The organism is Streptococcus sp. 343_SSPC, assembly GCF_001072385.1.
GTDB lineage: Bacteria > Bacillota > Bacilli > Lactobacillales > Streptococcaceae > Streptococcus.
Genome location: NZ_JVKU01000016.1, coordinates 115,343 through 230,685 on the forward strand (window position 1 = coordinate 115,343; position 115,343 = coordinate 230,685).

Consider the following 115,343-nt stretch of genomic DNA (forward strand, 5'->3'; position numbering starts at 1 on the left):
TACTGCTTTAGCTGCGATGACATGCTCCAAAGGTCCTCCTTGAATACCAGGGAAGATAGCTGAATTGATCTTCTTAGCCAAGTCTTCATCATTGGTCAAAATCAAGCCACCACGAGGGCCACGAAGGGTCTTGTGAGTGGTCGTGGTCGTGATATGGGCATAAGGAACTGGACTTGGATGAAGACCCGCTGCTACCAAGCCAGCGATATGGGCCATGTCAACCATGAGCTTGGCTCCTACTGCATCCGCAATCTCACGGAATTTTGAGAAATCAATAATCTGAGAGTAGGCTGAGGCACCAGCAACGATGAGTTTTGGCTTCACTTCTTGGGCTTGTTTTAAGATGGCGTCAAAATCCAAGAGTTCTGTTTCAGGATCCACGCTGTAGGACACAAAGTTATATGTTTGCCCTGAGAAGCTTACAGAAGCTCCGTGTGTCAAATGTCCACCAGCAGCCAGATCCATCCCCATAACTGTATCGCCAGGCTCAATCAAGGCCATATAGGCGGCGCAGTTGGCCTGACTTCCTGAATGCGGTTGAACATTAGCGTACTTAGCTCCAAAGATTTCCTTAGCACGTTCGATGGCTAAGCTTTCAACCACATCGACCACATCTGTCCCGCCGTAGTAACGACGACCAGGGTAGCCTTCGGCATATTTATTGGTCAGAATAGATCCTTGAGCTGCCATAACCGCCTTAGAGACGACATTCTCAGAAGCAATCAACTCAATATTGTTTTGTTGACGTTCTTCTTCCTTGGAGATGGCATTCCATAGATCAGCATCATAGGCTTTGTAATCTTCTTTGTCAAAAATCATAGATCTACTCCTTTAAAAAAATTTAATAAAACGTTTTTGTAGCTTATCACAGCTATAATCGACATGCTCGTAAAAAGCATGAGCCTCAGTGCGGTAGTCAGCAGAGTTTAAGCGAATAAAAGCGTATCCTCTTCGTTTTGCTTCTTCTTCTAATCCTTGAAGCAAAATTTTCCCGATGCCTTTCCCTTGCTGATCTGGTAAAACAGCAAGAGCCAGAACATTAAAACCAGGTTCTGAGTAGAGGGATTGGTAAACTTCGGCATGAACATAACCAAGTAGTTGATGCGACTTAACATCTTCAAACCCGATGAAAAAATGGTGGGAATCCTGGATCAATTTAGCTAGTTGCCGGGCTGTTTTCTCAGTAGAAAAAGAGTAGCCTAATGCTTGCTCGTTAATCTGACTTAAAGACTCCACATCCGTTGATAAAAGGTTACGTAACATCTTCTTCCTCCCAGAAAGGAAACTCTGGTACACGCTCAAGGATCTCCGAACGTGTAATAGCACCCTGACGCAAGATTCGGGCTTTAGAACCCGAAAGGTCTAGAATAGTTGAGTCTTGTCCAGTTAGAAAGCTATCGTCTTCGAGTCCTAAAACACCATGGCCAAGTTCCTTAAGAATTTGCTGGCACTGGGTTCCACTAGCTTTCCCTGAGAGATTGGCAGAAGGTCCAATCAAGGGACCTGTTTTACGAATTAATTCCAATGTCTTTGGATGAGCTGGCATCCGAAAGCCAACCGTAGCCATCCTAGAATTGATCCAGCTTGGGACTTCTTCATTAGCCTCAAGGATGATGGTTAAAGGACCTGGTAAAAAACTTGCAATCAATTTGGATAGGTAGGGTGGTTGATTTTTCGAATAAAATCGAATTTCTGCTTCACTGGAAATATTGAGGTTCATAGCCTTCTCGCGAGGGCGCTGCTTTAGAGCATATACCTGATCAACTGCTGCTTCATCCAAAGCTTTAGCAAAGAGGCCATAGACGGTTTCTGTCGGTAAGACAACTGCGTGACCAGCCTCTAATTCTTTTTCAAATAGATCCATTGTCTACTACTACCATTCTATCTTGTCCAAATTGGTCTTTCAGAACGCGAACGCGTTTGTTGGGAAATGCCTCTTGAAAGAGTTCTTTTACTTTAGCTCCTTGCTTATAGCCGATTTCTAGATAAGCCTTTCCATCTGCTGTTAAAACACTTGGTGCCTGTTGGGCAATCTTTTCGTAGACGGCATATCCATCACGATCCGCAAAAAGAGCTAAGTGGGGTTCAGAGGCTAGTACGTTGGCTCCAACCTCTTCTACATCATCCCGAGAGATATAGGGAGGGTTGGACACAATCAGGTCATAAGGTCCTGATAACTGATCCAGAACATCTGAAGACTTGAAGGAAACATTTGCTTCTAACTGATTAGCATTTTCTTGAGCAAGGGATAAAGCTTCTTCTGATACATCGCTAGCTTGAACCTGCCAGTTAGGTCTAGCAAGGGCTAAGCTAATGGCGATGGCACCACTACCTGTTCCGATATCTAGAACTCGTAAGGCTTCCTCATCGTTTTCCTCCAGTATGAGATCCACCAACTCCTCTGTCTCTGGTCGTGGGATCAGCACGCGCTTGTCAACTGTAAAAACATGGCCACAGAATTCTGCGCTGCCAATAATATACTGGGCAGGGAAGTGATGTTTCAACTGCTCAAAGATGGATTCAAGCAAGTCCTGGTCCTCTGCTTCCACTTCTTTTTGCAAGGCAAGGACAAAGTCTGTAAAGGTCCAGTTTTTTAAAGCTCGATACGCGAAGGAGAGGCTTTCTGCTTCCTCTCCAACGGCTATTAATGCTTCTTCATACTGAGCTAATAATGGTCCCAACAACATTATTTGTTCAACTCTTCTAGTTTTTGTGTTTGGTCATACAAGACCAAAGCATCGACCACTTCGTCCAGTTTACCAGATAAGATAGTATCCAATTTTTGAAGGGTCAAGCCAATCCGGTGATCGGTCACACGGTTTTGAGGGAAGTTATAAGTCCGGATCCGCTCTGAACGGTCACCAGTACCGATAGTGGACTTCCGCTCAGCGTCTTGCTCGTCTTGGGCAATCTGAGCAAAGTGGTCAGCCACACGCGCACGGATAATCTTCATGGCTTTTTCACGGTTCTTCTGTTGAGTCCGTTCTTCCTGCATCTCTACCTTGATATTGGTCGGCAAGTGGACGATACGAACGGCTGTTGCGACCTTGTTGACGTTCTGTCCACCCGCACCAGATGCGTGGTAGATGTCAATCCGAAGGTCTTTTGGATCAATGTCGTACTCGACTTCTTCGATTTCTGGCATGACCAGAACGGTTGCTGTAGAGGTATGGACACGACCTTGGCTTTCAGTCACAGGAACGCGTTGTACCCGGTGGGCACCAGATTCATACTTGAGTTTCGAGTAGACTGATTGACCAGAAACCATGGCTACGACTTCTTTGATCCCACCAACGCCATTGTAGGAAGCTTCCATGACTTCAAAACGCCAGCCTTGGCTTTCTGCGTATTTTTGGTACATCTGCAAGAGGTCACCAGCAAACAACTGAGCTTCGTCTCCTCCTGCTGCCCCACGGATTTCCAAGATAATATTCTTGTCATCGTTTGGATCTTTTGGAAGAAGTAAGATCTTCAGTTTTTCTTCGTACTCTTCTTTTTCAGCCTTAGCATCTTTTAGCTCTTGCTTAGCCATTTCTTCCAAGTCCGCATCGCCGCCTGCTTCCTTGATCATTTCTTCAGCATCGACGATATTTTGAAGGACTTGTTTGTATTCACGGTATGCAGTCACCGTATCACGAGTGGAAGCTTCTTCTTTTGAAAGCTCCATAAAGCGTTTGGTATCAGAGACCACATCTGGGTCACTCAACAATTCTCCTAACTCTTCATAACGGTCTTCTACAGCTTGTAGTTGATCATAGATATTCATGTTTGCTCCTTAAGATTTCTTTTCTTGCTTAATATCTGGATTAAAATAATGCTTGCGGCAAACCGAGATATAGGTCTCGTGTCCACCGATCTGAATCTGCTCTCCATCGTAGACGGGTTTTCCCGCTTGGGTACGCAAGACCATAGTCGCCTTGCGGGAACAGTATTGGCAGATAGTTTTGATTTCCTCAATCTTGTCCGCTAACAAGAGGAGGTGTTTGGAACCTTCAAAGAGTTCATTTCGGAAATCATTTTTGAGGCCAAAAGCCATCACCGGCACATCCAGTTCATCAACAACCCTAGCCAAGTCATAGACATGGTGGCGTTTCAAAAACTGAGCTTCATCGATCAAGACACAATAGGGTTTCTCTTCCAAACTTTGGATATAACCGAAGATATCTGTCTCATCTTCAATGGCCATAGCTTCTCGTTTCATACCGATCCGGCTAGAAACTACTCCAACTCCATCTCGTGTATCGATTGCCGAGGTCATGATGACGACGCTCTTGCCTTGCTCTTCATAATTATGGGCCACCTTCAAGATTTCAATGGTTTTCCCTGAGTTCATGGTCCCATATTTATAATATAATTGTGCCATTTTCCTTCTGTTCTCTCTAAAATGTGTTTCATTATATTATAACACGGGCAGTAAATTAGGGCAACTTATAGAGAGGTTCACCATTGGATGATGGACTATGGACGTAGAGTTCTACGAAGCCTTGTTTTTCCTGTTTGCACTAGCAAAAATTTCACTCTGTTGCCACTTCATTTTTGTTATTTGAGAATAAAAAAAGCGTCTATCATTTCCCTGACAAAATGACAAACGCATAGTGAGAGACCACTTCTCACAAATTAATTATACCATAATAAGTGAAGTTATGTAAGTAGGTAGTACTAAATATTGGTAAAAAATTTTTATATGGTTATTAAACTTATACTCGCAACATCTACATAGACTCCTCCTTTTCATATAAAATGTGATAAAATAAGGTTAAGATTTATAAAGGAGGTGGCGCAATGCCATTTGTACGTATTGATTTATTCGAAGGGCGCACCTTGGAGCAAAAGAAAGCTTTGGCCAAGGAAGTAACCGAGGCTGTCGTTCGGAATACAGGTGCTCCGCAATCTGCTGTTCATGTCATTATCAATGATATGCCTGAAGGAACCTACTTCCCTCAAGGTGAAATGCGCACTAAATAAGAGAGTGGGACAGAAATCGGTAATTCGTTAGAATTCGATTTCGTTGTCCCACCTCCGCACAGTTGAGTAGGGCTGTAAAAGCTGATGAAATCAGCGTAGGAGAGCCCACTCAACCACTGCGTTTTGCTCGATAATCCAAAGGCAATTGAGAGGCTAGGACTTTTGTCCCAGCCTCTTTTAGGAATTTTGGTATTTCTTTTGTATCTGCCATAGTCGAAGTTGGTAGCAGATTCCACTCACGACAAGGCTAGAAATGAGGCCAATCCAATAAGCATAGGGACCGAGGTCAGTCACATGATCAAGGAAAATCCCTAGAGGAATAGAGATACTCCAATAACTAAAGACTCCTAATAAGAAAGGAACGGTTGTATCCTTATAGCCTCGCAAAATTCCTTGTAGGGGGGCTGCAAAGGTATCGGCTACTTGGAAAAAGAGACTAAAGGTCATGAATATAGCTGTTTGCTGAACAAAGATTGGATCCTTGCCATACAATCCAGCCAGTTGGTAGCGGAATGTATATAGAAAGACAAGGGTAATAATCGCAAAGCCAAAGGCTGTCAATCGTCCCAAACGGCAATATTGTTTCACTACCTCCGGTCTTCCGGCTCCTAGTTCGTAAGATACAATAATGGCCATGGTGCTTGAGATACTAACTGGGAAAGCATACATCATGTTTGAAAAGTTCATAGCAGATTGGTGACTAGCAATGGTGAGTGATGGGAATTTTGCCATGAGCAGTCCAACAAGTGAGAAGATAATGACTTCAGCAAAAACAATTCCCCCGATTGGAAGGCCAAGGTGCAATACTTCTTTGACCCCTTTAAGATCATAAGGTTGTGGCTTCCACAATTGATAAGGAGTTACCTTGGGATGCTTGCATAAGATCAAAACTGCAATAATTAGTAGAACCCAGTAGGCCAGAGAGGTCCCCAGGCCTGCTCCTGCTCCTCCCATCTCTGGAACACCAAAGGCTCCATAGATAAGGACATAGTTAAAACAGGCATTCAAAGGCAAGAGCAAGAGCATTAAGTACATCGATAGACGCGTCATTCCCAACGTATCCAGGAAGGTTCGCACGATACTAAAGAGCAACAAGGGTAGGATTCCTAGAGAAAGGAAATATAAGTAGCGAATGGCTATCTGAGCAACAACATCTTCTAAGCCGATCTGCTTGAGTATGATTGGCGCAATCCCCCAGACAAAGCCTATTAAGAGAACAGCCATACCAAATGACATATAAAGAAATTGATAAAAATCGCTAGCAATCCGATCTTTGTCTCCCTTGCCTAGGTGATGCCCGACAATCGGCGTTAGGGCAGAGACAATTCCTGTCAGGAAAGTAAAAAAGGGATTCCATAGACTCGTAGCCGTAGAAACACCAGCCAAATCAAGGGTACGATACTGACCAGTCATGGCTGTATCTACAAAACTAGCAGAGTAGTTAGCAAGTTGATAGACCAGAAGAGGGATAAATAGACTGATAAACAAGCGCAAGCGCTCTTTAAAATGATGGGTTAGATACATGGTAGGACTCTCTTCTTATCAAGTTAAATTTTTCTCTTACCACTCTACTATATGTCTCCTTAAATGTCAAAAAAATTAAAAAACTGAAGATCTAACAGATCCTCAGTTTATTTAGATTATTTTTTGTTGCGGTTCAAGATGGCGTTGAGAATAATTGCCAATACGCTGGCAACAACAATTCCGTTTGCAAAGAACATTTTAAAGGCGCTTGGTAGGCCATTAAAGAGGGTGCTGTTGTTTAACCCTACCCCTGCTGCAATTGATACAGCTGCGATGAGGAAATTGTGCTCATTGTGTTCGAAATCAACACGCGCGAGGATCTGCATCCCTTGAATAGACACGAAACCAAACATGACTAACATGGCTCCACCAAGTACTGGGCTTGGAATGATTTGCGCTAAAGCTCCAAACTTAGGAAGAAGACCCAGAAGAACGAGAAAACCAGCTGCGTAGTAGATTGGAAGACGGGTCTTGATACCAGACAATTTCACCAAGCCGACGTTTTGTGAGAACCCTGTGTATGGGAAGGTATTGAAGATACCGCCGAGAAGGACGGCCAACCCTTCAGCACGGTAGCCATTGCGGAGGCGCGTGCTATCAATTGGATCTTTTGTAATATCTGAAAGAGCAAGATAAACACCAGTTGATTCTACCATTGATACAGTTGCGATGATACACATCATGACGATTGAAGTGATTTCAAACTTAGGAGCTCCAAAGAAGAAGGGTGTTGGAACGTGAAGGACTGGAGCTTGTTCTACAGGAGTGAAGTCTACCAAGCCCATAGAAGCTGCGATAGCTGTTCCTACAATCAACCCAATCAAAATAGAAATAGATTTGATAAAGCCAGTTGTATAGATGTTGACCACCAGAATGATGAGGATGGTGATTACGGCCAAGATCAGACTTTGAACTGTTGGTTCTTCAGCATTGTTCCCCATATTCCCAATCGCTACTGGAATCAACGTCAAACCAATGGTTGTAATGACAGATCCCGTTACAATGGATGGGAAAAGGTTAGCAATTTTAGAGAAGAAACCTGAGACCAGAACCACATAAATCCCGGAAACAATCAAGGCACCAAACATGGCCCCACTACCATGGCTAGCCCCAATCATGCTGAGAGGTGCCACAGACTGGAAGGCAACCCCGAGGACGACCGGAAGACCAATCCCGAAGTATTTGTTTAATTGCAATTGCAGGAAGGTGGCTACCCCACACATAAAGATATCTGTAGAGATGAGATAGGTCAATTGCTGGGCATTATAACCCAAAGCTCCCGCAATCATGATCGGTACTAAAATAGAGCCCGAATACATGGCCAATAGGTGCTGCAAGCCTAGAATGGCTGCCTGTGAATGGTTTTCTTGTTTTTGCATTAGATGTCTGCCTCCTTAAATACAACCTGACCATTATCAAAACGGTCCAAACGAGCAAGTGAAACAACTGGGTAGCCGAGTTCTTCTAGCAGTCCACGGCCATCTTGGAAGGATTTCTCGATGACGATACCGACTGCTTCTACAATCGCACCCGCTTGTTCGATAATCTGGATCAAGCCTTTAGCAGCTTGGCCATTTGCCAGAAAGTCATCGATGATTAAAACGCGATCATCAGGTGTTAAAAACTTGCTAGCAATGGAAACCGTACTGGTTACTTGCTTGGTAAAGGAATAGACTTCTGCTGTCAAAATCCCTTCATTCATGGTAATATTCTTGGCTTTTTTGGCAAAGATCATGGGAAGTTCCAAAGCTTCTGCCACATAGAGGGCAGGGGCAATTCCTGAAGCTTCAATGGTCACAACCTTGGTCAGACCAGCATCTTTAAAGCGTTCCGCAAAAGCCTTCCCAATTTCTTTCATCAACTGGTAATCCACTTGGTGGGTCAAGAAGGAATCGACCTTGAGGATGTTTTCTCCCAGGACATTTCCGTCTTTCAGTATGCGTTCTTCTAATAATTTCATGTTTTCTCCTAAACAGTTTAGAACAAAAAATAGAGACTTACCAAGTAAGCCTCTACAGAATCCAAGTATCCCTGGATCAATCTAAGACTTACTTATTGTTAGGTGTTCCGGCACCTTGTAGAGACCTTGCGCCAATCCGCAAGATAAATAAGTAATTGTAGTTTTAATGAGAGTCACCATTCCAGATAGAATTCTTAACGATGACATAATCGACATGCTTGAGATCAGCAACCTTGCGGCCTCCAGCATAGGAAATAGAGCTTTGCAAGTCTTGCTCCATCTCTGTCAAGGTATCTTGCAGATGACCTTTGGCTGGTAGGAGAATTTTCTTGCCTTCAACATTTTTATAAGCCCCTTTTTGGTACTCGGAAGCAGATCCGTAATACTCCTTAAAAGATTCTCCATCTACTTCAACCGTTTTCCCTGGGCTTTCAATGTGACCTGCAAAGAGAGAACCAATCATGACCATGCTAGCACCAAAACGAATAGATTTAGCGATATCTCCATGGGTCCGAATTCCACCATCAGCAATAATGGGCTTGCGAGCTGCTTTTGAACACCAACGAAGGGCAGCTAACTGCCAACCACCAGTACCAAAGCCAGTCTTCACTTTTGTGATGCAGACCTTACCAGGACCGATCCCGACCTTAGTAGCATCTGCTCCAGCGTTTTCCAATTCACGAACAGCTTCTGGAGTTCCGACATTTCCTGCTATGACAAAGGTATCTGGTAATTCCTTCTTGATATGCTGGATCATTTGGATGACACTATCTGAGTGACCGTGAGCGATGTCGATGGTGATGTATTCAGGTGCATCGTCCTTGAGTTGAGTCACAAAATCGTACTCATAATCTTTCACTCCAACTGAGATGGAAGCAATCAAGCCCTGATCGTGCATCCGTTTGATAAAGGGAATGCGACCAGCTTCGTCAAAGCGGTGCATAATGTAAAAATAGCCCCCTTTAGCCAGTTGTTCGGCCACATCTTCATCCAGGATGGTCTGCATGTTGGCAGGTACGACTGGTAGCTTGAAGGTGTGCTTACCAAACTGAACTGTCGTGTCTGCTTCTGCACGACTTTTGATAATACACTTGTTAGGGATTAGTTGAATATCTTCGTAATCAAAGATTGGAAATTCGTTTAACATACGGATTGAAATCTCGTTTCTAAATTTTAAATCGTGATGGATCATCACTTCGTCTTCCGACGTTTCCATTCAAGATTATAACAAAGATACGGAGGCGATTCAAATAGAATGCTGATTATATAAATAATGTTCGGAAATTACTAGACTATTGTATAGAACAACTTCTATATATGAGTTATTTATGAACAAATTTAAATCCAATTGATGATTTCTTTACTGACAAGCTCGGGAACTGCTGTATAAAAATCATGGCCTAGATCCTTTAAGAGCACCTTCTTAATAGAAGGATCTAAATTTTCAAGTGCACTAGCTCTCCATTCAGGCTCATCCTGGTATTTAGGACCGATAAACAAGGCCTTGGTATCCGTTAGTGGAGTTTGAAAAGATCCGAGCTCCCGTCTGACTCTTAACAAGGAAAGAACCGCTTGCGAATCCAAATCCAGTTCATAGTGATGGAGGTCAGGATTCCAACGATAACTGGATTGGATGGCCTTTATAGTCGTTGGCGAAGGATTGTCAGTATCTCCAAGTTCACTTGCAACAGCTTCCTCTAGAGATGGAAATACCTGTTGCTTCAGATAGGCGAGTGTCTCTTCGATTTCCTGCTCTAGTGGTAAGATCTGGTCCATGTCAAGATAGCCACCATCTAGCAGAACCAGATTGGTAATTTGAGGCATATTGGATGCTAGGTATCGCGCCAAATCTCCACCCAGTGAATGGGCAATGATACAAGTATTTTCGATAGAATCCGCATGGGCTTCAAACCAATCTACTAAATCTTGGGAAGATTCCAGCTTTACCTTATAGGTATCTAGATAGGTAATGGGGTATGGAAAGCAGTGAGCAAATTCGCTTATATGATTTTCGTTACTTCCGAGTCCTCCCATAAAGTAAAACTTCACTCTTTCACCTCTATTTCCTTAATGATTCTGGCAGGATTACCAGCTAGGACTACGTTATCCCCGAAGGATTTGGTCACCACTGCTCCTGCTCCAACGACGACATTATCGCCTAAGGTCACGCCTGGAAGGATGATAGCTCCACCACCCGCCCAGAAGTTATCTCCAATCGTTATTGGAGCTCCATATTCCTTTCCTGCATTCCGCTCGTGTGGATCTAATGGATGGAGAGGGGTGAGAAATTGGCAATTGGGGCCAATCATGGCGTTCTTTCCAATCCTGATCGGGCAGACATCCAGCATGGTTAGGTTCCAGTTGGCATAAAAATTCTCACCCAAGTGGATATTAACCCCATAGTCACAAGCCAAGAAGGGGTGCAAGGATAGATTTTCTCCAGTGGACCCGAACCAACTTTTTATGAGTTGACTCCGCTTCTCCCCGTCTGCTTCTTGGTTAAAGGCAAATTGCTTGGCCCGAGCTTCTTGTGCCAAATTCCTTAATTCTGGATCCATGGGACTGTAAAACTCACCAGCAATCATCTTTTCATATTCCGTTTTCATTTTCATCTCCCATTCTATAGTAAAAAACCACTCATTGTGAGTGGGCTTGTTTATCTCTTAATGGTACATCAGGTAGCCATCGAAGAGCTCAAATATTTTTCCTATCGCTCGGAAAACAAGAGCCGCAACAAGGGCAACCAGCAAGAAGTAAGCTACAGCAAAAATCACACTAATGATCATCATGACACACTCCTTTTTAATGTACTTTTTCCACCCTCTATTATACTCCTGGCCAAATTTAGATTCAAGGAAAACGCTAACAAATTTTGATTTGTTTTCAATTTGTAATTTACAAAAATTTTCAGACGGTTCAATAATAACAAAAAGCAGGATTCTTACTCAGATATCGTTTTAACGATCTACTCCTGCTTTTGCTATTATTGAAAATGAAAGAACAAAAGATAGTTTTGTCAGAAAATATCATGAAAGGCAAGCTGTTATTCTTCAGTCTTACCAGTCTTTTCTTTGTCCTCTTCTTTTTCAGTAGCACCATTGTTGACGGCTGACTTGAATTCAGAGAACATTTTTCCAAGCGAGTGTCCTAACTCAGGCAAACGCTTTGGTCCAAAGATTAAGAGGGCTCCCAGGATGATAATAATCAGTCCTGGTGCACCGATATCACGTAAAATTCCCATAATTTATCTCCTTTTTTGTATACGGTTATAGATGATGCGACTAATGCCCAGACTCACTTCATAGAGCAAGATCAGGGGCACGGTCATTGCTAAATCACTGATAAAATCAGCTGGCGTTAGGACGACTGCCAGTACCAGCAATAGAAAGTAGGCTATCCGACGATAGCGCCTTAACCAGTCTGGCGTTAAGATATGAATCGAAGTCAAAAAGGCTACAAGGACCGGCAATTCAAACAAGACACCCAAAGGCACTGTCGTATGAAAGATGAAGGCCAAGTAGTTCTGTGCCGTTAACTGGATGGTAAACTGGCCTTGTCCTAACTTCAAGAGCACCTCGAGAATAGCTGGACTAACCAGATAATAGCCGAAGAGTAAGCCTAGCAAGAAACAAATCAAACTGGCCGGCACATAGAGCAGAATAGCTCCAGCTTCTCCTTTTCTCAAAGCTGGTTTTACAAATTGCCAGACTTGAAAGAGGGTGAAGGGCAGGGTGATGGTAAAGGCTATTAAGCTCGCCAACTGAAGGTAGATGCTTAAAATGTCATTAGGGCCAAGGACCAAGAGTTTCTCTCGAAATCCAGCCGTCAAAAAGGCATAAAGCTGATCAGAAAACAAGAGGGCTCCACAAAAGACAACGAAAAAACAAAGGATACAAGCGATGAAGCGTCGTCTAAACTCGCTTAGATGCTCTACAATAGTGAGCTTACTATCTTCATTTTTCATGCTGCTTCACCGTTACAATCACGACAATAAGAACGAATAGAACTTGGCAAGCAAGAACTTCCCAGCTCGGATAGATCCCCGCCCAATCGATGGTCGGGAAATTATTCAAGATATGATTGGGAAGCATATTGGTTAATTGGAGCGCGTGCAGGCTCACCCCTAGCATCTTAAAGGCCAGGGCATAGATCATCCAAGTCAAGATGAAGAAAATCTTATGTGGCTTGACCAGATGGCTTGCCTTGGTCATGAGAATGGCAAGAATGGCTAAAACTGCAAGTGCCAAGCCGATCCCTAGGAAGAAATTAAAGGAGCGAATACGAGGGAGGATCCCCACATAGAAAAGGATAGTCTCAGCCCCCTCACGGAAGACAGCTAAGAAACTGAGGGCAAACATAGAAATGAAACTTCCAGTTGCTGTCACAGCCTTCATCTGACTTTCCATGAATTGGTTCCATTTTTGAACGGAGGACTTACGATGTAGCCAAATCCCAATGACAATCATCATGCCTACTGCGATAATCCCTACTGCCCCTTCGATCACCTCACGGTTGGAAGCTGAGGTCACCGCTGGGAATAAGAATTGAAGAGCGACTGCAATGGCTGCACTGGCTAGAATACCCAGAAGAGCCCCTGCATAGACCCATTTCAAGCCTTTGATCAATTTAGCTGACTTGAGAACTGTCACCAAAGCCATGATAATCAAGAGTGCTTCAACTCCCTCGCGTAAGAGGATCAACATAGCGTCAACCGCCGAATAAGAAGCGGTGGTATCAATAGCAGACAGATCACTAATCAGAGCTTCCAGTTGCTTTTGATACTTGCTTTCCTTCCCCTTAACCATAATGACTGGACTTTGACTTTCCACTCGGGTATAGAGAGCTGGATTGGTCGTGCTGACATCGCCTTCGATCGTTGGCCAAATGGTAATGAACTCCTTCATGACTTTGCTAGCTTGGCTAGTGTCATTGGCTTGGAAGAGACTCAGAGCTTTCTTAAGAAGCTTGATCCCATCTGAAAGAGTCAGATTGGAGCTAGTCTCCTCAATCTTTTCACCACTGATAAATTGATCCAGTACATTCTTTAAGTCGTTGTACGAAGATTGGATAGAGTCAAAGTTTGTAGGCTCTGTTTCGATGGCACTTCTCAAGAAGGAAATGGCTGTTTCTACCTTTCCGTAATAGGCGGTACTGTGATCTCTGACAACCGCTTCATTCCGGGTCCAGGTATTGTTTAAATCGGCATAAGCCTTTCGTGTCGCTTGGAGATCCTTTGCTGTGATCGCCTCTTGTAGCTTCTCAAAGTAAGGTTGCAAGCGAGTTTCTAGCTTCTCTTTTTCAGCATCCAGATCGACTGGATTTTGCTCTTTTTCAAAGGCTAGCAAGGAAGTGGAGACGGTCACCAACTGCTTTTCTGTGATCTCTCCTTCCAAGTCCAGACTCTTCTGGACCTCTTTTCCTGCTTTGGAATCATGATTGGCCTTCTTTAGAAACTCTTCTTTTATCTCTGCGACAAGAATGTGAGCCTTTTCTTGATCCTTATCCCGAACTGCTGTCGTTGCATCCGTGATTTTGATAAAGAGATCACTATAAGACTCAGCTTGGACAGGGGATACGTTGAAAAAGAGGCAGGCTACAAAGACAACTAATAATTTATTCAAATAAGTCTTGACCAATGTATCCTCCTTCCTTCACACCTCCGAAGCAGGCAAAGAGGCCACTGCCAATATGGGTCACATATTCATTCATCTTATCGTCTGCCCCAAGATTGGTTTGAATTTTCACAAAGCGGTCTGGATCCTTTTGAAAGGCAATAAATAGCAATCCTGCATCAAACTGCCCTGTTTTCGGATCAATCCCATCAGAGTAAGAATAAGAGCGTCGCAAAATTGGCAGATCCACTTCTTTAGCCAAACGGACATGTGAGTCAACTGGTAAGAGGGAGAGGTCCACTTCGTCAAACTCGTTTTGCTTTCCAAATGGTGCGCCACTTTCTTTATAGCGTCCAAAGGTATTTTCTTGCTCCTGCAGGTTGGTACGATCCCAGGTCTCTAAATGCATGATAATCCGGCGGACAGCCATGTAAGAGCCGTTTTTCATCCAGTCTTGACTATCAGCCCAGACGACCTTATCGAAATCTTTCTCTGTCGTGACATTGGCAGTTCCATCCTTAAAGCCAAAGAGGTTCCGGGGCGTTTCCATACGATCCCCAATAGCAGCAAATCCTGATTGGCTCCACTTCATGGTCACCTTATTGCGTCCTTTACGAATCAGATTGCGGACAGCATGAAAGGCCACCTGCTCATCATCTGCACATGCTTGGATAACGATATCACCACCCGTATACTGCTCTCTCAACTGTTCCTTAGGAAAAGCTGGCAGATCCCGGAAGAGTTTGGGACGTTTCTTTTCAAGGCCTAGTTTGGTCAAAAAGCTAGCCGAAACACCAAAGGTTAGGGTGAGGCGGTAAGGATTTAGTCCGACTGTTTCCCCAGTATCACTTGGAGGCAAGAGAGCGTTGGATCCATCTTTTTTGACCAGTTCTCCATTGACTAATTTCTGGCTATAATCTGTCCAATCTTTAAACAACTGAATCAATTCGTTTTTATCTGTCGTCCGGAGATCGAGCACCACAAAATAGATATTCTTCTGCATGGGGGTGGTAATTCCAGCCTGATGCTTGCCGTAAAAGCTAATTTCTTCTTGACCGTCTGCGATATTTTTGGAGCCTTGCTCCTTATTAGCGAAAAAAGCAGAAGCACCGGATAGACCAAGTGCTAAGCCTGCTCCCCCAATACCTGCTTTTTTCAGAAATTCGCGACGATCCATCTTCTTTTCAAAAAATTTTTCGTCTTTTGTCATTGTTATTTACCGTTTAAAATGATTCCCATTTGAGAGAGTGGTTCTCCCAATTTTGTAACTGCTTCTGCTAGTTCTTTGGTATCTTCTTCTGTTAGGTCTGTATATGATTTATAGTTGGAATCATCAGTCATATGTTTGTCTAACAAGTCATTCACCGCCTTGAATTCTGTTTCAAGGGTTTTCACTAGTTTGGCATCCTTCTTCTCAATGAGAGGTTTGAAGAGAGCAAAGATCTTCTCAGCCCCTTCGATATTGGCACGGAAGTCATAGAGATCTGTATGAGAGAAGATTTCTTCTTCCCCAGTGATCTTTTGTGTCGCCACTTCATTCAAGAGGTCAACCGCACCTGTCAACATCAAATCTGGCGTTACTTCTACTGTCGCAATCTTAGCTTTCAACTCTTTGATATCATTTACCAATTGATCTGCATATTTTTCAGTGCCTTCGGTTGTATTTTGTTCCCAGAGGATGCGTTCGATACGGTGGAAGCCTGACCATCCTTCTTCTGATTTGTTTTCATCGACATAGTCAACCAAACGGAAGTCAATCTTGACATCAGACTCCCCAAAGCTTTCAGCGATTGGTTCAGAGCGTTCATAAGACATCCGAATCAAAGGATAAACCTTCTTAGCTTCTTCTAAATCACCACTTTTGAGGACTCTTTGAAATTCCTCTGTATCTTTTAACAACTGATCAATTTGTCCTTGCACAAACTCCTTGTATTCACTTGTCGCCTGGTCCAAGGCTTTTTGGTCCTCTTTAGACAATTTCACTGTCGAAGAGGAACTATTTGTAGTTGTATTTTTTGAAGATGTATTGGCACAGCCTGCTAATAAAGCGACTGATAAGAGTGCTACTGCAAGTTTTTTCATGAGAATTTCTCCTGGATTCGTTTTTTACGTGGTCTATTATAGCAAAGATTTTCTCATTTTTCAACAATTGTCAGAAAACTTTAATAAAATGAATTAAAGGAGTAATTCTTTCACCCGGCCGATATCTGTCTCTTTTACCACGAGGTAGATGCTATCTCCTAGATAGAGGCGGGTACTACCATGCACCGTACTGTTTTTTCCATTATGCTGATGAGTTGTGATTAGGAGGTCTCTCGGTAGATCTAAATCTCGAACCTGACGGCCTGCTAGTTTCTCTGATACAGGAATTTCGATCAGGGTTAAGACATCTGAACCGCTGGTCTCCTCAGGCATCAATTGCTCCAGCATAGCCTCGTAGACAGGGGCCCCTTTTAGCAGATCCATAGTAATGTAAGCTGTCAAAGTCACCAAGCCAATCGGCATCAAGGTTCGTATATCTCCTACCATTTCAGTCACTAGAATCATGGCTGTCAAGGGCGCTTTTGAAATGGCACTGAAATAACCACTCATTCCTAAAATGACAAACAAGGGAAGTTGATTAGAATGTATGAGACCAAACTTTAATAAAACAGCCGCAACCAAGGCTCCTAAAACAGATCCAAGAGCTAGAATCGGAAGAAAGATGCCACCAGGAAGACCACTACCGTAACTAATCATGCTCCAAATAAATCGTATCGCAAAATAGAAGATCAGCATCTGGATACTAAGAGGGACATGCGCTAAGTTCAAAACCAACTGATTTCCACCACCCAATAAGTGAGGGAAATAATAACCGATCGGTAGGATCAAAAGAAAGGCAAAGAGTGGATAGTAAGGAGCAGTCACCTTGAAACAGCTACCAAGCTTTTGATATAGCCGACCAATATTTAAAACAGCAACTTCATAGAAATAACCAGTTAGGCCCAGAAAAATTCCCATGACTAAGAAAATCCAATAGCTGGATAAATCGATATGGGGAATATGATCTGGCATATTTAATACAGGTGTTTGACCGAAAATATTGAGGGAGACAAAGTTTGCGACCAAACTCGCAGCCAAGGTCGATACCCAGAAGACACGAGAAAAATGATGGTAGACTTCTTCTACTACAAAGAGTAGACCAGCGATCGGAGCGTTAAAGGCTGCTGCCAAACCTGCTGCGGCACCGCTGGCAATCAAGGCTCTTTCTTCTACAGGACTAAGTGCAAGTTTCTTAGCCAGCCCCTTTCCTCCCATGGCGCCAAGTTGGATACTGGGTCCTTCACGCCCCAACATCAGACCACTAGCAATTGCTAAAATCCCTAAAATGTACTTCTGCCAAAGCGTAGCCCACCAGTCTATCTGTAGCAGTCCTTTTAATTCTGCTTCTACTTGAGGAATACCAGATCCTTTAACGTTTTTGTTCTTTTTGATGAGCTGTCTAGCTAGCAAAATAATAAAAAGATACATCGAAAGGATGATGATCCAATTGATCGGACTTCTTCCAAGATCCTTATACAATCCTTGTACAATATGAAAGAGATGCTCAATAAAAAATCGAAAACTCGAGACAATCGCGCCGACTACAAGCCCTACTAAAACACCTCTGCTAACCTGAGACAAAATAGATCTCGAGGTCGATTGAAATTCTCTTTGGATTTGCTGACTTTGTTTCATAAATTCTCTTCAACTCCCAGATTTCTTGCTTTTATTATACTATTTTTCACAGCTCTTGAGTAAGACAACAGCAAAAAAACGCCCAAATGAGCGTTTCTATAGAATACATTATTTAGCAGTAAGTGCTGCCATAGTAATGTAGTTGTATGGTTTGTTGAAGTGTGGCAAGAAGAATAGATCTGTCAATGCCAATTTTTCAATTGTAACGTGCTCTTGGATTGCCAATGAGAACATGTGGATACCCATTGAGATTGCAGCGTCACGTGATACCATTTGAGCACCAAGGATTTCACGGCTATCTTGATCATAAACGATCTTGATGGCAACTTCATGGTTGTCATGTTTGATAAATTCTGGTTTTTGAAGGTCGTTGAAGCCAGTTTCAACAGCGTTGTAGCCTGCTGCTTTTGCTTTTTCAAGAGTCAAACCAGTTGAAACCATGTGAAGACCATAGATAGAGATACCATTTGATCCTTGCACACCGATTCCTTCAAGCTCATGTCCACAAGCGTTGTAAGCACCTACGATACCAGTACGTACCGCATTTGATGCAAGAGCGATGTAGCTAGTGTCTTTACGAGCGTTGTCATATACAGTCGCACAGTCACCAACAGCGTATACACCTGGGATTGATGTTTCTTGTTTCTTGTCTACAAGGAAGGCACCGTTGCGGAAGAGTTCGATCTTACCATCGGCAAGAGCTGTGTTTGGACGGAAACCAACAGCAAGAATGACCATATCTACGTCGATTGTTTCTTTATCAGTTACCAAGCGTTCTACTTTACCGTCACCTTGGATAGCTTTAACAGTTTGACCAAGTGCCAAACGGATGTTATGGTCTTCCAAGTTTTGCGCCATCATTTGAGTGAAGTCTTTGTCATAGTATCCGTTCAAGACAGTGTCTACGATATCAACAAGGACAACTTCTTTTCCAAGACGTTCGAATGCTTCAGCAAGCTCAACACCGATGTAACCACCACCTACAACAGCGATGCGCTCAAGGTGTTTGCTCTTGTCTTCAAGTTTCTTAATAACTTCTTCAGCATTTTGGTACAATTTAACGAATTGTACATTTTCAAGAGTCGCTTTGAACTCACGGTTCCCTTTGACAATTTCAACACCTTCAATTGGTGGCAAGATTGGAGTTGAACCAGTTGCGAAGATCAATTTTTCATATGATTCTTTGTGTTCTTTACCATCAACTTCTGCAGTTACAACTTTGTTGTCGTAGTCAATTGAAAGAACTGGTGAGTTCATGTAAACTTTAGCGCCTTTAGCTTCTAATTTTTCTTTATCTGAATAGAACAAGCCCTCAGGTCCGTCGATTTGTTCACCAATCCAAAGAGCCATTCCGCATCCAAGGAATGAGATATTTGAGTTTTGGTCAAAGACAACGATTTCATTTTCGTTTCCAAAATTATCCAACATTGTGTTGATACATGCAGTTCCAGCGTGGTTAGCACCCACAACTACGATTTTACTCATAGAAAAAATCCTACCTTTAATTTTATTTACCATACAATTATAACATGAAAATGATATCGTTTCCAAATTTTTTGCTTACAATTTGTGATATTATTTTCAAATCCATTTGCATAAGTCCTGAAAAATGTCAATAATTTTGCTTGGGGGGATTGTGAAATGGCTTTCTTTTTGATAAACTTGAAGTAGGTGAATATTGGAAAGGTGGTTTACTATTTGTGGAACTAACTAGTCGATCCGAACGCCTAATGGGCTCCACCATAACCGTTTCGATTTCTCATCAACAAGCTGACCAAATACTGGCCGATTGCTTTAGTCTCCTGCGATCCTATGAGCATCGCTTTAGTGCCAATGACTCTTCTTCTGAATTGATGGAGGTCAATCAAAAAGCTGGCATTGAACCCGTAAAGGTTCATCCAGATCTTTTTTCACTGATTGATCTAGGAACTAGCCATAGTCAGGCGCAAGGAAGTCATTTAAACATTGCGATTGGTCCACTTGTCCAAACCTGGAGAATTGGTTTTTCAGATGCTAGGAAGCCTGATCAAGTAGAAATTGAACAAGCCCTAACAGTCATTGACCCTCATCAGATTTGCTTAGATCCGAATCAACAAACTGTTTTTCTCAAAAGAAAATGGATGAAAATTGATCTAGGTGCTTTAGCTAAGGGATTTAGTGCGGATTTACTAGCTAGTTATCTCAGGAGTCAGGGGATCGAGCGGGCTTTAATTGATTTGGGGGGCAATATCCTTACCCTTGGTCAAAACCCTATCAGTCATCGCCCTTGGCGAATTGGGATCCAAGATCCTCAGCTTCCAAGAGGGGAACATTTACTAGTTCTATCTGTTACAGATAAGTCCGTTGTGACATCAGGTACCTATGTTCGTCACCTTGAGGTTGACGGCCGGTCCTTCCATCATATTTTTGATCCTCAAACTGGCTATCCTGTCGAAACAGAACTGGCAAGTCTCACGATTATTTCTGATCGATCAGTCGATGGGGAGATTTGGACCACGCGCTTGTTCGGTGAAGAACCGACCAACATTTTAAATATTGTTGAAACCTTACCTGGCATGGATGCTATTCTAGTCTATCAGTCAGGTCGCCTCGCCTATACCAGTGGGCTACATGATTATTTGTAATTTTAATTTCAGAAAGGAATTTCCATGACAAAACTTATTGCGATCGTTGGAACAAACTCCAAACGTTCAACAAACCGCCAACTACTTCAATACATGCAAAAGCATTTTGCTGATAAGGCAGAGATTGAATTGGTTGAGATTAAAGATATCCCTGTCTTCAACAAGCCAGCCAACAAACAAGTCCCTGAGGCTATTTTAGAAATTGCTGCTAAAATCGAGGAAGCTGATGGTGTCATCATTGGCACACCAGAATACGATCATTCCATCCCTGCTGTCTTGATGAGTGCCCTTGCTTGGTTATCTTATGGGATTTACCCACTCTTAAGCAAACCAGTGATGATTACAGGTGCTTCTTATGGTACGCTTGGTTCATCTCGTGCTCAATTGCAACTTCGTCAAATCTTGAACTCACCAGAAATCAAAGCCACTGTCCTTCCAGACGAATTCTTGCTTTCTCACTCTCTTCAAGCATTTGATCAAAATGGTGACTTGGTAGACCTTGATGTCATCAAGAAATTGGATGCCATCTTTGATGACTTCCGTATCTTTGTAAAAGTTACTGAAAAATTGCGCAACGCTCAAGAACTGCTTCGCAAAGATGCCGAAGACTTCGACTGGGAAAACTTGTAAGATAGGAGACATATTAGCATGAAATTTGTAGGACTTGTAGGATCGAACTACGATCAATCATATAACCGCAAACTTTTGGAATTCATCCGTCGTCACTTCAAGATCAAATTTGAATTGGAAGTTCTTGAAATCGATGAAGTTCCAATGTTTAACCAAGATGAGAAATGGGACGAAAGCTTCCAATTGCGTCTCCTCAACAATAAAATTACCCGTGCTGACGGTGTGATTATCGCAACTCCTGAACACAACCACACTATTTCCGCTTCCCTCAAATCTGTACTGGAATGGCTCTCCTATGAAGTGCATCCTTTTGAAAGCAAACCGGTCATGATCGTGGGTGCTTCTTACTATGACCAAGGGACTTCTCGTGCCCAAGTTCACCTTCGTAAGATTCTGGATGCTCCAGGTGTCAATGCCTATACCCTTCCAGGGAACGAATTCCTTCTAGGAAAAGCGAAAGAAGCTTTTGACGCAGATGGCAACATCATCAACGAAGGGACTGTAAAATTCCTTGAAACTTGCTTAGATAACTTTGTGAAATACGTAGGAGTCGTTTCTAAATTGAAAAAACCAAAACCAATTGAACCAGAAGATTTGGATTGCGGAAAACCAATCGCTACTACTATTACTGAGGTTGATCCGGATGATCCAGATTGGGTAGAAAAAGTAGCAGAAATTACAGGAGCTGTATCTGGTGATACTTATGTCAAATTGGACCACGGTATCCTGACTGTTAATCAAATCGATATGTTCTTGAAAGCTATGCCTTTCGAATTGACATACGCTGATGATAACAACCAGTTCCTCTACTACAACAATGCACATCAAGATCCAGATACCATGTTTGCAAAACGCGTGCCACCTCAATCAGGTAGCCGGATGTCAACCGTTCACGGTTCTCTTCCACCAGCACGTATGAAAAACGTTGAATGGGTCATCGGTACTCTTCGCAATGGAAACCAGGAATATGTTCGTACCATTGTTCCAGGATCTCCTGAAGGCGTGATCAATACTCACAACTATCAAGCTATGTACTATCCAGATGGTTCATATGCTGGTATCAACGAAATTGTCTTTAACTTCCAGCCATGGTTGGACTGGTACCTTCAAACAACTGGTCAACGCTTAGTAGGCGGTAGCGGACCATTCGCTCCTGCTGGCGGCCATGGGGATGCAGACGCAACTTCAGGTGCTTCAGATGCTGGAGGACACGGTGACGGAGCTGCTGATGCTACATCTGGTGCAAGCAACTAATAAAAAGAGAGTGGGACAGAAATCGGTAATTCATTAGAATTCGATTTCGTCGTCCCACCTCCGCACAGTTGAGTAGGTCTGTAAAAGCTGATGAAATCAGCGTAGTAGAGCCCACTCAACCACTGCGTCTTGCTCGACATCCAAAGACAATTGAGAGGCTAGGACTTTTGTCCCAGCCTCTTTTATTTCAACTCTTTGATAATCTTCTTGGCATCTTCATTTGAAATCGCCCCTAATTGAACATGTCCAATTTTTCCTTGGCTATCAATAAAGACTTCCGTAGGGATTGAACGGACTTGGTAATTCATAAAGGCAGATCCGTCCGGATTGTACAAAACAGGAACTGATTGATAGTCTTGTTGGGCAAACCATTTGACGAACTCTTCTTCTGTTTTTTCCCCTTGCATCCCCGGTGCCATAACGGTGAGAATCTCAAAGTCCCGGTCCTTTTCTTCGACCAGTTTATTCAGTTCAGGCATACTTTGTCGGCAAGGACCACACCAAGTCGCCCAGAATTTCAAGTAAACCTTTTTGCCTCTATAGTCTGAAAGTTTGACTGTATTCCCCTTCATATCCTTTAGCTCGAAGTCACTAGCTTCTTTTCCTACTAAAGGATGTTTACTTGTGCTAGTATTGGTCATTGATTGATTATTCATGGATTGATTGTTCATGCCGCTTTCGGACTGATTCATAGAGCAAGCAGTCAGAATGGATAGAGAAAGAAGCGAAAAACAGGCGTATTTAATAACTTTCATAATGAGTAAACCTCCATTTAATTTATGAAAAGATAGCAGACAAGCTATTCAATTGTCCCAAGAGTAACAAAATCCCCATAATGATGATGATCAAGCCACCAATTTTTTTCAGTAACAAGAGATGGGGTTTTAGACGATTAAAGTATGGGAGAACAATCCCAGACGCTAAGGCCAAAAGTAAAAACGGAATGGCCATCCCTAGTGTATAGATAAAGAGATAGAGAGCACCCATGAGGGCATCTTGACCATTGGATGCTGCTAAGGCAAGTACAGAGCCTAGAACCGGACCGATACATGGCGTCCAGCCAAAGCTAAAACCAAGCCCAAGCAGAAAAGCTGAAAGTAATTCATTCTTGTGCTTGTTCGCCCCGAAGTCCATTGTTTTTTGCTTTTCTAAGAAGTTAAAGTGAAAGACTTCCATCTGATGAAGACCAAGGATAATGATCAGCGCTCCCATCAAGTATCGGAACCAGTTGGTGTACATAATTTGCCCAAGTAGACCTGCCCCGAAACCAATAATAAGGAAAATAACAGAAATCCCTGCGATAAAACACAAGGTCTTTACAAGACCATGCCAGCGAATCTTCTTCCCGAAAATCTGAATGGATTTTTCCTGATCACTTCCTAGCAAAACCCCGATGTATACCGGAAGCAAAGGAAAGACACAGGGAGAGAAAAAGGAGAGAATCCCTGCCAGAAAGACAGTGAAGGAGAAAACGATTTGATTCATAAAACACTCCGTATATTGATATGCTACAACTAGTATAACATTCCAGCTCCTAAATTAAAAATTTCTGCTACGCTTTGATTTCTAAACGATCATTTAGAAACTAGTTTCAAAGCCAAACAAAAACTCCAAAGTATTTCACTCTGAAGTTCAATTGACGACTTATTCTTCTTCTGCACTTTGTTTATTTGGCAAGAAAAGAGAGAGGACAATACCAACTACTGCTGGGAGTAACCATGGGAGGGATTGGGCAGCAAATGGTAAAGTTTTAATGACGTTTGCCAGACCTGTAAGTTTGAAGGTGCTTGCAAGAACATCTGCAATCGCCACCAAGCTAACTAAGAAAATAGTTAGTTGCATTCCTGGTTTTGATAGTTGAGTAAATTTATTTACAATCACAATCAACACAATAGTAATAGTAATTGGATAGAGGATCATCAAGGCAGGTAATGAATAGGCAATAATGGCGCTCAAGCCAAGATTGGCAATCGCAAAACCAATCAAAGTGAAGACTGTCGCATAGACCTTGTAAGAGATTTTAGGGAAGGTGTTATGGAAGAATTCCCCGGTTGACACGATCAAACCGGCTGTTGTAGTGAAGCAAGTCACCGTCACCATACCTGCAAGGAAGATTTGAGCAGCTGGGCCAAAGATAGCCTTGGTCGCTTCTGAAAGGACATAGACCCCTTTATTGGCATCAGATGCCATTACTTTTGCTGGAATTGGGAAATGATTTCCAAGATACCCCAAGCCAATGTATAAAATACTAAAGCCAATGGCCACAACGATCCCAACGATCCAGATGGTTTTAATGTATTCCTTCTTGCCGGTGAAACCAAGTTGATTGAGGGTAGTTACCGCAATCACACTGAAGGCCACTGAAGCAAGGGCATCCAAGGTATTGTATCCTTCAAGGAAACCTTGGCCAAAGGCAGATGCTTGGTAGGCTTCTGTTGCAACTTGTGGCGCGTGTCCGCTGTATTTGAGGGCGCCGAGGACAACCAATACAACTATCAAGATAGCAAAGACAGGAGTTAAAATCCGACCAATACTATCTAAGATTTTAGAAGGGTGAAGGGCAATCAAATAGGCTAAACAGAAATAAACCAAGGTGAAAACGAAGAGACTAAGTTTTCCACTTGAATTTCCTAACAAGGGAGCAATCCCAACTTCGTAGGAAACGGTAGCCGTTCTTGGAATGGCAAAGAAAGGACCAATAGACAAATACAAAGCTACCAGATAAACGATAGCAAACCAAGGGGCGATTTTACGTGAAATCTCATGAATATAGCCTTTAGGATTGAGCGTCCCAATGATCAAGGTAATAATCGCAATTCCTACTCCTGATAAGACAAATCCAGCAATAGCTGGCCAAAAATAGCTACCCGATTGGGCACCTAGTGCAGGCGGAAAGATTAAGTTCCCTGCACCGAAGAAAATACCAAATAACAGTAAACCTGTTAAGGAACCTTTTCGTAACATGTGTTCTCCTTTACATTTTTCAATCTTATCTAGTATATCAGCTTTCTTCCACCACGGCAATTCTTTTTACTGGAATAATTGCATTTAAAAATAACTTAAGACAAAGAAGACTCTACTGTAGATTCTTATATACTTCTTCATCCATTAATTAAAAAAGTGCTTCTCTGCTATCTAACAGAGGAGCACTTTTTGTTTTTAATCTTCACTAAAGCGTCGGTATTGGATGCGGAAATCAAAATAATTCTCTTCCTGAAGTTTACGGAAGATATCACGATAGGCCTCCTCATCGAAGCCCTCTCCTCGGTAGAGAATCTCGAAACTAAGGTCTTCGTATTCAAGAAAAGCATTGGCTGTTTTAAAGCCATTTCGAATATAGAAATCCATCCGAGCTTGACGTTGCTCTAGATTATCACATTCTTCATCCAATCGCTCAACTTCTAACAACATGGTCCGTTGGTAAAATTCCACTAATTTTTCAATAATTTCTTGACCATAGCCGTGACTCCGCAAGTGAGGCATAATGGCAAAGAAACTGACGTAAAAGGCCTTAGCATTTGAAATAGCAAAGGCAAATCCGACAAATTCTTCCTCATTGTAAAAAGCGAAAAAGTGAGCGTCATCATTATCCGTATAGCGTAAAAACTCCGATAAAGGAATCCGTTCCTCTTCTGGAAAAGCTTCTATGTTAAGCCTTTCTACCTTATCCAAATCTGGGAACGTTTCAGTGATTAATTGGCTGGTTAAGCGCATAAAGCCTCCATTTCTGCTACGATTATAGCAAATAAAACAACCACCTTCAAGAAATCCGACTTCTAACAAAATGAAGTGTTTTTCCTAACAAAAAAGAGCGACTGCTCTTTTTTGACGTTTTTATTGAGCTTCTTCTTTCTTGGAGAATTGGCTCATATACAAGTCGTAATAGAATCCTTTTGCATCCAAAAGAGACTCATGATTCCCTTGTTCGATGATTTGCCCCTCTTTAAGGACTAAAATCTTATCCGCTTCTTGGATTGTAGACAAGCGGTGAGCAATGACAAAGCTAGTCCGTCCCTTCATCAAGTTCTTCATAGCCTTTTGAATCAAGAGTTCCAGACGGGTATCCACTGAAGACGTCGCCTCATCCAAAATCAAAATTTTAGGATCAGCTAGCAGGGCACGCGCAATGGTCAACAACTGCTTCTGTCCCAATGAGATATTACTAGACTCTTGGTTCATCTCCATATTGTAGCCACCAGGGAGCGTCCGGATAAAGTGGTCTACATTGGCAGCTTTGGCGGCAGCGACAATTTCTTCATCTGTCGCGTCCAAGTTTCCAAAGCGCAGATTTTCTTTTATGGTCCCTTCATAAAGCCAAGCGTCCTGAAGAACCATCCCAAACTGCTTGCGATAATCTTGGCGAGATAGGTCGCGGATATCATGTCCATCTACCGTAATAGCCCCCTTGGTCACGTCATAGAAACGCATCAGCAGATTGATGAGCGTGGTTTTCCCTGCCCCTGTCGGTCCGACAATGGCCACCATCTCACCAGGCTTGACCTCCAGGTTAAAATCACGGATCAATGGCTTATCTTCCACATATTGGAAGTCCACATGGTTAAAGCTAACCTGTCCAGTCAATTCCTTGTCTAGAGCTTCATTTTTACCGAGTATTTCATCTGGTTCATCAAGGACTTGGAAGACACGATCCAGTGAAGATTTGGCACTTTGCAAGGTTCCAGCTAACTGGCTCAAGTTCTGAATAGGCTGATTGATTTGCCAGACATACTGGACAAAAGCCTGCATGTTCCCAACTGTCAAACGACCTGCAAGAACTTGAATGGCTCCGATAACTGCGACCAAAAGATAGGTCAAATCAGAGATTGCATTCAGAATAGGCATCATCAGTCCAGAAATAAAATTCGCTTTAAATCCAACTTGCTGGAGTCGACGGGTAATGTCACGGAAGTCTTCTTGCGATGATTCTTCCCGTACGTAGAGTTTTAAGACGTTGAAGCCACTCAAGTTTTCCTGAACAAAACCATTTAAAGCCCCAAGGACATCAGCTTGCTCCTTAAAGTAAGGCTGGGATTTCTTCATAATCAACTGGGCACCGAAGAAAGTGATTGGGATAGAGGAAATCACGATCAGCCCCAAAGTGAGGTTAAGATAGAGTACCATAGCAATGACCAAGCTTAAGGTGAAAATAGCATTCACAATTTGAAGGAAGGACTGCTGCAAGGCATTAGAAACAGTTTCGACATCGCTGGTAAAGCGACCCAGAAGATCTCCGAATTGGTGCTGATCAAAGTAAGAAACAGGGATGCGATTGATTTTTTTAGATAGGTCGTTACGCATATCCTCTATCATGCTTTGAACAGCATTGGTCATAAAATAGTTGGAATAATAAGATCCAAGTTCATACAAAACTCCTCGGAAGAGATAGACAATCATGACCCAGCCAACATAGCCAGCATTAATCTCAGCTCCCGCTACTCCTCTAGCCATATCTGTCAGGTTAGCGGTCAATTCTGTGATAGCGAGTCCAAGAATATAGGGCTCAATGACACTCATAACCACACTCAGAATCTTTAGGAGTGTAGCGAAAATAACGGCAAAACGATAAGCTCTTAGATAGCTCCAAAGACGTACAAAACTGGAACGTTTTTCTTTCATTTTCTCCCCCTCCTATTCTTCTGTTAATGATTGGTTATTCAACTGAGAGCGAGCAATCTCACTGTAGATTTCATTGGTTGCCAGGAGTTCCTCGTGGGTTCCACGACCGACGATTTCCCCATGGTCCAAAACAATGATTTGATCCGCATCCATGATGGTCCCAACCCGCTGGGCTACGATCAAGACGGTCGCATCTCCTGTTACTTCCTTGAGACGTTTTCGAAGTGTAGCATCTGTCTTGTAGTCAAGAGCCGAGAAGGAATCATCAAAGATATAGATATCCGGCTCCTTAACAACTGCACGCGCAATGGATAAACGTTGTTTCTGTCCACCAGAAAGGTTGCTTCCCCCTTCTGCTAAATGAGTGTCAAACTGCTCTTCCTTGCTTTCGATAAACTCTTTAGCTTGGGCCACATCTGCTGCCTTGTCTAGCTCCTCAATGCTGGCATCTTCTTTTCCGTAACGAAGGTTTTCGGCAATAGTCCCCGTGAAGAGTAAGGCCTTCTGTGGGATGAATCCAATCTTATGGCGCAAGGCTTTAACATTGAAATCACGCACATCTACACCATCCACTAAGATTTTCCCTAGGGTCACATCATAGAATCGAGGAATGAGCTGGACCAGAGAAGATTTCCCAGAACCGGTCGATCCGATAAAGGCAATGGTTTCCCCCGGCTTAGCCTTAAAGGAAATATTATGAAGGACTGGACTCTCTGTCTCACCAGGATAGGCGAAGGTAACATTGTCAAATTCCAGATAGCCCTTGGTTTCTGTCTCTGTAACCCCATTTTCATTTGGATCAATAGAAATCGGCATGTCCATGATTTCTTTCAAACGATGACTAGAGACAGCCGTCCGTGGGTACATGGTAAAGAGATTAGCTAGGAATAGGAAAGAAAGCAAGGCATGGAAACTGTATTCGATAAAGGCGACAAGATTCCCGATTTCTAAACTGCCATCCCCTAGAGGATCCAAGGCGAACCATACAATAGCTACAATCATGGCGATGATGATTTGAACAAAGAGCGGCTCCGTCAAGCCTGTCAATTTAAAGAGTCTATTGGAGTTGTCCGCATAGATTGCATTGGCTTGGCCAAATTTTTCCTCTTGGAATTCCTCACGCGCAAAGGCACGAATGACCCGAAGTCCCGTAAGGTTTTCGCGTGCATATTGATTGAGCTTATCCAGGGTTTCCTGCTGCTTCTCTGACAAAGGTTTGGTTTTAATAGCTACATACCAGACGACCACCGCCAAAAATGGCATCGAAATCGCCACAATCCAAGCAAGCGATGGACTCGTCTGTAAAATTAACAGAATACTGGACAGCATCATGATAGGGGTGATGACGCCAAGCTTCAACATCTGATCAGAAAACTGCATCAAGACGAAGGCATCTGAGGTCATTCGCGTCACCAAGGAAGAAACCCCAATCTTTTCATACTCGTGGTGGGAATATTCTTGAAGTTTCTCATAGAGGTCATTTCGCATATCCATGACCATGGTGGTAGTGATCTTCCCAACTGCATAGGCCAGAACGATTCGCCCAAGAATCCCTACGATGATCACACCAAACATAACCCAGGCCCAGAAATAAACTCGCTCTATATCTCTCGGATTGATCCCCTCATCAATCATACGAGCCAGAACAGTTGGCAGACCAAGGTTAACAATCACAAAAAAGATGGCAGCTGTAAAATTCAAGCACAACCATTTTGGATATTTTCTCAAATAGGACCAAATATATCCCATACCGTTCTCCTCCCTATACAATAAAAAAGCACCCTTAAGTACTTTTTAAGCTATTTTACAAAGCACGTTGCCTTCTTTAATTCATCCCTATTATATCAGAACCCCCTTAGGCTAGCAAGGAAAAGAGCAGATGAAAAGCAAGGAATAAAAAAGAGGATAGACTCAGCTATCCCTTCTAGATACGATTATTTTTGACGTTTGAATTTTGCGTATTTGAAGAAAGCAAAAACTTCATAATCACTAGATTCTGCTTTTGATACATCCAAAGTCAAAACATCACCATCAATCTTATACTTGACTTTATCTTTACCACCTTCTGCTGATTCAAGAGTTTTACCATTTTGATCAGCTTTCAGGTCAATTGTTTTCTCTTTGCATTCACCAAGAGCATTCATTTTGATAATCATCTTAGCTTTTGTATCTTTAATTTCAATTGTCATTGTCAAATCAAATTGATCAATGACCTTCTCAAGTTGCTCATCAGTAGCCCCTTGCTTTTTAAGGATACTTTTAATTTGATCCTTCTCAGCTTTATAGACATATTTCCCATTGTCGCTAGTTGTAGAACCACAAGCTACAAGGAAAATCGCACCAACTGCCAACAAAGCAGCAAAGACAAGACGTTTAAAGTATTTCATCAGAAATCTCCTTTTTTGTTGATAAACACTATTTTATCAAAAAATTAAAAGTCTAACAATATAATATATTAGTAAGAACTTAGAAAGTAGAAAACTATTCGGTAGAGGCAACACACTCCAAAAAAATTACGTTTCGATTTGATAAATCCAACAGAAAACAGCATTTTGATCGGTTCAATATCTATTTTCTGGAGAACAAAAAAGTAGATAGCCCTATACTATCTACTTTATATATTTTATTTTTGACGTTTGAATTTTAAATTTTTCTAATTTATATTATTTTATCAAATATAAAAGAATTGTAGATATGTTGATTGACAGAAATTAAATTTAAAGGAGTTTGATTTAAAAAAATAGACAATCATTTAATCCTCAAAGATTTCTGATTCCTATTTTGTGTTTAATAGTTTCATTCGGTTAAAAAGCTGCTAATATCACCTTCGGACTTAAATGCAATCAAAAACAGCTTTCTAATCTTGAAAAATTTACATAGAATCCTACAGTAGATAAAGTACAGAATTAATCTGTAAAAAATAGGACTTAAACTCAAAATTGTACACAAAAAAACCGAGGTCTAAACCTCGGTTTTCATTTTTATTGGAAACTCTATTATTTAAGAGTAACTGAAGCTCCAGCTTCTTCCAATTTAGCTTTAAGTTCTTCAGCTTCAGCTGCAGCAACACCTTCTTTGATAACACCAGGTGCACCATCAACAAGTTCTTTAGCTTCTTTAAGACCAAGACCAGTGATTTCACGTACAACTTTGATAACGCCGACTTTCTTGTCGCCTGCAGATGTCAATTCAACGTCGAATGAATCTTTAGCAGCACCTGCGTCAGCAGCACCAGCTGCAGCAACAGCTACAGGAGCAGCTGCAGTTACACCAAATTCTTCTTCGATAGCTTTTACAAGGTCGTTCAATTCAAGGATTGAAGCTTCTTTAATTTCAGCAATAATGTTTTCAATGTTCAATGCCATTGTTATTTCCTCCAAATAAGTTTTAAATTTTTTTATTTATAATTTTTGTAGCTAGGCTACGCTGCGTAGCTTAAGATTAAGCTGCGTCTTCTTTGTTGTCTGCAACCGCTTTGACTGCAAGAGCAACGTTGCGCACTGGCGCTTGAAGTACAGAAAGGAGCATAGAAAGAAGTCCTTCGCGGTTTGGAAGAGTTGCAAGAGCAAGAATCTCTTCTTTAGATGCGACAGCGCCTTCGATTGCACCACCCTTGATTTCAAGTGCGTCAGCGTTTTTAGAAAAGTCGTTCAAGATTTTCGCTGGAGCGATAACATCTTCGTTAGAAAATGCTACTGCAGATGGTCCAACAAAAACAGATGCAAGATCTTCAAGACCAGCTTTTTCAGCTGCACGACGTAAGATTGAGTTTTTGATCACTTTGTACTCAACTTCGCTTCCACGAAGCTCACGACGAAGAACTGTATCTTGTTCTACTGTCAAACCACGAGCGTCCACAACGACGATTGATGCAGCAGCTTTCATTTTCTCAGCTACTACGTCAACTAGTTCCGCTTTCTTAGCAATAATTGCTTCACTCATTAGTGTGTTCACCTCCGTAATTATTTTGCTTGGGGAATTTTTCCAAAAGAAAAACGCGCCCAAACCTAGACACGAAAGTACAATACGCTTCTTTTTACATGATACGTTTTGTCCTCGGTAGGATCTTTATGAGTCGAGCTCCCCTACTGTCTTAGGCAGTTTTTTCAAACCGTTATTTAGTGTATCACATAAAAAAAAAGAATGCAAGTATTTTTGCAAACTTTTTTTAAAAATAGTTAATCTTTATAGATAGTCTTGGTACGATTGAGCCATGCATAGGCTAAGCCCATGATCACTCCTCCACCTACCCAGTTCCCTACAAAGGTGACAGCATAATGACGAAGCACATTGAAGAACTCTAAGTGAGGCAAATCTTTCGAAATAGAGTTAAAAGTAGCTAATGAGAAAGAAGCAAAGTTTGCCGCGATGTGTTCATTGGTAAGGAAAACAAACATATAAATAGCTGACAAAGCCATCAGAACTTTCGCTGTTTCATCTTTGAAGAAAAGGTAGGACAAGATTGCTATGTTAACGAAGATGTTAGCAATCACTCCTTCAAAGAAGACCAATTGATTGGAACGTTGGAGCTTCATCTCTACAACTGAACCAAGGAAGCCTTTTGGATTCAGATTAGCAAAAGCACTTGTCTGACTGAAGAGAAATGCCAGGAACAAAGCACCAACTAAATTAAAGAATGTACAATATAGTAGAATTTCTAAAGCTTTCTTCCAATTTATCTTCTTAAGATAAACTCCAGCTGTTAGGTACATCATATTTGAAGTCGTTAGTTCACTATTTAAGAATAGTAAATAAACCAATCCCCAGGCAAAAATAAATGGGAACAAGAAACGACCGGAACCTGGCAAAAAGGTATTGAGCAAATCTGCACCCACAATCCCAACTGCTGTACTCATTGTGAGAAATGCACCCGCAAACATAGAGCGAACAGCATACCGAGCTTTAGAAGCAGTATACAGTTCTTCCTTCTTCTGACATGCTGCTTCTACTTTAAGAACAAAATTTGATTCTCCCATCTGAATCTCCTTATATATTGAATTTGTGAACTTCTTCATTATATCATAGTTCCAACTTTCTGAAAAGGTTTTCAGAAAAATATTAGTAAAAATACTGTGTTCTATATAAAAAACGATTTAACACGAATATAAGAAAAAACAGACCTTAACGGCCTGTTTATCATTCAATTTAATTCATATCTTATAAGAAACGATTTGCCCAAGCGATATCCAAGTTCAAGATCTCTTGAGTTGTGTATTGTTGGCGATAAGGGTTGTAGACCGTGCCTTCATACCCACCATATACACTTGGTGAATCATACTGAGTCAAATTGTATGCTTCGATGATATGGTTCAATTTTGCATAGTAACTTGTATCAGTAGCATAGACACCTGTTAAAGCAGCTGTTGCATCCTGGTAACTTGTTGTATTGCTCTTCCAAGCTCCTGCAAAGTGACCTTGTTTTAAAACGGCAACATAGTCTTGCAATGATTCATAGTAGCTAGGGTATGAACGGAAAGCATCGTTGATGGTATAGGCATTTCCATTACCGTCATCTTCCCACGTCTGCATCACAGCTGATTGACCAGCATAACTACCTTTAATACCAAAAAGGTTGTAGTGTGGATAAGATGACAAACCAGATTGACCAGCTCCACTTTCTAAGATGGCTTGAGCAATCATAACAGATGCATACAGATCATTTTCTTGACCTAGTTGGCGAGCAGATTCACCGATTTGTGAGATGAAGGCTTCTGTTGGATCTGCATATTGAGAATAAGCTTCATCATTAGCCCCAACATTTCCCACATGTTCACTCATGGCTGCCGCTACTGTTCCTACAGCTACCAGAGCCACTAAGGATCCAATCAATTTCGATTTATTTAGTAATTTTTTCAATGCGATAATCTCCTGATGTTTTAATGAAAACTCTTTAAGATGATTATAGCACAGAAAAGCATTAAATTGTTGAGTTCAATATTACATTTTAATTACAATATCGAGATAAATCAAACAAATAAATAACAGGTCAGTAATAATACGATTTATTCCGAAAAACTATAGTCAAAAATTGCATCCCAAGCTTCTTCTACTCCCGTTTTATTAACGGATGAAAAGATGATAAAAGTATCTGTTTTATCAAAATCCAATTTCTTCTTGATCATGGATTCATGCTTGTTCCATTTTCCCCTTGGAATTTTGTCGGCTTTGGTCGCAACTAAGATAACAGGGATCTCGTAATATTTTAAAAACTCGTACATCTGGACATCATCTGCCGAGGGTTCATGACGAAGATCAACCAAGCTAATAACAGCTCTTAAATTCTCTCTCGATGTCAGATATTCCTCAATCATTTTGCCCCATTTCTCGCGTTCTTTTTTAGAGACACGAGCATATCCATAGCCAGGTACATCAACAAAACGAAGTTTGTCATCGATATTGAAAAAGTTCAATAATTGTGTTTTTCCTGGTTTTCCTGATGTACGGGCCAAGTTTTTGCGATTTAGCATGGTATTAATAAAAGAAGACTTGCCGACATTTGATCGACCGGCAAGTGCAACTTCTGGGATATCATCTTGAGGATAATGGCTTTTATTGGTAGCACTCAAGAGAATATTCGCATTATGAGTATTTACTTTCATAGAATTTCTTTCTAGGCAGTTTCTAAAATTGGTTTTTCAGTTCCGTTAACTGCTTCTTTGGTGATCCGAACCAATTTAACGTCTTCTTGACTTGGGACTTCAAACATCACATCCAACATAGTTTCTTCGATGATGGAGCGTAGTCCGCGAGCACCAGTCTTGCGTTCGATGGCTTTGCTTGCAATTTCTTCAAGTGCTTCGTCATCAAATTCCAATTCAACGTCGTCAAAGGATAAGAGAGCTTGGTATTGTTTCACCAAGGCGTTTTTTGGTTCTTTCAAAATACGAACCAAGTCATCCACTGTCAATTGCTCTAATGCAGCAAGAACTGGAAGACGACCGATTAACTCAGGGATAATACCGAATTTTTGGATATCTTCTGCAACGATTTCTTGCATATAAGAGCTTGATTCATCGATGGCTTTGTTATTTTGACCAAATCCGATGATCTTCTCACCCAGACGTTGCTTCACGATTTCTTCGATCCCATCAAAGGCTCCACCGACGATGAAGAGGATGTTCTTGGTATCGACTTGGATCATTTCTTGTTGTGGGTGCTTACGTCCGCCTTGAGGTGGCACACTGGCTACAGTTCCTTCGATGATCTTCAAGAGAGCCTGTTGAACCCCTTCACCAGATACATCGCGGGTGATAGAGACGTTCTCACTCTTCTTAGCAATCTTATCGATTTCATCAACATAGATGATGCCACGTTCTGCACGCTCAATATTGAAGTCAGCTGCTTGCAAGAGCTTCAGAAGGATGTTTTCAACGTCTTCTCCGACATAACCCGCTTCTGTCAAGGCTGTCGCATCTGCAATGGCAAATGGAACATTCAAGCTCTTAGCAAGAGTTTGAGCCAAGAAAGTTTTTCCTGAACCTGTAGGCCCAACCATCAAAATGTTTGATTTTTGAAGGTCCACATCGTTGTCTTCTTCACGATTTTCGTGGAAGTTAATCCGTTTGTAGTGATTGTAGACTGCTACTGCTAGCGCTCGTTTCGCACGATCCTGACCGATGACATAGTGGTTAAGGATATTGAGAAGTTCGATTGGTTTTGGAACCTCTGAAAGGTCTGCCAAGACTTCCTCAGCTAATTCTTCTCGAATGATTTCTTGAGCTAACTCAACACATTCATTACAGATAAAGGCATTATTTCCAGCGATAATCTTCTGTACTTCGTCTTGGTTCTTACCACAAAACGAACAATAAACCATCATATCGTTTGATTGATTTGTAGGCATTTTCTTCTCCCGATTCTATAGTCTGTTTGTAATTTATTTAAATAAAGTCATATAAAAGGCGTGAATCGAATTCACAAGATTGGTAAAGGCATTTAATAAGAAGAGGGTGGCTAAGCCATAGCGCTTCTTCCGAAGGGTCTGAGAAGCACATACTAGGCAAATCACGCATAAAACGGCTGTAAAAAAGCCAAAGATACTACGTTCCATGAACTAGTCTTCCTTTCTTTCAAAATGTCTAATGGTAAAGTCATAAGGGTTTTTTTCGTCTTTTTCAATCGTGCGCTCGTCTAGTAACTGGAACTGATCCCAATGGAAGTCTTCTGGGAAATAGGTATCTCCTTCCAATTGGGCATCGATGACAGTCTGGTAGAGCTCCTCTAGATAAGGCTCGAAAAGGCGAATCACCTTCTCCCCACCGATAATAAAGAGCGACTGATCCTGATTCCTATACCAGTCTAAAACATCCTCTACGGAGGTTTTTAACAAGACCTTTTCATTCTCTACATCATACTTGTCATCTCTAGAGAGAATGATATTGGTCCGATTTGGCAGGACGCGTTTGTTTAATCCTTCGTAGGTAACTCTCCCCATAAGGATCGCATGGCCCGATGTCGTTTGTTTAAAGTGCTGCAATTCAGCTGGTAAATGCCAAGGCATAACCTGATCCTTACCAATCACTCCATTTTTTGTCTGAGCCCAAATGCCAATTACTTTCTTACTCATTCTTACATCCTTTACACTGATACTACTATTTTATCAAATTTTTCTAGAAAAGACAGTTTCCAACTATTGGTTCCTCCATCAAAACTTTCTATTTTTTCCGTCAAAAAAACCGCGATTTCTCGCGGTTTTGATGAGACAAATCCTAAATCTTAGTCTTCTTTTTTGCGTTTAGCAAGTCCGAATAATGAGAGACCTGTCAAAGCGCTAAGAATAGCAAGACCAGTTTTAGAAGTTTCCTCTGTACCAGTTTCAGGAAGAACTGCTGTTTCATCAGATGGATTGATGAATTTAGTTTCCTTAGTTTCTGGAACTGGTTTTGGATCTGGCGTTGGAACTGGATCCGGAGTTGGTGCCGGTGTAGGAACCGGAGTTGGAGCTGGAGTTGGAGCTGGAGTTGGTGTAGGAACCGGAGTTGGTGTTGGAGTTGGTGTTGGAGTTGGTGTCACCGTCTTCTTGTAGATGTGTTGTGTATTACCGTTCTCATCTACAATCGTCTTCACAAACTCGTAACCTGGAATATCTTTCTTCGGTTGCTCACCATCTTCTGTTGGATAACCAGGAATTGGATTTCCATTTTCATCTACGTGTGAAGTAGTAACTTTCTCGTAGACGTGCTCTGTATCACCGTTTGGTAATTTCTTGGTTTCAACGAAGCGGTAACCTGGAATTTCAGCTTTTGGCTCTTCTCCATCAACTGTAGGATATCCTGGGATTTCTTTACCTTCTTTATCAACAAATTTAGTGATTGGAAGAACAGTTGGTGTGTAAGTTGCAGAAGCTTTTGTTCCGTTCACATCTTCACGAACCACTGTCACTGCTGGTGCAGTTCCTGTAAATTCAGGTTCTGGAGTGAAGGTTACGGTTCCGTCTGCTGCTACTATGTAAGTACCAACACCTGGAATTGTCTTCGTAGTTGATCCATCTTCAAAGGTTGCTGGAACTTGGTCATTCATTGGTACACGGCTATCACCTTCTGTGAAGGTTGGTTTACCTGTTTGAGTGGCACCCTTCTTACCAATTGAAGTAACTGGTTCACCTGTTGGAGTAACTGGTGTTACAGTTGGTGTGTAAGTAGCGGTAATTGGTGTACCGTTCTTATCAACACGTTTCACAGTTACGCCTGTACCTGTTCCTGTGAATGATTTTTCTGGTACGAAAGTAACAGTTCCATCTGGTGCTACTGTGTAAGTTCCTTCACCTGGAATAACTTTAGTTGTTGAACCATCTTCGAAGGTTGCTGGAACTTCATCATCCATTGGCACACTTGGGTTACCAGGCGTGAAGCTTGGTTTACCAGATTGTGTTTGACCTTGGATATCTGTAGAAGTTGCAGGTTCAGCTGTTGGTGTTACAGGAGTTACAGTTGGTGTGTAGGTCGCAGAAGCTTTTGTTCCGTTCACATCTTCACGAACCACTGTCACTGCTGGTGCAGTTCCGACAAATGATTTCTCAGGTACGAAGGTTACTGTTCCATCTGGGGCTACAGTATAAGTACCAACACCTTCAACTGTCTTCGTAGTTGAGCCATCATCAAATGTTGCTGGAACTTCATCGTTCATTGGTACACGGCTGTCACCTTCAGTGAATTCAGGTTTACCTGTTTGAGTTGCACCTTGTACATCAGTAGATACTGCTGGAGTACCTGTTGGTGTTACCGGTGTTACTGTTGGTGTGTATGTTGCAGTAACTGGAGTACCGTTCTTATCAACACGTTTCACTGTTACGCCTGTACCTGTACCTGTGAATGATTTCTCAGGTACGAAGGTTACTGTTCCGTCTGGAGCAACTGTGTAAGTTCCTTCTCCTGGAATTGTCTTCGTAGTAGATCCATCTTCAAAGGTTGCTGGCACATCATCATCCATTGGGATTGCAGGGTTACCAGGTGTGAAGCTTGGTGTACCTGTTTGTGTTTTCCCTTGGATATCTGTAGATGTTGCAGGATCAGCAGTTGGAACAACTGGAGTAATCTTAGGAGTGTATGTTGTTTCAGCTGGAGTGCCATTTGCATCCTTGGCTTGAACCTTAACTGGAACGACATCACCTGAATATGATTTATCAGTTGGTGTGAAGGTTACAACACCTGTTTCTTTATCAACTGTGAAAGTACCGATTTCTTTACCTTCTGGCGATTTAGCAACTACTGATGCAGCTGGTTGGCCATTTTCATCAAGAAGAGTAATGGTATCCTTGTCGATTGGTGCAACTGGATCACCTTCTGTGAAGGTTACAGTTCCAGTTTGTACCACACCTTGAGGAGCTTCTGATTCAGCTGGTGTTGCTTCTGGTGTTACCGGAGTTACAGTTGGTGTGTACTTAGCTGTAACTGGAGTACCGTTCTTATCAACGCGTTTCACAGTTACGCCTGTACCTGTTCCAGTAAATGATTTTTCTGGTACAAAAGTTACTGTTCCGTCTGGTGCTACTGTGTAAGTTCCTTCTCCTTCAACTGTCTTAGTTGTTGAGCCATCTTCAAAGGTTGCAGGGACTTCATCATCCATTGGTACACTTGGGTTACCTGGTGTAAAGGTTGGTGTTCCTGTTTGTGTTTGACCTTGTTTATCAGTTGAAGTCACATCTTCAGCTGTTGGTGTTACAGGAGTTACAGTTGGTGTATAAGTTGCAGAAGCTTTTGTTCCGTTCTTATCTTCACGGACAACTGTCACTGCTGGTGCAGTTCCGACGAATGATTTTTCTGGTACAAATGTAACTGTACCGTCTGCTGCTACTGTGTATGTCCCAACACCTTCAACGGTCTTCGTTGTTGAACCGTCGTCGAATGTTGCTGGAACATCCTTGTTGATTGGTACACGGCTATCACCTGCAGTAAATTCAGGTTTACCTGTTTGAGTGGCACCTTGAATATCTGTTGTTTCTGCTGGTGTAGCAGTTGGTTTAACAGGAGTTACAGTTGGTGTGTAGGTTGCAGATGCTTTTGTTCCGTTCTTATCTTCGCGGACAACTGTCACGGCTGGTGCAGTTCCGACAAATGATTTTTCTGGTACAAATGTAACAGTACCGTCTGCTGCTACTGTGTATGTACCAACACCTTCTACTGTCTTAGTGGTTGATCCATCGTCGAATGTTGCTGGAACATCTTCGTTGATTGGCACACGGCTATCGCCTTCAGTAAATACAGGTTTACCTGTTTGAGTGGCACCTTGAATATCTGTTGTTTCTGCTGGTGTAGCAGTTGGTTTAACAGGAGTTACAGTTGGTGTGTAGGTCGCAGAGGCTTTAGTTCCGTTCTTATCTTCACGGACAACGGTTACAGCTGGTGCAGTTCCGACAAATGATTTTTCTGGTACAAATGTTACTGTTCCATCTGGAGCTACTGTGTAAGTACCAACACCTTCTACTGTCTTAGTTGTTGAACCGTCATCAAATTTCGCTGGAACATCTTCGTTGATTTCAACAGTCTTTTCAACACCGTTAACTTCAACTGTACCACCCTTGAATTCAGGCTTACCTGTTTGAGTGGCACCTTGGATGTCTTTTGTTTCTGCTGGTGTTGCAGTTGGTGTTACTGGAACAATCTCTGGAGTGTAAGTTGTATCAACCTTGATTCCGTTTGAGCTCTCAGCTTGAACCTTAACTGGCGTTACTTTACCTGTGTAAGACTTATCAGTTGGTGTGAAGGTTACAGCACCAGTTGCTGGGTCGATCGTGAATGTACCGATTGGTGTTGTTCCATCTTCCGCGTAAGCTGTTGTAGTTGAAACTTCGTTACCATCTTTATCCAAAAGTGTGTAGCTGTTATCTTTAATAGTGATTTCTTTGTCTTCACCATTTACAGAAACAGTTGTACCCGCAAAGGTTGGTTTACCTGTTTGAGTAGCACCTTGGATATCTTTAGATGTAGCTGGATCTGCTGTTGGTACAGCTGCTTTTACAGTAGGTGTGTAGCTTGCATCAGAAGTGATAGTTGCAGTTTTACCATTAGCATTTGTAACAGTCGCAGTTGCTTGAACTTTAACCCCTTTAGCAGTTCCGACAAAGTCTTTCTCAGGAGTGAAGGTTACCGCACCTGTAGTAGGATCAATTGAATATGTTCCTTCACCTTCTACTGTCACAGTAGTTTCATCAGTAGGTTGACCAGTTGCTGGGTCTACCAATTTCTTACTTGTGATTTTCGCAGTCTTATCGTTGCTCAACTCAAATGTAGGAGTTTGAGTTTGTGGAACGTTTTGGATATCCTCAGAAACCTTGTCTGTTGGAGTGATAGCAATTGGAGTTACAGTTGGTGTGTACTTAGCTGTAGCTGTCTTAACGTACTCCTTTTGAACCTTACCGTCTTTATTACGTCCAACTGGCGCTGACAATGTAACTTCCACACCTTTAGCTGTACCAGTAAAGCTTGGTTCTGGAGTGAAGGTTACTTCTCCAGTTGAAGGATTAATCGTATAAGTTCCTTCCCCTTCAACTGTTACAGATGTCGCATCAGTCGTGCGACCTGTAGCTGGATCTACCAACTTAGCCGGGTATTCTGCACTTGGAGTGATTTCAATCTTATCACCATTTAAGTTAGTAGCAGTTGTATTAAAGGTAGGTGTTTCTTTTTGAGTTGCCCCTTGAACATCAGTCGAAGTTTTGTCAACCCCTTCAATTTCAATTGGAGTGACTGTTGGAACGTATTGACCATCCATAGTATTCAACTGACCATTAATGTTTGGTTCTTGATCTGGGAATTTTGTTGACCAACCAGTGTCATAGCCATTATTATCTACACGACGGATAGAGATACCATCTGCAGTTCCTAGGAAGTTATCTTCTGGGATAAACTCAACGTCTACGTCTTTACCATTGGCAGTAATCTTGTATTTCCCTTGACCTGGGACGACATAGTAACCTTCAGCATCAAGCGTTGCACGGTTGCCATCTTTATCAACGATGTATGGTTCTACAGTTTCGTCGATGACTGCCTGAGAGTTACGTTGATACTTGTGTTCACCACGAGCTGTAAAGGTTACTGTTGCTGTTTGTTTAGTAGCTTGAGGACCAGAAGTTTCCTTAAATTCCCCTTTTGGTGGATGGGTGATTTGAGTCTTGAAGTCTTCTACTTCCCCTGAAAAGGCCATACCCGTTGGGCTTTCAATCTCAGTAGCTTTCTTAGCAATACGGACACGAGCACCAAGCTCGTTGACGCTAGGATCAATAAAAGTTTTGCTGTTGGCGAAGGTCAACTCAACAGTGCCATCTTGTGTGATTGTAGCGAGATTTGAGCGTTCATCCTCATCGAATTTACCATTTTGGTTAAAGTCTACCCAACCATAGATATGTGCTTCTGAAGCTCCATCCAAATGGGCTTGAACTGACATCTTGTAGTTCCCTGGACGTGTACGATCCATCTTGATCATCTCATTGGTTGTCCCTTTGAGTTCATCCGGAAGCAATTGGTCAATTCCTTCATCGGCTGTTGTTGCCTTATCATCACCGAACCAGTCAAGAGTCGTGTTTTCATCCATATCAGGACTCACGTTACCAAGATACGGTTGATTTACTTTAGCTCCAGTAACGCCATCTACAGTTGCAATGGTATGGACTGCCTTACCATATGACTCAGGAGCATCCCCTTCATCAAGTGGGAAGAATCCTAGCATAGCAGACTGTTTACCACCTGAAGCGATATAAAGTCCCACTTCAGATGCTCCACGCGTCATTACGAGTGGAACTGTGTAATTACCTTGAGAAATGTTTGGTCCAAAGATACCAGTTCCTAGACCACCTGTAACTTGGTCAGGATTTCCGAAATATTTCCAAGCTACTGGTTTCTTTTCTGGTCCAACTTGAGTAGAATCACGAAGTTGTCTTAGGTTAATGTTATTATATTTAGGTTTAGGTCCCAAAAGGTTGTCTGTATCTTGTGGTTGATAAGGAACAGAGGTGGCTGGTTTGTTAAACTTCTTCCATTCCCCAATGTGCTGCCAACCTTGTCCGTTGGTAGTGAACATAACAAATTCACCAGGGTTAGCAGACTCGCCATCAGCCATGACAACAGCTGGCTTCACTGTCTTGCCACGGAAGGTTGCAGAGATTTCAAACTGAACCCCAATATTTCCACCATTCATAGCTGAACCCATGGTAGTCTTCTTGGCTTTCGTATCAACGTTTTCAAGTTTAATTTCAGTCCAATTGTTTTGAGCATCAGCGACAACGTCGGCTTCTTCGCCATCATTAAAAGCTTTTTTAGCCCCTTTTGAAGTAACACCACTTACATAGCCATTTTTTGCATTTGGATCATAGGTTGCTTTTTCAGCTTCTGTAGCCCCTTGCTCTTCCATCCGTTTTTTGTAGATTTCAGTCGCTTGGAAAGGCTTCAAGGATTTGACTTTTACCGTAACTACATAGCCAGGCATGATTTCCTTGGTATAAGTAGCCCCAACTTGAAGAGCTAGTTTTTCTTCTAAATCTTTATCAGGAAATTGGTCATTTTTAGGGACAATGACTGTTTTTGCCCCTGTCCAGTTGGCTACATCTCCAAAGTCCAACCAAGTAATCTGGCTAGTCATAGATTTGGCATCAAGATCTGTTGTAAAGCCTGGTTTTTCAACTTTTGGAGTTGAAGTTGCGTCTTCAACGTCATCCCCGATCAAGCTTTCGTCATTAGGATCCCCGATTGCACGACGAGTACGTTTACTACGTTTACCACCAGAAGTTTCTGCTGTTACAGCAGGAGTTTCAGTAGCTGGAGCTGCGACACCTGCAGCCACTTCTTCTTTCTTATCTGTTGCAGCTGCTTCAGTTGCCTTGTTGTTAGGGTTTGTTGAAGCTTCTGTTGCTGCAGGAGTTGCTACAGCCGCTTTATCTTCAGTAGTAGCTGCAGTTGTTGGTTCAGTAGTTGTTGGTGTTGCACCTGCTGCAGTTACTGGTGCTTCAGCATTGTAAGTTTTAGCTGAAGTTGAAGCTTCACTTGTTGTAGTAGTTGCTTCAGTTGTTGTTGCAGGTTGAACCGCTTCTTCTGTTGTTGCAACAGTTGTTGGGTTCTCTGCGTTTTCTTCGGCTGCTACGCTAGAAGCTGTACCAACCATTACGAGTGTTCCTAAAAGGACAGAGCAAACTCCGACATTCAATTTACGAATCGAAAATCTGCTAATGCGATCATTAAATAAATCCTTGCCCATTATAATCCTCCATAATTTTTTTACAATTAATAAGCTAATTTATTGGCCTATATTTTAAACCTTATATATTCTATCAGATTAATTTAAATTATCAAAGCGAAATGACTCAAAAAACTAATCATTTTTTAAAAATTTGATGATACTACTAATCGGTAGATTTAAAAAATAGGAAGTAGAATCCATTTTTATGAAAAAATCATAACATTCTTCCTATTTATATTGTGTTTCTAAGTAGCATTTCTAGATTGCCAAATCAAACTTCAACTGAGGTTTGACAGGATCATAGTCCTCCAGTACAAAATCCTCAGCTTTGATTTCAAAGAAATTAGTGCCATCTGGTACGTTCAAGACCAAACGAGGCTGGCAATCCGAAGGCTCGCGTCGGAGCAATTCCTCTGCCTGTTCGAATTGGTTATCATAGATGTGCAAGTTGTTGATAAAGTAAAAGAACTTGCCAACCTTCCAGCCAAAGTGCTTGGCGATCATCATCTGAAGGGCTACATACTGCATGGCATTGATATGGTGCGCCACCAACATATCATTCGAACGTTGGGTCAAGGTCGCATCCAGATAGATTTCCCCGTTGACACGACGCACATCAAACATGGTTTGAAAGGCACAAGGTAAGAGCCCTTCTGACTCTTCAAAGGCTTGATAGTCCCAGAGAGAAATGATATTGCGACGATTCCAAGGATTGGCTTCTAGTTGTTTGAGAATCTTGTTGATGATGTCGTGTTTTTTAACGACAGCACCATAGCGCTCCCCAATCGTTCCCGTGTCTCCCACTTCCCAATCATTCCAGTAGTGGACCTGATACTTGTCATTTAGGAGCTCTAAACTATTGGACTGGTCCTGGTAAATCCAGAGCATTTCCTTTATGGCGGACTTGATGGCAATAGGACGAAGAGTTGTAATAGGATACTCGCCCTTGGCCAGATCAAACTCCATAAAAGCCCCAGTGATGTACTTGGAATTGGCTGTTGTGCCATCCTTGTACTTGGGCCGAGCTTGCTCAGACCAGACGCCTTCTTCCATAATTCTTCGAATATTTTCTTTAAAAAGGATATCTGCTTTTGTCATTCAATCTCCTTAAATACTGTAATACCTACATTATAACACAGGATAAATAAAAAGAGTCCCAAATAATTCAATTTAGAACTCTTTCTGTATGATTCTATTGTAGGACAAGTGATGCAGCCCCAATAACTCCTGCATCATTTCCAAGATTAGCAAGCACCAATTGGGTTGACGTACGGACTTGTGGGAAGGTATTTTCATCAAAGACCTTTTGAACCCCATCCAAGAGGAATTGGCCTGCTGCTGATACACCACCACCGATGACAATGTTGGCTGGGTTCAAGACACTAGCGATGTTGGCGCAAGCAATACCCAAGTATTGAGAGAAATGACGGTAGACAATCAAGGCCAACTCATCTCCATCTTTAGCAAGATCAAAGACTGTCTTAGCTGTGACTTCTTCGCCATCATCAATGAGACGTTTCAAGGTCGCATCTCCTGCGTATTCATCTGCATAACGGCGGGTCAAATTGACAATACCAGTTGCTGAAGCTACTGTTTCCAAGCAACCTTTCTTACCACAGGTACAATCAAATGGACGATCAAAATCAACTGTGATATGGCCAAGTTCACCAGCAACACCACCTGCACCGTGCAAGAGTTTTCCTTCTGCTACGATACCGCCACCAACACCAGTTCCAAGTGTCATGAAGACGACATCCGGTTGGTTTTCACCAGCACCTTTCCAACGTTCACCAAGGGCAGCTACGTTGGCATCATTATCGATGAAGAAAGGAATTCCCAAGGCAGATTCAATATCTTTCTTGATAGGCTGTACAGTTTTCCAGTTGAGGTTGTAGGCTCCAACGACAGTTCCTTCGAAGCGATCCACTGCACCAGGAGAACCCATCCCGATTCCAATAAAATCTTCTGCGGATAAGTTCAACAATTCCAAGCGGTGTTTGATGGAAGCGATGATATCAGGAACGATGTGACTTCCTTCGTCGAGGATGTTGGTCTTGATAGACCACTTCTCTTGAATCTCTCCTTCTTGCGTCAAAATGGCAAATTTGACAGATGTTCCACCTAAGTCAATACCAATAATTTTTTTGGACATTTTACACTCCTTTGTTCCTATTCTCTTGACACTAGTATACCAAAATGTGAAAAGGGTTTCAATTGTTTTTCAAGAATTCTCTCAATTTCATTTACAAAAAAAGAACCTGTCTGCAAAAACACAGACAGGAGTTCATTACTCTTCGTTATGAAGTTTTAAAAAGAGCCTCAAGGATTGGACCCCAATCACGAAGAAGAACAAGCCCAAAATATGTAACAAGAAGATACTAATAGATAGTGGACTGACAATGAGAAATAAACCTATAAACAGCTCAATCAGCCCCCAAAATGTAAACTTCTTGGATAATTCTTCAGATCGTTTGGATAGGTAATGGGCTTTTTTCAAACTCAAGGCAGACTTATACAAGAGCCAAATTCCAAGTGTAATCGGAAAGACAATCGGCAAGGTCTTATAGCCATATAGCAAGAGATAGACTGCAAAGACTAGCGAGACCACGCTTTGAAATAAATAGGGATCCGACAAGGTCGCTTGGGTCCGTAGACGATAGTAACGCGACAAACGCGAAACTGAAATCAAGAAAAAGCCCAGAGAAATCAACCAACTAAAGGTGGCAATTTTTTCGATTGGATTTACAAAAAGAACAAAACCAATGCCACAGAATAAAAATGATGACAGCAAAAGACTGTATTTACTAATATGGTGCATCCTTCCTCCTTTAGTTTTCTGCCAGCTCACTCAAGTACTCATACCGTTCGTACTTGGCTAAGAGCCGCTCGTTTTCTTCATCCATCTGACGCTGGAGACTGGACAACTTACCGAAGTCAGAACCATTCTCATTCATCTCAGCCTCGATGGTTGCAATCTTGTTTTCAATCTCTTCGATCTCACTCTCAATAGTCGCCCACTCCTGCTTTTCCTGGTAGCTCATCCGTTTCTTTTCTTCTCGGACTTTGACTACCTTTTCTTTTTCAGGCTTGCTACTTTCAGCAACCATTTCTAGCTCAAACTTTTTCTCATCTAGGTAATCCGTATAATTTCCAAAGAACTCACGAATGCCACCATTTTCAAAAGCTAGAATCTTAGAAGCAACCTTGTCTAGGAAATAACGGTCGTGACTAACCGTGATGACCGGACCGCCGAATCCTTGTAGGAAATTCTCTAACACTGTCAAGGTCGCGATATCCAAATCATTGGTCGGCTCGTCTAAAAGCAAGACATTTGGTTTTTCAATGAGGAGCTTCAAAAGATACAAGCGTTTCTTCTCACCACCAGATAGTTTTTCAATCAAGGTGCCGTGGGTCGAACGAGGGAAGAGAAATTGCTCCAGCAATTCAGCGATTGAGGTAGATCCTGCGCTGGTCTTGACTTCTTCCGCCACTTCTTGCAGGAAGTTAATCATCCGCTTGCTTTCGTCCAAGCCTTCGATCTGTTGCGAGAAGTAGGCAATCCGTACCGTTTCTCCAATAATGACCTTCCCAGCAGTTGGTTGAAGTTTCCCAGCAATGAGGTTGAGCAAGGTTGACTTCCCAACTCCATTATCTCCTACAATACCAATCCGATCTTTGTTTTGAACCAATAGATTAAACCGCTGCAGAATCGGTCCTTGATCATAGGCGAAATCGACATCTTGAAATTCGATGACTTTCTTACCGATTCGACTGGTTTCAAAGGACATTTCTAGATCTGTTTCTGTAACCTGGTGAGATAGGTCCTTTTTGAGGTCGTGGAAACGATTGATCCGAGCCTGTTGCTTAGTAGCACGCGCCTGCGGTTGGCGACGCATCCAGGTCAATTCTTGTTTATAGAGTTGTTGCTTCTTGTGAAGAAGAGCCGCATCCCGTTCGTCCTGCTCAGCTTTTAAGCGAACGTAATCCTGATAATTTCCTTGGTATTCGACAAGACCAGCACGGTCCAATTCGAAAATACGAGTTGAAATATTGTCCAAGAAATAACGGTCATGGGTGATGAAAAGTACGGTTTTCTTAGAGTTCTTAAGGAAATTGGTCAACCATTCGATGGTATCAATATCCAGATGGTTGGTCGGCTCATCTAACAGCAACAAATCATGGTCTCCCAAGAGAACCTGTGCTAGCTGGACACGGCGCCGCAGTCCACCAGACAAACTCCCCACCTTAGCAGACAAATCCTGAATCCCCAATTTGGTCAGGACTGTTTTGACTTGGCTTTCGATTTCCCAAGCATTGAGAGAGTCCATCTCTGCCATGACTTTTTCCAGTTTCGCTTGCTGGCTCTCATCGTACTGGCTCGTCAACAACTCATATTGACGAATCAATCGGAGCTCTTTCACATCTTCTGACAAAACTGTATCGAGGACCGTCTTGCTATCATCAAATTGAGGTTCTTGGGTCAGATAACCAATCTTATAATCATTCTTTGCAGAAAAAGGAGAACGATCTCCATCATAGCCTGCACGACCAGACAAAACATCTAAGAGAGTGGTTTTACCTGTCCCATTGACCCCGATTAGTCCAATCCGATCCAGCTCATGAATGATAAAAGAAATATCTTTAAAGACCGTCTTATCCCCGACGGACTTGGTTAGTTTTTCAACAATAAAATCGCTCATACTTCCCCCTTCTCGGCTTCAAGATAGCGGCTCAAAAAATCACCAATGGCTTGTTTGTCATTCTCTAATTCACCATCTACAATGGCCCATTCAATAGCAGAAAGCACTTGTCCTAGATCTGGACCTGGTTTTAAGCCATATTCCTTCATCAACATCCCACCATTGACCACGATTTCGTGCTTATCATGAATAGCTAGAGAATCATACAATTCTTCGATGATTTGGAAATCTACGGGCAATCCATGAGCCTGACGCAGTTCTTCCGCTAACAAGAGAAGTCTACGGTCATAGCGATAGACATCCCGACGATTTAAACTAGCCTTTTCACGCAAGCGGTAGATTTCAACAAACTGTTCCACCTTCTTAGCGAAGTCACGAGAGGTTTTCCATTTCTTGAAGAAAGCAGAGACCTTATTCTCATCTAAGGTCAAGAGTAAAGCAGCCCAAGCTTGCTCAGAACTCGTAAAGGTATAGTCCATGGACAACTGGAACAGTTTCTCTAGTGACGATTGGCTGTTTTGTAAGAGAGGGAGGTACTGATAGCTTTTGCTAGCAATCACACCTTCCAATCCCTTGCGCCAAAAAGGAGCTAAGAGGAGCTTATCCAACTCAATAAAGACTCGCTCAACAGAGATTTTCTCCAACAAGGGAGCGCAATCTGTCATAGCCTTAAAGGTTGCTTCTTCTAGATCAAATCCAAGACTGGCCTGAAAGCGAAAACCACGCATGATCCGAAGGGCATCTTCGTTAAAGCGTTCTGTCGCCACACCAACAGCGCGCAAAACCCGATTTTCCAAATCTTCAAGTCCGTTGAAGAGGTCAATAATTTCCCCTTCCTCACTCAAGGCAAAGGCATTGACGGTAAAATCGCGGCGCTTGAGATCTTCTTCTAAGGAACGGACGAAAGTAACTCCACTAGGTCTTCGAAAGTCGACGTAGACATCCTCTGTTCGAAAAGTGGTAATTTCATATTCTTGATGATTCTCAAGAACTAAGACCGTCCCGTGTTCAATCCCGACATCAATGGTCCGCTCGAAAATAGCCTTGGTCTCTTCCGGGTAAGAGGAGGAGGCAATGTCTACATCGTGGATGGGACGACCTAAAATGGCATCCCGTACAGAGCCCCCGACGAAATAAGCTTCATATCCAGCTTTTCGAATCTTTTCTAATATTGGCAAAGCCTCCTGAAATTCAGAAGGCAGTTTTTTTAATCTCATAATAGATGTTCTAAACCATAGACAAGCTCATGACGCTTGACTACTTCTTTTACTCCTAGATTGACCCCTGTCATGAAGGACACCCGATCGTAGGAATCGTGGCGTAAGGTCAATCCTTCTCCTTGACTACCGAAAATTACTTCTTGGTGAGCTACCAGACCAGGCAAACGAACCGAATGGATGTGCATGCCTTGGTAGTTAGCACCTCGAGCACCTGGAAGACTCTCTTCTTCATCTGGCGCTCCCTGCTCTTGTGGTTGACGGACCTGACTGATCAGCTCAGCTGTCTTCACAGCAGTCCCACTCGGTGCATCCTTCTTCTTATCATGATGCAACTCGATAATCTCTACATTCGGGAAATACTTAGCTGCCTGTGCTGCAAATTGCATGAGCAAAACTGCTCCTATAGCAAAGTTTGGCGCGATGAGGCCTCCAAGATTCTTCTCACGAGACAATTCAATCAAATCAGTGATTTCTTCTGTTGTAAATCCAGTTGTCCCAACCACAGGCGCTAGTCCATGCTCCAAAGCAAAGCGGGTATGTTCATACGCCACTTTAGGGATGGTGAAGTCAATCCACACATCCGCATCCAGCGACAAAACACCTTCTTTGTCATGAAAGACTGGAACACCTGCCAGTTCGTTTTCAGACGCATGGGGGTCAATCAAGCCAACTAGTTCAAGCTCGGGGTCTTCTAACACCATGTGATAGGCTGCTTGGCCCATCTTCCCTTTAAAACCTGCAATCACTACTTTAATTGGCATGTTTTCTCCTTATACTTTCGGTACAAAACTGATAGCAACACTGTGATTTCCTAAGTGCGTACCAATGACACTGCCAAAGGTCGCAAATGGAATCTCACCAGCAAAACCGTCTTGATGAAGAATATCGCGAAGCGTTTCTGCTTTATCCAGTGCATTCCCATGGATGATAATGATCTGATAGTCTTTATCCGCAGTTTCTTCTTTGACAATCTCAGCTAAGCGTTTGATGGCTTTTTTCTCAGTCCGGACTTTCTCGTATACCTCAATCACACCTTCCTCGTTAAAATAGAGGATGGGCTTGATACTGAGGAGATTCCCTAGAATCGCCGCACCATTGGAGAGACGACCCCCTTTGACCAAGTGATTGAGATCATCAACCATGATGTAGGCAGAAGTCCCATCGATTTGTGTCTGGATGTTGGCTAGAATTTCATCAAAAGAACGTCCTTCATCAGCCCATTTAACTGCTTCTTCAGCCATCCACCCAAGAGGGGCGCTGGTAATCTTAGAATCTGGAAAAGCTATCGTAAGATTTGGGAATTCATCTTTCATATACTGGATATTCTGATAGAAACCAGAAATACCAGAAGAAAGGAAAATCCCTAAAACATGGGTATAGCCTTTAGCCTCTAGTTGCGGTAAGAGTTCTTCTAATTCCGCGATACTAGGTTGGCTCGTTTTCGGAAGTTCAGAAGAAGCTTCCATCTTTTGATAGAACTCTTCTGCTGTCAGGTTTTTACCTTCTACATAAGATACTCCATCAATGACAACTGGAATATCTAGGACAAATAAATTATCGTGTCCTCTTGATTCATCTGATAGATAGGCAGAAGAATCTGTGATGACTGCTAATTTCATGCATTAAAACTCCAAATTAATCCCTGGTAAATCAAGGGCGATTTCAGTTACCTCATAGGTCAAACGATTCAGCATATTCAAGCAAGGACGAGCTAGTTCTTCCACTTCTTCTTTGCTGAATTCGCTTGGCTCGCTGACCAAACGATTGTGAATGTGGTTGATTTGGGTAATGGTCCCGCTGATGACAAAGCCATCAAAAACAATCATATAGGTCAAAATAACGATTAAAGAGGTTGTCTTCAACTCTGTATCGCGTTGAATCAATTGAAAGTTGACGTCTACTTTTGTCTCGGGAGTTCCGTTTTCTTTTTCCCATTCAAAGTTACGAGCATCATAATGATACTGGCTGACGAATTCTTTTTCACGTTGGATATCCATACTTGTTCTCCTAAAAATAAGCGTTACGAAAATTATACCATAAATTAAAACAAGATTCTATTGCAGAACCATGTCTTTTCACACTGTTTTCTATCAAAGAAAGAGAAAAAGGCTGGGGAAATCCCAACCTTTTAGTCATGTTTAGTTTTTTGGTTTGCGAAGCAATCCGAATAAGATACCACTTACGACCGCACCGATCAATACGAACAAGATGTAAAGAAGTGGATTTGAAGTAAGGGCGATAACGAAGATTCCTCCGTGAGGAGCCATCAGTTTCAAGCCTGCAAGACCAACAAGGGCACCTGTCAAGGCTGAACCTGCGATGAAGCTTGGAATAGCACGAGCAGGGTCAGCTGCACCGAATGGAATGGCACCTTCTGTGATGAAGGAAAGACCCATAACGATGTTTGTCAAACCTGAATCGCGTTCTTCTTGTGTGAATTTATCTTTAAACAATACAGTTGCTACGAATACTGCCAACGGAGGAACCATACCAGCCGCCATAACGGCTGCCATAACAATAGAACCACCTGAAGCAACAGATTCAGCAAGTGTACCTGTAGCGAAGACATAAGCGGCTTTGTTCACTGGTCCACCCATATCGACAGCCATCATACCGCCGACGAGAAGTCCAAGAAGGACAGCTGAGCTACCTGACAAGCTTGAAAGGAAGTTGTTAAGACCAGTATTGATAGCAGCCATTGGAATATTGATGAGGAACATCAAGAAGCCTGTCAAACCAACACCAAGTAATGGCAAGAGAAGGATTGAACGGATACCATCAAGAGAGCGTGGAAGTCCTGCTAGAGCTTTACGAAGAACAAGAATCACTCCACCTGCTAAGAAACCACCAACTAAGGCACCAAGGAAACCAGATGATACTGCACCTGGCAACTCACCTTTAGCAGCGCCGTAGGCGATATTTCCAAATGCTGATCCTGAACTAGCAATGGATCCAGCGATAAACCCTGCTACAAAACCAGGTTTTTCAGCGATTGAGAATCCGATGTAACCTGCAAGTACAGGAAGCATGAAGCCAAAGGCCGCACCACCGATTGTTTTGAATTGAGCTGCTAATTCATGGTATGAACCAAGTTGAGACAATTGATCTTGAGGCACCCCAAGAATTTGGTCAATCAAGAAGGCAAGGGCAATCAAGATACCACCACCGATAACGAATGGAAGCATTTGAGAAACCCCACTCATCAAGTGTTTGTAGAAGGCTCCACCCAAGCTTAATTTTTCTTGGCTAGCGCTAGCTTGTGCAGCATTTTCAGCGTGGAAGACTTCTGCTTTGCCATCCAAGATGGTTTGGATCAATTCTTCTGTCTGACGGATACCAGCTGCGACTGGTTTAGAGATCAATTTTTTGCCATCGAAACGAGCGGTTTCAACTGCCTTATCTGCAGCAATGATGACCCCTTCAGCTTTTGCGATTTCTTCAGCTGTCAAGCGGTTGCCGACACCAGATGCACCGTTGGTTTCAACACGGACCGTAACACCCATTTCTTCCCCTTTTTTGATGAGGGCTTCTTCTGCCATGTAAGTGTGGGCGATACCTGTTGTACATGCTGTAACGGCAACGATGAGCGGTTTGTCAGATGAAGCTGCTTCTTTGACTGCTTCTGCTTTTTTCGCTTCTTCAGCCGCAGCTTCTTGCTCTTCTGCATCAAAGGCTGCGATCACTTGATCAGGAGTGCTTGCTTGTCGAAGTTTGTCCGCAAATCCTGGTTTCATCAAGTACTTAGACAATTCAGCAAGGGCTGCCAAGTGAGTGTCATTTGCTCCTTCTGGTGCGGCGATCATGAAGAACAAGTCTGTTGGTTGTCCATCAAGTGATGCATAGTCCACACCCTTGTTTGATTTTGCAAACAAGACCGTTGCTTCTTTAACAGCTTCATTTTTGCTGTGAGGCATAGCAATCCCGTCACCCAAACCAGTTGAAGTTTGTGCTTCACGGTTCAGGATGCCAGCCTTGAAGGTCTCAAAATCTGTCACCACACCATTGTCGACGAGCGATTGGACCATCTCATTGATCACGCCCTCTTTGTCTGTTGCTTGAAGATCAAACAACATCACGTTTTTATTTAAAACGTCTTGAATTTTCATAGTTTTTCTACCTCTACTTTTTCATAAGTTTCTTTAATATAGTCAGCTGTCGCCAAGTCATCTGAGAAGGTGGTCGCTGTTCCACAAGCCACACCCCATTTGAAGGCTTCGATGACATCTCCTGTTGTTGCGAGTTTCCCAGTGAAACCTGCTACCATGGAATCGCCAGCCCCGACAGAGTTCTTCACTTGCCCTTTGATGGGTTTTGCGAAGTAGGTACCACTTGGACTGACAAGAAGAGCTCCATCACACGCCATGGAAATAATGACGTTTTGTGCTCCTTTTGCCAAGATTTCCTTGGCGTAGCGTTCAATTTCTGGCAATTCCGTCAAGGTGACTCCAAAAATAGCTCCCAATTCATGGTTGTTTGGTTTGACCAATTGGGGATTGAACTCCAAGGAATCAATTAAGGTTTGCCCTTCAAAGTCACAAACGACTTGCGCACCTGTCGCACGAGTTGCTGCGATCAATTGTTTGTAAACAGCATTCCCAAGTGAAGATGGGGCAGATCCTGCAAAGACTACCACATCATCTGCTGTTAACCTCGATAAGATGCTGAGCAATTCTTGCAACTGAGCTTCCGTGACTTCTGGGCCATTCCCATTGATCTCTGTTTCCTCATCAGCTTTGATCTTGACATTGATCCGTGTATCTTGGTCCACTGTCACAAAGTTGGTTGAAATGGCTTCGCTGGTCAGTACGTCTTCAATGAAGCGTCCTGTGAAACCACCTATAAATCCAGTCGCTGTGTTCTCGATATCGAGACGCTTTAAGACACGACTGACATTGATTCCCTTACCACCGGCGAATTTATCTTCCGAAGCCATCCGATTGACCGCCCCTGTCTCTACATGATCGAGACGGACGATGTAATCAATCGCTGGATTTAATGTAACTGTATAAATCAAACCTCAATAACCTCCGTTTTTTCTTTTAATTTAGAAAGGATTTCCGTATCTGAAGCATTGGTAATGATGGTTGCTCTCTTCACCGGAGCTACCTTAACAAAAGATGTCCGCCCAAGTTTTGACGAGTCTAGAAGAATGTAAGTATTCTTTGCATTCTCTAAAATGGCCCGTTTGACTGCCCCCTCTTCAAGATCCGGAGTGCTGTACGACTCTAGGTCGACGCCATTCATCCCAATAAAAGCTCGATCGAAACTTAACTGACCGATTTGATTCAAGGCCATCCCTCCGATGCTAGCGTCAGTCGATGTTTTAACCATCCCTCCGATGATGACCGTCGGAATATCTCTCTCCACTAAACTCGCTGCATGGTGAATGGAATTGGTCACAACTGTAACGGTTGGATTGGCCAATTCATGGACTAACAATTCATTGGTGGTTCCTGCATCTATAAAGACAACTTCAAAATCTTTGATCAATTCTGCTGCTTTTTTTGCAATGGCAGATTTTTCTTGCACGTTTTTGATTGCTTTATCTTTATTGCTTTCTTCTTCTTGCAAGGAATGGAGACTTTCTGCCCCACCGTGAATTCGTCTTAGTTTATTCTCAGCTTCTAGTTCATCTAAATCGCGCCGAACCGTTGATTCTGAAGAGTTTAACTCTTGAACCAAATCCTCAATAGAGACGATTCGCTCTTTGATAACCTTTTCTAAAATGATATGTTTTCGTTCAGATTTTAACATATAACCTCCTTTCGGAAACGATTACAAGGACTATTATACTCTCTTATCTTTCAAAGTCAAGCACTAAATATCATTTTCTTTCATTTTCTATCAATTTCTTTAAAATCGTCCATTATTCTTTCTTTTCATATCGCTACTTAAGGCTTGAATTAATTCCTAAAACCCTCAGCAGCAAATTTCTGACAGAACAAAAAAGAGGCTGGGACAAAAGTCCTAGCCTCTCAATTGTCTTTGAATTATCGAGCAAGACGCAGTGGTTGAGTGGGCTCTACTACGCTGATTTCATCAGCTTTTACAGCCCTACTCAACTGTGCGGAGGTGGGACGACGAAATCGAATTCTAACGAATTACCGATTTCTGTCCCACTCTCACTTTAACAACTATTCATCTTTTTTAAAACCAAGCCCTCGGAACCATTTGGATAATCCCTTTTTACTTTTGTGTTCGTCTTTTCCAGTAGCTTTCTCAAGGTTAGCTTCGTCTTGCAAGTGATATTCTGATTTAGTAGAAGCCAGTAACGAAACTTGGGCCTGATCAGTAACTTCTTCCCCTCCTGCTACTACAGGTTGGTTTCCATCCTCATTTGACTGAATTTTCTCTATCCGACTTCTGAACTCACTAGCTTCCTTTTGATAAGCCATAAAACTTGCAAAAGCTGTTTCAAATTCTACTTTTTTCTCTTCAAGTTCAGTTTTTGCGGAAGCCACCAAGGCTTGGGCATCAACTAGCAGTTCAGATGAATTGGTAAACAGTTTCAGATGACCTTTAGCTTGCGTTAATTGTTTTTGAGCGATTTGAAGTTGGGCATGTGCTCCTTCAAGCTTAGATGCAGTCTCTTTTGCTACATTCTGTAAAGCTTCTAATTGCTTTTTATCTTCTTCTAATGCTAGAGCAACATTTTTCAAGGCTTCTTCTTTCGGGCTAATACTACCTTGTATCCGAGCCCGTGATACTGCCAGTGAGTTTTCCGCTTCCTTGACTTCTATCGACGCAGCCTGCCATTTCTTCATTGCTGAAGCTAGGTTACGTTGAGCACGCGCCAATAGTTGCTCATGACTTGCAAGAGAATTCTTGACATCGAATAAATGCCCAGAAAGGATATTGATACGAGACTCTTGGTTAATCTTTTCGACCTTTAGTCTCTCCAATGTATTTTTTACAGCCTTCACATCCGCTTTTGTTGTCCTTGCATTGGCAACTTTTCTCATCCACTTGGTCAGTTCTTCACTGGTATAAAGCGGGCCTCCTTCTTCAAAGAAAGCTGCTTGAGATACTTCTAAATCTGGAGCATAGGCAACTGAAATAGCCTTGTATTGATTCCCCATCATGTGGATATAGTGGCCAACCTTAGCAAATAGCTCCGGTCCCACTTTTCTGGAGATTTGACTAGGATTTAGCTGACTTTCATCCGTCGGTAAATTGAATTGCTTGGCTAATTGACGATAGTGGTCTTTTTCACTATACCAGAAGGCAACCGCTTCTCTAGGTCGATAGCCCCAGGCAACATTCTCATTCTCTTGGTAACTGGACAAGCCTTTTCGATGGTTAACATAATACTCTGTTTGAAGTTGACTAGCAGGCAATTGATAAGGATCTACCAAGAGCTCCTCTAAACCAGCCTGGCGACGGTACTGATTAATCGTATCTACGATTTCTAACGCTTTTAAGACGTTATCTAATCTAGTGACCTTTCCACCTGCCAGTTGCTCCTCTTCACTCCTACGGCTATAAAGAGACAAGGCTTCGACAGCATCATGGTCACCTGCTTTGGCCCACTCTTGAAGTAAGATCTCATAGCTTGCCTGTTGAAGATTGATGGGACTTAGCATTGCCGCTTCACGGACCTGTTCTAACTCCACTTCTTTTAGGGAGATTTGATGGGCTAGTCGCTCAATTTTCTCCTGTGCGCCAGCAATCTCACTGGAAACCTGCTTTAAGACCTGAGGCACATTGGCATGAGTTTCTGTCAGATTAACTACTAATGCTTGAGCTATTTTTAATTCGTTTTGCGCCTGCTCCTCTTTTTGCTGTGCGTTGGCTAATACTGTCTCATCATTCTGGATGGGTTGTTTGGCTTTTCTCAATTCATTTCGTGCGATATCAACGAGTAACTGTTGGGCAGCGATTTTATTCTCTTGATTCTTGATGGCAGAACGGACTTGGCGATCGGCTTCTGTTGCTTGGCGTACCTTGTCTTCTTCTAAAGTAACAACTGCTTTAGCAACCGCAACTTCATTTTCAGTTTTGCCAATAGTGCTTTGATTGGAGTTTTGAATCCTTGTTTCAGTATTCTGTAAGTTAGCTTCAGCAGCTTCAAGACCAGACTTGGCTACATTGTATTCAGATTGAGCCTGGTTCAATTGTAACCGTTGATCTTCAACTCTTTTTTCAGCTTTTAACAACTGTTCATTTAAGATATTCATATCCATAAAACTTGAATCCATTTCAGTCACATCAGGCGATGGCTGATCCCCAGCATTCTTCTGGGCGATTTCCTCTGCTTGCGCCTTATGCCCAGCCAAAGCTGAAAAGAGGGTTGTCGCAGCGACACCCGTTGTAAAGACTGATTTTCCTAATTTTTTGCTCATTGCAATCCCCACCAAAACTTTTTCATTTCTCTTCTCTCTTCATAAGAATACCACATTTTGTTACCAATAACTAGTAGGATGGGAAAGATTTTTTCTAATTTTAGGGCAAAAGAAAAACAGCTGTCGCTGTTAGTCTTCTTGTTTAATTTGCTCCAACATCTTCTCTTCTTCTGCTGTCAATTCATAGTTTTCTAGCAGATCAGGGCGACGCTCCAAGGTCTTTTTCAAACTCTGGTAAAGACGCCATTGACGGATATTTTCATGGTGACCACTCATGAGGACATCTGGAACCGTCATCCCTCGGTATTCATAAGGCCGTGTGTATTGAGGATACTCTAAGAGACCAGACGAAAAACTATCATCCTGGTGGCTGGACTCTTTTCCAATCACCTCTGGAATCAAGCGGACTGTCGCATCAATCATGGTCATGGCTGCTAGCTCACCGCCCGTCAGAACATAATCTCCCAGAGAAATCTCATCTGTCACCAAGGTCTTTATCCGTTCATCGTAGCCTTCATAGTGACCACAGATAAAAATCAATTCATCTTCCTGAGCTAATTCTTCAGCATAGGCTTGGTCAAAAGTCCGACCAGCAGGGTCCAGTAAGATCACGCGCGGATTCTTCTTCTCAATGGCATCATAGGCATCAAAGATCGGCTGCGCTCGTAGAAGCATCCCTTGGCCGCCACCATAAGGTTCATCGTCCACATGGCGCGCCTTCTCCGCATATTCACGGAAATTATGGTAGTTGATCTCTAATAGGCCTTTCTCACGCGCTTTGCCGACGATCGAGTGCTCCAAAGGCGAAAACATCTCTGGAAAGAGGGTTAAAATATCAATCTTCATCGTCTAACCCTTCTAAGATGTCCACATCGACCCGATTACCCGGGATATCTATATTGAGCACCACTGGTGGGATATAAGGCAAGAGAAGGTCGCGTTTGCCTTTGCGTTTGACTACCCAGACATCATTAGCACCTGGTTGCAGGATTTCCTTGATCTGACCGATTAGTTGGTCATTTTCATAAACATCAAGGCCGATGATCTCATGGTAATAAAACTCGCCCTCATCCAAATCCGTCAAGTCTTCTTCCGCAACCTTGAGGCTAAAGCCCTTGAATTTTTCGATGGCATTGATATGATACATATCCTTAAACTTGATGATGTCGAAGTTCTTGTGCTTACGGTGGCTAGCAATGGTCACTGTTTGGACGAACTGATCCTTCTCATCAAAGAGAGCCAACTCTGCTCCTTTTTTAAAGCGCTCTTCCGCAAAGTCTGTCACAGACAAGACCCGCATTTCTCCTTGTAAGCCTTGGGTATTGACTATTTTCCCAACATTAAAGTAATTCATGATTTCACTACATTCCTCTTTTAATTAATTTATCTTTACAGTTCTCTAATAAGAGTTGCAATTTTTTCCGATTCTGACCAGTGTAGATAGTGGTGGTTTCCACCTAGAATGAGTTTCGTATTTGAATTCCAATATTCTGAATCTCTGTACTCTTTTTCTCTGTACGCCTGACAAAATACGAAAACAGGAATATTATCTGCTAAGGTCAAACTATCAAAATCTTCAGCGGTAATATTTACTGATATCTGAAATCCAGGAACTTGCTTTTCCAATTCTAAGCCCTTTTCTTCCATCAATTCCCAAATCAGTCTATCAGTTTCAGGTTCAAATGTTGCATGAGTTAGTCCCTTAAAATAATTTTCCGGACCACATTCTTCAATCATCCTCATTTGCTCTTCCATTTCTGGATAAGGATTTTTTGAAAAATCAGCAAACATTATATTTTTTGTTGTTGGTTCAATTGCTATCAAAGCTTGACACTTAATTGGTTTACTCAGTAACTTTAAAGCCAAAACACCACTTAAACTATGAACACAAAGTATATAATCGGAAATTTCCAACCCTTTCAGGATTTCGAATACTGCTTCAACAAGATTGTCCAAATTAATTCCTGTTTGACTATGAATCGGACTCCTGCCTGTATTCGGAAAATCAATCGTTAAGTAACCTATTGAGGAAGGAAGTTTTTCAAGGATTGGTAGGAAATTTTCATAACTTGGTATCAAACCAGCACCATTTAAACAAACTAGTATTTTATTTCCCTTTTTATAAGTAACAGAGAGACAACCAATCTTTGTAGTTACTTCAAATCGGTTCATATCAAAATAACTCCTTCTAAACAACAATTCACTTAACATTCTTAGGTTTTATTTTATCACGTTCAATAGATTTTCTCAAATGGACTTTCTTGCTAAAAAGCCTTCCAAATCTTGTTCATGCTGATACTTGATGGCTGCCTTCTTGTCTTTTTCAAAAATGGCCTTCGTTAGGTCGATATGGTTGATAGCTGCAATTGCCACTGTGTAATGAATGATATCTGCCAACTCCTTTGCCAATACCTCGTTTGAATCTTGGACACCTTCTTTTCTACCTGAACGTCCATTTAAAACCTCAGCGACTTCTCCAACTTCTTCCACTAGTTTGATAAAAAGTCCTTCTTCTGTTCTAGATTGTTGATAATGATCAAGTAAGTATTCCTCTAGTTGTCTAACTGTTAAATCTCTCATTCCTTCTCCTTGCAACAAAAAAACGGGACAGAGTCCCGCCTTTTATTTTTCGTCAATAACGATTCTTACTTTTTTATCTTCAGTTGGGACAGAGTAGACAATCGTTCTTATCGCAGAAATGGTGCGACCTTTCCGACCGATCACTCGACCAACATCGCTAGGATCAAGGTCAAGGTGGTACTCCAAGAATTCAGGAGTATCTTCGATCTTGATGGTTAAGGCATCCGGTTGTGAAATCAAAGGTTTCACAATTGCAATAATAAGATTTTCAATCGTATCCATACATCAACCTACTTTTTGATTATTTTGAGAATTTAGAATCGTGGAATTTCTTCAAGACACCTTCTTTTGAAAGGATGTTGCGAACTGTATCTGAAGGTTGAGCTCCATCAGCCAACCATGCAAGAACTCGGTCTTCTTTCAAAGTAACTTGGTTTTCTTCAACAAGTGGATTGTAAGTTCCAACTGTTTCGATGAAACGTCCATCACGTGGTGAACGTGAATCTGCTACGTTGATACGGTAGTAAGGTTTTTTCTTAGAACCCATACGAGTCAAACGAATTTTAACTGCCATTTTTATAAGTCTCTTTTCTATATTTTAATTTTCGGTGAAATAGACAAGCTATTTAGCACATGATCTATTATAACACATTTTATAGACCTGTCAAGAAAAAAACTTGACACTATTAAAAATTTTTTAATTGATCTCAAAGTAATAAGATCCTTCATCTTTGGAATCCGATTCAATCACATAGTTCCCAGAAGGAAGACCGGATACATCCAAGTGCTTCCCTTCAAATTCTTTGGCGAGGGAAGTTACCGTAACGGTAAAGGAAAACCCCTTAATTTGGCGGTAGGTAGCATAATCCAAGGTCAGAATCCCTCGAAGATCTGTTTCTCCTATTTTTTCAGCAGCTAGTAAGTCTCTTGCCAATTGATCTTCAAAATCGGGATTTTGGTTTGGTAACTGAAGACGAACCTCGCTTACCTCGAGGCCTTGTTGATGAAATCGCTTTTTTATCTCTTGCTTTAATTGTTGAAATCCTTGAGATTCCGTAAAGGCTCTTTCAAAAAACGGGGCTACTAACCAACTGTTGTAATGTTGAGCCAGTTCTCCTGCCGTGTCATAGTTTTTCCTAGTTTCTTCTTTTGATAGATGAGTCGCATCGGGAAAGTCAAACTGGACCGTCTTTCCCTCAACCCTTTCTTGATAGCTGTAGGCATATTCGGTCGACATCCCATGGAGTTTTGCTGCTTTAAAACTTAGGTCTCCTTTAAATCCCGCTTCCTGATAAAAGCCAGAAATTTGCTGTTGGATTTCTTTTTCTTCTTGATTACTAAAATAAAAAAGAAAACAAATCAAGAGAGCGCCCCCTATGAAGTATGCACGAATCAGGTAGCCGATCCATTTCTTGATCCTACCCTTTATTTGTTTTAATTTATTCATTCCTCCATGATAACAAAAAACTAGCCCGAGAGCTAGTTTGTAATGGAATGAAATTTGAACAAAGCTTATTCAGGTTGTTAAAGAGATGCTTATATTTGATGCTCCTCCACATCACCGCTACATTCAATCCGGGGATATTGCTTCATCAGATAGGTCCAAAAATGATGCCACTCCTCTTTCTGATAGCTGATAGCGAGATAGTATTCCTTGTAGTCAAAATCCCTTAACACAAGAAAATACTTAGGAGGAAGAAGTGATTTGTTTCTACCAGAGTACCTACTATAACTATACTTTTGAAATTTCTGAAGTTGGATTTTCCAAATGTCCTCATCTATTCTCAGATAGTCGAAACAAGAGCGATAGGTTATCAAATAACCCTTATATACTAGTAACTTCAACCTCGGTTCACTAAATGTTGCTTCCTTCTCTATCTCCAGCAAAGAGATTGATTCGTTCCATTGCTGTGAAAACTCTCTGCCTTTTCTGCTTGTTTTACAAATCAGACGAACAAATTCGAATACTTGCCGAATGAGAATGAAAGAAACCGTGCAGCCTAGCATTATCCACGCTCGAAACCCTTTTCTTTCCTGAACAGTAGCTTGGTCCCAATCCATCCCATTCAATAAGCATAACAAATAGAAAGCTGCACCAGCTAATAGGAGGATATAAGCTAGTTGAATAAGAAATTGAAAAAATAAATTTCTTCTAATCATTTAACCCCGTTTACATCTCCTTCTTTTCAGGTCAATTCCATTTCACCTCTAACTGAAAACAACTGGTATCAGTACTAGGCTAATCTTTTCGCAAGAGAGCCAATAACGCCTCATAAGAATCCACTTCATAAGTCGGCACTGCTGGACTGGTATTTTCTTTATGATTCGGATTGTACCAGACGGTATCAATCCCCGCAGCATTGCCTCCAGCGATGTCCGCCGTCAAAGAATCCCCAATCATGAGAGCTTGTTCCTTAGCAAATCCTGGGATTAGGTTCCCAATTTTTTCGTAAAAGGCCACTTCCGGTTTTTGAGTTCCTAATTGTTCAGAGATGAAGATTTCTTTGAAATAAGGTGTGATGGCTGACTGCTTCAAGCGCCCTTGCTGAATAGCAGTAACGCCGTTGGTAGCACCATAGAGCTGGTAACCTCTTTCTACTAGCTTAGTTAACAAGTCTTCTGCTCCTGCAAAAGTCTGTCCCTGTTGACTAATGTAGTCCTGGTAACGGAGAGCCATTTCTTCACCATCTACATCTCTACCAAAATGGGCAAAGGCAATGGCAAACCGGCTGTTAATCAAGTCTTTCTTGCTAATCTTCTTTTGCTCCAAATCTTTCCAGAGGCCTTGGTTCATGGGTTTGTAGTAATCTTTAAAGGCTTGGATATCTTGAACCCCCTGATCTTGGAGGAATTGCGTTAAGGCCACTTCCTCCGCTGTATCAAAATCCAATAAGGTATGGTCCAAATCAAAAAGTAAAAATGTATATGTCATTACAAACGATCCTTCAATTTTTCTACAAATAAATAGGCTGCCGGGCAAGTGAGGGTATTCTTGATGGTCAGATGGTTGATCTGATAGATTTTCTTGCGGTCTGTATGAGGGAATTCTCGACAGGCTTTCGGACGCACATCATAGATGGAGCAGAGATTATCACCTCCCAAGAAAGGGCAAGGCATGGATTTAAAAACCTTGTCTCCATCTTCATCGACTTGAAGAAATTCAGCCTCAAAAGCAGGAAGCTTCATTTTGAAATACTTGGCGATGCGCGTGATATCCGCTTCCTTAAAATCGGGTCCTAGGGTCTTACAGCAGTTGGCGCAGGCGGTACAATCAATTTCTTGAAAGACTTCATCGTGAATCTCTTGGGCTATTTTATCTAGATTTTTAGGAGGCTTCTTTTTCAGATTCGCCAATACCTTGCGGTGCTCCTTTTGTTTCTGGAGCGCTAACTGATGGTATTTTTCTAAGTCAATTTCTCGAGTCATCCTCTATTTCCTCTTCTAAACAATAGAAAGATTATACCACAAAGACTGTGAAAAAAGATAGATCCAGAGATCTATCTCACTTCATTAATCCGTCACGGCACCTGTTCCATCAAGGCTCCAAGTGTTTTCTACATAGGAGGTTAATCGAGCTAATGTTTTTTCATCTCCAAGACAGGCAATGTAATGCATCTTCCCATCTAATTGAAAAAACCAGCAAGTAACATGTCGACCCGACTTAAGAATCATGTTTAATTGGGTGGCTACATTTCCTCCAACTTTGCTAGTAGATCTCCACGATTTTACTACTTTATTTATTTCGTTCAAGTCATTCTCAAATCTTTGAGACATCACTTCATTAAAGTCTTCCTCCTCAGCGACACCCGCTCTTTCTCTAGTAGTAGCGTTCAAAATAATCGCATTATCCACGCTTTTATCTGAGTACTGGATATTATCTCCACCTTCTTCATTTGTATATTTTACCCAATCACTTGGAATATTGACATACCCAAAATCTGCTGATCCAATTCGTTTCGTTTCTGCGAGACTCTCACTATTATCTGATAGTTCTTCCTTTACCTTGCTACTTGACTTTGTTGCTTCTTTCACCACATTCTTGGAGCTAGACGCTGCCGATGATTTACTGGACTCTTTCTTTGGACTGGTACAAGCAGAAAGACTAATAACAGACAAAAACATAACTGACGCTAGTAGGAACTTATTTTTCATCTTTCTCTCCTCTATGATAGATTATATACACTAGTCTAACATCTTATACTCTATTTTAAAAGGACCATTTAAATTTCTGACCAAAAAAAAAAGAACTAATTCAAACTGATGAACTGTTTGAATTAGTCCCTGCTTTCTTAAGGATATACAACCTGAGAGATTCTTTGCTAACCAGGCTATAAGAAGTTGATTATTACAAGATGCTGTGCTTTATCACAGCTTCTCAAATTTCATCTATCAGCAATTGAAAATTGGTGAAAATGAAAGCAACTTCCTCACGAATGCATTAGGCATTTGGACCTTTCTCATCCAAACTCCAAGTTTCCTCAATGTAAGGAATAAATTGAGCCAAGGTTTCTGGATCCCCTTCAAAAGACATCAAGTATACCTTATCATTCTTTTGGAAGACCCAAGTAATGAGGTACTGTCCAGATTTAAGGATAATATTGAGCTGCAAGGCTTCATTCCCTGAGACAGTGGTCTTCGCTCCCCACATTTTCTCTACTTCTTTATTGTCATTCCAATAGTAAGCAATTCGGTTCGCAATCAACTCTGCGTTGAAGACTTCCCCTTCACCGACATTTGCTTTCTCTTTAGTATACCCGTTCATGGTAACGATATTGTAGGCACTTCCATCTGTAAATTGAATGCTGTCTCCACCATCTATATCTGTAAATTTAATCCACTTGCTTGGGATATCGATATAACCATAATCTGCAGAACCAACCCGTTTGGTTTCGACAGAACTCTTGGTATTATCCGATGATTTTGACTCCACCTTGCTAGAAGTCTTTTTACTAGAGGATTTTTTGCTCTTTTTTACCACCTCAGTGGAACTAGATTCAGATGACAATGGTTTTCTAGACTCATTTTTAGGTGTGCTACAAGCTACAAGGGCAACAGCTGATAAGACCGAGACGGTCGCTAGTAGGAACTTATTTTTCATCTTTCCTCTCCTTTGTGATGGGTTTTGATACCTCTAGTGTATCACGTTCAATGAAGTTTTGAAAGCGCTATTTGTCTAGTCCGATACAAAAACGCCCCTAGCGGGACGTTTGGTTTGTTCGAATATTTCAAAGAGAAGCTTACTCCTCATCCATTGACAGAACTGACAAGAAGGCTTCCTGTGGTACTTCTACAGATCCAATCGCTTTCATCCGTTTCTTACCAGCTTTTTGCTTTTCAAGAAGCTTGCGTTTCCGTGAGACGTCCCCACCATAACACTTGGCCAAGACATTCTTACGAAGAGCCTTGATATCTGTACGGGCCACGATTTTATGACCGATGGCTGCTTGGATAGGCACTTCAAACTGTTGACGAGGGATAATCTTTTTGAGCTTCTCAACGATCAATTTACCACGTTCGTAGGCAAAGTCCTTGTGAACGATAAAGCTGAGAGCATCGACAGTATCGCCATTGAGAAGGATATCCATTTTAACCAATTTAGATGGACGGTATTCAGACAACTCATAGTCAAAGCTTGCATAGCCACGCGTAGAAGATTTCAATTTATCAAAGAAATCAAAGACAATTTCCGCTAGTGGGATTTGATAGATGACATTAACCCGATTTTCATCGATGTAGTCCATGGTTACAAAGTCCCCACGTTTGCGTTGGGCCAATTCCATGACAGCTCCAACAAACTCTTGTGGCACCATGATTTGCGCTTTGACATAAGGTTCTTCGATTGAAGCAATCTTGGTTGGATCTGGGAACTCAGACGGGTTGGACACATCTAGCACTTCTCCGTCTGTCAAATTGACCTTATAGATTACAGACGGCGCTGTCATGATCAAGTCAATATTGAACTCGCGCTCCAAGCGTTCCTGGATAACGTCCATATGAAGGAGACCCAAGAAACCACAACGGAAACCAAAACCAAGGGCTTGAGATGTTTCCGGCTCAAATTGAAGACTGGCGTCATTCAATTGCAATTTTTCCAATGCTTCACGAAGATCATTGTATTTGTTAGATTCGATTGGGTAAAGACCGGCAAAGACCATTGGGTTCATTTGCTTGTAACCATGAAGGGGCTCACTTGCTGGATTGGTCGCTAGGGTCACCGTATCCCCGACACGGGTGTCTGCAACAGTCTTGATAGAGGCTGCAATATAACCAACATCTCCTGTCGCAAGGAAATCACGACCAACTGCTTTAGGAGTAAAGATCCCTACCTCAGTCACGTCAAAGGTCTTACCATTGCTCATCAACTGGATGGTGTCGCCAGGCTTCACCATACCATTGACCACCCGAACTTGAAGGATAACTCCACGATAGGGGTCGTATACTGAGTCAAAGATCAAGGCTTGCAATGGAGCAGCAACATCCCCAGTAGGAGCTGGAACTTTCTCGACGATTTGTTCCAAAATCTCTTCAATCCCGATACCAGCCTTGGCAGAAGCTAGGACTGCCTCACTAGCATCCAGACCAATGACATCTTCTACTTCTGTGCGCACCCGTTCTGGATCGGCAGCTGGCAAATCGATTTTATTGATAACTGGCAGGATTTCCAAATCGTTATCCAAAGCCAGGTAAACATTTGCTAGGGTCTGAGCTTCAATCCCTTGAGCCGCATCCACTACGAGAATGGCTCCCTCACAGGCAGCCAGCGAACGAGAAACCTCATAAGTAAAGTCCACGTGTCCCGGTGTGTCAATCAAGTGGAAGATGTAGGTTTCCCCATCTTTAGCCGTGTAATTCAACTCGATGGCATTAAGCTTAATGGTAATCCCACGTTCCCGTTCCAAATCCATGCTGTCCAAAAGTTGGGCTTGCATTTCCCGACTAGAAACGGTCTCGGTTTTTTCTAAGATTCGGTCCGCCAAGGTTGACTTTCCGTGGTCAATATGGGCGATAATGGAGAAGTTCCGAATCTTCTCTTGTCGTTTCTTTAATTCTTCTAAATTCATTTTTTCATCCTTATAAAACTATTCAGTATATTATAACAAAAAAGATAGGCCTTTGCCTATCTTAATCCATTATTTTCAAAAATCGCTTCTGTGTTTTATTTCCTTCATAACCTAAATGTTCATAAAAAACATGAGCTTCTTTACGATGAGAGGCAGAACTCAAACGAATAAAGGAATAGTTATGAGTTCGAGCAAGAGTTTCAATTCGCTCCATCAATTGCCGACCAATCCCACGTCCTTGAGCAGATGGGAAAACAGCAAGTCCTAAAACATTTAAACCTGGATCGCTATATATACTCTCATAGGCTTCTGCTTCGACATAGCCTAAAATATTTCCAGTTTGGTCCTCTTCGTAAACAAAGCAAAAGTGACCCGAATCTGGCTGATTAAACTTATCAATCTGAGCTGTTACTTTCTCAAGGGTCGAATCATACCCCAATGCCTGGTGGCACAAATCACGAATTTGACCTGCATCTTTAATTTGAACGGTCCGAATCATACTTCTACCTCCATAAAGTCTTTTCCTTTATTTTAGACCTTATACCTAAAAATATCAAGTTTTACAATATATTAATAGTATATTTTGTGTTTCTATTTAATTCGAATTGAAATAATTAATGAACAATAAAGGATTTCTATTTACTTTTTCGATTTAATTCGCTATAATAAATTGTAATGTAAAAGGAGGTGAAGCTCTTGGCAAGAGGACGTGGAAAAGCAAGCCCACAAGATAAAGAGGCTTTGCGCATTATTTCCGAAAAAATAAGAGAACTATTAAAGGTTCAAAATAAGAAACAGGTCGATTTATCTCGTACAACTGGTATTCCAGCTAGTACTTTGACCGGCTATGTGAAAGGGACTTCTCTTCCAGTCAGTGAGAACTTAGAAAAGATTGCTAGCTTCTTTGAAATCCCCATCTCTGACCTAGATCCTCGTTATAGTCAACCAGATACCTTGGAGGATTCTAAGATTGAGTTTATCTATAAGCAACTGGATGAGGACTTTCAAGATTCACTCTTAGAGGAAGCCAATCGCTTGTTGGTTTTACAGGCTGAACGGAAACGTATCGAGAAAAAATACACACCATATACGGTCTTCGACAGTTATGCTGCAAGTCAAAGTGCTTCTAAGGGAGATTTGGTTTGGTTTGATCAAAAACTGGCTTATGATCTAGCACTTTGGATTCATACAGACTCGCTGGAACCTAAATATCCAAAGGGATCTGTTGCCCTAATCAAGCAAACTTTCTACGATACTGCTGGTGCCATCTATGCTATTGAGTACGACGGGCAAACCTTGATCAAGCGTGTCTTCCGTGAAGCACAAGGGATTCGTCTCGTTTCCCTCAATAAAAAGTATAGTGATAAGATTATTCCTTTAGAAGAAGAACCAAGAGTCATCGGAAAAGTCATTGCTAGCTTTCTACCAGCTAAGGAGGATGAGCTATGATTCGATTAGTTGCTATTGATTTAGATGGGACACTTTTATCACCAGACAAAACCATTAGTCCTGCTAATAAGCAGGCTCTTTTGGATGCTGAAGCTGCTGGTGTAAACGTCGTCATCTGTACAGGTCGCCCTCTCTCTGGTGTTCGTCCAATTTTTGAAGAAATCGCCTTCAAAAGTAATCACTCCTACTCTGTGATTAATAATGGTTGTACAACTGTCAAATCATCAGATTGGTCTGTTATCAGTTATGATGCCTTATCTGAAGAAGATTTGGTTTATCTCGATCAACTGACTCAGGAGATCCATCCTCAATTAAGTTTATTCGATTTAAATCGCTATATCATTTTGAATCGAAATCCTTCTGAAATAGCTAAAATGGATGCTAGCATCGTTTCTGCAGTCCCCGTGTCACTTGGCCTAGAAGAAATTCTTGAGGCACAACCGATTTTCCAAGGAATGTTTATCGATCAGAAAGAGCGGATTGATGTCTTTCAAGAAACCTATGAAGAAGTATTAGCCCAGCGCTTCCACACTATTCGCTCCCAACCGATCCTATTTGAGATCCTTCCTAAAGGGGTAAATAAAGCGACCGGCTTAAAGGCACTGGCTGAATACTTGGGAATACCAAGGCAAGAGGTCATGGCTATCGGGGATGAGAACAACGATATTGAAATGATTGAGTACGCGGGTCTTGGAGTTTCTATGGGCAATGCTCCAGCTGCTATCAAAGCCTTGGCTGATGTCACTACCACTTCTAACGAAGAAGACGGTGTCGCTACTGCTATCAAGCGCTATGTTTTACAAGCACAGAACTAGAAAAGGAAAAACAAATGAAATACCCAACACTATTAGAACGTTTTTTAACTTATGTCAAAGTCAACACTCGCTCTGATGAGACTTCTACAACAACTCCTAGTACACCTTCTCAAGTAGAGTTTGCAAAGAATGTACTGATTCCTGAAATGGAACGAGTTGGACTTCAGAATGTCTACTACCTTCCAAATGGTTTTGCTATCGGAACGCTACCAGCAAACGATCCAAGTCTCACCCGAAAGATTGGCTTTATCTCTCATATGGATACAGCTGACTTTAATGCTGAGAATATCAGCCCTCAAGTCATCGAAAACTATGATGGTGGCGCTATTCCTCTTGGTGATTCTGGTTATTCACTAGATCCAGCTGATTTTGCTAACCTCCATAACTACAAAGGTCAAACCTTGATTACAACTGACGGTACGACCCTTCTTGGTGCAGATGACAAATCAGGGATTGCTGAGATTATGACAGCTATCGAATATTTGAATGCTCATCCAGAAATCAAACACTGCGAAATCCGAGTTGGCTTTGGACCAGATGAAGAAATCGGAGTCGGAGCAGATAAGTTTGATGCAGAAGATTTCAATGTAGACTTCGCTTATACAGTGGACGGTGGTCCTCTTGGTGAATTGCAATACGAAACCTTCTCTGCTGCAGGAGCTGAAATTACCTTTAAAGGGCGCAATGTGCACCCAGGTACTGCTAAGAACCAAATGGTCAATGCTCTCCAGTTAGCCATTGACTTCCACAATCAACTCCCTGAAGAAGACCGCCCTGAAAAAACAGATGGCTACCAAGGCTTCTTCCATTTAATGAATATCGAGGGGACTGTTGAGGAAGCGCATGCTAGCTACATTATCCGTGACTTCGAAACAGAGAACTTTGAAGCCCGTAAAGCCATGATGGAAGACATCGCAAGCAAGATGAACCAAGAACTTGGTGCTGAACGTGTTCTCTTGAACCTTAAAGACCAGTACTATAACATGAAACAAGTCATCGAGAAAGACATGACACCAGTCAACCTGGCTAAGGAAGTCATGGAAGATTTGGGCATTACTCCTATTATTGAACCAATCCGCGGTGGTACAGACGGTTCTAAGATTTCCTTCATGGGAATTCCAACTCCAAACCTTTTTGCTGGTGGCGAAAATATGCATGGTCGCTTTGAATATGTCAGCCTACAAACCATGGAACGTGCAGTGGATACCATCATCGGAATTGTTAGCCATTTCTAATTCACACTATTGAATTAAACAAAGAGCTTCGGTTATCTTGACCGAAGCTCTTATTCTATTCATCCAAATATACTACCTGACCAAACTGGCTGTTAATCTGGTTTTGGTAAGTCTCATAAATTGAGAGAGGGATTCGCAAGCAAGTATCTGCTTCATGTCCTGCAAAAGGACGATGTGTCAGAAGGGCTACTTTTCTTCCCTTTTCATGCTCCTGCTTCAAGCAATCTATCAGTCTAAGAATCTGGCTCGAATCTTCTGGAGCGCCTTGATCAACCAATAAGCTCCATTGACTCCAATCTGGCACCTCATCTTCGCCACAGATCGAATTATAGTAAGAAACCTTTTCACCAACTTGACCGAATCCAGCTGTTAAATCCAAAGAACGTAATTTTAGCTCAGGACATAGTTGCTCCTTCTCTTGTCGCTCATACAAGTAAAGATTATATAAAAACTGGAGATAGAACGGATCCATTCGACTCAGGTCACTCACTTCTTCCCTTTCGAAGCCTCGATGAAAAGCTTCTAAGATAGATGAAAAGCGATATGGCATTCGTTTGGCGATCCGTTGGATGAGTTCATCGTCCGAAATCTCTTTTAGAATATGCTTAGGCCATTGATTCGAACCGAAATTTTCAACAGCTTGCTGATAGGCTTCTTCCAAACTACTACCAAAACCATGAATTGCACCAACTGAATGAATTTGTGTATTGAGAACTTTTGTCACCTTTTCCATTGGAAAGACGGGTAGTTTAAAGAAAATACGATCTAGAGTAGGTTCAAACAGGGCTGTAAGACCCTTCATCGTAGGATGAGGAAGGTCCAAAAGGTGGTCGCCTAATTTTAAGCATAAGGCCTGGTAGTAAATCGAATAACCTAAGGCCATGGACATGGTCGAGAAGGAATCCGAAGCAAAAGGATTGACCTCAAGAATATAGAATTGGTAACTCTTTGGATCTAGCGCAAACTTGATGGATGTCGCTCCAACCAGTCTCAAGTGCCGGACAATAGACAAAGCTGCCTCTCTCAAGGTCTGATGCTCGGTATCTGTCAACGTCAGACTTGGGATGACTTGATAAGAATCACTGGAATGGATCCCCACCGGGTCGATACTCTCAATGTTTCCCGCAAGATAATAATTATCCTGACGATCTCGGACGACGATGTATTCCAACTCCTTGAAACCAACCGTTGAGAGCTCCAACAAACACTGAGCCTGTGGCGATACTTCTAGTCCTTTTTCGACAGCATCACATAAATCATCCAAGTTATTAGCAATCCGACGACCTTGCCCATGCTTGCTGGCAAGTGGCCAAACAACAATAGGGAATTGGATCTGCTCTGAGAACTCAATAGCCTCTCGCACTGTCGAAACCAAGGATGAGGAAGGAACTTGATAACCTAAGTCCTGTAGAAATGACTTTTGGTCTGCCTGGTGGTAAAAGGTACGGTACTGCCTAAGCGAAGTTCCTAGAATACGGATTTTGTGTTCCTTGAGAAACCCAATTTCTTCCAATCGGAATAAAAGACCAAGGACTTGCTTATCCGCAAATGACAGCAGTAAATTTTTTGTTTTCGTCGCTAGAAGGGCTTCTTTGAGACTGTCCAACTTTAAACGAATAACCGAAACAGCGTCTCCTGCTTCTTTGGTGACGTCGTTCTCGTCTCCACAATAGAGGATTTCTGTCTGGTAGCCACGTTCTTTTAATAAGGGACAAGACGTGAGTGCTCCAAGCAAACTGACATCATTGAAGGATTCTGCACACAAAAGCGTTACTTGATTCATGACCATAACTCCTCCCTTCTTTCGTCTAATTTACTTTCAATCAGATCCATAAATTCGTCATAGAAATAGAGACTTTCCCTTGGTCCTGGGCTGGACTCAATATGGTAGAGAACACCGATCAAGGGAAGATAGCGGTGACGAAAGGCCTCGATAGAGTGATCATGAAGCTCCTCATGGGTGATCAGAAAATCTCGTGGAAGAGTATCGCGTTCGATGTTGTACTGGTGATTCTGGCTAGTGATTTCGACTTTTCCAGTAGCCACCTCTTTTACAGGAATGTTAAGTCCTCGATGAGGGCTTTTTAGTTTGGTGAGGCTTCCTCCATGGGCAAGGGCCAGCAATTCTGCCCCTAAGCCGATTCCCATGATCGGAATATGAGGATCGATTTTAGCAATGACCTGGCAAATACCATCGATATGATGAGGATTCCCTGGACCACTGGATAGAATGATGCCATCTGGCTGCAAATCCTTTAATTCCTTCAATTTAACTGAATAAGGAACGACCGTGACGTTACAACCTCGTGCAATCAATTGACGCAAAACGGAATGCCGTAAGCCCAAGTCGATCAAGACGATACTCTTACCAAACCCTGGTGCAGCATAGGGGGTTTTGGTCGACACCTGGCGGACTTGATCAAAAGGTAAGACGGTTGCCCGGAGCTGGTCTAAGATATGCTCAATCGCATCCCCTTCATTGACCACTGTAGCCTTCATACTTCCATGTTCAGTGACAATTTTAGCCAGCTTTCGAGTATCGACTCCTTGGATCCCTGGAATATTGTGTTTTTTCAGGTAAGCATCTAAGGATAACTGTTTGCGCCAATTACTGGGATGACTCGCTAATTGGTGCACTACCACTGCTAGACACCCAGGAAAAATAGATTCATAATCATCTCGGTTTATCCCAGTTGTACCGATAACTGGAAAAGTAAAGGCTAATATTTGCCCCTTATAGGACTGGTCGGTAATCAACTCCTGATAACCCGTCATGGCAGAATTTAAGACCAATTCCCCACTGACATAGGTATCAGCTCCAAAACCAGTTCCTTCAAAAACCGTCCCATCTTCTAACACTAAGAGACGTTTTACCATAAATTCTCCTTACAAACTCCAAAAAGAAAAGTGAGAAAAGACCACCTTTTTGTAGACTCTCTCACTTCTCCTTTCTTTTTTACATATTATTTACGTCCAGCTAAAACCGCTTCGATAATAGCCATGCGGACAAAGACACCATTGGTCATTTGTTCCACGATGCGTGATTTAGGAGCTTCTACCAAGTGGTCAGCAATCTCTACATCACGGTTTACTGGAGCTGGGTGCATCAAGATGGCTGTGTCTTTCATACGATCATAGCGTTCTTGTGTCAAGCCATGCAAACGATGGTAGTTCTCTTTTGAGAAGAGAGACTCATAATCATGACGCTCGTGTTGCACACGGAGGAACATCATGACATCGACCTCTTCGATCACTTCATCAATCGTCACAAAGGTTCCGTATTCTTCAAACTCTGCACTTCTCCATTCGTCTGGACCCGCAAAGTAAAGAATTGCTCCCAAGCGTTTCAAGATTTGCATATTTGATTTTGCCACTCGTGAGTGATCCAAGTCACCAGCGATACAAACCTTAAGTCCATCAAAGTGACCAAACTCTTGATAGATGGTCATCAAGTCTAGTAAACTTTGGCTTGGGTGTTGACCAGATCCATCTCCCCCGTTGACAATAGAGGCTGTGATAGTTGGACTTTCAATCAATTGCTTGTAGTAGTCTACTTCTGGGTGACGGATGACGCAGATATCAACTCCGAGAGCTGACATGGTCAAAATGGTATCGTACAGAGTTTCACCCTTGTTTACAGAGCTCGTTTTCACATCAAAGTCAAGGAGGTCACAACCTAATTTCAACTCAGCCACTTCAAATGCTTTGTGAGTACGTGTTGATGACTCAAAGAAGAGGTTAGCCACGATATGTTGCTCATCATAATGAGCTTTTGCTCCATTTTTAAACTCAATCCCACGCTTAATCAAGGCCATAACTTCTTCGTTTGATAAAGCTTCCATTGAGACAAGGTTTTTAAGTGCGATTTGATTTGTAGACATGTTGTAACTCCATTCCAAAGATATGCATATGTGAAAACAATACAGGAAGCTTCCTCAGTCACTCCTGTATATAGCGACGATTTGAAAACTACCTTATTCACTCACCTCGATCAAGATGCGATCTTGACCATCCAGCTCAGTCATCTCGACAATGATTTCCTCTGATCGACTTGTTGGAATGTTCTTTCCAACATAATCTGGTCGGATCGGTAATTCTCTATGACCACGATCCACTAGGACTGCCAGACTGACACGCGATGGACGTCCACGACTGACAAGATTATCGATGGCTGCTCGAATGGTCCGACCTGTATAAAGGACATCATCAATCAGGATGACATCTTTGCCAGTAATATCTACTGGTAAAACGGTTGAATCTTCTGTTACTTTGATATCATCACGGAAAGGCTTGGTATCCAATTCACAGACTGGAACCTCTATTTGTTCTAGCTGTGCTAACCGTTCTTTGATGCGATTGGCAATGAAAACGCCACGAGTTTTGATCCCTACCAAAACAATTTGGCTCAGATCCTTATTCCGTTCGATGATTTCATACGTGATGCGAGTAATCGCTCGCTTCATGGTCAGATCATCAACGACTTCTTTGATCTTCATCTTTTCCTCCTAATTGATAGAAAAAAGCCTCCCTTTTCAAGGAGGCTTCAGAAAAATACTAAGAGATAAGACCTAGAACGCATCTAGTTTACCCCTTATTTTGATCAGACTCCTTGCCTGCCTCACGGGACAGGATTAAAGGACTATTTAATTATCCATACTATATCACAGTTTATAGTGGGATGCAAGAAAAAACTCATTATTTTCTACGAATGTTCGGATTTAAATCCACAAATCTTCTATTTAATGACGATCTGTTCCTTTTTTCCCAATTTTCTTCAAGGCAAACAAGCCACATCCAGCTAGTAAATAAGCGACAAAAATGATGGTCGCCATCTTAACCACATAAAGCCAACCAAAACGATTGACATTGATAAAGAAATAAGGAAAAGGACTGTCTTTTGCCCCTGGAACTGGCCACTTAAGAACCAAACCGTTGAGAAGAGCAAAGACCATATAGAGTACGGGAAGCAAGGTCCAAGCTAATGGATCCGACTTACGGTATTGTTTTGGTTTATCAATCACCAGGGTGTCAAAGAAGAACATCAAAGGAACAATGTAGTGACAGAGGAAGTTTTCCAAGCGGTAAAACTTCTCAGGTGTCGCGATGGGTGCTAGCATAAAGTGGTAGATGACACAGGTGATCATAATAGACATGGTGACACCACCTTTTAAACGAAGATAGCCCTGAGTCTGGGTCGAACGACCACGAAGCATGCGCCAGACCATGTCCCCCATAAAGAACATGACCAACATGTTGGACAAAATGGTGTAATAGAGCATCATCCCAAAGCCACCATGCTTGGTCAGTTGCAAATAAACGCCGATTACACTCAAGATAAACAATAGAAAACGATAGCTAAACAATAGTTTGAATTTCATAGTATTCTCCCAAAAGAAAAGGGTTTAGGCCCTTCAGTTTAATCAGGAACTTTCCTTAAGTGAAGACGGACGTCAGCGAACTTCTTCGAAGTTCCATGACTTAGTTTTGAACCCAAAGTTTCAAAACTCCCGAGTACTTGAAACAATACTGTTTCAAGTACTTTTCTCACAGCGGAAAGTTCCTTATAAACTTAAACAACTCTATTAATTTGTATACTTTATATAGAACTATTTCTTCTTATCTTTAGATTTTCTTGACAAATTCTGATTTGAGTTTCATTGCACCAAAGCCGTCAATCTTACAATCGATGTTGTGGTCGCCTTCGACGATACGGATGTTTTTCACGCGCGTTCCTTGTTTCAAATCTTTTGGTGCACCCTTCACTTTCAAGTCTTTGATCAAGGTGACAGTATCACCATCAGCCAGTTTATTTCCATTCGCGTCGATGGCTACAACACCTTCTTCTTCTACGACTTCAGCTGGGTTCCATTCATAAGCACACTCTGGACAGACCAAGAGGGCACCATCTTCATAGACGTATTCAGAGTTACATTTTGGACAGTTTGGTAAGTTATTCATTTCAATCTCCTTAGCAAAATTAACTCCCATAGTATACCATGAAAGGCAAATTTTGACAAATTCTGTTTAACTGTAGCATTGTCAATAAAAGAAGAGGCAACTTGGCCTCCTAAAATTGATGATCACCTTTATCTTCTTGCAATTCTTGAATCTCTCGAATCACGCGCACGCCTGCTTGGCTCCTATTCTGTAATTCTTCGTCCGAGTAGGGGAAGGTATTGATCAAGATACTTTGCATGCCGATGCTTTTCGCTACAGCCACATCTGTAGTGAAGTCATTCCCTACCATGACTGTTTTATTCGGATTCAACTGGTGGTCTTTGATAACTTTCATGAGAAATTCGCGCTGAGGTTTGCGAATCCCTGCATCAGACGACAGATAAATATCATGGAAAATCTCTCTTAGGCCAAGCAAATCAATCTCTGGGTTGGTAAAGTCTGCTTGGGCATTGGATAAGAGATAGATCCGACACCCTGCAGCTTTCATATCTTCTAAGACTTCTTTCGTGTGCGGATAGAGCTCCAAGCGTTTGCGAGAGAGGACACGGAAGGTCCGAGCAATCAAGCGTCCCCACTCTTTGAGATGATGGACACTGGCTCCTGTTGGATGACTCTCTAGATAGAGTTGAACGAAAATCACGGTCAAGTCTATCTCCGGATAAGTGACCTTTTTTTCCTTAGCGATACCTTCCTCCGCTTGCTTCACCAACTCCTTATAGCGGACTTGCAAACTTTCCCCAGTATAATGAGCTCCATAGGACTGGTAGATTTGGGCCATGGTCTCCCACAAAACTGGACTCGACTCATCGGTTTCGATATCGACTAAGGTTCCATAAAAATCAAAGATATAGTTTTTAAATGCGTACTTTTGCTGATTCATCTCTTTCTCCCGTTACAAACATGGTAAAGGTGGCCTTACAGACATTGGCACCTTCCTGATTAGTAATATCGACATCGACAACCCGAGTTGTCCGCCCACTGTGGACACATTCCCCGTGAATCGTTAGGACATCTCCTAGGCGCCCTGCTTTCAAATAATTGATGGAAGACTGCAAGGTCACACCATCTACTCCCTGTGAAATAACGACCAAGCCACTGATCTGGTCACACAAGGTAAAGAGATAGCCACCGTGCGCGTTTCCATAATAATTAAGTGATGATTCAACGACCTTGGTTGTCACAACAACATGGCCATCTCTCATGGTTTTGATCTCGTAATTTTCAAATGCAGCAATGGCATCAAAGTGAAAATCCTTCATGTTAAAACCTCTTCCCTCTATATAAGGTATTCCTAAACTCTTCCATCATACTATTTTTTTCCACTTCTTACAAGAATAAGAAAAGAGCTGGTGTACCCAACTCCTTAATAGCGAAATTTTTCCCAACCATCATCTGTCCGTTTACGATAGTAGTACTCGGATAAGTCTGGATCCTCCATCACTTCTAGCAGAGGAAGCATGTCGTAGGACAAGTCCAACTTTTTTAATTGGTCCTTCTCAACCCAAGAAACTTCTCCTTCTTCAGACGATCTTAGCTGGCCGGTGAATTCTGTCGCCTTGTAGCAAAAGACGATATAGCGACCTCCCTCATCTGGCTCCCAGTCTTTAACTGCGACCAGTTTTGGATCTGCAATTGTCAGTCCTGTCTCTTCGTAGACTTCACGAATGACGGATTCTACCAAACTTTCTCCTTCTTCAATGTGGCCACCTGGAAAAGCATAGCCAGCCCAGTGAGTCTTTTCAGGTGAGCGGTATTGGAGGACTACTTTCCCATTTTCAAGATCTTCGACCATGCAAAGATTGCACAGTATAGTAGGCGTTGTACGTGACATATATTTCCTTTCTATGATATTGACAATTAATCAATATAAACTTTTTTCTTTATCTCTTTTTCATCACAAAGGGATTTACCAGCTCATGGTATTCATCATAGGCATCCAAAAGAGAGCCTCTCTGAAAGACAATTGACTTCTCTTTTAAATAATACTCCGAGTGAATCGTTACCGAACCATGACATCACTGCTAAAGAACAACTCAATGAATAATACCAGGATCAGGCTAGCAAAGAGACTAAAAAGTAGCCCCCCTCGACATTCTTCCAACTGACTATTTGTGTCCGATAGAAGGGATACCAGTTGTAAATGAAAACGAAAAACGTTCTTGCCTTAAATAATGATCAATAGGATATGAACACCTAATCGAAGCCAATGATCAATTAGAGGCGTATCTGGATCACTATTTTTACTATCTAAGAATAGGCTGAGCGATAACAAAAGTAAAGCAAGGGCAATGACTATTTTCAGAGATAGCATCATACCACCAATAGCAAGAGTAGCTAGAAAGCCAAAAAATGGCAACGGGCTAAATAAAAATGACAATAAACTGAAATAGAGCATAAACGAAGAGAGTATCAATAAGCCGTAAACAATCAACTTAGTGAAAATTGAGACTCTTTTTCCTTCTCTTTTCATTTTTGATAGTGAATAAATGACATAGATCATATAGATAAAAAGTAGCATATGGAATCATTCCTATGTTTTATAGATTATGTAATAGTTTAACCAAAAGCCAATCAAAATACAACTAAAGACACTAACTTATCAGTAGTAACCCATCTCTGATCAAAGTTTCTTGACTTCTACTGCTACCTTTTGGAGATGCTGTTTCCGCATACTAGCGGTATTCACATCGCGGCCGACTTCACCCAAAATGCAGACGCGCTTGGTTTTAATCCCACAGTGGTTCAAGACGGCATTTTTCAAAACGGAGATACCATAACTATCAGGAATGTTGAGAGGGCCTGAAAAGATCTTGTACCACCAAGTAGGCGCCATGGAGGTCGCATAAATACTGGCGGTTTTGCCTTTAAGCAACTTCTTAAATTGCTTGCCTCTGAGGTAATTCCAGATAAAGTTTCCTTGATCATTGGCCGAGTAAGCAATCCCCGGTGTAAAGACCCGATCGATCCAGCCCTTCATAAGGCTAGGCATACTACTCCACCAGATGGGATAGACAAAGATCAGGTGATCCGCCCACTGGATCAATTCTTGGGAACGAAGGATAAAAGAATCTTCTTCCATCCGTTTTCGATAGCCATAACGTAAAACCGGATCAAAGTCCTCTTCATTAAGGTTGATGACTTCAAGTTCATGGCGACCTGAGTCAATAGTTTCGACAATGGTTTGAAAAATAGCCTGACAGTAACTTTCCTTATCAGGATGCCCATTAATGACTAAAATTTTCATTCATCTTCTCCTTCATCTTTTTTTCATTCTATCTATTTCACTTTTATACTTTATTAGTTGATAATGGTTCAAAGATTGATAGATAGATCCTTTAGGAATTTTTATTTGAAGAACACATCATCCGCAATTCCTTAACAGGTTTTCCAAGTTTAAGCATTTTTTCTAGGCCATCCAAAGTAAAACCCATTTTTTGATAGAAAGCAATGGCTCGCTTATTCTCTTTCAATACCCATAAATAAATTTCAGAGAAATGATTGAGAGCAACAAATGCAGCATGCATTAACTTTTCACTCACACCTTTTCCATAGTAATCTTTTAAAACATATAAGGCGATGATTTCACCAGCTTGAATGGTCTCATCACGGTAATTTCCATAGCTGATAAATCCAACAACCTTCTTTCCATCCATCGCAATCAAGGTATTTTCTGGATATTTTTGACTAAAGAATCGACATTTTTCTAATGTCATCGTCTCCTGAAAATCCGCGGGTAAAAGATCGTCATAAGCCTCTCTCCACGTTTGCCAATGAACGAGAGATTTTCCTTCTATCTCTTCAGGTGTTTCCATTGTTTTAATGATAATCTTCATTCGTTTTATCCTATCTAATCAAAAGCCTTGACTTCCAACATCATATCGCGGATCTGTGCTGCCAATTCGAAATCAAGCACTTCGACAGCTTCTTGCATTTGGCCTTGCAGTTTCTTGACCAGTTCTTTGCGCTCTTGGCGGTTGAGACTGGTGATATCCACTTCCTTGTCTTCTTCTTTGGCCACAGCCTTGGTAACAGAAATAAGATCTCGGATTTCCTTTTTGATGGTTTGTGGGACGATTCCATGCTCTTCATTATAGGCCATCTGAATCTGACGACGGCGGGCCGTTTCATCGATGGCTTTTTGCATAGACTGGGTCATGGTGTCCGCATACATGATCACGTGACCCTCACTATTACGGGCAGCACGACCAATGGTCTGGATCAGACCGCGTTCATTACGGAGGAAGCCTTCTTTATCTGCATCGAGAATGGCCACTAGACTGACTTCTGGTACGTCAATCCCTTCCCGAAGCAGGTTGATACCGACCAAGACATCAAAGACACCCAAACGCAAATCACGGATAATCTCCGTCCGCTCCAAGGTCTTAATGTCCGAGTGCATGTATTTGACCTTGACACCCATTTCCTTAAAGTAGTCCGTCAAGTCTTCAGCCATCTTCTTGGTCAAGGTGGTGACAAAGGTCCGCTCTCCACGTTCTACACGCGCATTGATCTCACCCAAGAGATCGTCCATTTGTCCCATGGTCGGACGCACTTCCACCTCGGGATCTAGAAGACCTGTCGGACGAATGATTTGCTCGATGACGGTATCCGTTTGTTCCATCTCATAGTCACCTGGTGTCGCTGACACATAGACAATCTGGTGGACATGGCTTTCAAACTCTTCACGACGCAGTGGCCGGTTGTCCAAGGCAGACGGCAAACGGAAGCCATAGTTGACCAGCATTTCCTTGCGCGAGCGGTCTCCATTGTACATGCCCTTGATTTGGCCCATGGTCATATGACTTTCATCGATCATGATGAGAAAATCTTCAGGGAAGAAGTCCAAAAGGGTGTACGGTGGCTCTCCTTCACTCCGGCCATCCATATGACGTGAGTAGTTTTCGACACCATTGGTGTAGCCCATCTCTCGCAACATTTCAATGTCATACTCAGTCCGTTGTTTCAAGCGTTGAGCTTCCAGCAGTTTTCCTTCCTTCTCAAAGATAGCTAACTGTTCTTCCAGCTCAGCTTGAATCTTGGCAATGGCTACTTCCATATGGTCATCATTGGTCACGAAGTGAGTGGCTGGGAAAATGGCTAAGTGGTCCACATCTCCTAGAACCTGGCCGGTCAAAGCTTCAATCTCTCGAATCCGCTCAATCTCATCCCCGAAAAACTCGACTCGAAAGGCATGCTCATCACGCGAAGCTGGGAAAATCTCGACCACATCTCCTCGAACACGGAACTTGCCCCGTTGAAAGTCGATGTCATTGCGCTCAAACTGGATATCCACCAGGTCATTGAGCAGTTTATCACGAGAAATCTCCAGACCTGGACGCAAACTGACCACGCTGTCGGAATATTCCTTAGGCGAACCCAACCCATAGATACATGAAACAGATGCAACTACAATGACGTCATTTCGCTCTAAAAGAGCGGAGGTTGCTGAGTGACGAAGCTTGTCAATCTCATCATTGACCGAGCTATCTTTTTCGATATAGGTATCACTCGATGGCACATAGGCTTCAGGCTGGTAGTAATCGTAGTAAGAGACGAAATACTCGACCGCATTTTCAGGGAAAAATTCCTTAAACTCCCCATAGAGCTGGCCCGCTAGGGTTTTATTGTGGGCGATGACCAAGGTCGGCTTATTGACCTGGGCAATGACCTGACTCATAGTGTAGGTCTTCCCCGTACCAGTCGCTCCCATCAGGATTTGCGCCTTCTCACCACCCTCGATGTTATCTACCAACTGCTCGATGGCCTGCGGTTGATCCCCAGACGGTTGGTATTTGGATACTAGTTTAAATTTGTTATCTGTAATTCGATTAATCATCTCTTTGTCCTCACATATATAGACCTTATTTTACCATAAATCACCAGAATTCTCTGAGATGAGGAATGAAGAGAGAAGACAACAGGTTACAGAACGATCCATTAAATTGGTACATAAGCGAATTACAATCTAATTAATTGGACACGCATTAGCATAAAAACTAAACAAGACTCTCGCAATTACTTCGAAAGTCTTATCTTTTATTCTAAAACCATGCAATACGAAACAAGAGGCTGGGACAAAAGTCCTAGCCTCTTAATTGTTTTTGGATTGTTGAGCAAGACGCAGTGGTTGAGTGGGCTCTACTACGCTGATTTCATCAGCTTTTACAGCCCTACTCAACTGTGCGGAGGTGGGACGACGAAATCGAATTCTAACGAATGACCGATTGCTGTCCCACTCTCCCAAAATTAGAAAAGTTTGCTCATCAGTATCATTTTTATTTACTACTTAACTTCTTGATTCCTAACCAAGAAGTAGAGAGTTGCTCCAAGTGAACATACCAGTCCAATAACGTAAATACAGAGTTGCAGATTGGAAGCTCTCCCTAATATTGTATCTGCAACAATATTATAAAATAGGTAACTAGTCAATGGTTCCACTACTCTTTCTATGAATGGTTGTACTAAAATAGGAAATAGCAATAAAATAGCTAAACTCCCCATTGGACTTTTGAAACAATAACTTAAAAAGTAAGAAATCAAAAAGTATTGGATGGAGCCAATCAAATAGAAGCTGAAAATTTCTAAACTGACACCATTTTCGCTACTAAAAAAATGAAACCATATAAGCAATACAATGAAATACAAGGTTGATTGTAGTACTACATCACATAACTCTACGAACAGGATCCTAATTGAACTTAAGATCCTTTTTCCACTTACCAAATAAACTAGTTTTGTTTCGTGTGATTGTAACTCAACAAATGCATTAACACACCCTATACTAACAGAGAGCATTGAGGCAAAAACAAGAGCTTGCTTTATAGATAATTGTACAACAGTATCATTGATTGTAACTGGTAAAACACTTAAAAGACACACAAAACCTATCAAAAATGACTGTATAGTTATCTGGTACTTCACGGGTTTTAAACTATATTTTTTGATGATAAGACTTCTAAATAAACTTGCCATTCTTCCTCCCCATTCGAATCTTTTCTACAACAATTATCAATACTAAGAATACGACTCCTTCAACAACTAGAAGAGTAAATCCATACAATTGACTCATTTGAGTCCCTTCAATTCGACCAAAAGCAAATGATTTAGCCCCAATCAAAGGTAACAGATTCTCTATGTTAGAAGAAATTCCTCTTAGAATACCTGATAAGGTGATTACCAATAATAAAACGTCTGCAATTAATGCAGTCATTGATTTTTTCGTTACGATTACGAAAAGTAAAGCTAATAAAGTAAGAACGATTGCAAATATCATAACTCTTACCGTGACGTCTAAAAACAATGTCAATTCTAAAAAATTCTTTAGAGTTGAATCTAGAAAAACGAATAAAATAACAGCGTTTACTATAGAAAATATTAAAGTAGAGAGTAACGATAGGACAATCGAACTTGCAATAAACCCAGTAAGACGAACTTTCCAGTTAGGAATCAATAACTGGCTAAAATAATCATCACCAAATTGGTAATGGGTTGAATAAACAAGTGAAACCAAGATTGGCAAGAAAATAACACTTGCTTGGTAGGGTGAAGATAAGAGAGCATCCCTGACTGTATACACTGGATTCGATGATAACATAGATGGATCAAGGTTAACCGCTTGGCCATTTCCTTCTGCTAAGGCATTTATCACCTGGATATTTTGAATTGTAAAAAATATGCTGACTCCCAAAATAAGAAAAAAAGTAACTTTAAAAGTAGGTAAACTACAATATTTATAGAGGTCACTAAAAAAGGAACGCTTCAACATATTATGCACCTTCTTTCCCTTCGAGCGCCTTAAAATATGCTTCCTCAAAAGATCCAAACTCTTTCAAAATGTCTTTTGTAGGAGCATCAATAACGATTTTCCCATTAGAAATACCAACCAAATGATCTACAGTTAATTCTAACTCACTCATATAATGACTTGTCATTAAGACAGTTTTACCTTCATTGACAAAAGATTGTAAAAAATTACGTACCCAGCGAATTCCTTCTGGATCTAGCCCATTGATTGGTTCATCTAAAATTAAGATGTCAGGATTTGCTAATAAGGCTGTTGCTAAACCAAGACGTTGCTTCATTCCTAATGAATAGTCTTTTACTTTTTTATTTTTAGCTTCACTTAACCCCACCAACTCTAAACATTCCTTGCACCTATTTCTATCAACCCCACAGGCCAAGCCAATCCACCGAAGATGCTGAAATCCAGTTCTGGTTGGGTAAGGTTGGCAACTGTCAAGGAACGATCCAACAATACAAAAAGGATTATCTCCCAATTGAGAGTATTTTTTTCCATCGATCAACGCCATTCCCATTTGACTATTTTCTAAACCAAGTAAAATTCTGATTAAAGTTGATTTTCCAGACCCATTCGGTCCAATCAATCCAGTAATCTCACCTTTCTTAGCTTTGAAAGACACGTTTTGAAGGACAATTTTATTATTATATTCCTTATGTAGCTTTTGAATTGTTATCATTCATTCTTTTTCCCTTCTGACTTTTAGTGAAATTCCACCTTCACTTGGAGCAAGTATAACAGGAGAAAATCAGGAAATTCTCAGAATAATTATTTTTTTTATTTTCAACAAATTACATTCTATATTTGCTATAATATGCTCATATAATTGGAGGAACTATGAAGTATAAAATTTTAGCCATTGACGATGATGAAAAAATCTTACGATTAATAGGGAATGCATTAGAAGCAAACAACTTTCACGTGGAAACTCGTAAAAATATAGAGGAGATCAATATCTGTGACTTTACTGGATTTGATCTAATTTTACTTGACGTCATGATGACTATTTCTGGTTTAGAAATTTGTCGTTCCATTCGTCCACAAATTGCTACTCCAATCTTATTTCTAACCGCTAAAGATTTTGAAGAAGATTTACTAAAAGGAATACAAGCCGGAGCCGATGATTACATCACAAAACCATTCAGCATTAAAGAATTGATTGCAAGAATTCAAATGCATCTTCGTAGAGAAGAAAGATCTCATCCTGCCTCTAAAGAAGAAATGAATTCAGATATTTCTTTTTATCGAGATCGTCAAGAAGTTTATTATCAATCAAAGAGAATATCACTAACTAAGCGAGAGTTTGATTTACTTTATCTTTTAGCCAAAAATGAAAACCGAATATTTAGCATAGAAGAACTTTACAATTATCTTTATCCTGTAAGCTCTGATGCTCAACTACGGTCAATCACCGAATACATCTATCAAATTAGACAAAAATTTAAAACTCATCAAATTGATCCAATCAAAACAGTATGGGGAGGAGGATACAAATGGAAAAAGAATTGACGATCAAGCGACTCATTAAGCGTACCTACCTTAAAATCATTTGGCAATTTCTTCTATGTCTGATACTTTTTTACATAGTTCCAGCTCTTCTATCTTCTGTATCTGGAATTAATGAGAAAAATGCCAATCACTTTGCTTTATTTTTTAGCGTCAGTTCTTGGATTTATCTTTGCATCATTTTAATTGTTATCATTGTAATAAATATTAGACAGTTATTAACCAAGATTCAAAAAGAAATGAACATGGTTTATCATAGTGGTCTATATTTCACCAAAAATGAACATCACCATTTGCAGATTAAAGAATTCATTGAAACAAACGATCTGATCGAAAAAATGCAATCTGATATAAAAAATAGGATTGAACATGAAAAAGAACAAAAAAAAGAACTCATGTTTCAAGTATCTAGCGCTGCACATGATCTTCGAACTCCTCTAACTGTCATCAGAGGAAATGCTGAATTCTTACAATCCACCGAGCAAACACCTCAAGTAATAGAATGTCTAAAAGATCTTGAGCAAGCAAGTATTCAATTAAACGATTATTTTAACGACTTCATCCAATACTCCAAAACCTTTTACGACCATGATATTCAACTTGAAAAGATATCAATTAAACAAGTAACTTATCAATTGAAAGAACACATCACTCCCTTACTCCCTAGATATACACAATTTGTTTTTTCAAATACAGTAACTCCATCGACACATATTGCAATTCATTCCAATCTATTTTTCCGAGCAATCACAAATATTATTAATAATGCAATACAACATCAAAAAGAAAATGATGCACAAATCAACCTAACAATTTCACAAGAAAATAGTCAATTAGTTCTAACTATATGGAATAACCAATCTAGTTTTTCAAAAAATATATTACAGAATGCTGGAAATCTTTTCTATAAAGATGACCAAGCAAGAACACCCTCTCAAGAAAGTCACTATGGACTTGGTTTATCTTTCGTAAAACGCGTCATGAAACTTCATAATGGAAAGATGCATTTAGAAAATATTAATCATGGTGCCCAAGTCAAGCTAATTATTCCCATTATTATATAGAAAAAGCCGAACTCATCAATATGTGTTCGACTCATAACTCAGACAAACGTCATTTTTGGTGTTTGTCTTTTTCTTATATGACTATCAGCCATTACACAGAGGTTAGTCATCAAACTTTTCTTTCCTCTCCCCTAAGAGATAAACAATCACTAGGGATACAAGAAGAACCAAAGTGGTGATGATCGATCCTTCCGCTCCAAATTCCCCTCCGGTCAACCAGTCGGGACCAGATCCCATGGTAAAACTAAAAATCGAAGCATCTGCGCCCGTCCCACTGACTTGAAAACCAAGGAGATTCCCTTGTACATAGTTCCAAGTACCGTGTTGAGCAACCACTAGCCAGATACTATCGGTGTAGATAAGGAGAAGACCAGCTAGCACTCCATCGAGGATGATATTCAGTACGGATAAGAAGGTCACTCCTGAATTTCCCAGATGAAGAAAGCCAAAGAGACTACTAGAAATCGCGATCGCTAAAGGCAAATTAGTTCTTGCAGCAATCCGAGTTAGGAGCCAACCCCGCGTCGCCACTTCTTCCGTTCCTCCTTGAAGGAGCCAAAATGGGAATAAGCCTAGAATAAAGAGGATGGGTTCTAAACTTAATTCATTAAGCTCAAAAGACCCAATTCCACCCAACTGGTAGACAAGGGCAATCACACCCATTTGAAGCAGTGAAAGCAAGATCCCCCAACCTAGATACTTGAGCCAATTCTTTTTTACAAAACCTAAAGTCGATAAGGGATTCTTCTCAATGAACTTCACCCAAAAAATAAAGAGTAAGAGAATGAATACAAAACTGAAAAGCTCATAATAAAGAAAATAATGGTAGAAAAATTCTTGGACACTCGCTCCTCCATTGCCTGGTGAAAAGAGCTCTGTTAAAAACTCTATGACTAGAGAAAATGGTCCAACAAACTCACTCCCAAACCAAAGTCCACCTTCAACAAATAGGAAGGTTAAAAACACATAGAATAGTGTAGAAACAAGTACTGGCCATGAGGTGTTAGTTTTTATATCTTGAATGATCTTCCCTTTCTTCATGATCAACCTCCATTTATCTAATAGGTCCATTGTAGCAAAGAAAATCTGAGACTGCAAGATTAGATCATGTTAGATAACCTGACATGAGTTGATTGAATTTCTTGATTTTAGGTTTCATTTATGATATGATAATACTTGTAAAAAATAAATGATTGAAATTCATACTTGTTTTCAGTATGAATTCTTTATTTTTTTGAGCCCTTTTGGGTATCCCTTCCATTGCTCTTCTCGAGACCAGTGGATTAGATATAAAGGAGAACGAAATGAAGAAAAAACTAGTAGCATGTTTGCTTTTCTTATTTCCACTATTCGCCTTTGCGAGTCAAGCACAGGCTGAAACTGTAAAAGTCGTTTTCGATACAGCATATGCGCCCTTCGAATTTAAAGACTCAGACCAAGTTTATAAAGGAATTGACGTTGAAATCTTGGATAAGGTCGCTGAAATTAACGGATGGACCTTAGAAAAATCGTTCCCAGGCTTTGATGCAGCGGTCAATGCAGTTCAAGCTGGTCAAGCCGATGCCATTATGGCAGGGATGACCAAGACCAAGGAACGTGAGCAAGTCTTTGCGATGTCTGATACCTACTATGATACAAAAGTCGTGATTGCGACTAAGAAAGCTAACAAAATCACTTCCTATGACCAGCTCAAAGGAAAAACGGTCGGAGTCAAAAACGGTACAGCTGCTCAACGCTTCCTTCAGAAGAACAAGGACAAGTACGGATATACGATCAAGACATTCGATACCAGTGATTTGATGAACAATAGTTTATCAACCGGTGCAGTGGATGCCATTATGGACGACCAACCTGTTATCGAATATGCCATTAAGCAAGGCCAAGATCTTTCTATTAATATGGAAGGAGAAGCTGTCGGAAGCTTTGCCTTTGGGGTCAAGAAGGATGGTTCTCATGAAAACCTCATTAAACAATTCAATACAGCTCTTGCTCAAATGAAGAAAGATGGTACATTGGACCAAATTATTGAAAAATGGACTGGTAGCAGCCAATCATCATCTTCAACAACAACTACTACCGCTAGCACTTCTGCTGTTCCTGAAACGAGCACTGAAGCCGGCCAAAAGGCGACTCCAAAGAAGAAAACCTACAAAATTTCTAGTGATTCCTCTTTTGCTCCCTTTGTCTTCCAAAATGATCAAAGTAAATACACTGGAATTGATATGGAATTGATTAAGGCCATTGCCAAAGACCAAGGCTTTACTCTAGAAATTAGCAACCCTGGTTTTGATGCTGCCGTCAGTGATGTTCAGAATGGAAATGCGGACGGAATGATTGCCGGCATGACTGTGACAGATGCTCGTAAGGCAACTTTTGACTTCTCTGACCCATACTACACAACGAATTCGATCCTAGCAGTTCAAGAAAGTAGTAAGATTTCTTCCTACGAAGATCTAAAAGGAAAAACAGTTGGGGTCAAAAATGGGACTGCTTCTCAAACTTTCCTCGAGGAAAACAAGAGCAAGTATGGCTATAAAATCAAAACCTTCTCAGATGGGGCTTCTATGTATGACAGCTTGAACTCAGGTTCTGTAGCTGCCATCATGGATGATGAACCTGTCATCAAATACGCCATTAAACAAGGACGTAAATTCAAAACACCTATCGAAGGAACTCCAAGCGGTCAGATTGCTTTTGCTGTTCAAAAAGATTCGAACCCTGAATTGATTGAAATGTTCAACAACGGTTTAGCCAATTTGAAAGAAAGTGGCGAATACCAAAAAATCTTGGATAAGTACCTTTCAAGTGATAGTGATGAAACCACAGACTCTACTGCAGTAGATGAAACGACTATCTGGGGCTTGCTCCAAAACAATTACAAACAATTGTTAAGTGGACTTGGTGTCACTATTGCACTAGCACTTCTATCATTTGCGATCGCTATGGTGATCGGGATCATCTTTGGAATGTTCAGTGTGAGTCCTTATAAATGGCTTCGTTGGACAGCTGAGATCTTCGTCGATGTCATCCGTGGTATCCCACTGATGATCCTTGCTGCCTTCATCTTCTGGGGAATTCCCAATTTGATCGAGTCCATGACGGGTCACCAATCCCCAATCAATGACTTCCTTGCAGGTACCATCGCTCTCTCCCTCAATGCTGCTGCTTATATTGCTGAGATTGTTCGTGGTGGGATTCAAGCCGTACCTGCCGGACAGATGGAAGCTAGTCGAAGCCTCGGGATTTCTTATAGCAAGACCATGCGCAAGATTATCTTGCCTCAAGCGACTAAACTCATGCTTCCAAACTTTGTCAACCAATTCGTTATTGCACTGAAAGATACGACCATCGTGTCTGCGATCGGTTTGGTCGAGCTCTTCCAGACTGGTAAGATTATCATCGCTCGAAACTACCAAAGTTTCAAGATGTATGCAATCCTTGCCGTCTTCTACCTCGTCATCATTACCTTATTGACACGCTTTGCAAAACAATTAGAAAAGAGGGTTAACTAATGGCTAAATTAAAAATTGATGTCCATGACCTCCACAAATATTACGGTGAAAACGAGGTCCTTAAAGGCATCTCAACAAAATTCTACGAAGGAGATGTGGTTTGTATCATCGGACCATCTGGTTCTGGTAAATCCACCTTCCTACGCAGTCTCAATCTTCTCGAAGAAGTAACCAAGGGACAGATTACCGTGAACGGCTATGATCTTACTGATCCAAAAACCAACATTGATATCGTCCGTGAAAATGTTGGGATGGTCTTCCAGCACTTCAACCTCTTCCCTCATATGAGTGTTATCGAAAACATCATGTTTGCTCCTTTAGAGCACAAACGCATGAATCGTGAAGAAGCTAGAGAACTAGCGATGGAACTCTTGGAAAAGGTTGGACTGGCTGACAAAGCTGATGTCTCTCCTGATAGCTTGTCAGGTGGTCAGAAACAGCGGGTAGCCATTGCGCGTGGTCTCGCTATGAAGCCAGACGTCATGCTCTTTGACGAACCGACTTCTGCTCTTGACCCTGAGATGGTCGGAGATGTACTAAACGTTATGAAGGACTTGGCTAAACAAGGCATGACCATGATTATCGTTACCCACGAGATGGGATTTGCTCGCCAAGTAGCCAATCGTGTCATCTTTACCGCTGATGGGGAATTCCTCGAAGATGGCAAACCAGACCAAATATTCGACAACCCACAACACCCACGATTGAAAGAATTCTTAGATAAAGTCTTAAACGTCTAATAGAAATAAAAAACTGGAGTTAAACCTCCAGTTTTTTTCTTCTCTTAATTATAAAAATATTAAGAAATTTCATTTAAATAACTTGCTAAATGAAGCAAAAAACTATACCATAGTAGAGTGTCTTTTGACCAAATATGTGACTGAAGGATGATTATGAAAAAATTATTAGAAAAGGTTAGTATCCTTTCTTTATCTCTTGTATTAACAACGTCTTTTTCGATTTCTAGCGCACTTCCCTATATGTTTGAATACTATAAGGATCTCCCTAAAAGTCAGATCGAACTCTTGGTATCCCTTCCATCCGCTGGGATTATGCTCACCCTCTTTCTCAACACCTTTATCGAACGCTTCTTGGATGAGAGAAAGATGATTATCACTGGTCTGTTAATCCTCTCAATCTTCGGAATGGTCCCTTTCATTAACCAAGCTTATCCTATCCTCTTCATCTCTCGTTTCATCTTTGGAATGGGTGTCGGTTTGATCAATGCTAAGGCTATTTCAATTATCAGCGAACGCTATCATGGACGTGAACGAGTCCAAACTCTTGGATTTCGTGGTTCTGCCGAGGTCGTAGGGACAGCCCTCGTCACTTTATTAGTCGGCTTCCTCCTCCAATTCGGCTGGACTTCTAGCTTCCTAGCCTACGGGGCCGGCTTAATCGTTCTCTTTCTCTTCATGACCTTTGTCCCTTACCACCAGCAAGAAGAAAGTCAGCATACACAAGCCAATCAGAAAGAACCACTCCAAAAAGAAGAATGGAAGTTAACTATTATTTTGGCCATTGTAGCCGCAATGATTGTCCTTTGCAACGTCGGAGTAACTCTTCGCATTCCAAGTATTGTCGCCTACACGTTCAAGGATCAGCATAATTCAGCCAGCTTCATTCTAAGTGCTATGCAATTAATCGGAATTCTAGCTGGTCTCACCTTCTCTGGCCTTGTACATTTGTTCAAGAGCAAATTGATCACTTATGCCGGGATTGCTTACGGATTCTCCATGATGGCTGTAGCCCTTTCTCCAAGTATCCCTCTTCTTGCTCTATCCGCCCTCTTCTCCGGCTATACGTATAGCACTGCTCTCACCATGGTTTTCCAAATCTTGTCAGCCAAAATTCCTGCGAAACGATTAAACCAAGTGACCTCTGTAGCCGTCTTGGGCTGTAGCTTTGGAGCGGCCATTACACCTTTCGCTCTCAATACCATCGGTCTCATCTCAGACAGCAACGCTTTCATCTTTACCGTATTAGGTTTTGCTATGGCTCTCTTGGCCTTCTCTCTTCTCTATCTTTTAAAAGATCAGCAGGATTAAACACAAAAGACTGGACAAAGATCCAGTCTTTTACTGTCTTAATTACTAGAAAGTTGGGCAGTTTGCATTTTGTAATAAACACCTCTTTGAGCCATCAACTCCGTATGATTCCCATGTTCAACGATATTTCCATCTACCATGACTAGGATGAGATCCGCATTTTCAATTGTAGACAGGCGATGGGCAATCACAAAGCTGGTCCGACCCACCATTAACTTATGAAAGGCATCTTGAATAAGCAACTCTGTCCGCGTGTCGATGGAAGAGGTCGCCTCATCTAGGATCAGGATCTTAGGTACTGCAAGAAAGACCCGAGCAATAGTCAGAAGCTGTCTTTGTCCTTGAGAGAGGGAGTCTCCAGCATCGGCTAGATAGGTATCATAGCCATCTGGAAGCTGTTGAATAAAGAAATCAGCATTGGCAGCTTTTGCTGCTTGGACCACTTCTTCCCGACTTGCATCAGGTCGACCAAAGGCGATATTCTCATGAACCGTTCCAACTTTGAGCCAAGTCTCTTGGAGCACCATCCCAAACTGCTTGCGATAGCTTGCTAGACTATAGCTATTTACAGCTTCATTATCTAAGCGCAACTGCCCCTGATCCACATCATAGAATCGCATGAGAAGATTAATCAATGTAGATTTCCCAGCCCCAGTTGGACCAACAATGGCTACATTACTAGCCGGCGGGATAGAAATGGAAAGATCCTTTATGAGTGTCTGATCAGGGCGATAACCAAAGCTGACATGATCAAATTGGACAGCTCCTTCGACAGCGTCTTCTTGCAAGTCTCTCTTGCCACTTTCTTTCACTTCCTCTTGGTCTAGGATACTATAGAGACGCTCTGCACAAGCTAAGGCGCTCTGCAGTTCAGCAAGGACAGAGGAGATGTCATTGAAGGGTTTAGTATACTGATTGACATAGTTGAGAAAGGTTACCAACTGACCAACAGTAAAGCTCGTTCCAGATAGGATACGGACGGCACCAAATCCCGTCACAAGCGCATAAATTAGAGCATTGACAAAGCGCGTCGCAGGATTAACGGTGGAGGAGTAAAAAATCGCTTCTTGAGAGCAACCAGCATAGTCGCCATTGATCTCGATAAACTTCCTATGAAATGCAGCCTGAGCATTGAAGGCTTGAAGCAAGCTTTCTTGACTAAGAGATTCTTCAATCATTTGCGTCTGAACCCCACGCGCCTGGGTCTGCATCCTGAAGAGATGGTAAGAACGCTTGGCAATAAAACGGGCGATAAAGAGTGATAAGGGTGTCAAGATTAAGACCATCCCCATCATCATCCAATCCAATCGGGCCATACTGGCAATGGTCACTAGAATCGTAAGAAGACCAACAAAGAACTGACTGAAGACCATGAATAAACCATTGTTTAGTTGTTCAACGTCAGTGGTCAAGCGACTTACCAAATCCCCAGTACCTTGACGATCCAGGTAAGATAAAGGTAGGACATGCACTTTCTGGATGACCTTCTCCCTTAAATCCTTACTGTAGCGATAGATCATCTGATTGTAAATTAAAGGATTAAACCATTGAATCAAGGTTGCAAAGAGGATCACTAGACCTATTTGCAAGATAAGTGGGAGTATGAGGTGAGCTGCATCAGGGAGGACCACTAGGTCCACTGCCCGCCCGATCAGGATAGGGATATAGACGGTTAACAAGACTTGCAAGATGGTTCCCAGACTGGCTAAGATTAGCCAGATGGGCTGCTTGGCTAAGTCAGCAAGCAAGCGCCGTAAATATGTCTTTTGTTTCATTCTGCCCCCTCCTCTCTCTTCTGTTGGGAGAAATGAATCTCTTGGTATAAAGGATTGGTTGCCACCAAGTCCTCATGACTTCCTAGGCCGACTTGACGACCTTTATCTAAGACGAGAATTTGCTCAGCACTTCGTAGACTATTGGTCCGCTGCGAAATGAGAATGAGGCTTGTCTCCGTCAATTCCTCTTTTAGAGCCTGTAAAAGTCGTGCTTCTGTCAAATAGTCCAAGGCAGATGTAGAATCATCCAAGACCAAAAATGGTGCTTTGCGAAGGATAGCACGTGCTATGGTCAAACGTTGACGCTGACCACCGGAAAAATTCCGTCCAAAAGCTTCTACGGGAGCCTCTAGTCCTCCCACTTTCTCACGGACGAAATCAGCTGCTTGCGCAACTCCCAAGGCCCACCACAACTGCTCTTCATTCGCTTCCTCATTTAATCCCAGCGTTAGATTGGAACGAATACTTCCTTTAAAGAGTTCTGCTTTTTGAGGAACTACTGCTACCCAGTCACGCCACTGACGAAGGGTCTTGGGACTCTGACCATCCTTAAAGAGACTTACACTCCCGTGGCTTGGGCTATAAAGATGCCCTAGCAATTGAACCAGAGTGGACTTCCCTGATCCTGTCCCTCCAATAATTCCCAAGGTTTGACCCTTGTTCAGGGATAAGTGAATCCCTTCTAAGGATGGTTTTGCGGCTAAAGGATAGGTAAAGACAAGGTCTTGGATCTGTAGCGCCAGCTGAGGGTCAGAAACAGATACATCATCCAACTCTTGATCCAGCTCTTCACTTTTCTCATCAAAGACCTGGACTATCCGACCAGCAGCAATATAGCTTTGGTTGAGCGAGGTCACCAACATCGCTAACTTCAGTAATTCCGTCAAAATTTGAAGCAGGTAATTGACCAAAGCGACCAACATTCCTTGACTGAGGGTCCCCATTTGAATAGAGGCTTGCCCTTGCCAAAGAATACAAATCAAGGTTCCATTCACGACGAGGAAAGTCAAGGGACTGATTAAACTAGACCATTTAGAGACCACTAATTGCCACTTCGTATAGTCTTGGTTGACCTCATTAAACTCTGCTTCTTCGTGAGCTGCCTGCCCAAAGGCGCGGATAACCCTCATCCCTTGTAACTGCTGACGCGTAATGGTAACCATTCGGTCCGTAATTTTCCTGATGCGCGCATAAAGAGGATTGACCAGACGAGACATAAGGACAATGATGAGGGACAAGAGAGCAACCATACCAATAAACCACAGGGTCAGTTGCGGACTAATGGTGAAGGCCATAAAAATCGAACCAAAAACAACAATTGGCGCACGGAGAAATAGACGTAAAAATAGATTAATCCCCGTTTGAATCTGATAGGTATCACTGGTTAAGCGTGTCACGAGACTTGAAGTGGTTAAACGGTCTCTTTGCTCTTTAGACAAGCTGAGAATCTTCTCATACAGGTCATTAGTCAATTCCTTGGTATAGCCTACTGCTGCTTTTGATGAATAATATTGGGCCGTTATCGCTACAAAAACCCCAAAACCAGCAAAAACAAATAAGAGACCAACCAGTCCAAATATCCCCCCTTGATCCTGACGGGGGATGAGCTGATCGACCAGATGGGCAATTAAAAGTGGAACCAGTAATTCAAAAGTTGCTTCTAACAACTTGAAAAACGGTCCCAGTATGGTTTCTTTTTTATAATTCCTGAAGTATTTCAATAAGTCTTTCATACTAGTCATTTTTCTTTCTAAAGGATGTACTTATTTTACCATAATTTAGAAAGATAAAAAAACTCCCCCTGCAAAGCAGAGAGAGTCGATTAATGACCTGATGAAGGCCAGCAATTTTATTCCGTCTTCGTTCCCTTGTTTAAGATCTTGCCCATTTTCCCCAATCCAATCACTAAGATTGGGAAAGAGATGAGTGTTATCAGGCCTAGCACAAGAAAAACAGCTACAAATCCACAAGTATCAATCAACCAACCAGTCAGTGGGAAGATGACGATCATGGAAAGACTAAACATCATGGAATTGATACTCAGCATGGTTGCTCGTACACTAGAAGGCAGATAAGTTTGTAAATCATTGTAGTAGATGGGTTGATAAACTGCGTATAGTGCATTTGTCAAGAGATAGACACTCAGATAGGCGAATGGAGTCTTGAAAGTTACCAAAAGCAAGGCCAAACCTGTCAGTGCCACTAGAATTGGAAAGACTTGATTACTATTCCATTTTTTCCCGATTTGACTGGCCAGATAAACCGCTAGGAGATTGAATCCACTACCAATCAACATGATGAGCGAAACTTGCCAACTGGCTAAGTCACTAATTTTCTGTTGGTAGTAAAAATAAAACATGCACATGATGGTTCCTAGCAGTTGATTGGTGAGCATCCAGTAAAAAAGTACTGGTTTTTCCTGCCATTCTTTTTTCACTACCACCAATATCCGTTTCAAGGTCAAATGATTTCTTTCACCACTTTTGCTCTCCGGCTCCTTCATAAGAAAAATCAAGACTATGGAAAGCAAGGAAAGACCAATAGCAATTAGGTAGGTCCAAGCCAATGCTCCATGAACAAAGAAGCCTGCCACAACTGTCCCTAAGGTTCGGGTGACTTCTGCTACACCAGACAAAAAGCTAGAAATCTGAAGATACCGGTCCTTTTGACCTGCTTCTACCGCAGAATCATATAAGAAAGCGGTACTGGTTCCCGAGTCAAAATTATAAGACCAAGCACTGACCATCATAGAAATCGCATAGATCCAAAAATTCCCCTGACCAAACAAGATCAAGATAGAGGATCCAATGCTGGCCAAGCGAGCCAAATAGAGATTGGTCTTGTAGCTAAAGCGATCGGCCAGCATACCGGATGGGATCTCGCACAAGAGGCTGGTCCCATGAAAGATACTCTCTAATAGACCGATTTGAAGCAAGGAAAGACCATTTTGGATGAAGAATAAAATCCAAAAACTGGTAATTCCGAAGTAAGATGTGAATTCCAGACCTGCTAGGAGTGGAATATTGCCTTTGTAAGTTCTTTTAAACATTGTTTTCTCTCTTTCAATATATAGTATGACTGTTTCTAAAAGACTTACTGAGAGTTGTCTACATTTTTTCCACCTCTTTCATTTAAAGTAATACTCAATGAAAATCAAAGAGCAAACTAGGAAGCTAGCCGCAGGCTGTACTTGAGTACGGCAAGGTGAAGCTGACGTAGTTTGAATTTGATTTTCGAAGAGTATAAAAACGCCAGACGGCGTTTTTATGGCTATTAAGGTTTGATACGGTGCAACATACGTGGGAATGGAATAGCTTCACGGATGTGTTTAGTACCAGCTGCGAAGGTGACCATCCGCTCGATACCGATACCAAATCCACCGTGTGGGACTGTACCGTATTTACGAAGGTCAAGGTAGAATTCATACTCCGTACGATCCATACCAAGTGATTCCATCTTCGCTACAAGGGCATCGTAGTCTTCCTCACGCATTGAACCACCGATGATTTCTCCGTAGCCTTCTGGTGCAAGCAAGTCTGCACAAAGCACGCGGTCTGGATTACCAGGGACTGGCTTCATGTAGAAGGCCTTGATGTCTGCTGGGTAGTTGATTACGAAGGTTGGTACACCAAAGTGGTTTGAAATCCAAGTTTCGTGTGGTGAACCGAAGTCATCTCCGTGTTCAAGATGCTCGTAGTCCGCATCTTCATCGTTTTCATGCTCTTGCAAGAGATCAATCGCTTCATCATAAGTGATGCGTTTGAATGGTTCTGCAATGTAGCGTTTCAAGAGCTCTGTATCACGTTCCAATGTTTCCAAGGCTTGAGGGGCACGGTCCAAAACACCTTGAAGCAAAGCTTTAACATAAGCTTCTTGCAAGTCAAGTGACTCATCGTGTGTCAAGTAAGAGTACTCAGCATCCATCATCCAGAACTCAGTCAAGTGACGACGAGTCTTAGATTTTTCAGCACGGAATACTGGACCAAAGTCAAAGACACGACCAAGAGCCATAGCACCAGCTTCAAGATAAAGCTGACCTGATTGGCTCAAGTATGCTGGTGTTCCAAAGTAATCTGTTTCAAAAAGTTCTGTCGAATCTTCTGCCGCATTTCCTGAAAGAATTGGGCTATCAAACTTCATGAAACCATTTTTATCAAAGAACTCATAAGTCGCGTAGATAATAGCATTACGGATTTGCATGACAGCGACTTGCTTACGAGAACGAAGCCACAAGTGACGATTGTCCATCAAGAAGTCTGTTCCGTGTTCTTTTGGAGTGATTGGGTAATCTTGCGATTCACCGATGACTTCGATGTCTGTAATATCGAGCTCATAACCAAATTTAGAACGCTCGTCTTCTTTGACAATCCCTGTCACGAAAACAGATGTTTCTTGGCTTAGACGTTTGATGGTGTCAAATTTTTCAAGACCTACTTCTTCGCCGAATTTTTCGATAAAGTTTGGTTTGAAAGCAACACCTTGGAAGAAGGCCGTTCCGTCACGCAATTGCAAGAAAGCGATCTTCCCTTTTCCTGATTTATTCGCAACCCAAGCACCGATGGTCACTTCTTGACCGACGTAGTCTTTTACTTCGATGATGGTAATCCGTTTTGTCATAATAGATCTTCCTTTTCTCATTGTACTTGTCCGAAGACATGGTCATCTTTCATTTTACCACAAATAGGACTTGATAGCTATCTCTCACCTTCTAAAATCCACCTTTTTTTAGCGAAAACTGATTTTTTAAAGAAAAGTCAATCAACTTTTTCAAATTCTTGAACCGATTTAAATATTTTATCCTATATTTTGATTTTTCAAAGGAAAATCCTATCCTTTTAGGTCTTTCTAGCAGTCGTTTTTGACAAGTCAAAAGCTTACAAGTTATACTAACAGTATGTATAAGGAGGAAAATATGAAAAAGAAAATTCAACTCACTACGGGATTGTGTGCAGCTGTTTTATCCCTCAGTCTCGCGACAACCACATTTGCGGATGAGCAGACAACACCTGTCACTTCTCCTATCACTGAACGACAAGATAGGCTTGCTCCTATTTCAGTAACTTCAGATAGTTCAGTTGCTACAGTTACAAACGAAGTAACAGCTCCACTTCCTAGTGAAGAAACAGTAACCCCAACAGTTGAGGAATCAACCCCAGCTCCTGCTGAAACACCAGTAGATCCACGAATCTCTGAAATTCGTGTTATCCATCGTCGTCGGACTCTTAAACCAGACTATTCTCCAGTTGCATCTTCAACAGATGTCGTCTACAAGACAGTTGAGGCACGTGCTTTTACCGAATTTGACGTTTCTGGAAATGGGCCTGCAACCGTTACAGACGAAAAAGGAAAAACATGGTATCGAGTGAGATATTCTGAACTTGATATTAAAGATGGCTTCCACTACAAGAGCGCTCCTGAAAAAGGGACTGCCACCGCACCCGTCATTGAAGTCATTCATCTCTATGACGATATCGATTTGAATCCAGACGTTATTAAACGAGCTCGTTTTGTGGATGAAAATGGACAAGAAATCGCGCCTTCCCAAGAAAACAGCGTCGAGCGGAGCCTTGATTTGGCTTATGAAGCTGGTCTCCCAACAGCACCCGCTCAGATCCAAGCTAATGGAAAAACTTATACCTTCCAATCTGCTGACAAAGGAGAATTGACCTCTCATAAACTCCATGTTTCTAACCTAGTTACTGTAACCTATTTCTATAAAGAAGTGACAAGCCCTCTTGTTGAGAAACCGGTGACTCCTTCTACTCCAGAAAAACCTGTTCAGAAACTTCGTCTTCCAAAAGGAAATAATGGAGCCAAAACACGCGTACCTGTTAGCAAGAAGGCTCCAGCAAAACCATCTACTCCAGAAGTGAAAAAATTCCGCCTCCCAAAAGGAAACAATGGGGCTAAGACCCGTGTCCCTGTGAAAAAGGCGAATACTATTCTTTCAGTCGATTACTTATAATGCCATAGAAAAGAGGCTGAGACAAAAGTCCTAGCCTCTCAATTATTTTTGGATTGTTGAGCAAGACGTAGTGGTTGAGTGGGCTCTACTACGCTAATTTCATCAGCTTTTACAGCCCTACTCAACTGTGCGGAGGTGGGACGACGAAATCGAATTCTAACGAATTACCGATTTCTGTCCCACTCTTTTTTTTTAATTTTCCATAAACTGGTGCAAGCGGCGAACAGCTTCTTTCAACGTTTCCAAGTCAGTTGCATAGCTAAGACGGACATTTCCCGGTGCTCCAAATCCAGCACCTGTAATAAGGGCAACACCCACTTCTTCCAGAATGGCAGTTGCAAACTCTGTCACATCCGTATAGCCTTTCATCTCCATGGCTTTTTTGACATTTGGGAAGAGATAGAAAGCTCCCTGCGGCTTGATGACATCAAAACCTGGAACCTCGCACAAAAGAGGATAAATGGTGTTCAAACGCTCCTCAAAGGCTTGACGCATCACCTCTACCGAGTCTTGTGGACCAGTGAGTGCTTCAATCGTAGCATACTGCGATACGGCCGTCAGGTTGGAAGTTGTTTGACCAGTCAGTTTACTCATAGCTGCGATGATTTCTGGATCACCCACCGCATAACCAACCCGCCAACCTGTCATAGCATAGGCTTTTGAAACACCGTTAATGACAACCGTTTGTTTGCGGATGGCTTCGGATAAGCTTGAAATTGGAACAAACTCATTGCCGTTATAGACTAGGCGACCATAGATATCATCCGCTAAGATAATAATGTCATGTTCGACAGCCCAATTTCCAATGGCTAGGAGTTCGTCCTTGCTATAAATCATCCCCGTCGGATTAGAAGGAGAGTTTAAGACCAAGACCTTGGTCTTTTCTGTACGAGCTTCTTCCAATTGCTCAACGGATACCTTAAAATCATTGGCTTGGTGTCCTTTAACATAGACGGGAACCCCTTCTGCCATCAAGACTTGGTCTCCATAGCTGACCCAGTATGGTGTTGGAATGATGACCTCATCGCCGGGATTAACCACAGCCATAAAGAAGGTATAAAGCGAAAACTTCGCTCCAGTCGCAAAGGTGACTTGATTTGGTGAAACGGAATATCCATAGTATCGTTCAAAATAGGTATTGACGGCAGCCTTTAATGCAGGTAAACCAGAAGCAACCGTATAAAAAGAAGCCCGCCCATCCCGAATAGCTTGAACTGCAGCATCTTGAATATTCTCAGGAGTGTGAAAATCAGGCTGCCCCAAGGTTAGAAAGAGGATATCTTTTCCTTCTGCCTTTAGTTTTTTTGCTTTGGCATCACTTGCTAGGGTGACACTTTCTTCCATCTTTAATACACGATCAGAAATTTTCATACCTTACCTACTTTCTATTTGGGACCAGCTACAGACGAACAAATTTAGACAAAGATTCTACCAGAAGCTGGCTACAATACCTATATTATACACCATCTATCTGACTTGGAGCAAGATTTTACTAAGGATTACCCAGAAACTTTACTCCTTCTTACTATTGGACAAGTAAATAATTTGAAATTAAAGTTAACAGTCAAATTTCTTGTGTTGATAATTCTATTATCTTGTCACCCGACTGTAATGTATTTGATATTAAGGCTTAATAGCGTCTAATACTATTTATTGATAAAATAATAGTATGAAGAATTTAGAAAAACTATTTGAAGAAGCCCAAACAGAATTAAAAACTATGATTATCTTTCACAAGGCGGAACGGACTTTTCGTGCAGCTGAATCCCATGTTTTTAAGGACCATCAGTTGACTCCTACTCAGTTTTCCGTTTTGGAAACCTTGTACAGTAAGGGGGATCTGCGGATTCAGAACCTGATTGACAGTATTTTAGCGACCTCTGGAAATATGACCGTCGTGATTCGAAATATGGTGCGTGATGGATGGATCAAACGCGAAACAGATCCAGACGACCGTCGTGCCTGCATTGTTTCTTTGACAGAAAAGGGCCGTAAAAAAATTATCGAAGTTCTTCCTGATCATATACGAAATGTTCAAAAAGTTATGAGTGTCTTTAGCGAAGAAGAGCAAAAACAACTGCAAACTCTTCTGAAAAAACTAAAGAGCTCCCACTAAATTCTAATCATTCAATCAGTCGTGTTCATGGCTAACTATGAACACGTTTTTTTTATTCTCAAGAACAAAATGTACTAGTCGCTGTTGACTAGTACCTTCTATTTTACTCATATTTCACAAAGACTAATTGTTTTTCAGTTGATAAATCAGCTTGGTAAGTAAATCCATTAAAGCTTAACTGCTTCATCTCTTCGACCTTCGTGATCTGCTTCTCTAGTAAGGCTGTCACAAAAGCCCCCCGCGCTTTCTTAGAAATGGTCGAATGCACCTTCAACTGACCATTTTTCTTTTCTAGAAATTTAAAGGTCACCATCCGATCTTGAATCTCCTTAGAAAAGACGGTTTCAAACTCACTGGAAAGCAAAGAAATAATTAGATCTTCCTCCTGAAGAGCTTGATCATAGCTAGCCTTCCAAAAAGTCTTTAAGGATTTCCCCTGGACCTTAAGCTTCATGAGAAAGTCCAAACGATGGGGAGCAATCGGAGTAAGGGCCGGAATCACCCCATAAAGAGCTGAGGTGATCAAGAGATGGTCTTGCACATAAGCCGCTTCTGCTTCCGTCCAGTCCGTACGGCGGATATTCCGGTACATGAGACCGTCGAAGAGATTCAAAGCTGGATAGGTCTTAGCTGTACCCGACTTGAGCGCTTGAATCCGTTGCTCTTCTTCACTTGCTCGTTCTTCAGAAATCTTATAAAGTGAAGCTAACTCTTCTAGAGATAATGCAGCTAAGGCATCGATGACCGCTTGTGTCTCATTTGATACAGGATGATCCGTTTTTTCTGGGGTATCCAGATTCATTTCTTTTGCTGTTGGAATTAATATTTTCATAGATTTATTGTACCATATTTCATTTTCGCTTGACATAAAATCAGCATCATGTTATCATCTAGTTATTAAAACTAGATAACAAAGAGGTAATAACTATTTTATTCAACTACAGTTATCCCAAGTGGGAAGAAATTCCTGATATTGATCTTTATTTGGACCAAGTCCTCCTCTATGTCAATAAGGTTTGTGCGCCTTTTATCTCAGAAACAGACAAGGGCTTGACAGCTTCCATGGTTAATAATTACGTTAAACACGGCTATCTGCCAAAACCAGATAAGAAGAAATACAAGCGACAGCAGGTTGCCCGTCTCATTGCTATTACGACCTTAAAGACGGTTTTTTCGATTCAAGAGATCGCGGCTACCTTGAACCTCTTGCAGAGTCAAGCCAACTCCGCAGACCTCTACAATAGTTTTGTGGACTTTCTTCATGAAGAGAAAGAACCTTTAGCACCTATTATCGGCTCTGCCTGTCGTACCGTGCTACTCTACCAAGAAACCCTATCCTATATCCATGTTCATTCTGAGGAGGAAAAATAAAAGTGAATTATGCTAGTAAATTAAGTAAACGATTATCCTTTGGGGAAGAAATCGCTAATAGCGTCACCCATGCAGTCGGGGCTGTTTTGATGCTCTTTCTCCTTCCAACTTCTGCTATTTATAGTTATGAAACACATGGAACTCTAGCAGCTGTCGGGACTTCGATTTTTGTCATCAGTCTCTTTCTCATGTTTCTCTCATCGACCATCTACCATGCCATGGCCTATGACTCACCTCAGAAGTATGTCCTACGGATCATCGATCACTCCATGATTTATATTGCCATTGCAGGTAGCTACACACCCGTCGTCCTTTCTCTCATGAACAACTGGTTCGGCTATGCCATTATCCTGATTCAATGGGGGACGACTATCTTCGGAATTCTTTATAAGATTTTTGCTAAGAAGGTAAATGAAAAATTCAGCTTGACCCTCTATTTGATTATGGGATGGTTGGTGATTTTCATTATCCCTCAGATCATCAGCCAGACAAGTCCAACCTTCTGGGGCTTGATGCTGATGGGTGGCCTGTGTTATACAGTTGGAGCTGGATTTTACGCCAAAAAGAAACCTTATTTCCATATGATTTGGCACCTCTTCATCTTAGCCGCTTCTGCCCTCCAATATATCGCGATTGTTTATGTCATGTAAGAATCTTAGACTCCAAAAGATGGGAGTCTAAGAATGTTGACCTACATTTTTTATTAATACATATCAAGTAATGCTGAAAAAGTTAAAATGAATGAATAGTAACTTCATTTAAATAGTTAGTGAAACTTTCCGCTGTGAGAAAAGTGCTAGAAACACGATTGTTTCTAGCACTCGGGAGTTTTGGAACCATAGATCCAAAACTAAGTCATGGAACTTCTTCGAAGTTCGCTGACGTCCGTACTCACCTAAGGAAAGTTTCTAAGATAACTTTATCATCAATCAGGGACTCTCAAAATGGGGGTCTCTTTTCATATTCTTTACTTGCAATTTTAACCCCAATTGACTACAATAAAGAAAAATTGTACGGGGACAGTTATGACAACCAAATACCAAAAGATTTTTACAACATTGAAAAACCAGATTGACCAGGGGATCCTAAAAACTGGAGACCGCCTGCCTTCTGTTCGCCAACTAGCCAGTCAGTATGCCTGTAGCAAAGACACCGTCCAACGGGCCCTTCTCGAGCTCAGCTACAAGAACTACATCTATGCCAAGCCCCAAAGCGGCTATTATGTCCTGGAGGAAGAAACTGGAAAGCACACAGACCTACCTCTTCGCCTCAAGGAAGATCGATTCCAGGCCTTTGAAGACTTTCGGACTTGTATCAACGAAACCCTTGTCGGTCGTGATAATTACCTCTTCAACTACTATGAAAAGCAGGAAGGTCTAGTCGATCTCCGTCAATCTATTGCCTCTCTCCTTCGAGAAGATGCCATATACACCCAGGAGCAACAAATCGTTATCACCTCAGGAACCCAGCAAGCCCTCTACCTTTTAAGTCAGGTCGCCTTCCCAAACCAAAAAGAAGAAATCCTAGTAGAGCAACCAACCTACTACCGTATCAATAAGTTAATTCATGAGCAAGACTTGCCTTACCAAAGCATCAATCGCTTGCCTCAAGGAATTGACTTTGACCAACTGGAAGCCATCTTCAAAAGTGGCAAGATCAAATTTTTCTATACCATTCCCCGCTACCATTACCCGCTGGGACATAGTTATAGCAAACAAGAGAAGGAACAGATATTGGCCTTAGCAGACCTCTATGATGTCTATATTGTCGAGGACGATTACTTGGGAGATTATGATCCACATTTTTCTCCTAGCTTTCATTATCTGGATGCATCCGACCGGGTTATCTACATCAAGTCTTTTTCTACCAGCCTCTTTTCTGCCCTCCGCATCACTTCTATGGTCCTGCCCCAAGCACTCCTTTCCCCTGTCTTAAAACTCAAGGGTACACTCGACTACGAAAGTAACTTGGTCATGCAGAAGGCCTTGAGCCTCTATATTGACAATGGCATGTTTGCAAAAAACAAAGGCCTCCTACACCAACAGCAAGTCATCCAAAAAGAGCAAACTGCTTCTCTACTCCAGCAACATTCCCTGTCCGTCCCCGTATGGCCGGTCATTGGAGGAGTCTTACTAGATTTAAGACAGGTCCCTTCGGTTGCTCGTCTGAAACATAGCGGTCTCCCTCTCCACTTCTTCGAATCTGCCTATATTCAAAACTGTCCCTATGCCTTTGCCCGTATCAATCAGGACAAACTGGAAGAGGTTTTACCCCAAATTGTCTCTTATCTATGATTCAATCCCATCCTTCTATTCTTGAGTTATTTTATATATAAAACTATGTTACAAAAAAATTACATTTATTACAAAAATTACTTGACACCTGTAACAATAGGAGTATAATCTAAGTCAGAAAGATAAAGAGGTGATATTATGAAACGATCTTTGATTCGTTGGACTGCAGCCTCTCTTGTGGCTGCATCACTTGGACTTGCTTTGGGAGGGTGTGGCTCAAAAGATAAAACAACTTCCTCATCCGAAAAAGCTTCTAGCTCGAAAGTTGAGAAAAAACCAAAAGCTAGCTTGAATAAAAAAGCTACATCTTCTTCTTCTCAAGCAAAAGAAAATACTACTCCTTCAAGTCAGGCAAGTAACTCGCCAGCTTCAACTGAACCGAACAAGGCAGAAGATACATCTTCAACTGATCAAGCAGTTGTTCCTGCAGGACTTGTCGGCACTTGGGTAGGATCTAGCCCTCAGGCGGATAGCATCAAAATGACTATTGAAGCTAATGGAGATATTACAACTGTCGTTAGCTTTAAAAATGATAGTGAACCAACCCGCACAGCTACCTATACTGCAAGAGCTATTCAAGCATCTGGTAATGTCTATTACTGGGAGTCAGAAGGTCTTAATGGCGCAGATGCACTACTTCCTGGTATTACTGGATTAGGAGTAGCAAATTTCCGCTTCAAACCAGGATTTATCCTTGAGGAAGGTCATTATACTCCGATAGCCTTCACAACAGATATCAATACAGAGTTTGACTATAGCAATTACAGAGATTTCCACTTCTCATTGACCAAAGAGCAATAAGGACAGGAACTTCTCTAATAAAAAAAAGAATGTTGACCCCTTAACATTCTTTTTTTATGTATTATTCACTTTCACAAATCAATTGGGTTAACCCTTACTTCTTGGTCAAGGTCCAACTCTTGGCCACAAGCTCGAAAAGATGATTATCCTCTACTCGTTCATCCAAGGGAATGCTAATCCAGTATTTCTTGTTCATATGGTAGGCCGGATAGAAAGGAGGTTCTTCTAAGAGTTGGCTGACCTGGTCCAGTTTAAGATTTAAGACCTCAATCTTCCCTTCTTGTTTCGCATCAAGCTTGGACCAGTCAATCTTCATGAGAACGCCAAACCATTTGAGATCTTTTTGATGACGAAAGACACCCGAGTCCGGTGAGCGGTCCCAGAGATATTCGAGGGGACGATCATACTGCTGGCTGATCCAATCCACCAAGCGCTTGGTCTGTGGATACATAAAATCTTTGACAGCAAAACAGGACCTTCTTAGATCTTCTAAGGCCTGCTGACAGGCTTCTCTGACTTGCCCCACATATTGACCCACCATTTGGTCCATATGGAGCTGCATATAGTCGTCACCTGTCTCTTGATCCACTAACCAAAAATCCACTTCCTTACCTTGGACAGTCACATAAAGCTTGAAGTCTCTATCGAGGATTAGTTGCTCATAGTGATAGGTCTCTCCCTGCTCTGAAAACCCATAAGCCAGGGCTTTTTCTTTATCTATGCTATATTTCTCAAAATAATCCGGTAAAAACACTGGTCTACTCCTTCTTCTCCAGTATACCAAAAAACAAGAAAAAAGAGCTGAGATTTCTTCCTCAACTCGTATGTATTTAAAAGACAACACGAGTTCCATGGACCTGATCCAATCCTGGAACGTCAAGGAAAAGCTGTCGATTCTCCAAAGAGATACCACCACCTGCCAAGATTTCTACCTGGCCATCCGCTAACTTAGCATACTCTTCGTAGCGTTTCAACCGTTGTTCTAAGTCTGTTTCTGGACTGCCGGCTCTTGTTAATAGTCGGGTCACACCCTCCTTCTTCATCCACTCGATTGTCGATGCTTGATCTTCTAGAGGAATCTGGTCAAATGCCATATGCATGGTCAATTCAAACCCTTGGCTAGCTTGGATAAAACGAAGCATGGCGTCTTTATCCAGCTGATTGTCAACAGTCAAGACACCTACCGCCAAGCCATCAACACCCAAATCACGGGCAACTTTCCAGTCTTCTAACATAATTTCTAGCTCTTGCTCGGAGTATACAAAATCTCCACCTCGTGGACGAATCATGACGATAACCTTGGCCTGATACTCCTTAGCAAGCTTTACAGCCTCTTTGATCACAGCATAGCTAGGAGTCGTACCTCCTACCGCTAAGTTATCACATAGTTCTACTCGTCGCGCTCCTGCTTGAAAAGCTTTTTCTAAAAGAGTTATGTTTTCTGCACAAAATTCATATAACGGCATCCTAAATCTCCCTTTATTTGAAATCGTTTTCTTGTTCTACCTTACTCTTTTTTCAATGCTTTGTCAATTAGAAAAACCATCGGCCTCATCAGAAACCAATGGTTGATGCTTAATAGGAAATTGGAACGATAATTTGTAATACCATGTTCCCTTTTTCGACCTTCGCAGAATGGATTTGGTAGCCACTTGTCGGCATGGTCAATTGGATTTGATTCCCTGTCATAGTAGCTCCTGTGCCCTCTTGGTTAACTATTTCAGCAATCTTTGAAGCAACCAAGCTACGTGGAATCGGCAGATGTCCAAGACGGGCCCGTTCTAGGTTCAAGGTCAGTTGTTGATCCGTCACACTAGCTGAAAAGTCCATGCTCACCATGGTTTCCACCGGTCCCAGTTCAATCGGAACCTGAACATTGATATAGTCTCCATTCATAGCAACTGCTGTATTGAGGAGAGTTTCATCTGTCATTTCCCCTGCCATGGATTTAATAACTTGGCGCAATTGAGGAGAATTCAGTTGAAGCTCTGTTTGCAGGCCAGAAGCAGTCACGTCTGCTGTAGAGAAGCCTTCTTGAGCCAGATCTACCAGCGAAGTATTCACTGTTACATTTTTAAATTGCTCTTGAGTCGAAACTTTTGCCGGAATCAAGAAAACTGCTAAGACAATCACTAGGAGGAAGGTCAGTCCGATGAGTCGTTTGATCCATTTCCACATATGGTCACCTCTTTTCGTTTTGATGGATAGAAGAGAATTCACCTCTATCACTATTGATCTATTCTTTTTCAAAATATGTTTTCTATTCTACCCTAATTTTTCAAAAAAAGCGACTCGGAGGAATATGATCTAAATAAGAAAAGAGGCTGGACAGAGTCCCAACCTCTTGCTTGATCTTAATGGAATTGCATCCCACCATCCACGATGATGGTTTGTCCTGTAATGTAGTTTGAATCAGGACCAGCAAGGAAGCTAACCGCTGCAGCTACATCTTCAGGTTCTGACAAACGTTTGAGGGTAATATCTTTAGCGAAAGTTTGCATACCCCATTCATCATCTTTACCAGCGTTCTTACCAACTTCATGAGCGATATCATACATCATTGGAGTCTTAACGATACCAGGTGCATACGCGTTGACAGTGATTCCTGAATCCGCCAAGTCACGAGCCAAAGTTTGAGTGATACCACGAACTGCAAATTTAGTACCACCATAGACAGTCAAGTTAGGGTTACCAACAACACCTGCTTGTGAAGTTGCATTGATGATTTTTCCGCCATGGCCAAGCGCTTTGAATTGAGCTTGTGCAGCTTGAGCACCCCAGATGACACCACCAACGTTGATGGCAAAAGTGCGTTCAAATTGTTCTTCGGTAATCGTATCAAGTGGTGTAGTTGGTGCAACACCAGCGTTGTTTACAACAACATTCAAGTCTCCGAAATGATCTACAACCTTTTGGAAAGCTGCAGCCACTTCAGCTTGTTTAGAGACATCCGCAACAACCGCAAAAGCATTCTCTGCAGATAACTCAGCTACTGCTTTTTCTGCTGTTTCAGCATTGTAGTCCAAGACACCGACCTTGAAGCCATCTTGTACCAATCGTTTTGCAATCGCAAAACCGATCCCTTGACCTGCGCCTGTGACAATAGCTACTTTAGACATATGATTCCTCCTTGGTATCCCCGATACCAGCAAACGTTCATAGAAGAACAGCAAAGGTTGACAGTCAGTTTTGGGTGAATCTATCATAAGTTCCTTCCAAAACTATGCTAACAGTATACTCCTTTGTGAAAAAGTGTCAAACTCTGGCCTGTTATTTTCTAAAGTATTTTACAATCTATCTTATCTTTATTTAGTAATAGATTAACTGATATAAATAATTTTGAAAAGGGTTTCTTATCTTTACAAAAACACTCCTATTGCCCATTGTTTTGCGGCTTATTTCATGCTACACTAATTTTTAGAAAATCAAACAATAAGGAGGTCAAACAATGAAAGAATTCATGGATAAATTGAATAACCTACCTAAACCAGTTCAATACATTATTGCGATCATTATTTTCTTTATTGCGTTTTACATTTCTTATAGATTGTTTTAAGTTAGAACGTACAAAGCTCTCTTTAGCTAATACAGTAATTTAAAAGAGAGTGGGACAGAAATCGGTCATTCGTTAGAATTCGATTTCGTTGTCCCACCTCCGCACAGTTGAGTAGGGCTATAAAAGCTGATGAAATCATCCAAGTAGAGCCCACTCAACCACTGCGTCTTGCTCGACAATCCAAAGACAATTGAGAGGCTAGGACTTTTGTCCTAGCCTCTTTCATTTTTTAAAACATTTTAAAGACTGCTACTGCAAGTACTGCACCGATGATTGGACCAACTACTGGGATCCAAGCGTAACCCCAGTCACCATCTCCTTTGTTAGGAATAGGAAGGAGGCTGTGCATGATACGAGGTCCTAGGTCACGAGCTGGGTTGAGAGCGTAGCCTGTAGTTCCACCGAGAGACAAACCAATCCCTACAATCAAGGTACCAACGGCAAAAGTACCGAGTCCTGCTTGAAGGTCATAAAGACCAAGTGCAAAGATAGTCAGAAGCAAGACAAAGGTTCCAAGGATTTCACTGATTAGATTGGAAGTAGTGTCTTTGATAGCTGGACCTGTACTGAAGGTTGCAAGGATATTTCCAGGATTTTCTTCTGCTAGGTAATGCGGTTTGAACTGTAACCAGACAAGGACTTGCCCAACCATGGCTCCAGCGAATTGAGCGATGATATAAGGAATCACAGATGCCCAAGCTAGTCCACCATTAAGAGCAACCCCAATTGTCACCGCTGGATTCAAATGTGCCGGACTTAACTTGCCAGAGATAAAGGCTGCCACTGCAACTGCAATCCCCCAACCAAGGGTAATGACGATCCAACCTGAGTTGTGGCTTTTTGTTTTTGGAAGAACCACTCCTGCTACAACCCCATTTCCCAAAAGAATCAGGATTAAGGTCCCTAAAAATTCACCAAATAATTCTTTCATATGATTTATTTCTCCATTATAAAGAGGGGCCGGTCAGATATTCTCCTTTCCAACCCCTTTTTGTTTTTCTTAATTTTTTAATGCTGCCAAGTCATTGTTTTCCAAAGCGACTTGCAAGTCTTGGCGGAAGCCAACTTTTTCTTCTTCTGACCATTCATAGAAGCGTCCCATTTCATCCAAAACAGGTTCGATTATCGCATCTAAGCTATCGCGCATGAAGAGCATGTGGTTCGTCCGACGAAGAAGGAAGTCAACTGGGCTAAGTGCCAATTCATTGCGCATTGCATAGTGAAGTGATAAGGTATCTGCTAGGCTCAATCCAGGTGCTTGTTCCACGCTATGAGCAAGGGCGAAGACCTTAGGTGCATTGGAACCGTATAGGTTAGCTAGGTAGTGAGCTTCTTTACTGTCCAAGCCACGAGACACGCCAAGTTGAGCAAAGGCTTCGATTTCAGAATCCACGTTCGTTGGGTTAATTTCTCCACCTGATACTGGATAGGTCTTAGAGTTGATTAATTTGAACTGGCGGTCGAACTCTACCTTTAAAATGTTCAAGACACGCTCCATAGCTCCTTCGGCCATCTTGCGGTAGTCTGTAATCTTCCCACCAGCAAGGGTCAAAAGACCATTGTCATCGCGATCGAGGCTTGATCCACGAGAGACAGCAGATGGATCCAAGTGTTTTTCAGAAGTGCTTCCTTCCAAGTGGCTGATTGCTGATTCAACATCTTCACGCGATTTTTCTTTAGAAAGATACCCTTCAACTGTTGCAATCAAAGTATTAAAGCTCTCATCACTGATAGTGCCGTTGTTTCCACCATTGTAGTCAGAAGCACTGTTTCCTGAGATCAACGGACGAAGACCAGCCCAGCTACTTTCGATATCATCGATGGTGATGTGAGCTTCTGGGAAGCGGTTATTCACGATTCCTAACAAGTAGTCGACATCTTCTTGAGTTACTGTTGGATGCTCTAAGTCACCAGTGTAGTCCGTGTCAGTCGTTCCGAAGTAAGTTTTGTTTTCACGTGGCAAGACGAAGACCATCCGACCGTCTCCAAGACCAGTATCGAAGTAGACTGGTTGAGAAACCTTAATCTTGCTAGAATCTACGACCAAGTGAACACCCTTGGTTGGACGCATTTGTGAATGCTGCTCTCCATCGTTTGAGAGGTTACGCACCTTATCGCTCCAAGGTCCAGTTGTATTAATCACCAAACGAGCCTTGATTTCAAAGACTTCATCAGTCAAGAGATCACGCGCCACTACACCTGTAATCTTACCATATTCATCAAAGAGGAATCCTTCTGCTTTTACGTGGTTGGCAATGAGGGCCCCATCTTGGTTGGCACGTTTGATATTTTCAATCACCAAACGAGCATCGTTGTTACGGAAGTCTAGGTAGACCCCACCACCGACTAGACCTTCTTGTTTCAACTCAGGCTCACGAGCCAACACTTCTTCTTTGGTCAAGACCTTGTTGGCTGCTGGTGTATTGCTGACACCTGCCAAGAGGTCATAGAGGTCCATGGCTACCTTGAGACGGAAGAGGCTAAAAGTTGCCCCATCTTCATCATAGACTGGTAAGAGCATTGGGTCTGGTTTTGGAATATGAGGAGCAATTTGTTGCACTACTGCACGTTCTGATACCGTATCTGATACCACTTCTACGTCAAATTGTTTGAGGTAACGAAGTCCTCCGTGGACCAATTTTGTTGAACGGCTTGATGTCCCTTCCGCAAAGTCCTGCATTTCAATCAAACCTGTTTCAAGACCACTGGCCGCTGCTTGCAAGGCTACCCCAGCACCTGTGATCCCACCCCCGATAATCAAAAGATCCAGGGTGCGTTCTTGCATTTTCTTAATCGATAATTCACGAGTTTTTTTTGAAAATTCCATAATTCTTCACTTTCTATCCTACTGAAGTCTTGACTAGTCTTCAACTTCTGCAAAGAGTTGGGTAGCTTTAACAGCTTTCTTCCATCCCTTGTAGAGTTGTTCTTTACGAGATTCGTTCATAGAAGGCTCGAAGAGTTCACCAGTTGCATTGAGTTCTTTCAATTCATCTAGGTCTTTCCAGTAGCCGACTGACAGACCAGCAAGGAAGGCTGCCCCCAAAGCTGTTGTTTCCAAGTTTTTGGCACGAGCGATATCAATACCGAGGATATCTGCTTGGAACTGCATCAAGAAGTTATTCATAGCTGCTCCACCGTCCACTTTAAGGACTTGAATAGCCGTCTTAGAATCAACTTGCATGGTATCAATGATATCCCGTACTTGATAAGCGATGGATTGAAGAGTCGCCTTGATAAAGTCTTCTTTGGTTGTTCCACGTGTCAAGCCAAAGACGGAACCACGAGCATTTTGATTCCAGTATGGTGCTCCTAGACCTGTGAAGGCTGGTACCACATAGACTTCATCGTTGTTGTGAGAATCACGCGCATATCGTTCAGATTCAGGTGAGTTTTCCACCATACGAAGACCATCGCGAAGCCATTGGATGGCACTACCTGCGATAAAGATAGATCCTTCTAAGGCATAGTATACTTTCCCGTTAATTCCATATCCAATGGTAGTTAACAAGTTATTTTCAGATAACTGCATCTCTTCACCTGTATTCATGATGATGAAAGATCCAGTACCGTAAGTATTTTTGACCATACCTGGTTCAAAGGCCAACTGTCCAAAGAGGGCTGCTTGTTGGTCACCCGCCATACCTGAGATAGGAACTTCTCCACCGTAGAAATGGAAAGGAGCTGTTTTCCCATAGATTTCAGAGTTTGAACGCACTTCTGGAAGCATAGCCTTAGGAATATTGAGGATTTCCAAAATCTCATCGTCCCATTTTAGGTCTTTGATATTGTAGAGCATGGTACGAGCAGCGTTTGAATAGTCTGTTACGTGAGAAGCTCCGTCTGTCAACTTCCAAACCAACCAAGTATCGATGGTTCCAAAGAGCAATTCTCCTTTTTCAGCACGTTCTTGTGCTCCTTCTACATGGTCCAAGATCCAGCGAATCTTGGTTGCTGAGAAGTAGGCATCAATGACCAAACCTGTTTTTTGGTGGAATTTTTCGACATACCCTTGGCTCTTAAGTTGTTCAGCTAAAGGAGCTGTTTGGCGAGACTGCCAGACAATGGCATTGTAGATTGGAAGTCCAGTATTCTTATCCCAAACAACGGTTGTTTCCCGTTGGTTGGTAATTCCGATAGCTTCGATTTGTCCTGGTTTGATGCCACTCTCGATAAAGGCACCAGCGATAACAGACTGAACAGAATTCCAGACTTCATTTGGATTGTGTTCAACCCAACCAGCTTGAGGGAAAATTTGCGTGAACTCTTTTTGACTTGAGCTTACTTTTTCTCCTTTTTTATTGAAAATGATGGCTCTTGAACTTGTTGTTCCTTGGTCAATGGCCATAATGTATTTTTCTTGTGACATGAACTGTCCTCCTGGGAAAAAGAAATATTCTTTAGGAGACGTACTCCTTACATTGTCTAGTATACAAAATAAACCGCTTTCATGATCATCAATTTTTTTAAGAATTTTAAAAAAATTGAGTAGATGGATTCAGAACCCTTGTTTCATAAGGATTTCTAAGACTTACAAAAAATGAAATTTTTAGAAAAATCTAATAAAAAAGCTAGGCAGAACAATTCGTTTAGAATCTGTTCTGCCTAA

General features: G+C 41.8%; 109 protein-coding genes, 1 riboswitch and 1 other annotated feature (1 of these 111 cut by a window edge). Of the genes, 18 read left to right on the forward strand and 91 right to left on the reverse strand.

What is annotated here, in order from left to right; all coding sequences use genetic code 11:
* The 6 genes in view from glyA to ADH27_RS04480 are tightly spaced (at most 12 nt apart) and all read right to left on the reverse strand, a layout consistent with a single transcriptional unit that may run on beyond the window.
* Positions 1–819, reverse strand: the 5' portion of a protein-coding gene (gene glyA / locus ADH27_RS04455) for a serine hydroxymethyltransferase (RefSeq protein WP_048716026.1). 438 nt of this gene lie to the left of the window's left edge; only the first 819 of its 1,257 coding nucleotides appear in the window; the start codon lies at positions 817–819; its stop codon lies beyond the left edge, outside the window.
* 12 nt (positions 820–831) lie between these two features.
* Positions 832–1,263 carry a GNAT family N-acetyltransferase gene (locus ADH27_RS04460; RefSeq protein WP_048716027.1) on the reverse strand — a complete coding sequence of 144 codons (432 nt, stop codon included), beginning with the start codon at positions 1,261–1,263 and terminating at the stop codon, positions 832–834.
* A complete protein-coding gene (locus ADH27_RS04465) occupies positions 1,253–1,864 on the reverse strand; it encodes an L-threonylcarbamoyladenylate synthase (RefSeq protein WP_048716029.1) in 612 nt (203 codons plus the stop codon). Before ADH27_RS04465 ends, ADH27_RS04460 begins: the two co-directional genes overlap by 11 nt.
* Positions 1,851–2,687 carry a peptide chain release factor N(5)-glutamine methyltransferase gene (gene prmC, locus ADH27_RS04470; RefSeq protein ID WP_048716031.1) on the reverse strand — a complete coding sequence of 279 codons (837 nt, stop codon included), beginning with the start codon at positions 2,685–2,687 and terminating at the stop codon, positions 1,851–1,853. The genes ADH27_RS04465 and prmC overlap by 14 nt, the downstream gene beginning before the upstream one ends.
* Positions 2,687–3,766, reverse strand: a complete 1,080-nt coding sequence (gene prfA, locus ADH27_RS04475; RefSeq protein WP_003007273.1) for a peptide chain release factor 1 — start codon at positions 3,764–3,766, stop codon at positions 2,687–2,689. Before prfA ends, prmC begins: the two co-directional genes overlap by 1 nt.
* 9 nt (positions 3,767–3,775) lie before the next feature.
* Entirely contained in the window at positions 3,776–4,363 is a 588-nt protein-coding gene (locus ADH27_RS04480) for a thymidine kinase (RefSeq protein ID WP_048716033.1), read from the reverse strand.
* Between the two features lie 419 nt (positions 4,364–4,782).
* Here ADH27_RS04480 and ADH27_RS04485 point away from each other — a divergent pair, with 419 nt between their 5' ends.
* Positions 4,783–4,965 carry a 4-oxalocrotonate tautomerase gene (locus ADH27_RS04485; protein ID WP_001117401.1) on the forward strand — a complete coding sequence of 61 codons (183 nt, stop codon included), beginning with the start codon at positions 4,783–4,785 and terminating at the stop codon, positions 4,963–4,965.
* 177 nt (positions 4,966–5,142) lie between these two features.
* On the opposite strand, the gene ADH27_RS04490 is transcribed toward ADH27_RS04485, so the two are convergent.
* The 14 genes from ADH27_RS04490 to nox form a co-directional block, all read right to left on the reverse strand.
* A complete protein-coding gene (locus ADH27_RS04490; protein ID WP_048716035.1) occupies positions 5,143–6,489 on the reverse strand; it encodes an MATE family efflux transporter in 1,347 nt (448 codons plus the stop codon).
* 116 nt (positions 6,490–6,605) lie between these two features.
* Complete coding sequence (locus ADH27_RS04495) at positions 6,606–7,868, reverse strand: nucleobase:cation symporter-2 family protein (protein ID WP_048716037.1); 1,263 nt, start codon at positions 7,866–7,868, stop codon at positions 6,606–6,608.
* A complete protein-coding gene (locus tag ADH27_RS04500; protein WP_048716039.1) occupies positions 7,868–8,449 on the reverse strand; it encodes a xanthine phosphoribosyltransferase in 582 nt (193 codons plus the stop codon). Before ADH27_RS04500 ends, ADH27_RS04495 begins: the two co-directional genes overlap by 1 nt.
* Positions 8,450–8,524: 75 nt before the next feature.
* Positions 8,525–8,620, reverse strand: a riboswitch (purine riboswitch).
* Positions 8,613–9,596 (reverse strand): GMP reductase, encoded by a 984-nt coding sequence (gene guaC / locus ADH27_RS04505; protein ID WP_048716041.1) that lies wholly within the window; start codon positions 9,594–9,596, stop codon positions 8,613–8,615. Its footprint overlaps the riboswitch before it by 8 nt.
* A 191-nt stretch (positions 9,597–9,787) precedes the next feature.
* Positions 9,788–10,498, reverse strand: a complete 711-nt coding sequence (locus tag ADH27_RS04510; RefSeq protein ID WP_048716043.1) for an alpha/beta hydrolase — start codon at positions 10,496–10,498, stop codon at positions 9,788–9,790.
* Positions 10,495–11,055: a sugar O-acetyltransferase gene (locus tag ADH27_RS04515; protein WP_048716045.1), complete on the reverse strand. Its 561-nt coding sequence runs from the start codon at positions 11,053–11,055 to the stop codon at positions 10,495–10,497. Before ADH27_RS04515 ends, ADH27_RS04510 begins: the two co-directional genes overlap by 4 nt.
* 57 nt (positions 11,056–11,112) lie before the next feature.
* Positions 11,113–11,238: a hypothetical protein gene (locus ADH27_RS10490; RefSeq protein WP_023023285.1), complete on the reverse strand. Its 126-nt coding sequence runs from the start codon at positions 11,236–11,238 to the stop codon at positions 11,113–11,115.
* Positions 11,239–11,492: 254 nt separating this feature from the next.
* The gene (locus tag ADH27_RS04520; protein WP_048716047.1) at positions 11,493–11,690 is read right to left on the reverse strand and encodes a twin-arginine translocase TatA/TatE family subunit; all 198 of its coding nucleotides are present in this window, start codon (positions 11,688–11,690) and stop codon (positions 11,493–11,495) included.
* A gap of 3 nt (positions 11,691–11,693) precedes the next feature.
* Positions 11,694–12,413: a twin-arginine translocase subunit TatC gene (gene tatC, locus ADH27_RS04525; protein ID WP_048716049.1), complete on the reverse strand. Its 720-nt coding sequence runs from the start codon at positions 12,411–12,413 to the stop codon at positions 11,694–11,696.
* Positions 12,403–14,085, reverse strand: a complete 1,683-nt coding sequence (locus tag ADH27_RS04530; protein WP_048716051.1) for an FTR1 family iron permease — start codon at positions 14,083–14,085, stop codon at positions 12,403–12,405. Before ADH27_RS04530 ends, tatC begins: the two co-directional genes overlap by 11 nt.
* Complete coding sequence (gene efeB, locus ADH27_RS04535) at positions 14,063–15,271, reverse strand: iron uptake transporter deferrochelatase/peroxidase subunit (protein WP_048716053.1); 1,209 nt, start codon at positions 15,269–15,271, stop codon at positions 14,063–14,065. The genes ADH27_RS04530 and efeB overlap by 23 nt, the downstream gene beginning before the upstream one ends.
* 2 nt (positions 15,272–15,273) lie before the next feature.
* Positions 15,274–16,143 (reverse strand): iron uptake system protein EfeO, encoded by an 870-nt coding sequence (gene efeO / locus ADH27_RS04540; protein WP_048716055.1) that lies wholly within the window; start codon positions 16,141–16,143, stop codon positions 15,274–15,276.
* 93 nt (positions 16,144–16,236) lie between these two features.
* Entirely contained in the window at positions 16,237–17,778 is a 1,542-nt protein-coding gene (locus tag ADH27_RS04545) for a ClC family H(+)/Cl(-) exchange transporter (protein ID WP_048716057.1), read from the reverse strand.
* A gap of 108 nt (positions 17,779–17,886) precedes the next feature.
* Positions 17,887–19,263: a H2O-forming NADH oxidase gene (gene nox, locus ADH27_RS04550; protein WP_048716059.1), complete on the reverse strand. Its 1,377-nt coding sequence runs from the start codon at positions 19,261–19,263 to the stop codon at positions 17,887–17,889.
* 245 nt (positions 19,264–19,508) lie between these two features.
* Here nox and ADH27_RS04555 point away from each other — a divergent pair, with 245 nt between their 5' ends.
* The 3 genes from ADH27_RS04555 to ADH27_RS04565 are packed head-to-tail and all read left to right on the forward strand — an operon-like array spanning position 19,509 to position 22,286.
* Positions 19,509–20,402: an FAD:protein FMN transferase gene (locus ADH27_RS04555; RefSeq protein ID WP_048716062.1), complete on the forward strand. Its 894-nt coding sequence runs from the start codon at positions 19,509–19,511 to the stop codon at positions 20,400–20,402.
* A gap of 24 nt (positions 20,403–20,426) precedes the next feature.
* Positions 20,427–21,032 (forward strand): NADPH-dependent FMN reductase, encoded by a 606-nt coding sequence (locus tag ADH27_RS04560; protein WP_006596326.1) that lies wholly within the window; start codon positions 20,427–20,429, stop codon positions 21,030–21,032.
* Between the two features lie 18 nt (positions 21,033–21,050).
* The gene (locus ADH27_RS04565) at positions 21,051–22,286 is read left to right on the forward strand and encodes an NAD(P)H-dependent oxidoreductase (RefSeq protein ID WP_048691258.1); all 1,236 of its coding nucleotides are present in this window, start codon (positions 21,051–21,053) and stop codon (positions 22,284–22,286) included.
* 182 nt (positions 22,287–22,468) lie between these two features.
* On the opposite strand, the gene ADH27_RS04570 is transcribed toward ADH27_RS04565, so the two are convergent.
* From ADH27_RS04570 to ADH27_RS04775, 42 genes are all read right to left on the reverse strand, one after another.
* Entirely contained in the window at positions 22,469–23,041 is a 573-nt protein-coding gene (locus ADH27_RS04570) for a TlpA family protein disulfide reductase (RefSeq protein ID WP_048716063.1), read from the reverse strand.
* A 22-nt stretch (positions 23,042–23,063) separates the two neighbouring features.
* Positions 23,064–23,771 (reverse strand): thiol-disulfide oxidoreductase-associated membrane protein CcdA2, encoded by a 708-nt coding sequence (gene ccdA2, locus ADH27_RS04575; RefSeq protein WP_023023299.1) that lies wholly within the window; start codon positions 23,769–23,771, stop codon positions 23,064–23,066.
* 159 nt (positions 23,772–23,930) lie between these two features.
* Entirely contained in the window at positions 23,931–25,250 is a 1,320-nt protein-coding gene (gene brnQ / locus ADH27_RS04580) for a branched-chain amino acid transport system II carrier protein (protein ID WP_048716066.1), read from the reverse strand.
* Positions 25,251–25,445: 195 nt separating this feature from the next.
* Positions 25,446–26,000: a GNAT family N-acetyltransferase gene (locus ADH27_RS04585; RefSeq protein WP_048716068.1), complete on the reverse strand. Its 555-nt coding sequence runs from the start codon at positions 25,998–26,000 to the stop codon at positions 25,446–25,448.
* Between the two features lie 120 nt (positions 26,001–26,120).
* Positions 26,121–27,902, reverse strand: coding sequence for an ABC transporter ATP-binding protein (locus ADH27_RS04590; protein WP_048716069.1), 1,782 nt, complete (start codon positions 27,900–27,902; stop codon positions 26,121–26,123).
* Positions 27,903–27,914: 12 nt separating this feature from the next.
* Complete coding sequence (locus ADH27_RS04595; RefSeq protein ID WP_048716070.1) at positions 27,915–29,651, reverse strand: ABC transporter ATP-binding protein; 1,737 nt, start codon at positions 29,649–29,651, stop codon at positions 27,915–27,917.
* A 185-nt stretch (positions 29,652–29,836) separates the two neighbouring features.
* Positions 29,837–30,289, reverse strand: a complete 453-nt coding sequence (locus ADH27_RS04600) for a hypothetical protein (RefSeq protein WP_048716071.1) — start codon at positions 30,287–30,289, stop codon at positions 29,837–29,839.
* Positions 30,290–30,898: 609 nt separating this feature from the next.
* A complete protein-coding gene (gene rplL / locus ADH27_RS04605) occupies positions 30,899–31,267 on the reverse strand; it encodes a 50S ribosomal protein L7/L12 (RefSeq protein ID WP_048716072.1) in 369 nt (122 codons plus the stop codon).
* 76 nt (positions 31,268–31,343) lie between these two features.
* Complete coding sequence (rplJ, locus tag ADH27_RS04610; protein ID WP_048691273.1) at positions 31,344–31,844, reverse strand: 50S ribosomal protein L10; 501 nt, start codon at positions 31,842–31,844, stop codon at positions 31,344–31,346.
* A 38-nt stretch (positions 31,845–31,882) separates the two neighbouring features.
* Positions 31,883–32,018 (reverse strand) — a sequence feature (ribosomal protein L10 leader region).
* A gap of 62 nt (positions 32,019–32,080) precedes the next feature.
* Positions 32,081–32,878, reverse strand: a complete 798-nt coding sequence (locus ADH27_RS04615) for a formate/nitrite transporter family protein (protein WP_048716073.1) — start codon at positions 32,876–32,878, stop codon at positions 32,081–32,083.
* A 181-nt stretch (positions 32,879–33,059) separates the two neighbouring features.
* A complete protein-coding gene (locus tag ADH27_RS04620; protein ID WP_048716075.1) occupies positions 33,060–33,758 on the reverse strand; it encodes a glucosaminidase domain-containing protein in 699 nt (232 codons plus the stop codon).
* A gap of 146 nt (positions 33,759–33,904) precedes the next feature.
* Complete coding sequence (gene yihA, locus ADH27_RS04625) at positions 33,905–34,501, reverse strand: ribosome biogenesis GTP-binding protein YihA/YsxC (protein ID WP_048716078.1); 597 nt, start codon at positions 34,499–34,501, stop codon at positions 33,905–33,907.
* An 11-nt stretch (positions 34,502–34,512) separates the two neighbouring features.
* On the reverse strand, positions 34,513–35,745 hold the full coding sequence (clpX, locus tag ADH27_RS04630; protein WP_048716080.1) for an ATP-dependent Clp protease ATP-binding subunit ClpX: 1,233 nt from the start codon (positions 35,743–35,745) through the stop codon (positions 34,513–34,515).
* Between the two features lie 33 nt (positions 35,746–35,778).
* Complete coding sequence (locus ADH27_RS10315) at positions 35,779–35,952, reverse strand: hypothetical protein (protein ID WP_006596311.1); 174 nt, start codon at positions 35,950–35,952, stop codon at positions 35,779–35,781.
* A gap of 3 nt (positions 35,953–35,955) precedes the next feature.
* Complete coding sequence (locus tag ADH27_RS04640) at positions 35,956–36,468, reverse strand: dihydrofolate reductase (protein WP_048716082.1); 513 nt, start codon at positions 36,466–36,468, stop codon at positions 35,956–35,958.
* A gap of 149 nt (positions 36,469–36,617) precedes the next feature.
* Complete coding sequence (locus ADH27_RS04645) at positions 36,618–43,586, reverse strand: CshA/CshB family fibrillar adhesin-related protein (protein ID WP_082160974.1); 6,969 nt, start codon at positions 43,584–43,586, stop codon at positions 36,618–36,620.
* Between the two features lie 240 nt (positions 43,587–43,826).
* Positions 43,827–44,666, reverse strand: a complete 840-nt coding sequence (locus tag ADH27_RS04650) for a thymidylate synthase (RefSeq protein ID WP_048716084.1) — start codon at positions 44,664–44,666, stop codon at positions 43,827–43,829.
* A gap of 94 nt (positions 44,667–44,760) precedes the next feature.
* Positions 44,761–45,720: an ROK family glucokinase gene (locus ADH27_RS04655; protein WP_048716086.1), complete on the reverse strand. Its 960-nt coding sequence runs from the start codon at positions 45,718–45,720 to the stop codon at positions 44,761–44,763.
* 135 nt (positions 45,721–45,855) lie between these two features.
* The gene (locus ADH27_RS04660; RefSeq protein WP_048716088.1) at positions 45,856–46,386 is read right to left on the reverse strand and encodes a DUF308 domain-containing protein; all 531 of its coding nucleotides are present in this window, start codon (positions 46,384–46,386) and stop codon (positions 45,856–45,858) included.
* A gap of 10 nt (positions 46,387–46,396) precedes the next feature.
* Positions 46,397–48,268 (reverse strand): ABC-F family ATP-binding cassette domain-containing protein, encoded by a 1,872-nt coding sequence (locus ADH27_RS04665; RefSeq protein ID WP_048716090.1) that lies wholly within the window; start codon positions 48,266–48,268, stop codon positions 46,397–46,399.
* Positions 48,265–49,485, reverse strand: a complete 1,221-nt coding sequence (locus ADH27_RS04670; protein ID WP_048716092.1) for a CCA tRNA nucleotidyltransferase — start codon at positions 49,483–49,485, stop codon at positions 48,265–48,267. The genes ADH27_RS04665 and ADH27_RS04670 overlap by 4 nt, the downstream gene beginning before the upstream one ends.
* Positions 49,482–50,249 carry a 4-hydroxy-tetrahydrodipicolinate reductase gene (gene dapB / locus ADH27_RS04675; protein ID WP_048716094.1) on the reverse strand — a complete coding sequence of 256 codons (768 nt, stop codon included), beginning with the start codon at positions 50,247–50,249 and terminating at the stop codon, positions 49,482–49,484. Before dapB ends, ADH27_RS04670 begins: the two co-directional genes overlap by 4 nt.
* Before the next feature lie 9 nt (positions 50,250–50,258).
* Positions 50,259–51,107 carry a DegV family protein gene (locus ADH27_RS04680; protein ID WP_048716096.1) on the reverse strand — a complete coding sequence of 283 codons (849 nt, stop codon included), beginning with the start codon at positions 51,105–51,107 and terminating at the stop codon, positions 50,259–50,261.
* 3 nt (positions 51,108–51,110) lie between these two features.
* On the reverse strand, positions 51,111–51,485 hold the full coding sequence (locus ADH27_RS04685; protein WP_006596301.1) for a DUF1149 family protein: 375 nt from the start codon (positions 51,483–51,485) through the stop codon (positions 51,111–51,113).
* A 141-nt stretch (positions 51,486–51,626) separates the two neighbouring features.
* The gene (locus ADH27_RS04690; protein WP_048716098.1) at positions 51,627–53,594 is read right to left on the reverse strand and encodes a PTS fructose transporter subunit IIABC; all 1,968 of its coding nucleotides are present in this window, start codon (positions 53,592–53,594) and stop codon (positions 51,627–51,629) included.
* Entirely contained in the window at positions 53,591–54,502 is a 912-nt protein-coding gene (gene pfkB / locus ADH27_RS04695; RefSeq protein WP_048716100.1) for a 1-phosphofructokinase, read from the reverse strand. Before pfkB ends, ADH27_RS04690 begins: the two co-directional genes overlap by 4 nt.
* The gene (locus ADH27_RS04700) at positions 54,499–55,242 is read right to left on the reverse strand and encodes a DeoR/GlpR family DNA-binding transcription regulator (RefSeq protein WP_048716102.1); all 744 of its coding nucleotides are present in this window, start codon (positions 55,240–55,242) and stop codon (positions 54,499–54,501) included. The genes pfkB and ADH27_RS04700 overlap by 4 nt, the downstream gene beginning before the upstream one ends.
* A gap of 380 nt (positions 55,243–55,622) precedes the next feature.
* A complete protein-coding gene (locus ADH27_RS04705) occupies positions 55,623–57,830 on the reverse strand; it encodes a CAP domain-containing protein (protein WP_048716104.1) in 2,208 nt (735 codons plus the stop codon).
* 129 nt (positions 57,831–57,959) lie between these two features.
* Positions 57,960–58,676, reverse strand: coding sequence for a tRNA (guanosine(37)-N1)-methyltransferase TrmD (gene trmD / locus ADH27_RS04710; RefSeq protein WP_048716106.1), 717 nt, complete (start codon positions 58,674–58,676; stop codon positions 57,960–57,962).
* Entirely contained in the window at positions 58,666–59,184 is a 519-nt protein-coding gene (gene rimM / locus ADH27_RS04715; RefSeq protein ID WP_023023341.1) for a ribosome maturation factor RimM, read from the reverse strand. The genes trmD and rimM overlap by 11 nt, the downstream gene beginning before the upstream one ends.
* 35 nt (positions 59,185–59,219) lie before the next feature.
* Positions 59,220–60,002 carry an alpha/beta fold hydrolase gene (locus tag ADH27_RS04720; RefSeq protein ID WP_048716108.1) on the reverse strand — a complete coding sequence of 261 codons (783 nt, stop codon included), beginning with the start codon at positions 60,000–60,002 and terminating at the stop codon, positions 59,220–59,222.
* Between the two features lie 75 nt (positions 60,003–60,077).
* On the reverse strand, positions 60,078–60,410 hold the full coding sequence (locus ADH27_RS04725) for a MazG nucleotide pyrophosphohydrolase domain-containing protein (protein ID WP_048716110.1): 333 nt from the start codon (positions 60,408–60,410) through the stop codon (positions 60,078–60,080).
* 42 nt (positions 60,411–60,452) lie between these two features.
* The gene (kphA, locus tag ADH27_RS04730; protein WP_003001620.1) at positions 60,453–60,692 is read right to left on the reverse strand and encodes an RNA-binding protein KphA; all 240 of its coding nucleotides are present in this window, start codon (positions 60,690–60,692) and stop codon (positions 60,453–60,455) included.
* 19 nt (positions 60,693–60,711) lie between these two features.
* Positions 60,712–60,984 carry a 30S ribosomal protein S16 gene (gene rpsP / locus ADH27_RS04735; protein ID WP_006596292.1) on the reverse strand — a complete coding sequence of 91 codons (273 nt, stop codon included), beginning with the start codon at positions 60,982–60,984 and terminating at the stop codon, positions 60,712–60,714.
* A 123-nt stretch (positions 60,985–61,107) separates the two neighbouring features.
* Entirely contained in the window at positions 61,108–61,857 is a 750-nt protein-coding gene (locus ADH27_RS10410; protein ID WP_048716112.1) for a hypothetical protein, read from the reverse strand.
* 89 nt (positions 61,858–61,946) lie between these two features.
* The gene (locus ADH27_RS04745; protein ID WP_048716113.1) at positions 61,947–62,570 is read right to left on the reverse strand and encodes a hypothetical protein; all 624 of its coding nucleotides are present in this window, start codon (positions 62,568–62,570) and stop codon (positions 61,947–61,949) included.
* 79 nt (positions 62,571–62,649) lie between these two features.
* Positions 62,650–63,342, reverse strand: coding sequence for a YjjG family noncanonical pyrimidine nucleotidase (locus ADH27_RS04750; protein WP_048716115.1), 693 nt, complete (start codon positions 63,340–63,342; stop codon positions 62,650–62,652).
* A complete protein-coding gene (locus tag ADH27_RS04755; protein ID WP_048716118.1) occupies positions 63,342–63,836 on the reverse strand; it encodes a YkgJ family cysteine cluster protein in 495 nt (164 codons plus the stop codon). The genes ADH27_RS04750 and ADH27_RS04755 overlap by 1 nt, the downstream gene beginning before the upstream one ends.
* 84 nt (positions 63,837–63,920) lie before the next feature.
* Entirely contained in the window at positions 63,921–64,562 is a 642-nt protein-coding gene (locus ADH27_RS04760) for a hypothetical protein (protein ID WP_048716120.1), read from the reverse strand.
* Between the two features lie 286 nt (positions 64,563–64,848).
* Positions 64,849–65,508: a hypothetical protein gene (locus ADH27_RS04765; RefSeq protein ID WP_048716122.1), complete on the reverse strand. Its 660-nt coding sequence runs from the start codon at positions 65,506–65,508 to the stop codon at positions 64,849–64,851.
* A gap of 139 nt (positions 65,509–65,647) precedes the next feature.
* A complete protein-coding gene (gene lepA / locus ADH27_RS04770; protein WP_048716124.1) occupies positions 65,648–67,471 on the reverse strand; it encodes a translation elongation factor 4 in 1,824 nt (607 codons plus the stop codon).
* A 61-nt stretch (positions 67,472–67,532) separates the two neighbouring features.
* Positions 67,533–67,970, reverse strand: a complete 438-nt coding sequence (locus ADH27_RS04775) for a GNAT family N-acetyltransferase (RefSeq protein WP_048716126.1) — start codon at positions 67,968–67,970, stop codon at positions 67,533–67,535.
* A gap of 197 nt (positions 67,971–68,167) precedes the next feature.
* Here ADH27_RS04775 and ADH27_RS04780 point away from each other — a divergent pair, with 197 nt between their 5' ends.
* From ADH27_RS04780 to pepT, 3 genes are read left to right on the forward strand one after another with little or no spacing between them, the layout of a single operon-like run.
* Positions 68,168–68,920, forward strand: a complete 753-nt coding sequence (locus ADH27_RS04780; protein WP_048716262.1) for a LexA family transcriptional regulator — start codon at positions 68,168–68,170, stop codon at positions 68,918–68,920.
* Entirely contained in the window at positions 68,917–69,735 is an 819-nt protein-coding gene (locus tag ADH27_RS04785; RefSeq protein WP_048716127.1) for a Cof-type HAD-IIB family hydrolase, read from the forward strand. The genes ADH27_RS04780 and ADH27_RS04785 overlap by 4 nt, the downstream gene beginning before the upstream one ends.
* A gap of 14 nt (positions 69,736–69,749) precedes the next feature.
* On the forward strand, positions 69,750–70,970 hold the full coding sequence (gene pepT, locus ADH27_RS04790) for a peptidase T (RefSeq protein WP_048716130.1): 1,221 nt from the start codon (positions 69,750–69,752) through the stop codon (positions 70,968–70,970).
* A 55-nt stretch (positions 70,971–71,025) separates the two neighbouring features.
* Here pepT and ADH27_RS04795 read toward each other — a convergent pair whose 3' ends face one another.
* From ADH27_RS04795 to ADH27_RS04870, 15 genes are all read right to left on the reverse strand, one after another.
* A complete protein-coding gene (locus ADH27_RS04795; protein ID WP_238662881.1) occupies positions 71,026–72,753 on the reverse strand; it encodes an ATP-grasp domain-containing protein in 1,728 nt (575 codons plus the stop codon).
* Entirely contained in the window at positions 72,750–73,847 is a 1,098-nt protein-coding gene (locus ADH27_RS04800; protein WP_048690643.1) for a carbamoyl phosphate synthase small subunit, read from the reverse strand. The genes ADH27_RS04795 and ADH27_RS04800 overlap by 4 nt, the downstream gene beginning before the upstream one ends.
* An 86-nt stretch (positions 73,848–73,933) precedes the next feature.
* Positions 73,934–74,851, reverse strand: coding sequence for an aspartate carbamoyltransferase catalytic subunit (locus ADH27_RS04805; RefSeq protein WP_048716134.1), 918 nt, complete (start codon positions 74,849–74,851; stop codon positions 73,934–73,936).
* A gap of 93 nt (positions 74,852–74,944) precedes the next feature.
* Entirely contained in the window at positions 74,945–75,466 is a 522-nt protein-coding gene (gene pyrR, locus ADH27_RS04810; protein WP_006596278.1) for a bifunctional pyr operon transcriptional regulator/uracil phosphoribosyltransferase PyrR, read from the reverse strand.
* Positions 75,467–75,709: 243 nt separating this feature from the next.
* Positions 75,710–76,348, reverse strand: a complete 639-nt coding sequence (locus tag ADH27_RS04815) for a Pr6Pr family membrane protein (protein ID WP_048716136.1) — start codon at positions 76,346–76,348, stop codon at positions 75,710–75,712.
* 244 nt (positions 76,349–76,592) lie between these two features.
* A complete protein-coding gene (locus ADH27_RS04820; RefSeq protein ID WP_009731127.1) occupies positions 76,593–76,928 on the reverse strand; it encodes a zinc ribbon domain-containing protein YjdM in 336 nt (111 codons plus the stop codon).
* A gap of 109 nt (positions 76,929–77,037) precedes the next feature.
* Positions 77,038–77,808: an HAD family hydrolase gene (locus tag ADH27_RS04825; protein ID WP_048716139.1), complete on the reverse strand. Its 771-nt coding sequence runs from the start codon at positions 77,806–77,808 to the stop codon at positions 77,038–77,040.
* Positions 77,783–78,187, reverse strand: a complete 405-nt coding sequence (locus ADH27_RS04830) for a PaaI family thioesterase (RefSeq protein WP_048716141.1) — start codon at positions 78,185–78,187, stop codon at positions 77,783–77,785. The genes ADH27_RS04825 and ADH27_RS04830 overlap by 26 nt, the downstream gene beginning before the upstream one ends.
* Positions 78,188–78,291: 104 nt before the next feature.
* Positions 78,292–78,759, reverse strand: coding sequence for an 8-oxo-dGTP diphosphatase (locus tag ADH27_RS04835; RefSeq protein WP_193389718.1), 468 nt, complete (start codon positions 78,757–78,759; stop codon positions 78,292–78,294).
* Positions 78,760–79,548: 789 nt separating this feature from the next.
* Positions 79,549–80,172 (reverse strand): NAD(P)H-dependent oxidoreductase, encoded by a 624-nt coding sequence (locus ADH27_RS04845; protein ID WP_048716145.1) that lies wholly within the window; start codon positions 80,170–80,172, stop codon positions 79,549–79,551.
* A gap of 91 nt (positions 80,173–80,263) precedes the next feature.
* Positions 80,264–80,761: a GNAT family N-acetyltransferase gene (locus ADH27_RS04850; RefSeq protein WP_048716147.1), complete on the reverse strand. Its 498-nt coding sequence runs from the start codon at positions 80,759–80,761 to the stop codon at positions 80,264–80,266.
* A 14-nt stretch (positions 80,762–80,775) separates the two neighbouring features.
* Positions 80,776–82,764, reverse strand: coding sequence for an excinuclease ABC subunit UvrB (gene uvrB, locus ADH27_RS04855; protein WP_048716148.1), 1,989 nt, complete (start codon positions 82,762–82,764; stop codon positions 80,776–80,778).
* Between the two features lie 446 nt (positions 82,765–83,210).
* Positions 83,211–83,900: a hypothetical protein gene (locus ADH27_RS04860; protein ID WP_048716150.1), complete on the reverse strand. Its 690-nt coding sequence runs from the start codon at positions 83,898–83,900 to the stop codon at positions 83,211–83,213.
* On the reverse strand, positions 83,884–84,693 hold the full coding sequence (locus ADH27_RS04865) for a hypothetical protein (RefSeq protein ID WP_048716152.1): 810 nt from the start codon (positions 84,691–84,693) through the stop codon (positions 83,884–83,886). The genes ADH27_RS04860 and ADH27_RS04865 overlap by 17 nt, the downstream gene beginning before the upstream one ends.
* A 1-nt stretch (position 84,694) precedes the next feature.
* Positions 84,695–85,405 carry an ABC transporter ATP-binding protein gene (locus ADH27_RS04870; RefSeq protein WP_003007544.1) on the reverse strand — a complete coding sequence of 237 codons (711 nt, stop codon included), beginning with the start codon at positions 85,403–85,405 and terminating at the stop codon, positions 84,695–84,697.
* Positions 85,406–85,563: 158 nt separating this feature from the next.
* Here ADH27_RS04870 and ADH27_RS04875 point away from each other — a divergent pair, with 158 nt between their 5' ends.
* Both ADH27_RS04875 and ADH27_RS04880 read left to right on the forward strand, forming a co-directional pair.
* On the forward strand, positions 85,564–86,235 hold the full coding sequence (locus tag ADH27_RS04875; RefSeq protein ID WP_048716154.1) for a response regulator transcription factor: 672 nt from the start codon (positions 85,564–85,566) through the stop codon (positions 86,233–86,235).
* Positions 86,220–87,296 carry a sensor histidine kinase gene (locus ADH27_RS04880; RefSeq protein WP_048716156.1) on the forward strand — a complete coding sequence of 359 codons (1,077 nt, stop codon included), beginning with the start codon at positions 86,220–86,222 and terminating at the stop codon, positions 87,294–87,296. The genes ADH27_RS04875 and ADH27_RS04880 overlap by 16 nt, the downstream gene beginning before the upstream one ends.
* 102 nt (positions 87,297–87,398) lie before the next feature.
* Here the strand turns inward: ADH27_RS04880 and ADH27_RS04885 are convergent, their stop codons facing one another.
* Complete coding sequence (locus tag ADH27_RS04885) at positions 87,399–88,337, reverse strand: CPBP family intramembrane glutamic endopeptidase (RefSeq protein ID WP_193389719.1); 939 nt, start codon at positions 88,335–88,337, stop codon at positions 87,399–87,401.
* A gap of 263 nt (positions 88,338–88,600) precedes the next feature.
* On the opposite strand from ADH27_RS04885, the gene ADH27_RS04890 reads away from it, so the two are divergent.
* The 3 genes from ADH27_RS04890 to ADH27_RS04900 all read left to right on the forward strand — a co-directional run bounded on the left by ADH27_RS04890 (position 88,601) and on the right by ADH27_RS04900 (position 92,856).
* A complete protein-coding gene (locus ADH27_RS04890) occupies positions 88,601–90,808 on the forward strand; it encodes an ABC transporter substrate-binding protein/permease (RefSeq protein ID WP_048716160.1) in 2,208 nt (735 codons plus the stop codon).
* On the forward strand, positions 90,808–91,548 hold the full coding sequence (locus ADH27_RS04895) for an amino acid ABC transporter ATP-binding protein (protein WP_048716162.1): 741 nt from the start codon (positions 90,808–90,810) through the stop codon (positions 91,546–91,548). Before ADH27_RS04890 ends, ADH27_RS04895 begins: the two co-directional genes overlap by 1 nt.
* Before the next feature lie 153 nt (positions 91,549–91,701).
* Entirely contained in the window at positions 91,702–92,856 is a 1,155-nt protein-coding gene (locus tag ADH27_RS04900; protein ID WP_048716164.1) for an MFS transporter, read from the forward strand.
* Positions 92,857–92,894: 38 nt separating this feature from the next.
* Here ADH27_RS04900 and ADH27_RS04905 read toward each other — a convergent pair whose 3' ends face one another.
* From ADH27_RS04905 to asnS, 4 genes are all read right to left on the reverse strand, one after another.
* On the reverse strand, positions 92,895–94,631 hold the full coding sequence (locus tag ADH27_RS04905; protein ID WP_048716166.1) for an ABC transporter ATP-binding protein: 1,737 nt from the start codon (positions 94,629–94,631) through the stop codon (positions 92,895–92,897).
* Positions 94,628–96,364, reverse strand: coding sequence for an ABC transporter ATP-binding protein (locus ADH27_RS04910; protein WP_048716167.1), 1,737 nt, complete (start codon positions 96,362–96,364; stop codon positions 94,628–94,630). Before ADH27_RS04910 ends, ADH27_RS04905 begins: the two co-directional genes overlap by 4 nt.
* A gap of 116 nt (positions 96,365–96,480) precedes the next feature.
* Entirely contained in the window at positions 96,481–97,680 is a 1,200-nt protein-coding gene (locus tag ADH27_RS04915) for an MFS transporter (RefSeq protein WP_048716169.1), read from the reverse strand.
* Between the two features lie 224 nt (positions 97,681–97,904).
* Positions 97,905–99,248 carry an asparagine--tRNA ligase gene (gene asnS / locus ADH27_RS04920; protein ID WP_037616614.1) on the reverse strand — a complete coding sequence of 448 codons (1,344 nt, stop codon included), beginning with the start codon at positions 99,246–99,248 and terminating at the stop codon, positions 97,905–97,907.
* A 295-nt stretch (positions 99,249–99,543) separates the two neighbouring features.
* On the opposite strand from asnS, the gene ADH27_RS04925 reads away from it, so the two are divergent.
* The gene (locus ADH27_RS04925; RefSeq protein ID WP_048716172.1) at positions 99,544–100,596 is read left to right on the forward strand and encodes a hypothetical protein; all 1,053 of its coding nucleotides are present in this window, start codon (positions 99,544–99,546) and stop codon (positions 100,594–100,596) included.
* Positions 100,597–100,788: 192 nt separating this feature from the next.
* Here the strand turns inward: ADH27_RS04925 and ADH27_RS04930 are convergent, their stop codons facing one another.
* A complete protein-coding gene (locus tag ADH27_RS04930; protein WP_048716174.1) occupies positions 100,789–101,967 on the reverse strand; it encodes a pyridoxal phosphate-dependent aminotransferase in 1,179 nt (392 codons plus the stop codon).
* Positions 101,968–102,265: 298 nt separating this feature from the next.
* On the opposite strand from ADH27_RS04930, the gene ADH27_RS04935 reads away from it, so the two are divergent.
* Positions 102,266–102,712 (forward strand): MarR family winged helix-turn-helix transcriptional regulator, encoded by a 447-nt coding sequence (locus ADH27_RS04935; protein WP_048716176.1) that lies wholly within the window; start codon positions 102,266–102,268, stop codon positions 102,710–102,712.
* 103 nt (positions 102,713–102,815) lie between these two features.
* On the opposite strand, the gene yaaA is transcribed toward ADH27_RS04935, so the two are convergent.
* Positions 102,816–103,544, reverse strand: a complete 729-nt coding sequence (yaaA, locus tag ADH27_RS04940) for a peroxide stress protein YaaA (RefSeq protein ID WP_048716179.1) — start codon at positions 103,542–103,544, stop codon at positions 102,816–102,818.
* A 95-nt stretch (positions 103,545–103,639) separates the two neighbouring features.
* Between yaaA and ADH27_RS04945 the strand changes: the two genes are divergently transcribed.
* From ADH27_RS04945 to ADH27_RS04960, 4 genes are all read left to right on the forward strand, one after another.
* A complete protein-coding gene (locus ADH27_RS04945; RefSeq protein WP_042361110.1) occupies positions 103,640–104,083 on the forward strand; it encodes a DUF1836 domain-containing protein in 444 nt (147 codons plus the stop codon).
* A 2-nt stretch (positions 104,084–104,085) separates the two neighbouring features.
* Positions 104,086–104,733: a PAQR family membrane homeostasis protein TrhA gene (gene trhA / locus ADH27_RS04950; RefSeq protein WP_048716182.1), complete on the forward strand. Its 648-nt coding sequence runs from the start codon at positions 104,086–104,088 to the stop codon at positions 104,731–104,733.
* 375 nt (positions 104,734–105,108) lie between these two features.
* On the forward strand, positions 105,109–106,377 hold the full coding sequence (locus ADH27_RS04955; RefSeq protein WP_048716185.1) for a PLP-dependent aminotransferase family protein: 1,269 nt from the start codon (positions 105,109–105,111) through the stop codon (positions 106,375–106,377).
* A gap of 138 nt (positions 106,378–106,515) precedes the next feature.
* A complete protein-coding gene (locus ADH27_RS04960) occupies positions 106,516–107,178 on the forward strand; it encodes a hypothetical protein (RefSeq protein WP_048716187.1) in 663 nt (220 codons plus the stop codon).
* A gap of 94 nt (positions 107,179–107,272) precedes the next feature.
* Here ADH27_RS04960 and ADH27_RS04965 read toward each other — a convergent pair whose 3' ends face one another.
* The 7 genes from ADH27_RS04965 to glpK form a co-directional block, all read right to left on the reverse strand.
* A complete protein-coding gene (locus ADH27_RS04965; RefSeq protein ID WP_048716189.1) occupies positions 107,273–107,932 on the reverse strand; it encodes an MmcQ/YjbR family DNA-binding protein in 660 nt (219 codons plus the stop codon).
* Positions 107,933–108,008: 76 nt separating this feature from the next.
* A complete protein-coding gene (locus tag ADH27_RS04970) occupies positions 108,009–108,644 on the reverse strand; it encodes a copper homeostasis protein CutC (protein ID WP_048716190.1) in 636 nt (211 codons plus the stop codon).
* Between the two features lie 109 nt (positions 108,645–108,753).
* On the reverse strand, positions 108,754–109,356 hold the full coding sequence (locus tag ADH27_RS04975; RefSeq protein WP_048716192.1) for a hypothetical protein: 603 nt from the start codon (positions 109,354–109,356) through the stop codon (positions 108,754–108,756).
* A gap of 176 nt (positions 109,357–109,532) precedes the next feature.
* Positions 109,533–110,297: a (S)-acetoin forming diacetyl reductase gene (locus tag ADH27_RS04980; RefSeq protein ID WP_023023545.1), complete on the reverse strand. Its 765-nt coding sequence runs from the start codon at positions 110,295–110,297 to the stop codon at positions 109,533–109,535.
* A 666-nt stretch (positions 110,298–110,963) separates the two neighbouring features.
* Entirely contained in the window at positions 110,964–111,665 is a 702-nt protein-coding gene (locus ADH27_RS04985) for an MIP/aquaporin family protein (RefSeq protein WP_048716194.1), read from the reverse strand.
* A gap of 69 nt (positions 111,666–111,734) precedes the next feature.
* Positions 111,735–113,561, reverse strand: a complete 1,827-nt coding sequence (glpO, locus tag ADH27_RS04990) for a type 1 glycerol-3-phosphate oxidase (protein ID WP_048716197.1) — start codon at positions 113,559–113,561, stop codon at positions 111,735–111,737.
* Between the two features lie 33 nt (positions 113,562–113,594).
* Positions 113,595–115,103, reverse strand: coding sequence for a glycerol kinase GlpK (gene glpK, locus ADH27_RS04995; RefSeq protein ID WP_048716198.1), 1,509 nt, complete (start codon positions 115,101–115,103; stop codon positions 113,595–113,597).
* Positions 115,104–115,343 lie beyond the last annotated feature (240 nt).

Bases quoted from the DNA above. Each gene is read 5' to 3' on its own strand.
- ADH27_RS04585 (WP_048716068.1), bottom strand. From the start codon at position 26,000: ATGCGCTTAACCAGCCAATTAATCACTGAAACGTTCCCAGATTTGGAT.
- ADH27_RS04745 (WP_048716113.1), bottom strand. From the start codon at position 62,570: ATGATTAGAAGAAATTTATTTTTTCAATTTCTTATTCAACTAGCTTAT.
- ADH27_RS04500 (WP_048716039.1), bottom strand. From the start codon at position 8,449: ATGAAATTATTAGAAGAACGCATACTGAAAGACGGAAATGTCCTGGGA.
- kphA (WP_003001620.1), bottom strand. From the start codon at position 60,692: ATGGATACGATTGAAAATCTTATTATTGCAATTGTGAAACCTTTGATT.
- ADH27_RS10315 (WP_006596311.1), bottom strand. From the start codon at position 35,952: ATGGAACGTAGTATCTTTGGCTTTTTTACAGCCGTTTTATGCGTGATT.
- ADH27_RS04820 (WP_009731127.1), bottom strand. From the start codon at position 76,928: ATGAATAACTTACCAAACTGTCCAAAATGTAACTCTGAATACGTCTAT.
- ADH27_RS04805 (WP_048716134.1), bottom strand. From the start codon at position 74,851: ATGTCTACAAATCAAATCGCACTTAAAAACCTTGTCTCAATGGAAGCT.
- ADH27_RS04750 (WP_048716115.1), bottom strand. From the start codon at position 63,342: ATGACATATACATTTTTACTTTTTGATTTGGACCATACCTTATTGGAT.
- ADH27_RS04785 (WP_048716127.1), top strand. From the start codon at position 68,917: ATGATTCGATTAGTTGCTATTGATTTAGATGGGACACTTTTATCACCA.
- ADH27_RS04860 (WP_048716150.1), bottom strand. From the start codon at position 83,900: ATGGCAAGTTTATTTAGAAGTCTTATCATCAAAAAATATAGTTTAAAA.
- glpK (WP_048716198.1), bottom strand. From the start codon at position 115,103: ATGTCACAAGAAAAATACATTATGGCCATTGACCAAGGAACAACAAGT.
- ADH27_RS04970 (WP_048716190.1), bottom strand. From the start codon at position 108,644: ATGCCGTTATATGAATTTTGTGCAGAAAACATAACTCTTTTAGAAAAA.
- rplL (WP_048716072.1), bottom strand. From the start codon at position 31,267: ATGGCATTGAACATTGAAAACATTATTGCTGAAATTAAAGAAGCTTCA.
- ADH27_RS04705 (WP_048716104.1), bottom strand. From the start codon at position 57,830: ATGAGCAAAAAATTAGGAAAATCAGTCTTTACAACGGGTGTCGCTGCG.
- ADH27_RS04725 (WP_048716110.1), bottom strand. From the start codon at position 60,410: ATGAGAGATTTAACAGTTAGACAACTAGAGGAATACTTACTTGATCAT.
- tatC (WP_048716049.1), bottom strand. From the start codon at position 12,413: ATGAAAAATGAAGATAGTAAGCTCACTATTGTAGAGCATCTAAGCGAG.
- ADH27_RS04595 (WP_048716070.1), bottom strand. From the start codon at position 29,651: ATGGGATATATTTGGTCCTATTTGAGAAAATATCCAAAATGGTTGTGC.
- ADH27_RS04825 (WP_048716139.1), bottom strand. From the start codon at position 77,808: ATGAATCAGCAAAAGTACGCATTTAAAAACTATATCTTTGATTTTTAT.
- ADH27_RS04755 (WP_048716118.1), bottom strand. From the start codon at position 63,836: ATGACTCGAGAAATTGACTTAGAAAAATACCATCAGTTAGCGCTCCAG.
- ADH27_RS10490 (WP_023023285.1), bottom strand. From the start codon at position 11,238: ATGATGATCATTAGTGTGATTTTTGCTGTAGCTTACTTCTTGCTGGTT.
- ADH27_RS04795 (WP_238662881.1), bottom strand. From the start codon at position 72,753: ATGAATCAAGTAACGCTTTTGTGTGCAGAATCCTTCAATGATGTCAGT.
- ADH27_RS04845 (WP_048716145.1), bottom strand. From the start codon at position 80,172: ATGAAAATTTTAGTCATTAATGGGCATCCTGATAAGGAAAGTTACTGT.
- prmC (WP_048716031.1), bottom strand. From the start codon at position 2,687: ATGTTGTTGGGACCATTATTAGCTCAGTATGAAGAAGCATTAATAGCC.
- ADH27_RS04905 (WP_048716166.1), bottom strand. From the start codon at position 94,631: ATGAAACAAAAGACATATTTACGGCGCTTGCTTGCTGACTTAGCCAAG.
- ADH27_RS04960 (WP_048716187.1), top strand. From the start codon at position 106,516: ATGAAACGATCTTTGATTCGTTGGACTGCAGCCTCTCTTGTGGCTGCA.
- ADH27_RS04915 (WP_048716169.1), bottom strand. From the start codon at position 97,680: ATGTTTAAAAGAACTTACAAAGGCAATATTCCACTCCTAGCAGGTCTG.
- ADH27_RS04590 (WP_048716069.1), bottom strand. From the start codon at position 27,902: ATGAAAGAAAAACGTTCCAGTTTTGTACGTCTTTGGAGCTATCTAAGA.
- ccdA2 (WP_023023299.1), bottom strand. From the start codon at position 23,771: ATGAATCAAATCGTTTTCTCCTTCACTGTCTTTCTGGCAGGGATTCTC.
- ADH27_RS04490 (WP_048716035.1), bottom strand. From the start codon at position 6,489: ATGTATCTAACCCATCATTTTAAAGAGCGCTTGCGCTTGTTTATCAGT.
- ADH27_RS10410 (WP_048716112.1), bottom strand. From the start codon at position 61,857: ATGAATAAATTAAAACAAATAAAGGGTAGGATCAAGAAATGGATCGGC.
- ADH27_RS04545 (WP_048716057.1), bottom strand. From the start codon at position 17,778: ATGAAACAAAGTCAGCAAATCCAAAGAGAATTTCAATCGACCTCGAGA.
- ADH27_RS04515 (WP_048716045.1), bottom strand. From the start codon at position 11,055: ATGAAAACGGAATATGAAAAGATGATTGCTGGTGAGTTTTACAGTCCC.
- ADH27_RS04760 (WP_048716120.1), bottom strand. From the start codon at position 64,562: ATGAAAAATAAGTTCCTACTAGCGTCAGTTATGTTTTTGTCTGTTATT.
- uvrB (WP_048716148.1), bottom strand. From the start codon at position 82,764: ATGATTAATCGAATTACAGATAACAAATTTAAACTAGTATCCAAATAC.
- ADH27_RS04850 (WP_048716147.1), bottom strand. From the start codon at position 80,761: ATGAAGATTATCATTAAAACAATGGAAACACCTGAAGAGATAGAAGGA.
- ADH27_RS04975 (WP_048716192.1), bottom strand. From the start codon at position 109,356: ATGTGGAAATGGATCAAACGACTCATCGGACTGACCTTCCTCCTAGTG.
- ADH27_RS04800 (WP_048690643.1), bottom strand. From the start codon at position 73,847: ATGGTAAAACGTCTCTTAGTGTTAGAAGATGGGACGGTTTTTGAAGGA.
- rplJ (WP_048691273.1), bottom strand. From the start codon at position 31,844: ATGAGTGAAGCAATTATTGCTAAGAAAGCGGAACTAGTTGACGTAGTA.
- ADH27_RS04880 (WP_048716156.1), top strand. From the start codon at position 86,220: ATGGAAAAAGAATTGACGATCAAGCGACTCATTAAGCGTACCTACCTT.
- prfA (WP_003007273.1), bottom strand. From the start codon at position 3,766: ATGAATATCTATGATCAACTACAAGCTGTAGAAGACCGTTATGAAGAG.
- pepT (WP_048716130.1), top strand. From the start codon at position 69,750: ATGAAATACCCAACACTATTAGAACGTTTTTTAACTTATGTCAAAGTC.
- ADH27_RS04935 (WP_048716176.1), top strand. From the start codon at position 102,266: ATGAAGAATTTAGAAAAACTATTTGAAGAAGCCCAAACAGAATTAAAA.
- ADH27_RS04870 (WP_003007544.1), bottom strand. From the start codon at position 85,405: ATGATAACAATTCAAAAGCTACATAAGGAATATAATAATAAAATTGTC.
- ADH27_RS04700 (WP_048716102.1), bottom strand. From the start codon at position 55,242: ATGTTAAAATCTGAACGAAAACATATCATTTTAGAAAAGGTTATCAAA.
- ADH27_RS04485 (WP_001117401.1), top strand. From the start codon at position 4,783: ATGCCATTTGTACGTATTGATTTATTCGAAGGGCGCACCTTGGAGCAA.
- ADH27_RS04640 (WP_048716082.1), bottom strand. From the start codon at position 36,468: ATGAGTAAGAAAGTAATTGGCATTTGGGCTCAGACAAAAAATGGAGTG.
- rimM (WP_023023341.1), bottom strand. From the start codon at position 59,184: ATGAATTACTTTAATGTTGGGAAAATAGTCAATACCCAAGGCTTACAA.
- ADH27_RS04685 (WP_006596301.1), bottom strand. From the start codon at position 51,485: ATGGATATCCAACGTGAAAAAGAATTCGTCAGCCAGTATCATTATGAT.
- glpO (WP_048716197.1), bottom strand. From the start codon at position 113,561: ATGGAATTTTCAAAAAAAACTCGTGAATTATCGATTAAGAAAATGCAA.
- trmD (WP_048716106.1), bottom strand. From the start codon at position 58,676: ATGAAGATTGATATTTTAACCCTCTTTCCAGAGATGTTTTCGCCTTTG.
- yihA (WP_048716078.1), bottom strand. From the start codon at position 34,501: ATGAAAGTAAATACTCATAATGCGAATATTCTCTTGAGTGCTACCAAT.
- yaaA (WP_048716179.1), bottom strand. From the start codon at position 103,544: ATGAAAATATTAATTCCAACAGCAAAAGAAATGAATCTGGATACCCCA.
- ADH27_RS04520 (WP_048716047.1), bottom strand. From the start codon at position 11,690: ATGGGAATTTTACGTGATATCGGTGCACCAGGACTGATTATTATCATC.
- brnQ (WP_048716066.1), bottom strand. From the start codon at position 25,250: ATGTTACGAAAAGGTTCCTTAACAGGTTTACTGTTATTTGGTATTTTC.
- ADH27_RS04865 (WP_048716152.1), bottom strand. From the start codon at position 84,693: ATGTTGAAGCGTTCCTTTTTTAGTGACCTCTATAAATATTGTAGTTTA.
- ADH27_RS04480 (WP_048716033.1), bottom strand. From the start codon at position 4,363: ATGGCACAATTATATTATAAATATGGGACCATGAACTCAGGGAAAACC.
- ADH27_RS04460 (WP_048716027.1), bottom strand. From the start codon at position 1,263: ATGTTACGTAACCTTTTATCAACGGATGTGGAGTCTTTAAGTCAGATT.
- dapB (WP_048716094.1), bottom strand. From the start codon at position 50,249: ATGCCAATTAAAGTAGTGATTGCAGGTTTTAAAGGGAAGATGGGCCAA.
- ADH27_RS04955 (WP_048716185.1), top strand. From the start codon at position 105,109: ATGACAACCAAATACCAAAAGATTTTTACAACATTGAAAAACCAGATT.
- clpX (WP_048716080.1), bottom strand. From the start codon at position 35,745: ATGCCTACAAATCAATCAAACGATATGATGGTTTATTGTTCGTTTTGT.
- ADH27_RS04900 (WP_048716164.1), top strand. From the start codon at position 91,702: ATGAAAAAATTATTAGAAAAGGTTAGTATCCTTTCTTTATCTCTTGTA.
- ADH27_RS04495 (WP_048716037.1), bottom strand. From the start codon at position 7,868: ATGCAAAAACAAGAAAACCATTCACAGGCAGCCATTCTAGGCTTGCAG.
- efeB (WP_048716053.1), bottom strand. From the start codon at position 15,271: ATGACAAAAGACGAAAAATTTTTTGAAAAGAAGATGGATCGTCGCGAA.
- ADH27_RS04600 (WP_048716071.1), bottom strand. From the start codon at position 30,289: ATGAAATACTTTAAACGTCTTGTCTTTGCTGCTTTGTTGGCAGTTGGT.
- asnS (WP_037616614.1), bottom strand. From the start codon at position 99,248: ATGACAAAACGGATTACCATCATCGAAGTAAAAGACTACGTCGGTCAA.
- ADH27_RS04560 (WP_006596326.1), top strand. From the start codon at position 20,427: ATGACAAAACTTATTGCGATCGTTGGAACAAACTCCAAACGTTCAACA.
- ADH27_RS04465 (WP_048716029.1), bottom strand. From the start codon at position 1,864: ATGGATCTATTTGAAAAAGAATTAGAGGCTGGTCACGCAGTTGTCTTA.
- ADH27_RS04895 (WP_048716162.1), top strand. From the start codon at position 90,808: ATGGCTAAATTAAAAATTGATGTCCATGACCTCCACAAATATTACGGT.
- ADH27_RS04835 (WP_193389718.1), bottom strand. From the start codon at position 78,759: ATGTCACGTACAACGCCTACTATACTGTGCAATCTTTGCATGGTCGAA.
- nox (WP_048716059.1), bottom strand. From the start codon at position 19,263: ATGAGTAAAATCGTAGTTGTGGGTGCTAACCACGCTGGAACTGCATGT.
- ADH27_RS04980 (WP_023023545.1), bottom strand. From the start codon at position 110,297: ATGTCTAAAGTAGCTATTGTCACAGGCGCAGGTCAAGGGATCGGTTTT.
- ADH27_RS04690 (WP_048716098.1), bottom strand. From the start codon at position 53,594: ATGAAAATTCAAGACGTTTTAAATAAAAACGTGATGTTGTTTGATCTT.
- lepA (WP_048716124.1), bottom strand. From the start codon at position 67,471: ATGAATTTAGAAGAATTAAAGAAACGACAAGAGAAGATTCGGAACTTC.
- ADH27_RS04680 (WP_048716096.1), bottom strand. From the start codon at position 51,107: ATGAAATTAGCAGTCATCACAGATTCTTCTGCCTATCTATCAGATGAA.
- ADH27_RS04565 (WP_048691258.1), top strand. From the start codon at position 21,051: ATGAAATTTGTAGGACTTGTAGGATCGAACTACGATCAATCATATAAC.
- efeO (WP_048716055.1), bottom strand. From the start codon at position 16,143: ATGAAAAAACTTGCAGTAGCACTCTTATCAGTCGCTTTATTAGCAGGC.
- ADH27_RS04885 (WP_193389719.1), bottom strand. From the start codon at position 88,337: ATGAAGAAAGGGAAGATCATTCAAGATATAAAAACTAACACCTCATGG.
- ADH27_RS04930 (WP_048716174.1), bottom strand. From the start codon at position 101,967: ATGAAAATTTCTGATCGTGTATTAAAGATGGAAGAAAGTGTCACCCTA.
- ADH27_RS04615 (WP_048716073.1), bottom strand. From the start codon at position 32,878: ATGGGAGAATCAAATTTTGTTCTTAAAGTAGAAGCAGCATGTCAGAAG.
- ADH27_RS04815 (WP_048716136.1), bottom strand. From the start codon at position 76,348: ATGAAATTCAAACTATTGTTTAGCTATCGTTTTCTATTGTTTATCTTG.
- ADH27_RS04875 (WP_048716154.1), top strand. From the start codon at position 85,564: ATGAAGTATAAAATTTTAGCCATTGACGATGATGAAAAAATCTTACGA.
- ADH27_RS04660 (WP_048716088.1), bottom strand. From the start codon at position 46,386: ATGCACCATATTAGTAAATACAGTCTTTTGCTGTCATCATTTTTATTC.
- pyrR (WP_006596278.1), bottom strand. From the start codon at position 75,466: ATGAAGATCAAAGAAGTCGTTGATGATCTGACCATGAAGCGAGCGATT.
- ADH27_RS04890 (WP_048716160.1), top strand. From the start codon at position 88,601: ATGAAGAAAAAACTAGTAGCATGTTTGCTTTTCTTATTTCCACTATTC.
- ADH27_RS04925 (WP_048716172.1), top strand. From the start codon at position 99,544: ATGAAAAAGAAAATTCAACTCACTACGGGATTGTGTGCAGCTGTTTTA.
- ADH27_RS04570 (WP_048716063.1), bottom strand. From the start codon at position 23,041: ATGAAAGTTATTAAATACGCCTGTTTTTCGCTTCTTTCTCTATCCATT.
- guaC (WP_048716041.1), bottom strand. From the start codon at position 9,596: ATGTTAAACGAATTTCCAATCTTTGATTACGAAGATATTCAACTAATC.
- ADH27_RS04775 (WP_048716126.1), bottom strand. From the start codon at position 67,970: ATGATTCGGACCGTTCAAATTAAAGATGCAGGTCAAATTCGTGATTTG.
- ADH27_RS04830 (WP_048716141.1), bottom strand. From the start codon at position 78,187: ATGAAGGATTTTCACTTTGATGCCATTGCTGCATTTGAAAATTACGAG.
- ADH27_RS04910 (WP_048716167.1), bottom strand. From the start codon at position 96,364: ATGAAAGACTTATTGAAATACTTCAGGAATTATAAAAAAGAAACCATA.
- ADH27_RS04670 (WP_048716092.1), bottom strand. From the start codon at position 49,485: ATGAGATTAAAAAAACTGCCTTCTGAATTTCAGGAGGCTTTGCCAATA.
- ADH27_RS04555 (WP_048716062.1), top strand. From the start codon at position 19,509: ATGGGCTCCACCATAACCGTTTCGATTTCTCATCAACAAGCTGACCAA.
- ADH27_RS04655 (WP_048716086.1), bottom strand. From the start codon at position 45,720: ATGTCCAAAAAAATTATTGGTATTGACTTAGGTGGAACATCTGTCAAA.
- ADH27_RS04645 (WP_082160974.1), bottom strand. From the start codon at position 43,586: ATGGGCAAGGATTTATTTAATGATCGCATTAGCAGATTTTCGATTCGT.
- rpsP (WP_006596292.1), bottom strand. From the start codon at position 60,984: ATGGCAGTTAAAATTCGTTTGACTCGTATGGGTTCTAAGAAAAAACCT.
- ADH27_RS04720 (WP_048716108.1), bottom strand. From the start codon at position 60,002: ATGAACCGATTTGAAGTAACTACAAAGATTGGTTGTCTCTCTGTTACT.
- ADH27_RS04985 (WP_048716194.1), bottom strand. From the start codon at position 111,665: ATGAAAGAATTATTTGGTGAATTTTTAGGGACCTTAATCCTGATTCTT.
- ADH27_RS04665 (WP_048716090.1), bottom strand. From the start codon at position 48,268: ATGAGCGATTTTATTGTTGAAAAACTAACCAAGTCCGTCGGGGATAAG.
- ADH27_RS04650 (WP_048716084.1), bottom strand. From the start codon at position 44,666: ATGACAAAAGCAGATATCCTTTTTAAAGAAAATATTCGAAGAATTATG.
- ADH27_RS04765 (WP_048716122.1), bottom strand. From the start codon at position 65,508: ATGAAAAATAAGTTCCTACTAGCGACCGTCTCGGTCTTATCAGCTGTT.